Source organism: Thalassotalea profundi, from assembly GCF_014653195.1.
Lineage (GTDB): Bacteria > Pseudomonadota > Gammaproteobacteria > Enterobacterales > Alteromonadaceae > Thalassotalea_B > Thalassotalea_B profundi.
Window position 1 is genome coordinate 1 of sequence record NZ_BNAH01000016.1, and the last position, 88,555, is coordinate 88,555.

79 protein-coding genes are annotated in these 88,555 nt (G+C 36.6%); 44 read left to right on the forward strand and 35 right to left on the reverse strand.

Going from position 1 to position 88,555, the window contains the following annotated elements; all coding sequences use genetic code 11:
* The first annotated feature begins 57 nt into the window (after positions 1 to 57).
* Positions 58 to 729, forward strand: coding sequence for a substrate-binding periplasmic protein (locus IE155_RS16245; RefSeq protein ID WP_189379312.1), 672 nt, complete (start codon positions 58 to 60; stop codon positions 727 to 729).
* Between the two features lie 46 nt (positions 730 to 775).
* On the opposite strand, the gene hrpB is transcribed toward IE155_RS16245, so the two are convergent.
* A complete protein-coding gene (gene hrpB, locus IE155_RS16250) occupies positions 776 to 3,412 on the reverse strand; it encodes an ATP-dependent helicase HrpB (RefSeq protein ID WP_229817408.1) in 2,637 nt (878 codons plus the stop codon).
* Between the two features lie 215 nt (positions 3,413 to 3,627).
* Here hrpB and IE155_RS16255 point away from each other — a divergent pair, with 215 nt between their 5' ends.
* A complete protein-coding gene (locus IE155_RS16255) occupies positions 3,628 to 4,047 on the forward strand; it encodes a hypothetical protein (protein ID WP_189379313.1) in 420 nt (139 codons plus the stop codon).
* A 29-nt stretch (positions 4,048 to 4,076) separates the two neighbouring features.
* On the opposite strand, the gene pepB is transcribed toward IE155_RS16255, so the two are convergent.
* Positions 4,077 to 5,366, reverse strand: coding sequence for an aminopeptidase PepB (pepB, locus tag IE155_RS16260; protein ID WP_189379314.1), 1,290 nt, complete (start codon positions 5,364 to 5,366; stop codon positions 4,077 to 4,079).
* A gap of 159 nt (positions 5,367 to 5,525) precedes the next feature.
* Between pepB and sfsA the strand changes: the two genes are divergently transcribed.
* The 7 genes from sfsA (at position 5,526) to panC (ending at position 11,622) form a co-directional block, all read left to right on the forward strand.
* The gene (sfsA, locus tag IE155_RS16265; protein WP_189379315.1) at positions 5,526 to 6,263 is read left to right on the forward strand and encodes a DNA/RNA nuclease SfsA; all 738 of its coding nucleotides are present in this window, start codon (positions 5,526 to 5,528) and stop codon (positions 6,261 to 6,263) included.
* 260 nt (positions 6,264 to 6,523) lie between these two features.
* Positions 6,524 to 6,964 carry an RNA polymerase-binding protein DksA gene (gene dksA, locus IE155_RS16270; RefSeq protein WP_189379316.1) on the forward strand — a complete coding sequence of 147 codons (441 nt, stop codon included), beginning with the start codon at positions 6,524 to 6,526 and terminating at the stop codon, positions 6,962 to 6,964.
* Between the two features lie 13 nt (positions 6,965 to 6,977).
* Positions 6,978 to 7,883: a tRNA glutamyl-Q(34) synthetase GluQRS gene (gene gluQRS, locus IE155_RS16275; RefSeq protein WP_189379317.1), complete on the forward strand. Its 906-nt coding sequence runs from the start codon at positions 6,978 to 6,980 to the stop codon at positions 7,881 to 7,883.
* 42 nt (positions 7,884 to 7,925) lie between these two features.
* The gene (gene pcnB / locus IE155_RS16280; RefSeq protein ID WP_268245258.1) at positions 7,926 to 9,377 is read left to right on the forward strand and encodes a polynucleotide adenylyltransferase PcnB; all 1,452 of its coding nucleotides are present in this window, start codon (positions 7,926 to 7,928) and stop codon (positions 9,375 to 9,377) included.
* Between the two features lie 4 nt (positions 9,378 to 9,381).
* Complete coding sequence (gene folK / locus IE155_RS16285) at positions 9,382 to 9,876, forward strand: 2-amino-4-hydroxy-6-hydroxymethyldihydropteridine diphosphokinase (RefSeq protein ID WP_189379318.1); 495 nt, start codon at positions 9,382 to 9,384, stop codon at positions 9,874 to 9,876.
* A gap of 79 nt (positions 9,877 to 9,955) precedes the next feature.
* A complete protein-coding gene (gene panB / locus IE155_RS16290) occupies positions 9,956 to 10,750 on the forward strand; it encodes a 3-methyl-2-oxobutanoate hydroxymethyltransferase (RefSeq protein ID WP_189379319.1) in 795 nt (264 codons plus the stop codon).
* An 8-nt stretch (positions 10,751 to 10,758) separates the two neighbouring features.
* A complete protein-coding gene (gene panC / locus IE155_RS16295) occupies positions 10,759 to 11,622 on the forward strand; it encodes a pantoate--beta-alanine ligase (RefSeq protein ID WP_189379320.1) in 864 nt (287 codons plus the stop codon).
* Between the two features lie 86 nt (positions 11,623 to 11,708).
* Here panC and IE155_RS16300 read toward each other — a convergent pair whose 3' ends face one another.
* The 5 genes from IE155_RS16300 to IE155_RS16320 form a co-directional block, all read right to left on the reverse strand.
* Complete coding sequence (locus tag IE155_RS16300) at positions 11,709 to 11,858, reverse strand: hypothetical protein (RefSeq protein WP_189379321.1); 150 nt, start codon at positions 11,856 to 11,858, stop codon at positions 11,709 to 11,711.
* A gap of 240 nt (positions 11,859 to 12,098) precedes the next feature.
* Positions 12,099 to 13,751, reverse strand: coding sequence for a pyridoxal-dependent aspartate 1-decarboxylase PanP (gene panP, locus IE155_RS16305; protein WP_373295380.1), 1,653 nt, complete (start codon positions 13,749 to 13,751; stop codon positions 12,099 to 12,101).
* 388 nt (positions 13,752 to 14,139) lie between these two features.
* Entirely contained in the window at positions 14,140 to 14,826 is a 687-nt protein-coding gene (gene trmB, locus IE155_RS16310; protein WP_189379323.1) for a tRNA (guanine(46)-N(7))-methyltransferase TrmB, read from the reverse strand.
* 16 nt (positions 14,827 to 14,842) lie between these two features.
* On the reverse strand, positions 14,843 to 15,616 hold the full coding sequence (locus IE155_RS16315) for an ABC transporter permease (RefSeq protein ID WP_189379324.1): 774 nt from the start codon (positions 15,614 to 15,616) through the stop codon (positions 14,843 to 14,845).
* On the reverse strand, positions 15,616 to 16,578 hold the full coding sequence (locus tag IE155_RS16320) for an ABC transporter ATP-binding protein (RefSeq protein WP_189379325.1): 963 nt from the start codon (positions 16,576 to 16,578) through the stop codon (positions 15,616 to 15,618). The genes IE155_RS16315 and IE155_RS16320 overlap by 1 nt, the downstream gene beginning before the upstream one ends.
* A 206-nt stretch (positions 16,579 to 16,784) precedes the next feature.
* On the opposite strand from IE155_RS16320, the gene IE155_RS16325 reads away from it, so the two are divergent.
* Together IE155_RS16325 and IE155_RS16330 are read left to right on the forward strand one after the other, a co-directional pair.
* Positions 16,785 to 19,106: a S9 family peptidase gene (locus IE155_RS16325; RefSeq protein ID WP_189379326.1), complete on the forward strand. Its 2,322-nt coding sequence runs from the start codon at positions 16,785 to 16,787 to the stop codon at positions 19,104 to 19,106.
* Positions 19,107 to 19,341: 235 nt separating this feature from the next.
* Complete coding sequence (locus tag IE155_RS16330; RefSeq protein WP_189379327.1) at positions 19,342 to 19,683, forward strand: DUF4389 domain-containing protein; 342 nt, start codon at positions 19,342 to 19,344, stop codon at positions 19,681 to 19,683.
* 72 nt (positions 19,684 to 19,755) lie between these two features.
* Here IE155_RS16330 and efp read toward each other — a convergent pair whose 3' ends face one another.
* Positions 19,756 to 20,325 (reverse strand): elongation factor P, encoded by a 570-nt coding sequence (efp, locus tag IE155_RS16335; RefSeq protein ID WP_189379328.1) that lies wholly within the window; start codon positions 20,323 to 20,325, stop codon positions 19,756 to 19,758.
* Positions 20,326 to 20,372: 47 nt separating this feature from the next.
* Here efp and epmB point away from each other — a divergent pair, with 47 nt between their 5' ends.
* Positions 20,373 to 21,389 carry an EF-P beta-lysylation protein EpmB gene (gene epmB, locus IE155_RS16340; protein WP_189379387.1) on the forward strand — a complete coding sequence of 339 codons (1,017 nt, stop codon included), beginning with the start codon at positions 20,373 to 20,375 and terminating at the stop codon, positions 21,387 to 21,389.
* A 31-nt stretch (positions 21,390 to 21,420) separates the two neighbouring features.
* The gene (locus IE155_RS16345; RefSeq protein ID WP_189379329.1) at positions 21,421 to 21,723 is read left to right on the forward strand and encodes a hypothetical protein; all 303 of its coding nucleotides are present in this window, start codon (positions 21,421 to 21,423) and stop codon (positions 21,721 to 21,723) included.
* Between the two features lie 54 nt (positions 21,724 to 21,777).
* Here IE155_RS16345 and IE155_RS16350 read toward each other — a convergent pair whose 3' ends face one another.
* A complete protein-coding gene (locus IE155_RS16350) occupies positions 21,778 to 22,278 on the reverse strand; it encodes a DUF3016 domain-containing protein (RefSeq protein ID WP_189379330.1) in 501 nt (166 codons plus the stop codon).
* Between the two features lie 358 nt (positions 22,279 to 22,636).
* On the opposite strand from IE155_RS16350, the gene zigA reads away from it, so the two are divergent.
* The 6 genes from zigA (at position 22,637) to IE155_RS16380 (ending at position 26,346) form a co-directional block, all read left to right on the forward strand.
* Positions 22,637 to 23,842 carry a zinc metallochaperone GTPase ZigA gene (gene zigA, locus IE155_RS16355; protein ID WP_189379331.1) on the forward strand — a complete coding sequence of 402 codons (1,206 nt, stop codon included), beginning with the start codon at positions 22,637 to 22,639 and terminating at the stop codon, positions 23,840 to 23,842.
* Positions 23,839 to 24,516: a DUF1826 domain-containing protein gene (locus IE155_RS16360; protein WP_189379332.1), complete on the forward strand. Its 678-nt coding sequence runs from the start codon at positions 23,839 to 23,841 to the stop codon at positions 24,514 to 24,516. The genes zigA and IE155_RS16360 overlap by 4 nt, the downstream gene beginning before the upstream one ends.
* Positions 24,517 to 24,572: 56 nt before the next feature.
* Positions 24,573 to 25,136, forward strand: a complete 564-nt coding sequence (locus tag IE155_RS16365) for a DUF2796 domain-containing protein (protein ID WP_189379333.1) — start codon at positions 24,573 to 24,575, stop codon at positions 25,134 to 25,136.
* Between the two features lie 5 nt (positions 25,137 to 25,141).
* Complete coding sequence (locus IE155_RS16370; RefSeq protein ID WP_189379334.1) at positions 25,142 to 25,603, forward strand: Fur family transcriptional regulator; 462 nt, start codon at positions 25,142 to 25,144, stop codon at positions 25,601 to 25,603.
* Between the two features lie 54 nt (positions 25,604 to 25,657).
* Positions 25,658 to 26,053 (forward strand): MerC domain-containing protein, encoded by a 396-nt coding sequence (locus IE155_RS16375; protein ID WP_189379335.1) that lies wholly within the window; start codon positions 25,658 to 25,660, stop codon positions 26,051 to 26,053.
* A 116-nt stretch (positions 26,054 to 26,169) separates the two neighbouring features.
* Positions 26,170 to 26,346, forward strand: coding sequence for an SEC-C metal-binding domain-containing protein (locus IE155_RS16380; RefSeq protein ID WP_189379336.1), 177 nt, complete (start codon positions 26,170 to 26,172; stop codon positions 26,344 to 26,346).
* 45 nt (positions 26,347 to 26,391) lie between these two features.
* Here the strand turns inward: IE155_RS16380 and IE155_RS16385 are convergent, their stop codons facing one another.
* Positions 26,392 to 27,042: a DUF3299 domain-containing protein gene (locus tag IE155_RS16385; RefSeq protein WP_229817412.1), complete on the reverse strand. Its 651-nt coding sequence runs from the start codon at positions 27,040 to 27,042 to the stop codon at positions 26,392 to 26,394.
* 123 nt (positions 27,043 to 27,165) lie between these two features.
* Between IE155_RS16385 and IE155_RS16390 the strand changes: the two genes are divergently transcribed.
* The 4 genes from IE155_RS16390 (at position 27,166) to IE155_RS16405 (ending at position 32,250) form a co-directional block, all read left to right on the forward strand.
* A complete protein-coding gene (locus tag IE155_RS16390; protein ID WP_189379337.1) occupies positions 27,166 to 27,852 on the forward strand; it encodes an ABC transporter ATP-binding protein in 687 nt (228 codons plus the stop codon).
* Entirely contained in the window at positions 27,842 to 29,083 is a 1,242-nt protein-coding gene (locus IE155_RS16395; protein ID WP_189379338.1) for an ABC transporter permease, read from the forward strand. Before IE155_RS16390 ends, IE155_RS16395 begins: the two co-directional genes overlap by 11 nt.
* 217 nt (positions 29,084 to 29,300) lie before the next feature.
* Positions 29,301 to 31,754 (forward strand): M1 family metallopeptidase, encoded by a 2,454-nt coding sequence (locus tag IE155_RS16400; RefSeq protein ID WP_189379339.1) that lies wholly within the window; start codon positions 29,301 to 29,303, stop codon positions 31,752 to 31,754.
* Positions 31,741 to 32,250, forward strand: a complete 510-nt coding sequence (locus IE155_RS16405) for a DUF6702 family protein (RefSeq protein ID WP_229817414.1) — start codon at positions 31,741 to 31,743, stop codon at positions 32,248 to 32,250. The genes IE155_RS16400 and IE155_RS16405 overlap by 14 nt, the downstream gene beginning before the upstream one ends.
* Positions 32,251 to 32,567: 317 nt before the next feature.
* Here the strand turns inward: IE155_RS16405 and IE155_RS16410 are convergent, their stop codons facing one another.
* The 4 genes from IE155_RS16410 to IE155_RS16425 form a co-directional block, all read right to left on the reverse strand.
* Complete coding sequence (locus IE155_RS16410) at positions 32,568 to 33,713, reverse strand: tetratricopeptide repeat protein (protein WP_189379340.1); 1,146 nt, start codon at positions 33,711 to 33,713, stop codon at positions 32,568 to 32,570.
* 415 nt (positions 33,714 to 34,128) lie between these two features.
* On the reverse strand, positions 34,129 to 35,784 hold the full coding sequence (gene groL / locus IE155_RS16415) for a chaperonin GroEL (RefSeq protein WP_189379341.1): 1,656 nt from the start codon (positions 35,782 to 35,784) through the stop codon (positions 34,129 to 34,131).
* A 66-nt stretch (positions 35,785 to 35,850) separates the two neighbouring features.
* Positions 35,851 to 36,141 carry a co-chaperone GroES gene (locus IE155_RS16420; RefSeq protein WP_189379342.1) on the reverse strand — a complete coding sequence of 97 codons (291 nt, stop codon included), beginning with the start codon at positions 36,139 to 36,141 and terminating at the stop codon, positions 35,851 to 35,853.
* A 96-nt stretch (positions 36,142 to 36,237) separates the two neighbouring features.
* The gene (locus IE155_RS16425) at positions 36,238 to 36,714 is read right to left on the reverse strand and encodes an FxsA family protein (protein ID WP_189379343.1); all 477 of its coding nucleotides are present in this window, start codon (positions 36,712 to 36,714) and stop codon (positions 36,238 to 36,240) included.
* A gap of 159 nt (positions 36,715 to 36,873) precedes the next feature.
* Between IE155_RS16425 and cutA the strand changes: the two genes are divergently transcribed.
* Together cutA and IE155_RS16435 are read left to right on the forward strand one after the other, a co-directional pair.
* The gene (gene cutA, locus IE155_RS16430; protein ID WP_189379344.1) at positions 36,874 to 37,185 is read left to right on the forward strand and encodes a divalent-cation tolerance protein CutA; all 312 of its coding nucleotides are present in this window, start codon (positions 36,874 to 36,876) and stop codon (positions 37,183 to 37,185) included.
* 5 nt (positions 37,186 to 37,190) lie between these two features.
* Positions 37,191 to 39,044, forward strand: coding sequence for a protein-disulfide reductase DsbD (locus IE155_RS16435; RefSeq protein WP_189379345.1), 1,854 nt, complete (start codon positions 37,191 to 37,193; stop codon positions 39,042 to 39,044).
* A 57-nt stretch (positions 39,045 to 39,101) separates the two neighbouring features.
* Here IE155_RS16435 and IE155_RS16440 read toward each other — a convergent pair whose 3' ends face one another.
* Genes IE155_RS16440 through IE155_RS16450 form a run of 3 tightly spaced genes read right to left on the reverse strand, consistent with a single transcriptional unit; the run spans position 39,102 to position 43,139 of the window.
* Positions 39,102 to 41,540 carry a putative bifunctional diguanylate cyclase/phosphodiesterase gene (locus IE155_RS16440; RefSeq protein WP_189379346.1) on the reverse strand — a complete coding sequence of 813 codons (2,439 nt, stop codon included), beginning with the start codon at positions 41,538 to 41,540 and terminating at the stop codon, positions 39,102 to 39,104.
* 2 nt (positions 41,541 to 41,542) lie between these two features.
* Positions 41,543 to 42,688 (reverse strand): hypothetical protein, encoded by a 1,146-nt coding sequence (locus IE155_RS16445; protein ID WP_189379347.1) that lies wholly within the window; start codon positions 42,686 to 42,688, stop codon positions 41,543 to 41,545.
* A 58-nt stretch (positions 42,689 to 42,746) separates the two neighbouring features.
* Positions 42,747 to 43,139 carry a type 2 periplasmic-binding domain-containing protein gene (locus IE155_RS16450; RefSeq protein WP_189379348.1) on the reverse strand — a complete coding sequence of 131 codons (393 nt, stop codon included), beginning with the start codon at positions 43,137 to 43,139 and terminating at the stop codon, positions 42,747 to 42,749.
* A 381-nt stretch (positions 43,140 to 43,520) separates the two neighbouring features.
* On the opposite strand from IE155_RS16450, the gene aroQ reads away from it, so the two are divergent.
* From aroQ to IE155_RS16470, 4 genes are all read left to right on the forward strand, one after another.
* Positions 43,521 to 43,988 (forward strand): type II 3-dehydroquinate dehydratase, encoded by a 468-nt coding sequence (gene aroQ, locus IE155_RS16455; protein WP_189379349.1) that lies wholly within the window; start codon positions 43,521 to 43,523, stop codon positions 43,986 to 43,988.
* 63 nt (positions 43,989 to 44,051) lie between these two features.
* Positions 44,052 to 44,504 carry an acetyl-CoA carboxylase biotin carboxyl carrier protein gene (gene accB, locus IE155_RS16460; RefSeq protein WP_189379350.1) on the forward strand — a complete coding sequence of 151 codons (453 nt, stop codon included), beginning with the start codon at positions 44,052 to 44,054 and terminating at the stop codon, positions 44,502 to 44,504.
* Positions 44,505 to 44,528: 24 nt separating this feature from the next.
* Entirely contained in the window at positions 44,529 to 45,875 is a 1,347-nt protein-coding gene (gene accC, locus IE155_RS16465) for an acetyl-CoA carboxylase biotin carboxylase subunit (protein WP_189379351.1), read from the forward strand.
* 97 nt (positions 45,876 to 45,972) lie between these two features.
* Positions 45,973 to 46,140 carry an oxidoreductase-like domain-containing protein gene (locus IE155_RS16470; RefSeq protein ID WP_189379352.1) on the forward strand — a complete coding sequence of 56 codons (168 nt, stop codon included), beginning with the start codon at positions 45,973 to 45,975 and terminating at the stop codon, positions 46,138 to 46,140.
* Between the two features lie 23 nt (positions 46,141 to 46,163).
* On the opposite strand, the gene elbB is transcribed toward IE155_RS16470, so the two are convergent.
* Together elbB and IE155_RS16480 are read right to left on the reverse strand one after the other, a co-directional pair.
* Complete coding sequence (elbB, locus tag IE155_RS16475) at positions 46,164 to 46,817, reverse strand: isoprenoid biosynthesis glyoxalase ElbB (RefSeq protein ID WP_189379353.1); 654 nt, start codon at positions 46,815 to 46,817, stop codon at positions 46,164 to 46,166.
* A 51-nt stretch (positions 46,818 to 46,868) separates the two neighbouring features.
* Positions 46,869 to 48,311 carry an aminotransferase-like domain-containing protein gene (locus IE155_RS16480; protein ID WP_189379354.1) on the reverse strand — a complete coding sequence of 481 codons (1,443 nt, stop codon included), beginning with the start codon at positions 48,309 to 48,311 and terminating at the stop codon, positions 46,869 to 46,871.
* A 102-nt stretch (positions 48,312 to 48,413) separates the two neighbouring features.
* On the opposite strand from IE155_RS16480, the gene IE155_RS16485 reads away from it, so the two are divergent.
* Positions 48,414 to 49,334, forward strand: coding sequence for a DMT family transporter (locus IE155_RS16485; protein WP_189379355.1), 921 nt, complete (start codon positions 48,414 to 48,416; stop codon positions 49,332 to 49,334).
* 237 nt (positions 49,335 to 49,571) lie between these two features.
* Here IE155_RS16485 and IE155_RS16490 read toward each other — a convergent pair whose 3' ends face one another.
* Positions 49,572 to 51,998 carry a zinc-dependent metalloprotease gene (locus tag IE155_RS16490; protein WP_189379356.1) on the reverse strand — a complete coding sequence of 809 codons (2,427 nt, stop codon included), beginning with the start codon at positions 51,996 to 51,998 and terminating at the stop codon, positions 49,572 to 49,574.
* Between the two features lie 196 nt (positions 51,999 to 52,194).
* Between IE155_RS16490 and IE155_RS16495 the strand changes: the two genes are divergently transcribed.
* The 4 genes from IE155_RS16495 to IE155_RS16510 all read left to right on the forward strand — a co-directional run bounded on the left by IE155_RS16495 (position 52,195) and on the right by IE155_RS16510 (position 55,647).
* Positions 52,195 to 53,163, forward strand: a complete 969-nt coding sequence (locus IE155_RS16495; protein ID WP_189379357.1) for a class 1 fructose-bisphosphatase — start codon at positions 52,195 to 52,197, stop codon at positions 53,161 to 53,163.
* A 207-nt stretch (positions 53,164 to 53,370) separates the two neighbouring features.
* Positions 53,371 to 53,898, forward strand: a complete 528-nt coding sequence (locus IE155_RS16500) for a GbsR/MarR family transcriptional regulator (protein ID WP_308433839.1) — start codon at positions 53,371 to 53,373, stop codon at positions 53,896 to 53,898.
* 189 nt (positions 53,899 to 54,087) lie between these two features.
* A complete protein-coding gene (locus tag IE155_RS16505; RefSeq protein WP_189379359.1) occupies positions 54,088 to 55,008 on the forward strand; it encodes a manganese-dependent inorganic pyrophosphatase in 921 nt (306 codons plus the stop codon).
* A gap of 99 nt (positions 55,009 to 55,107) precedes the next feature.
* Entirely contained in the window at positions 55,108 to 55,647 is a 540-nt protein-coding gene (locus IE155_RS16510) for a GNAT family N-acetyltransferase (RefSeq protein WP_189379360.1), read from the forward strand.
* Positions 55,648 to 55,739: 92 nt separating this feature from the next.
* Here the strand turns inward: IE155_RS16510 and IE155_RS16515 are convergent, their stop codons facing one another.
* Positions 55,740 to 58,439, reverse strand: a complete 2,700-nt coding sequence (locus IE155_RS16515) for a M14 family metallopeptidase (RefSeq protein ID WP_189379361.1) — start codon at positions 58,437 to 58,439, stop codon at positions 55,740 to 55,742.
* A 212-nt stretch (positions 58,440 to 58,651) separates the two neighbouring features.
* Between IE155_RS16515 and IE155_RS16520 the strand changes: the two genes are divergently transcribed.
* Complete coding sequence (locus IE155_RS16520) at positions 58,652 to 60,595, forward strand: DNA topoisomerase III (protein WP_189379362.1); 1,944 nt, start codon at positions 58,652 to 58,654, stop codon at positions 60,593 to 60,595.
* Here IE155_RS16520 and IE155_RS16525 read toward each other — a convergent pair whose 3' ends face one another.
* From IE155_RS16525 to IE155_RS16570, 10 genes are all read right to left on the reverse strand, one after another.
* Positions 60,596 to 61,003: an ACT domain-containing protein gene (locus IE155_RS16525; RefSeq protein WP_189379363.1), complete on the reverse strand. Its 408-nt coding sequence runs from the start codon at positions 61,001 to 61,003 to the stop codon at positions 60,596 to 60,598.
* A 23-nt stretch (positions 61,004 to 61,026) separates the two neighbouring features.
* On the reverse strand, positions 61,027 to 61,341 hold the full coding sequence (locus IE155_RS16530) for a DMT family transporter (protein ID WP_189379364.1): 315 nt from the start codon (positions 61,339 to 61,341) through the stop codon (positions 61,027 to 61,029).
* 232 nt (positions 61,342 to 61,573) lie between these two features.
* Positions 61,574 to 62,737 carry an acetyl-CoA C-acyltransferase FadA gene (gene fadA, locus IE155_RS16535; protein WP_189379365.1) on the reverse strand — a complete coding sequence of 388 codons (1,164 nt, stop codon included), beginning with the start codon at positions 62,735 to 62,737 and terminating at the stop codon, positions 61,574 to 61,576.
* A 15-nt stretch (positions 62,738 to 62,752) separates the two neighbouring features.
* Positions 62,753 to 64,912 (reverse strand): fatty acid oxidation complex subunit alpha FadB, encoded by a 2,160-nt coding sequence (gene fadB, locus IE155_RS16540; RefSeq protein WP_189379366.1) that lies wholly within the window; start codon positions 64,910 to 64,912, stop codon positions 62,753 to 62,755.
* A 310-nt stretch (positions 64,913 to 65,222) separates the two neighbouring features.
* A complete protein-coding gene (locus tag IE155_RS16545) occupies positions 65,223 to 65,648 on the reverse strand; it encodes a potassium channel family protein (RefSeq protein WP_308433840.1) in 426 nt (141 codons plus the stop codon).
* A gap of 43 nt (positions 65,649 to 65,691) precedes the next feature.
* Complete coding sequence (locus IE155_RS16550; RefSeq protein ID WP_189379367.1) at positions 65,692 to 66,927, reverse strand: ABC transporter permease; 1,236 nt, start codon at positions 66,925 to 66,927, stop codon at positions 65,692 to 65,694.
* Positions 66,927 to 68,111 (reverse strand): efflux RND transporter periplasmic adaptor subunit, encoded by a 1,185-nt coding sequence (locus tag IE155_RS16555; RefSeq protein WP_189379368.1) that lies wholly within the window; start codon positions 68,109 to 68,111, stop codon positions 66,927 to 66,929. The genes IE155_RS16550 and IE155_RS16555 overlap by 1 nt, the downstream gene beginning before the upstream one ends.
* A complete protein-coding gene (locus IE155_RS16560) occupies positions 68,108 to 69,265 on the reverse strand; it encodes an efflux RND transporter periplasmic adaptor subunit (RefSeq protein WP_189379369.1) in 1,158 nt (385 codons plus the stop codon). The genes IE155_RS16555 and IE155_RS16560 overlap by 4 nt, the downstream gene beginning before the upstream one ends.
* Positions 69,258 to 70,214, reverse strand: coding sequence for an HlyD family secretion protein (locus IE155_RS16565; RefSeq protein ID WP_189379370.1), 957 nt, complete (start codon positions 70,212 to 70,214; stop codon positions 69,258 to 69,260). Before IE155_RS16565 ends, IE155_RS16560 begins: the two co-directional genes overlap by 8 nt.
* Complete coding sequence (locus IE155_RS16570; RefSeq protein WP_189379371.1) at positions 70,202 to 70,882, reverse strand: ABC transporter ATP-binding protein; 681 nt, start codon at positions 70,880 to 70,882, stop codon at positions 70,202 to 70,204. Before IE155_RS16570 ends, IE155_RS16565 begins: the two co-directional genes overlap by 13 nt.
* A 179-nt stretch (positions 70,883 to 71,061) precedes the next feature.
* On the opposite strand from IE155_RS16570, the gene IE155_RS16575 reads away from it, so the two are divergent.
* Positions 71,062 to 72,249: an MFS transporter gene (locus tag IE155_RS16575; protein WP_189379372.1), complete on the forward strand. Its 1,188-nt coding sequence runs from the start codon at positions 71,062 to 71,064 to the stop codon at positions 72,247 to 72,249.
* Positions 72,250 to 72,312: 63 nt separating this feature from the next.
* Here the strand turns inward: IE155_RS16575 and IE155_RS16580 are convergent, their stop codons facing one another.
* Positions 72,313 to 74,535: a bifunctional diguanylate cyclase/phosphodiesterase gene (locus tag IE155_RS16580; RefSeq protein WP_189379373.1), complete on the reverse strand. Its 2,223-nt coding sequence runs from the start codon at positions 74,533 to 74,535 to the stop codon at positions 72,313 to 72,315.
* Positions 74,536 to 74,866: 331 nt separating this feature from the next.
* On the opposite strand from IE155_RS16580, the gene IE155_RS16585 reads away from it, so the two are divergent.
* A complete protein-coding gene (locus IE155_RS16585) occupies positions 74,867 to 75,772 on the forward strand; it encodes a TIGR03899 family protein (protein WP_189379374.1) in 906 nt (301 codons plus the stop codon).
* A gap of 46 nt (positions 75,773 to 75,818) precedes the next feature.
* On the opposite strand, the gene IE155_RS16590 is transcribed toward IE155_RS16585, so the two are convergent.
* The 3 genes from IE155_RS16590 to IE155_RS16600 are packed head-to-tail and all read right to left on the reverse strand — an operon-like array spanning position 75,819 to position 80,099.
* Positions 75,819 to 76,580 (reverse strand): phosphoadenylyl-sulfate reductase, encoded by a 762-nt coding sequence (locus IE155_RS16590; RefSeq protein WP_189379375.1) that lies wholly within the window; start codon positions 76,578 to 76,580, stop codon positions 75,819 to 75,821.
* Positions 76,573 to 78,303, reverse strand: coding sequence for an assimilatory sulfite reductase (NADPH) hemoprotein subunit (gene cysI, locus IE155_RS16595; protein ID WP_189379376.1), 1,731 nt, complete (start codon positions 78,301 to 78,303; stop codon positions 76,573 to 76,575). Before cysI ends, IE155_RS16590 begins: the two co-directional genes overlap by 8 nt.
* Entirely contained in the window at positions 78,303 to 80,099 is a 1,797-nt protein-coding gene (locus tag IE155_RS16600; RefSeq protein ID WP_189379377.1) for an assimilatory sulfite reductase (NADPH) flavoprotein subunit, read from the reverse strand. The genes cysI and IE155_RS16600 overlap by 1 nt, the downstream gene beginning before the upstream one ends.
* A gap of 290 nt (positions 80,100 to 80,389) precedes the next feature.
* Between IE155_RS16600 and IE155_RS16605 the strand changes: the two genes are divergently transcribed.
* The 7 genes from IE155_RS16605 (at position 80,390) to IE155_RS16635 (ending at position 88,444) form a co-directional block, all read left to right on the forward strand.
* Positions 80,390 to 80,875 (forward strand): Hsp20 family protein, encoded by a 486-nt coding sequence (locus tag IE155_RS16605; RefSeq protein WP_189379378.1) that lies wholly within the window; start codon positions 80,390 to 80,392, stop codon positions 80,873 to 80,875.
* Between the two features lie 299 nt (positions 80,876 to 81,174).
* Positions 81,175 to 82,128 (forward strand): ABC transporter ATP-binding protein, encoded by a 954-nt coding sequence (locus tag IE155_RS16610; protein ID WP_189379379.1) that lies wholly within the window; start codon positions 81,175 to 81,177, stop codon positions 82,126 to 82,128.
* Positions 82,118 to 85,060 (forward strand): Gldg family protein, encoded by a 2,943-nt coding sequence (locus IE155_RS16615; RefSeq protein ID WP_189379380.1) that lies wholly within the window; start codon positions 82,118 to 82,120, stop codon positions 85,058 to 85,060. Before IE155_RS16610 ends, IE155_RS16615 begins: the two co-directional genes overlap by 11 nt.
* 22 nt (positions 85,061 to 85,082) lie before the next feature.
* Positions 85,083 to 86,012: a DUF4340 domain-containing protein gene (locus tag IE155_RS16620; protein WP_189379381.1), complete on the forward strand. Its 930-nt coding sequence runs from the start codon at positions 85,083 to 85,085 to the stop codon at positions 86,010 to 86,012.
* A gap of 149 nt (positions 86,013 to 86,161) precedes the next feature.
* Entirely contained in the window at positions 86,162 to 86,440 is a 279-nt protein-coding gene (locus IE155_RS16625) for a hypothetical protein (RefSeq protein ID WP_189379382.1), read from the forward strand.
* Positions 86,441 to 86,450: 10 nt separating this feature from the next.
* On the forward strand, positions 86,451 to 87,305 hold the full coding sequence (locus tag IE155_RS16630; RefSeq protein WP_189379383.1) for an RNA polymerase factor sigma-32: 855 nt from the start codon (positions 86,451 to 86,453) through the stop codon (positions 87,303 to 87,305).
* Positions 87,306 to 87,328: 23 nt separating this feature from the next.
* On the forward strand, positions 87,329 to 88,444 hold the full coding sequence (locus IE155_RS16635; protein ID WP_189379384.1) for a S1C family serine protease: 1,116 nt from the start codon (positions 87,329 to 87,331) through the stop codon (positions 88,442 to 88,444).
* The last annotated feature ends 111 nt before the right edge of the window (positions 88,445 to 88,555 follow it).

The window sequence follows — 88,555 nt, forward strand, 5'->3', positions numbered from 1 at the left end:
TGGGTATTTATTATTACTCATAACATCTCTCATCATACTTCATTTTCTAAATAAAAGATGTCTACATTATTTGGGGAAGATCAGGTTATCCCTAACGAGAATAACGGTATTATACTAGAACTAATTACAAAAACTTTAGAACCTGAAGGTTATAAGATAACCCCCGTATACCTCCCTTATTTGAGAAGAATATATTTTTACAAGAATGGGACTGTTGATGTAGCGAGTGATATCAACAGTCACACAATTAAGACTGAAAATCTACCAGGTTATTATTCTGGTCCTGTTTATGAGTATCAGAATTATTTAATTTCTTTGTCTGAAAATAATTTCGCATTCAAAAGCCTAGATGATATTGGCACACAAAGTTTAATAAGTTGGCAAGGCGCTAAAAAACATTTAGGGGATCATTATAAGAAATTAATGGATAAACATCCGAATTACTCGGAGACACATGACCAAACTTTACAAGTTAAAGCACTGTTCTTAAAACGCTTTGAAATAGCTCAAATGGATTTACATATTTTTAAGTACTATCGGAATCAAATACAAAAAACTGGAGATATTGATACAACAGCCGAAGTCGATTTTTTTCCTATTCTTGGTACCAACCCGAACGGTTTTTTATTTAGAGATCAAAATATCAGAGATCTTTTTACAAAGCGTATCAAACAATTAAAGTCTAGTGGTGAGTATCAAAAAATACTTGATAAATACATTTCGAAATAACCTCTCAAATAAAAACATTAATAATATTAAAGATACAACTCAATGACTATTTAATTAGGGCATATTTTTTAGTTTTATTGGTTGCTATAGCATTTGCAGGGTCATCTGGCCAATAATGTTTTGGGTATTGAGCTTTCATTTCCTTCTGTACAGCTTTATAACTGCCTCGCCAAAAACCGGCCAAGTCAGCGGTTATTTGAATAGGCCGTTGTGCCGGCGATAGTAATTCAAAGGTCAAATTTACTTTTGACTTTTCATCGCCTACTGCTGGGCTAGTTTTTAGACCGTAAACTTCCTGCATAGGTAAAGAAACAACGGGAGCGTGTTCAAGACTGTAACGAATAGTGCACTTTCGTCCTGTTGGACCAACATAATAACTCGGTACGCATTTATTCAATAATTGCTGTTGTTGGTAATCAAGCATAGTTAACAGCATTTCAGATACATTCAATTTTAATAGCTGCGCTTTAGTGGTGATATTACTAACATAAGGTTTAAACCATAATGAAGCATTCTTAATAAGTGACTGCCCACTAACATCAGGAAAGTCATTATCGATTGATATTGAATTTAACCATTGCCACCTTAACAATAAATCTTTATCTTCTTTTTTCCATTTTAATAATGTCAGACCATGTTTCTTTAACTGCTCAAGCCAAATAGCAAAAACATCATCTTCATTCATCAGCGCTTTTTCTGCTTTTTCTTCAAGAATTATAGCGCCTATTTTTTTTTGTTTTACGGCATTTATACGTCCTGACTTTTCATCATAATGTAAGCTTTCATGATAATTTTGTTTGGCTAGTTTCCATGAAGTTAACTGTTGAATATCAACAATAGCCGCTAACCTTACTTGAAGTTGCTGTTGAAATTGCGTTAAATGTGCCGCAACCAAATATTCTTCATTATTTAATGCATCATGAAGATCCAATGTTACCCCTTTACCATAACTAGCAAGATAATCACCGGCGTTATTTCTACGTTTGAGTAACCGTTCTGGATAAGCCAAATAAACTAGAATACCGATATTACCTAATGGTAAGTTTGAAATTTGCTTAACCTGTATTTTATCCGCTAGCTTTTTCGCTTGAAGTAGAATTTGCCTACTTTTATAATTTTTATTATTAGAAAGAATAAATCGTATTCTTTGACTTATATCACTGTTGCCTCGCGATTGTTCTATTGAAAAAACATCTCGTTCTTCTAATAAGGCTGCTAATAAACAGGCAAGAAACGTAAAACCTTTACAGTCATATTTTTGCTCTAATGTTTTTGCTTGAATGATCATGTGGGCAAAGCGCGCATGACATGGCAACTGCACCACTTCTAGTCCATGAGGCGTTAATTTTCTTTTTTCATCAACGACATCAATATTTATTAAGGTTTGCCACGCTTGATTTTCGATAGCTTCATTAGGAAAGTCCAGCAATGGAATATCCGCTAACCGACTTACTTGCCAACGAGCCGCTTCAATAACCACAGGTAAAATATCAGCTTGATGAATGGCTAAACCACTTTGCAGTGAACGTCGTTGAAACTCTTCTTCATTAAACAGTCGAATACAATGCCCAGCAGATAATCGCCCCGCTCGTCCCATACGTTGAATCGCTGAAGATTTAGCGATATTTCGTTGAAGCAACTTATTTGTGAGAGTGTTCTCATCATAAATAGCGACTTTTTCAAGCCCTGAATCAATAACAATATTAATGCCTTCAATGGTTAAACTCGTTTCTGCAATATTAGTCGCTAAGACTATTTTTCTAACATTCTCTTTACAAGGCTGAATAGCTCGCTGTTGTTCTGCAAGACTCAGATCGCCATACAGTGGGCAAACAACTAATTCAGCATTCACAATATTTTCGAGTGCGGTTGCCAGATAACGAATATCTGCACTACTGGGGAGAAATACTAATATTGAACCTTGATGTGTGATTAATGTTTGTTTGATTACTACTGCAGCTTGATCTCGCCACGCACGAATATTCTTAATGGGCTGATATTCAACGGTTACCGGAAAACTTCTACCCGTCGTTTTTAGACTCAAAGCGTCTGGCAAAGCTTTTTGTAATTCATCGTTTGCCAAGGTTGCAGACATTAATAATAACCTTAAGTCTTCACGTAAACCTTGTTGAATATCGCGCGCTAAGGCAAAAGCTAAATCTGCTTGCAATGAACGTTCATGAAATTCATCAAATATAATTAATGAGGTATTAGCTAATTCAGGATCTGCTTGCATTATTTGCACTAAAATCCCTTCGGTTATGACTTCTAAACGGGTATTTTTTGAAACCTTACTTTCATTGCGTAAACGGTACCCCACACTTTGCCCTACAGGCTCCCCTATTTGTGCGGCTAAATATATAGCTATATTTTTTGCAGCAACTCGCCTAGGTTGTAAAAGGTATACTTTTCCTTGAATAGCGAGGTTATCTTCTAATAACCATAAAGGTAACCTTGTTGATTTACCCGCTCCGGGTTCAGCCGATAGAATCAACGTGAAATTTGATTTTAATGCACTCAAAAAGTCGGCTTTTATATTATCAATGGGTAATGGAGTAGGCATTATTTTACTTAAAAGGTCGTCTTTAAAAAATACTTCAATTCTAGCATTCAACATTCCGATTGACGTAAAGGTTTTTGGTAAAGATTGTTTAGCTTGATTAACGTATACAATTTCAAGCATTGTTCACGTTCAAGAACAATGAATTTCAATCACTAACTGTGAATGTTTAGGCTTTATTTTGAATGTTTTTATCCTAGGGTCTGTCATTAGTTAAAAAATAATCAACTGATTATTAACGTTTTAAATATTTGCATTTTCATCAAAACATGCTTACTTGGCAAATAATTCAAAAGTTGTTATTAATGGTTGTTCTTGTCAGACAATGGATTAGTACAATGAAACTTGCACAATATGATCAATACACTATTGAACTCGTTGAAAATATTCTGTTAGTGGATGCTAAAGGCCCGTTTGGCACAGAAGTTACCGAGCAATATGTACAAGATATGTATAATGCCTGCGAATTATTTAACCATAAGCCTTGGGGATTATTAGCGACTTTTTATGGTAATCGAGTATTTACCCCAGATGCTGAACTCGCATTAACTGAACTTACAAAGTATCGTGTGAAACGCGGAATGATAGCAAATGCAAGTGTTATTCTTAATAGTAACGCTGGTGATATTCAACAAATGCAATTACACCGAATCTATCAAAACTACAAACTCACTTTTCATGTTTTTAGTAATATAGAAAGTGCACGTTCATGGTTGCAAAGCTTTGTTACAGACAAAACACAAGCGCTAAAAGCATAATCGCCTGTGTTTTATCCATTATTATTGTATTACTGCGTGAGTAATAGATTGGCAATAGTTGCAATACTTAAGCCAGTAGCACCTGCTGCCCATTGATCATTAGCACTACCATTATAAGCCGCGGCTAAATCAAAGTGTAACCAACCTTTACTATCAACAAAGCGTGATAAAAATCCAGCTGCATTGCTGGCACCACCAGGACCACCACCAGGTACAGGACGGCTATTAGCAGTATCAGCGAATGCTGATGGACATTTTTCTTGGTGCCATTTTTCTAATGGAAGCTGCCATAAAGGTTCACTTTCAATATTAGCGGCTTGCTTAGCTTGCTCAGCGAGCTGCTCGTCTAAGGAAAATAATGCAGTGTAATCACCACCTGTTGCTAATACTGCAGCTCCTGTCAATGTTGCTGCATCAATGATCATTGAAGGATTATTTTCACTGGCCATTAATAAGCCATCAGCAAGTACAATTCGCCCTTCTGCATCTGTGTTAGCAATTTCACAACTAACACCATTCTTGTATGTTAAAATATCGCCTAATTTATATGCATTATTGCTCACCATATTTTCAGCACAGCACAAAATAAGCTTAACGCGCTTGTTTAGTCCTTGTCGTATGGCAAGAGCTAACGCTCCTGACACGACAGCGGCACCGCCCATATCGCATTTCATATGAAACATACCAACACTTGCTTTTAAGCTATAACCACCGCTATCAAAAGTAATGCCCTTACCCACTAAACATGTAGAAATTGGCGCTTGCTCATCATCCGTAGGGTTGTAATCAATTTCAACAATACATGGAGGGTTTACACTTCCTTTACCGACATTATATACACCAACCCAACCTTGCTTAGCTAGGTCATCCCCACTAATGAGACGACTACTAACGCAATCCGGCGCCTGAGCCGTTATATAATCCTGTGCTTGCTTAGCAAGTAATAATGGCGTTAATTCACTTGGCGTTTGATTCGTTAAATTACGTGACCATGCATAAACAGCAAGCTTATTATTAAGGGTATCTATAGTGGTTTGCTCACCCGTAAATTCAATATTGGTGAGCTTGCCAACACAAGTAAAACCTAAAGCAAAAGCCCATTGAGAATCTATTCCCCATAAATCACCTTTTAAACAAGCATGTTTCACGCCTAACTTTTCAATGCTACGGGCAGCTCGTTGAATATTTTTTAACGGTGAAGAAAAGCTTTTATCAAGGTAAATATAAATATCATCTTCAATAATTTGCAAAAGATTTTCATTCTGCCACTGAGACGAAGATTTATTGTTGGTTAAGAAGATATTAGTCACTGATGACATAGGTAAAGTTTCCTCATTTATGTGTTTATCTAGCTACACTTAAGTCGCAATATAATAGGCAAAGTTTATCACATTAAAACACCGCAGGAGTTAATCTTTTTATCAAATACGTTATAAATAAAGTACTATATAATGACGATGAATAGTTGATAAATCACATTGAAATTTGTACCTCCATTAAAACAAGCCATATTAATAAAACGTTATAAACGCTTTTTAGCTGATATTACTTTGCCTGATGGCTCTATCCATATCGCACATTGTGCAAATACAGGAGCAATGAAAGGTTGCGCTGAATCTGAAGATATCGTTTGGTACAGTACGTCAGATAATCCTAAACGTAAGTACCCTTTTAGCTGGGAAATCACGCAAACTAAAAATAATGACTTTATTTGCATTAATACACTACGTGCAAATCAAGTCGTTGAAGAAGCGCTAAACAATCAATCGATAAAAGAGCTAAATGGCTTTAGCTCTTTACAACGAGAAGTTAAATACGGTGCTGAAAATAGTCGTATTGATATATTATTAAAGTTTGAAGATAAGCCCGATACATATATCGAAGTTAAATCAGTCACCTTGCTTGAGAACAACAAAGGTTACTTCCCCGATGCAGTTACCACAAGAGGACAAAAGCACTTACGTGAATTAATAGAAATGGTCGAGCAAGGTAACCGAGCAGTATTATTTTTTGCTGTAATGCATTCTGGTATTAACAGCGTTCAAGCTGCTCAACATATTGATCCACAATATGCTAAATTATTAATCGAAGCAAAAAACAAAGGAGTAAAAATAATCGCTTACAAAGCTAATTTTTCAATCATTGATGGCATATTTGATATGAGCCTCAATAAGAAATTACCAGTGATTTTAACTGAAACAAAATTGGAAAATTAAAGATAAAGATTGACGCCATCTATAAAAACTTGTAAAAGAGCAGGCTTGCAGATAAATGCTTTTAGCTTAAATCAACCCATTTCTCGCTAAGGTGTTGATTTTATTTAAAAAGAAATTATATTTCCATTATATACTTGATTTCTATTTACTGTGACGCAATATAGTCCTCTTAACTTTAGGTCTATTAGATAATTGGCACATGCAGTCAACGGGTAACATTAAAACTACCTTTTGATCTAGTGAGTATTAGGAGAATGAGCATGCCAAACAAAAAAGCTTTAGGTATTTTGGCATTAGCCGGTGTAGAACCGTACCAAGAAAAGCCTAACGAAGAATACATGGGCCCTGAGCAATTAGAACACTTTAAAAAGATTCTGGATGCTTGGCGCATACAATTACGTGAAGAAGTTGATCGTACTGTTACCCATATGCAAGACGAAGCAGCTAACTTCCCTGATCCTGTAGATCGTGCAGCACAAGAAGAAGAATTTAGTTTAGAGCTTCGTACGAGAGATCGTGAACGTAAACTCATTAAGAAAATTGAAAAAACATTACAACTTATTGAAGATGACGATTTTGGCTTCTGTAACTCATGTGGAATTGAAATTGGTATTCGTCGCTTGGAAGCTCGCCCAACAGCCGACTTATGTATCGAATGTAAAACCCTAGCAGAAATAAAAGAACGTCAAATGGCTGGCTAAGAAGCCATTTGTAATGCAAAACAGTATTTCAGAGCGACACGATAATCCGTATCGTGGTCGCTTTGCTCCCTCCCCGTCAGGTTTACTCCACTTTGGTTCTTTGATCACAGCTCTTGCTAGTTTTTTAGATGCACGCAAAAATAATGGAATTTGGCTTGTACGAATTGAAGATATAGATCCACCAAGAGAGTTAGCTGGAGCAAGCGAAAATATACTAAAAACCCTTGATGCTTATGGGCTACATTGGGATGAAAATGTCTTATATCAAAGTAAGCAAAGTGAGCGCTATCGCGCACTATTGAATCAACTTCATAAAAGTCACCGTTGCTATTACTGCCAATGTACACGTGCTAATATAAAAGCCTTAGGCGGCATTTATCAAGGACATTGCCGGCAACTTAACTGCTCTCATCATCATGCGGCTGTCCGGTTAATAAACACGCATCCAATTAATCATTTTACCGATATAATTCAAGGCTCAGTCCATGGTGATGATGCGTTAGCAAACGAAGATTTTATTATACACCGTAAAGACGGTCTTTTTGCCTACCAACTTGCCGTTGTTGCTGACGATATTTATCAAAAAATTACCCATGTAATACGCGGGTGCGATTTATTAGAGCCAACAATGAGACAATTAACTTTATTTGATACCCTGGACAAATCTCCCCCTCAATATGGTCATATTCCACTAGCTGTAACCAGCGAAGGGTATAAGCTTAGTAAGCAAAATAAAGCGCCAGCTATTGATATAAGCGCCCCCCAAAAATCATTAGTGCAGGCATTAGCTTTCTTAGGACAACAACCAGCCCCATCACTAATTAATGCTAGTGTGGCTCAAATCATAGAGTGGGCAATTGAACATTGGCAAATAGATAATGTGCCTAAGGTACAAAAAATCACCTTATTTGAACAATAATTGTCGCTTTTCAATTCTCTTTTTTAGCATTCTGGTATATTATTGCGCGGCAATAAAAATAGTGCCCGCCAGGAAATCGTTATTAAAAAAGTCATCAATTTGTGTAAAAAAGTATTCACGAGCCCTAAAAGTAAAAACAAAAAAAACAGTAGTACAGCCACTGTTTTAACCCGAGACATGCACTCGGTATCTCGTAAATTTATAAGTATTAATGCGTTAAAAGTATTAAACAGACTTAACAGCTCTGGCTACGATGCCTATTTAGTGGGTGGTGGTGTTCGTGATATATTACTTGGAATATCACCGAAAGATTTCGATATTGCAACCAATGCAACCCCAGAACAAATTAAGACACTTTTTAGGAACTGCCGTCTGATAGGTAGACGTTTTCGATTAGCACATATCGTATTTGGCCGAGATATTATTGAAGTAGCCACCTTTCGTGGGCATCACGATACTGCAAGTGAAAAACAGCAACAATGCCAAAAACAATCGAAACAAAGTGAACATGGCATGTTATTGCGCGATAACATTTACGGCTCGATCGAAGAAGATGCCGAGCGCAGAGATTTTACCATAAATGCTCTTTATTACAGCGCTAAAGACTTCACCGTACATGATTTTGCTAATGGTATTCAAGATATTAACGATAGACAAATTCGTTTAATTGGCGATCCTGAAACTCGCTACAGGGAAGATCCTGTTAGAATGTTAAGAGCTATTCGTTTTGCGACTAAACTTAATATGGAAATTAGTAAAAAAACTAAGCAACCAATTAAGTCATTAGCCCCACTCTTAGCAAATATTCCTCCCGCTCGCATGTTTGAAGAATTTAATAAGCTATTTTTATCCGGCAAAGCCTTAGTTAATTTTAACCAATTAAGAGAATACCAATTATTTACCTATTTCTTTCCAATAGTTGAGCAAGCATTGCAAAGCGATGAATTTCCTTATCTGGCAAACCTCATAGCTACCGCATTATCAAACACCGATGACCGTATTAATAATGATAAACGTGTAACACCTGCTTTTTTATTCGCAGCAGTTTTATGGTATCCATTACAGCAGAAAATACTACAGCTTAAAGCCACAACAACAATGACACCACAAGACACATTTTTTTCCGCTTATCATGAAATTATGTCTGAGCAACAACGCAGTATTGCAATACCAAAACGCTTCCAAGCGGTAATGAAAGATATTTGGATATTACAAGAAAAGTTTGAACGTCGAGAAGGTAAAAAAGCCTTTAAAACATTGGAGCATATCAAATTTAGAGCGGGTTATGACTTCTTATTGTTACGTGCAACACTCGAGCATGAAAATACTGAATTGGTTAAATTGTCACAATGGTGGACTGACTTTCAACACAGTAACTACGACACCCAACAAATTATGATAAAATCTGTTGCTAAACCTGTCAGTAAACGCAGTCCACGTAAAAAAAGAAAGCCTAAAAGCCCACAAAAAAATGCATCGAACACCCAAGAGTAAAGCCATGACGTTAGTTTACATTGGTCTTGGGAGTAATTTATCAAATCCTAAACAGCAGATAATTAATGCATTAGAACAACTTGAGCATATTGAAAATACGCAGCTTGTTACAGTATCTTCATTATATTACAGTCGTCCAATGGGACCACAAGACCAGCCTGATTATATGAATGCAGTGGCAGCACTTAATACCTCATTGTCTCCTCTTAAGTTGCTTAATAATTTACAAGCTATTGAGAACAACGCGGGTAGAGTACGTAAAGACAATCGCTGGGGGGCAAGAATTCTCGATTTAGACATATTACTATTCGGTCAGGAAGTCATTAATACCGACAGACTTATCATTCCACATTATGGCTTACATTTACGTGAATTTGTCGTAATCCCTTTAGCCGAAATAGCCCCTGAGTTACAACTTCCTGATGGCCAATCAATCTCATTACTTGCCCGTAACATTGATATCAATGGACTTAAAGTTCATAGCAAGCTGCGTGATTAACTTCACTCAGTTATAATTAAACGTTAATATATAAAAAGTTTATCTTATTAACTCACCACCTAAGCTTAGTGGAAAAATGATGAAAAAAATAACCACCGCAACTTTACGAAAAATGAAACAACAAGGTGAAAAAATATCAACGATCACCGCTTACGATGCAAGTTTCGCCAAAATTTTTGACCAAGCGGGTATTCACGCCATTTTAATTGGTGACTCTTTGGGTATGGTTTTACAAGGTCAAGATGATACATTACCCGTAAACATCGAACATATGGCCTACCACACACAATGTGTTAAGCGTGGCGTCGAAAATACACTCATCATTAGCGATATGCCTTTTATGAGCTACGCAACCACTGAGCAAGCTTATACAAATGCGGCAAAATTAATGCAAGCCGGTGCAAGCATGGTAAAAATTGAAGGGGGGAAATGGTTAGTTGATACCATCAAAGGCCTAGTAGAAAGAGGTATTCCTGTTTGTGCACACCTTGGCTTAACACCACAGTCAGTTAACGTATTTGGTGGCTTTAAAGTACAAGGTCGTGAACAAAGTCAAGCTAATGAAATGATCGAACATGCCAAACTATTAGAAGCAGCTGGCGCACAATTACTTGTTTTAGAATGTATTCCAGCAAATTTAGGTAAAGCTATTTCCCAAGCGGTATCTATTCCTACAATAGGTATTGGGGCTGGTAAAGATACCGACGGACAAATACTCGTTATGCACGACGCCTTAGGTATTTCTTGCAGTTACATGCCTAAATTTTCTCGTAACTTTCTAATCGACACTGGAGATATTCAAAAAGCCGTTGAACTTTATATATCAGAAGTAACCAATGGTAATTTTCCAAGTGAAGACCACATATTTAATTAGTGATACAAATGAAAACAACAAACGAAATAATTGAAGTACGTAAACAAGTCAAAGCCTGGCGCAAAGAAGGACTAACCGTTGCGTTTGTACCAACGATGGGTAACTTACATTCTGGTCACATATCATTAATTACTGAAGCACTGCAACACGCTGACCGAATTGTTGCAAGTATTTTTGTTAACCCTATGCAATTTGGCGCAAATGAAGATATCGATAGTTACCCGCGTACTATGCAAGCAGATCAAGAAAAGCTTGCCGCTGCAGGAACCGATTTACTTTTCACTCCAACTTCTGACATTATTTATCCAAAGGGAACAGATAAACAAAGCTATATTGAAGTGCCAAATGTATCCGAAGGTTATTGCGGAGAAAGCCGACCAGGGCATTTTCGTGGTGTAGCGACAGTCGTTTGCAAACTATTTAATATTGTTCAGCCTGATGTGGCTTGTTTTGGTTTAAAAGATTATCAACAAGTACAAGTCATTCAAACCATGGTTGAAGACTTATCTATGCCTATTAAGATCATTCCAGTCGCAACAGTTAGAGAAGCCAGTGGTCTTGCGTTGAGCTCTCGAAATGGTTACCTCACAGAAGAAGAGAAAAAAATAGCTCCAGCTTTAAGTCAAAATATTCATTGGCTTGCAGAAAAAATTCAACACGATACAGACTTTATCGGTTTGGCTAAGCAAGCAGCAAGCTTTATAGATAATGCTGGATTAAAAACAGACTATATCCATATTTGTCATGCACAAACACTACAACCCGCTAGTGAAGACGATACGGAGCTTGTTATTCTCGCTGCAGCCCATTGCGGTAAGGCGCGTTTAATTGATAATTTACAGGTTCATTTAAATAAGCCACTTACATCTTAAGAAAACAAATTTGTAATATTTCACTCTAGCAAACAAAAAAGGGATAAACTTGATATGTTTATCCCTTTCTTTGATGATATTTTATATTATTCGTATGAGCGCTCTAACCACATAATTTGTGATTTTAGATCAGCTATTTCTTCTTGTGCTTTCGCTAATTGCTGTTCAATCGCAACGGCATCATAGTTTCTTTCATTTGTTTGATTAGTTGTAAATTGACTTTCATTGCACTGCATAAAAACTCTCCACCCATGTAAGTTAAGTTGAATTATTACACAATGAATTACAAAATAAAAGCATATAAGTTACGATTCATAAAAAAACCGTAAGAGAAATAAGTGTTTTTTATATGGAATATAAAATAAGTCATTAATTTTCATTACTTTAAAACAAAAACAAACGAAACATAATGCTTTCAATTACATTTCAAAACGAAAGAATAATTGGTCATTTTCAATGGGTATCTACTGTTTTGATCAAATTAACTGAGAAGATTTTTCAAATAACTTAGGTAAAAAGCTTATACTTTCTTGTGCTAATTCAGCTTGTTCTTGGAGAATATCGTTTAATATAGCTTTAGTGGTTAGAGGATTTGCTAACACCACGCGAAACACCAGTGTTTTACGATTTTGATATTTACCTACTTCTATCCGTGTACGTGAAACAAATGACTTACCATTTTCACGTTGGCGCTTTTGGATAAATTTAGTGAGCTGATCAAGTAATTGATTCACCGCTAATTGTTCTTTTTCATTACAACGCTCTAGATAATCTTGAACCTGTTTAGGGTTATATCTATAGGTTAATAAACAAAGTTCAGGCTTAGTAATGAGTTCAAAGTCTTCATGTTGGTCGATAATTTGCGCATAATAATTGGCTTTATCAATACTTTGATTAATTAATAATTCATACCCTGGTCGACTAATTATATGCAAGCTGGCATAAACTAACATTGCCATACCTGGCCTAGAGCCTTCAAGTGTATGAGAGCCTAAATCTTTGGAGCCTTTCCGTAAAATATATTCAGCATGATGTTCAATAGATGATGCTAATGAAGGATTCTTAAAGACAACTAAACCTGCTCCCATAGGCACATACATCTGTTTGTGCGCATCAATGGTGACAGAATCGGCTAATTCAACACCTTTCAAAATACTACGATGCTTATTAGAAAGCAGTGTGGCACCACCCCAAGCTGCATCAACATGAAAATGACAACTAAATTCTTGCGCTATATGGGCCATTTTCTCTAATAGATCTACACTACCGGTTTCTGTTGTTCCTGCAACACCAACAATACTTAAGATAGCAATGTTTTGCTGTTGTAGCTCTAAACACTTTTCACGTAATTTAGCGCAATCAATACGGTTATGTTCATCAGTGGGTATGGCAATAACACTATCACGACCAATGCCAAGGATATCTGCAGATTTTTTTAATGAATAATGACCTCGACTAGACACTAATATAACAAGACCATTATATTGATAATGATTTAATGCAGCGAACAAGCCTTGTTGCGCCACACCTTTAAAGTTTCCATCCGCTTTCAGTAAGTTATTTCTCGCAACCCATAATGCGGTAATGTTGGCAACAGTGCCACCCGAGCAAAATGCTCCCAAAGAATGCTTTGCACTATGCATCCAACGTTGATAAAAAGTATCATCTTCTTGATAAACCAAGCGATGCATCATACCCAGCACTTGACGTTCTAATGGCGTAAATGCTTTAGATGTTTCAATTTTAACCAAGTTTTGATTTAAGCCCACCATAAGCTTAGACAAGGGCAAAATAAAATAAGGAAGTGCTGATGTCATATGCCCAATAAAACTTGGGCTAGATGTATGTACCGATTGTGCTACCAGCTTTTCAAGTAAATGATGCATGTGATCAGACACATAAGCAGGGTCTTCAGGAATAGCTGAACACGCAAAATCTTTTTCAATTGAGGTAAGTAAATGATCTTTTGCAACAATATGATCACCAAGAAAACCCGCAAGGTTTTGCGACATTTCTTGTTCTATTAGCCCGAGCGTAGAGTCAGGCGCTTCTGGAATGGTAAAGATGCGATGTAACGATTCTTCTGTAGCCGTAGCTTTAGCCGCACTTTTATTAGCCGTCATAGACATTCACTTAATACGCCTTCCTTATTATTAGGAAAGCCGAAACGATTTATAATAAGAGCGGCACTTTAATAAAATTTATCGCAAATGTCTTGTATTTTTCATGTTAATTACATCTTATGCGACTAAAGAGGCAAGATAAACCAAGCCTAATTCAATCAATACTAAACCGCTAAACGCCACCATCAATACATTTTTTTTGATATTATCAGTCATCTTATTCTTCCTTAGAAATAAACATACCGAATAACAATCAACATTCACGCCAAAACAGTAAGCAATTGATAATTATAAATTTAAAACACATTGATTCTATAAAAAATAATTTTTGATAATATTTTTAGCTAAAATTTAGCTTTTTTCACTAACTTCTCAATCTGTTGGCAGTTACTTATTAATTAATAAGTAACTGCCAACACTCTTGCCCACTTGCTTTATATTTAGCCTCAAAAGGTGTTAAAGCTTGTTTATCATCAACTGAGGTGATTTCACCTTCCTTACCAACTAAAGCGGCGGCGAATTGAAATTCTTCTAAATATAATCGCCAGTTACTACGCAAGATTAATGTACTCCCTAGTTTCAATATTTCAGGAAATACCGCACTACCATGCCAACGCCTTTGAATATGCTTAGCTTTAGGCCAAGGGTTAGGGTATAAAATGAAATGTTGAGCTACGGGCCATTGTGCTTCAACGGCTAAACGATAAAAGTCATTTAAATCTGCACGAGCTAAAATATAATTATCGACTTCTTGTGTACCAGTGTTAACCACTAATTCGCTATCATTACGATTAATACGATGAGCTGACTTATCAATACCAATGACTAAAGCATCAGGATGCATTTTAGCCAATAAGCGAGTGCTTTGACCAACGCCACAGCATGAATCAAATATCACGTTACCTATATGTTGCTGAACTCGTTCATTAACCTGCTCAAATGCTTTTAGCGTATGCTCCTGCACTGGCTTTTTTGACGGGTGAGCCAAATGCTTAAGTACCAATGACTCTAGCTTTTCATGTATACCAGGTTGATTAGTAATAATTGCTTTAGAGTCACCGATCACTTCTAAATTTTTCATTTTCGAATACTCTTGATTAGCTACGTAAGCCAATACCTTTGGTGATCAATGTCATCGCAATAGCAAATAGAGACACAATAAACACAAATAAAACACCAAATGACACAGTCAAACTAACATCTGAGATACCCAAAAAACCATAACGAAACGCATTAACCATATACACTATTGGATTAATCTGGGATACACCTTGCCAAAAATCAGGTAACAAACTAATTGAATAAAACACTCCACCTAAATAGGTTAACGGGGTTAAAACAAAAGTAGGAATAATAGAAATATCATCAAAACTGCCTGCAAATATCGCATTAATTAATCCGCCTAATGCAAAAGTCGCCGAGGTTAAACTTACCGTTATTATAATCACCCAAATATTATGTATTTGTATTTCAACAAAAAATAATGAGACCAATGTTACGATTAATCCAACGAGAATCCCCCGAGCCATACCTCCGCCCACGTAACCGGCAACAATGACCCAATTGGGGACAGGTGCGACCAACATTTCTTCAACATTACGCTGCCATTTAGCACTAAAAAATGAACTGGCTACATTAGAATAGGAATTTGTAATCACACTCATCATAATGAGCCCCGGCACAATAAAAGACATGTAATCAAAGCCTCCCATCTCACCAATACGAGCACCAATTAATGAGCCAAAAATAACGAAATACAAACTGATAGTAATTGCTGGTGGTACTAATGTTTGCACCCAAATACGTATAAACCTATGTATCTCTTTATACATAATACTTTTAAGAGCGACGAAATTTCTTTTTGACGACATTAGTTAGCTCCTGCTTCAGGTTTATCTGACGATTTCTCGTTATTATTACCTAAACCATTGCTGACTAAGGTGACAAATAATTCTTCTAAACGATTAGATTTATTACGCATACTTTTTACATCTATCTTTTGGTCTGTAAGTTGAGTAAACACTTGATTAATATTTTGCGATTTCTTTACATCAATTTCTAACGAATGTTCGTCAAGTATACGGTAACTAAAACCGTCTAATGATGGTGAAACAGATGTTTCTGCATGATCTAAAACAAAAGTTTCTACATCTAATTTTGACAATAATGCCTTCATTGTGGTGTTTTCAACAATCAGACCTGAATCTATTATTGCAATATTTCTACAAAGCATTTCTGCTTCTTCTAAGTAATGCGTGGTTAAAATAATAGTAATACCTTGCTGATTTAGCTCGCGTAAAAAATCCCACATTGAACGTCGTAGCTCAATATCAACACCAGCAGTTGGCTCATCAAGAATTAACATTTTTGGCTCATGCATTAAGGCACGAGCTATCATTAATCGCCTTTTCATTCCTCCAGATAACATACGAGCGGCGGCGTGTCGCTTCTCCCATAAATCAAGCTGCTTTAAATACTTTTCAGCTCTTTTATGGGCTAAACTGCGTTCTACACCATAATAACCAGCTTGATTAACAAGAATGGTTGTTAATGATTCAAATTGATTAAAGTTGAATTCTTGAGGTACTAAACCAATATAACTTTTAGCCGCTTCTAGCTCAGTATCTAGATCGTGTCCAAACACTTTCACCTGACCTGACGTTTTATTAACTAACGAGGTAATAACGCCAATCGTCGTCGATTTTCCCGCACCATTAGGCCCTAATAATGCAAAAAAATCGCCTTCATTAACCGTGAGATCTATACCTTTGAGAGCTTCAAAGCCACCTTTATAGACTTTTTTTAATGCAGATATTTCAAGTGCTTTTAGCATGATTCACCTTAACTAGTGTGGGGATTGGTTTATATACCCATGCCATTTAAAGTAGTATGGGGGTAGCAATAGCTAATTAACTGGGGGCATTTTCGCCTTTTTCAATAAAATTTCTGATAAATTGCAAGATATTTTCGACCAATTACATTGCTAGAATATTGTATACAATTTAAAGTAGGTACAAATTTAATCAAAGTTGAGATGAAATGAAAAAAATTTTACATTGGATGGCTTTAACAGGGAGCGCTATTTCATTAGTCGCTTGTCAAAGTATTTCAAGCAATGGCAGTACCACTGCAAAAAGTACATTAATCACTCCACAATTAACTATTGAAAAAATATATAAAGATAACAACTTCAGTTCTGATCATATTGGCCGCATTAGGTGGTTGGCTGATGGTTCAGGTTATACCGCAATAGAAGACTCTGCGACAAAAATCATCGATGATAACGGTGAAGAAAAAAGTCTAGGAAAAGATATTGTTGTCTATAATCCTGAAACGTTAGCCAAAAAGGTATTAATAACTGCTGAGCAATTAATACCTGAAGGAGAAAACAAACCTTTAACAATCGATAATTATATTTGGTCTAACGATAGGCAAAAGTTACTTATTTATACCAACAGCAAACGTGTATGGCGTTCCAATAGCCGAGGTGATTATTGGGTGTTAACGCTTGCCAATAATCAATTACATAAATTAGGTGGTCAATTAGCTAAACCTAGCACATTAATGTTTGCAAAATTTTCCTCTGATGCCACTAAAGTTGCTTATGTTTTTGAAAATAATATTTATGTTGAAGAAATCGATAAACCTAATAAAGACAATACAATAAAACAATTAACCAAAGATGCTGGCAATGGCGTGATCAATGGATTATTTGATTGGGTTTACGAGGAAGAGTTTCAAATAAAGGACGGTTTTAGATGGAGTCCTGACGATAGTAAGATAGCCTACTGGCAACTTGACACCAAAGGCAGTAAAGATTTCATCATGATTAATAACACTGATGAACTTTACCCTACAATAACTAAATTTCCTTACCCCAAAGTTGGAGAAACCAATGCCCTTGCCAAAGTCGGCATAGTCGATTTGAACACAGCAAAGACAGTTTGGAGCCAATTACCTAATAACTCACGCGATATGTATATTCCTCGTATGAATTGGAGCGGTAATAGTGACGAAATATTAATACAACATTTAAATCGTAAGCAAGATACTAACAATTTATATCTTACTAGCGCATCTACTGGTGAAGTAACAAAAATTTATACAGAAAAAGATGAATACTTTTTAGACGGTATTACTGATGCTAAGTGGATTGAAAATGGCCAATTCTTCATTTGGACAAGTGAAACGAGCGGCTGGCGTCATTTTTACAAAATATCACGAGACGGAAAAACCAAATTAGATTTAACACCAGGTCAATTTGATACCATCAGTATTGAAGCGGTAGATGAACAAAATGGCTGGCTATATTATATCGCTTCTCCTAAAAATGTATCTCAACGCTATTTGTTTAGAAGCCGATTAGACGCAAGTACTGTTAACCAAAAAATCACACCTAATTCATTTGCTGGTTCAAACAGTTATCAAATGTCTGAAGATGGTCAATGGGCGATACATTCTTTTTCAACCTTTGATCGCCCCACACAAAAAAGTTTGATTAAAGTTGAAGGTCATCAACAAAAACACATGATGATGGACAACAAAGCATTAATTGAAAAATTAGCAAAACTTAATATCGCTAAAACCGAGTTTTTTCAAGTAGAAGCACAAGATGGTTTGGTACTTGATGGCTACATCACTCGCCCATATAACTTTGACCCAACAAAAAAATACCCTATTATTTTTTATGTTTATGGTGAAGCTTGGGGGCAAACAGTTCAAGACAGATGGAATGGTAATGCTTACCTTTGGAATCAAATGTTAGCCGAACAAGGCTATATACTCGCTTCAATTGATAATCGAGGCACACGAGCACCCAAAGGCAGAGAATGGCGTAAACAAGTTTATGGTGCGATTGGCGTGTTGTCTTCTAGGGATCAATCAGACGCGTTAATAGCCATGGCTAAACGCTGGAGTTACATAGACACTAATCGCGTTGGCATTTGGGGACACTCTGGTGGTGGCTCAATGACACTTAACATGATGTTTCGTTACCCTGAGCAATATCATGTAGGTATTTCATTAGCCCCCGTACCTGATCAAAAGCTATACGACACCATTTATCAAGAGCGCTATTCAGGCCTACTTCCAGAATATGAAGAAGGCTATAAACAAGGCTCACCTATAACACATGCTAAAAACCTACAGGGTAAGTTATTGTTAATACACGGTACCGGTGATGACAATGTTCATTATCAGGGTACCGAACGCTTAATTAACGAATTAGTTAAACACAATCGTCAATTTGATTTTATGTCATACCCCAATAGAACTCATGGTATTAAAGAAGGAGAGGGTACAACGTTGCATTTGAAAACGATGATGACAGAATACTTTAACGATAACTTAATGAATAAATAAAATAGTAGCTCTAAATGTTACTTGAATAAAATTATTCACCCTTTTTAAAGCCTGCAATTGCAGGCTTTTTTTTATCTCATTGAAAGTTAGTGTAATTCACCAATTAATTATCCATTTCATCATTAGAATATTTTTATTAAAAATTAACTCATTGAGAAATAAAATAAAAAATATATTGGCGTTATCTTTGCTATATCTAATATAACAATAGTGTGATAACGATTTAGGAGTTTACATGAGACGTGAATTAGAAGATGAATTATTCGGCCAAGAACCAACGACAGAAAAAACATGGAAAAATTTTGGGATTTGGCAGCGCGGACTTGCCATGTTGTTATTTGGCTTTATCGGAGGATTCGCTCGATTCTTTATTACCTTAATCTCTATTTTTCAGTTTATTACCTTACTATTTACTAGTAAGCCTAATCGCCAATTATTAAAGCTAGGCCAAAGTTTAAATACTTATATCTATCAAATTAATCAATTTCTAACAGTAAATACTGAAAAACATCCATTTCCATTTGCTGATTGGCCTGATGGCAATACCAGTCAAGTACCTCCATCGGAACACGTATAAGGACAATACACTAAGCATAAAAAAGCTCACATAAGTGAGCTTTTAATTTTATTTTATTTACAAAATAAAAATTTATTTGCCACCACGAGAAACGTAATCGCCAGTACGCGTATCAACTTTCACTATTTCACCAATTTGAACAAATAATGGTACACGTACTACGGCGCCAGTAACTAATGTAGCTGGTTTACCGCCGGTGCCCGCTGTATCACCTTTCAAGCCTGGATCTGTTTCAGTGATTTCTAATTCAACAAAATTAGGAGGTGTTACTGAAATAGGGTTGCCATTCCAGAATGTTATGGTGCACATATCACCTTCTTTTAACCATTTAACGTTATCACCTACCGCTTTTTCATCAGCTGCGACTTGCTCAAAGGTCTCATTATTCATAAAATGCCAGAATTCGCCATCGGCATATAAATAAGCAAGGTCTGTATCCATTACGTCAGCACCTTCGCATGAGTCGCCTGATTTAAAGGTTTTCTCTAGCACTTTGCCTGAAATAAGTTTACGAATTTTAACGCGATTAAACGCTTGGCCTTTACCTGGTTTTACAATTTCGTTTTCTAAAATGTTACATGGTTCGCCATCGATCATTAATTTAAGACCGTTTTTGAATTGGTTTGTACTAAAAGTTGCCATAAATTTTTCTCTTAATTGTTAACAGAGAGCTTAACTTGAATGTTGAAATGCCGCAGATAATAACCCAAATCAGCACTAATTTGCACACTTCTTGGCAAAAAGAATTAGCAAATGTAGTAACTGACCCTAAACTGCTACTCAAGATGTTAGCAATTGAGCCAGACAACTACTTGCAACACTTTAAAGCAAGAAGCCTTTTTCCTGTACGTGTACCTCGTCCATTTATCGAAAAAATGAAGCGCGGTGACATCAATGATCCCCTCTTAAAGCAAGTAATGCCGTTATCACAAGAATTTACAATGACCGAAGGATTTAGCCCAGATCCTTTAGACGAACACGATACTGTCGCTGAAGGCTTGCTACATAAATATAAACATCGTGTGTTAATGATTGTAAAAGCAGGTTGTGCCATAAATTGTCGTTATTGTTTTAGACGCCACTTTCCCTATCAAGATAACAGTCCGAATAAGAAACGTTGGGAAGCCGCACTGACCTATATCAATCAGCACCAAGAGATAAATGAAGTTATCTTTAGTGGGGGTGATCCATTGATGGCAAATGATGAACACTTACAATGGTTAATACATCAAATAGAAGCAATTAGTCATGTCAAACGCTTGCGTATCCATACGCGTTTACCTGTAGTGATACCACAAAGAATAACCAAAAAACTTATAGAAATGCTCAAAGCAAGTCGTTTAAAAACAACAATGGTATTACATCTTAACCATGCCAATGAGATTGATCACTTTTTTATTAATGCAATAAATTTGCTGATTGAAGCTCGAATTCCATTATTTAGCCAGAGTGTATTACTTAAAGGGATTAACGATGAAGCTAAAGTACTATGTCAGCTAAGTGAGCAATTGTTTGATAATGGCATTCAGCCTTATTATTTACACATGTTCGATAAAGTACAAGGCGCTGCCCACTTTGAAGTAGAAGAAGATAAAGCAATAGCTATTGCCAAGGAAATGATGGCGACTCTACCAGGTTTTTTAATGCCCAAGCTGGTAAGAGAAATTTCAGGCGAAACTAACAAAACTCCCATCAATTTGGCATAATAGCCACAACAAAAAGTAATTAAGTATTTTTATGACCGCAACTGTAAACCAACAACTACTTGATAATATTTCTATTATCCTAAAAAAATCACTGGCAGCCGATGCAACGCTGGCTGATTTACGTGAAAAAAAAATGGCCGGATTCGAGGCTATTTTTAAAAAAGATGCAGGCTTTAACAGCACTGCCAATACTTTTCAGCCCTATGTAGAAGAGGTCGCAGACGATTTATTAAAGTGGCAACAAACACAAGATCAACATTTACTGATATCACTCGTAAAAAAAATCGAACAGTTGTTCACTGTTCTAGGAAGTTTTGAACAAAGTTATAAATAAACATTATTTAAACGCTATAAATTAAAAACGCCGCTATATTATTGCGGCGTTATACTATTTCACTGTGAACTCACTAAATGTTTCTTTAAACCAATCATCTAGCATTGCTTTCTCATAAGACAAGCTCGAATTATTATATTTCATTGAGTTACGCATCATAAAATTCATATCTTTTAAGTTTACGCTGTCTTCAAGAATTACTTGCTTATCGGCTGATAATAATTGATAAGAAAACTCAATTCTCGGAGCGAAAATATCCTTAATAATACGGATTTGGTTTATGCCACCAATATGAACATCGCCAGCTAAATCAAGGTCATTAACGATAATTTTTAATGTGTTATTTTCAGGTAATGCTTTTGCAAGCTTATTGAAATGTTTCTCTAAATTTGAAAATGTGGTTTTCTTAAATTTCTTATTATTACCATTGCCTGCATATACATCTCGATATTTATCAGAGTCTTGCCAAGTAACATCAACTTCCGCCGCATTAACATTGGGTAAGAGAGCGAAAAGAGGAAGAAATAAAACAAATGTAAAAATCATATTTTTCATAATGTTGCCTCAATAACGTTAGCTTTAAATTGAATTGATCAAATAATTCTCTAACAAGTAATACTACTTTAACATTGTTAGCATGAATTTAAACTGAACACTTAATATCAACCATGAACCTATAAATTAAATAATTAAAAATAACATCACTTTCAATCAATGAGCATACCCGCCCTGAAGTACTCTAATGACCTTTTGATATACTCACTTTTACTATAATTATTACACATTAAAAAAGTAAGGCTTGATAACGATTGGTTACAAAAGAAAGTGCTAATAAAAATTATCTTTATATTTACCTTTACAATTTATTGATATGTTATAACATATCAATAAATTGTAAATTAACGTAATCACAATGATTAAAGAAAAGTTACCAGTTACTGTATTGTCAGGCTTCCTTGGGGCAGGAAAAACAACTGTGCTCAGCCATATTATTAATAACCGCCAAGATAAAAAGGTTGCTGTTATTGTCAATGATATGAGTGAAATAAATATTGACGCTGCATTTGTTAAAAATGAAGTTTCACTTAACCGTGGTAATGAAAAACTGGTAGAAATGAGTAATGGATGCATTTGCTGCACATTACGTGAAGATCTTTTGTTAGAAATAAAAAAATTAGCTAAAGAAGGTCGGTTTGATAATCTTGTAATTGAATCAACAGGTATCTCAGAGCCACTACCTATAGCTGAAACTTTCACCTTTTCTGATGAAAATGGCGTATCACTATCGGATGTCGCGACTTTAGATACCATGGTAACGGTTGTAGATGCGGTAAATTTTTTGAAAGACTACGAAGAAGCACAGTATTTACAAAATACAACTGAATCACTCGGTGATGAAGACGATCGAAATGTATCGGACTTACTCATCGACCAAGTTGAATTTGCAGATGTTCTCCTTATCAGTAAAACAGACTTAGTCACATCAACTGAAATTAAAAAGTTAACCGCGATTCTTAAAGTGCTTAATACACGCGCTAAAGTCATCCCCATTTCTTCAGGCAATGTTAATATTGAGGCAGTATTAAACACAGGGCTTTTTAATTTTGAAGAAGCAGAGCAAGCTCCCGGCTGGCTCAAAGAAATGCGTGGTGAACATATTCCAGAAGCAGAAGAATACGGGATTAGCACCTTTAACTATATTGCACGTAAACCTTTTCATCCTGAAAAGATTTACCATTTTCTTCATAGCACTGAACAATTCGGCAAATTAATACGTTCAAAGGGCTATTTTTGGTTAGCATCTCGCCCACAGTTCTGCGGTCAATGGAGCCAAGCTGGTGGTATAGCACATTATGGTTTCGCGGGCATGTTTTGGAAGTCAGTCCCTCAGAATGAGTGGCCAGTTGATCAAGAGTCACTTACTGAAATACAAAAGAAATGGGTTGAGCCTTTTGGAGATATGCGTCAAGAGTTGGTCTTTATTGGACAACAATTAAATCACGTTAAAATGATTAATGAACTTAATGCCTGCTTACTTACTGAAGACGAGATATTAAGAGGTAAAGAGTATTGGAAAACATTAAACGATCCCTTTCCTAAATGGGGAGAGAATGCATGATCAGCGACATTATCCCCCTTCATACTAAGACACCAGAAACAAAACAAAGTGCTGTATGTGATACCAGCCCATGTGTGCTCAGTAAAATTTATCAAAAGCATACCAATATAGCGACGTGGGAACGTAAACTTTCTAGTGATTTAATGACGGCTGTTGAAGAATTTTTAGCATGTAATAAAACAAAAACATCAGTATTAGTAGTAACCCCAGAAACTACCGAAGGTGTGTTGTGTGATACTTTTGGAGATGATAATACTACCAAAGCATTAAGGGAAGATATTGCCCTGTTAGTTGATATGTTTTGCTACTTATTTGAATTAAAAGAAGCGGGATTAAGATTAACCATACTTGAGCGTGCTATGTGTCCAAGTTTTCATTTTGATCGTATTCCCTGTCGTTTAGTCACCACATATAAAGGTGTTGCTACACAGTGGCTAAATAATGATGTAATAGATCGTTCGAAGTTAGGTGCAGGTAATCAAGGGAAGACTGATGAAAAATCAGGCCTTTTCAACTCTCTTAATGATATTAATCAACTTGGTGAAGGAGATGTCGCACTATTAAAAGGTGAACATTGGTACGAAAATGAAGGTGCGGGCTTAGTTCATCGCTCTCCCGCGCTTGCTAAAGGAGAGCGTAGATTACTCTTAACATTAGACTTTATCTCTAGTTAGCTAATGGCTTTATAATGAAAAAAAGCTTAAATAACCTAATTTACATAGTTATCTTATTGACAAGTTTATTTCTGCATAATCGCAGCCTGTCAAAAGCTAATTCAGAGTTCAGTTCTCATACTCATGGTATATCAGAGTTAACCATCGCAATTGAAAATCAATGGCTGGAAATTGAAATAATCTCCCCAGCGATCAATATTGTAGGGTTTGAGCATAAGGCCATAACAGAAACAGAGTTGGCCGCAGTAAAAAATTCAGCCTCTCTGTTAAGTAAGCATGAACATATTTTTATATTTACTGGGGGAAACTGCGTAATAAACAATCAAACTATTAATATGTCGAGTATAGCTCCAAATATGCCGTCAGGCGATAGTAAACACTTACATTCACATAAAAACAACAATGAATATAAAACTCATCATCACCAAAATACGGATCATGGGGAAGTTATAGCAAATTATCGTTACCACTGTAAAAAATCATCAACTTTGTCAGCTATCACTGTTAAAGTATTTGACCTATTTGTAGGTATTAGCCAAATAAATACTGTTTGGATTACCGAAAATCAACAAGGTTCTGTCATACTTAACCCTACTAACAAAGTTATTAATTTGAGGTGAAAACAATGAACAACGTGAACACTATTCTCGAACATGCCGAAAATTCATGCAAAAGCCATGGGGCACGCTTAACGGCTAAAAGAAAGCTGGTATTGTCTTCACTTATTCAATCAGAGAAAGCGCTATCAGCGTATGACGTTATAGACTTATGCAAACAAGAATATAATGAGAGTATTCCAGCCATGTCTGTGTATCGTATTTTAGAGTTTTTAGAAACAGAGAAACTTGTCCATAAACTAAAGTTAGCTAATAAATATGTCGCTTGTTCTCATATTTCTTGTGGACATGCCCATGGTGTTCCACAGTTTTTAATTTGTGGCAAGTGTGATCTAGTTAAAGAGATTAGTATAAAAAGCTCAACAATGTCCGAGCTTAAAAATGATGTTGAGTATGCAGGTTTTCAATTAGCGAGTCCGCAATTAGAAATGAATTGTATATGTAATAATTGTGTAGAAAACGCAGCTTAAATCGTTAAAAAATTCAGTTTAATATTTAATTATCACTGTAAGTTAAGGAAATAAATGAAAATAACACAAGAAACAACCGATAAATTTTCTATTGGTTTATCAATGCTTTGTGCCATACATTGTATGTTGTTACCACTATTACTGGTGGCACTTCCGAGTTTAGGTGCATTGCAATTAGATAACGAAGCTTTTCACATATGGATGTTAATAGCCGTTATCCCAACCAGTATTTATGCCTTAACATTAGGATGTAAAAAGCATAAACGTTATCGCTTACTGATCTGGGGAATAACAGGCCTTACTCTAATGATATTAGCGGTTACTTTAGGACATAACATTATTGGTGAAACAGGAGAAAAGATCTTAACACTATTAGGTGCCTTTTGCGTTGTTATAGCTCATTTCGGTAATTTTAAACGCTGTCGTCAACATTCAAATTGTGGTCATTAGCCATTAAAGGTGAATCAAAAATATTACATTGTTACGTGTACCACTTTAATAGCACAAGTAATAAATATCAACGTTGATAAAGCTCCCAAATCAACAAATATTTAAGAGGTTTAATAATGGAAAAAATTCATCAAGAAACAAAAAAACAACCTGCTTCATACAATGATAGTTGTTGTAGCCAATCAAGTTGTTGTGCGCCACAAGAGACTATCGTTAATTCGCATCCTAAAATTGGTCGAAATGATCCATGTCCTTGTGATAGCGGTCGCAAATTTAAAAAATGTTGTGGCTAATACTTAACCTTTCGATTTAATATACATAACTATTATAGTAAACCGCTACTCTTCTGTATAAAGATCAAGTGCATACACTTCCATGGAATAGGCAGCTGTTGCAGTTTCATTTTCCACAAGAGTCGTTTTTAATATCCCAGATACCCAGTAAGCATCATAAAGTGATTCAAGTTTTACCCCTTTAGGATACTTAACGAAAATAGTTTGATTGGGTGGCGGGGGCGGTAAATGAATACATGCACCGTAATAAGGAACCATAAAAAATTGTGTTACTTTTTGTTCATCATCAAACTCTAGCGGTACAATAAAAGCTGGAATTCGTATCGGCGCATTGTTAACAATTGCTTTAACATTCGTAGACACTAACGCTTGCTCATAACGATCACTGCTCTTAATTTTGGTGTTATTTTTGAATGTATTTATCAGTTTATCTTCATCAGAGCCATCAACAATGTCATCAAGATAACTTGGCGGATTAAGTAAAGCATCTAAATCATCTTCAGGGATTAAATCAAGCCAATCAGCCGTCATAAAGTGAGGGACTTCCTGTTCTGCTTCTCCCTTTTCTATTTCATCTTCTTGTCCATTCAAAAGTTCGGCAACAGGCAATACTACCTGCTGGTGATTGCTTACTTCTTGCTTTTCTGTCAACTCATCTTCAGGTGCTTTTCCACAACCAAATACACACAAAGCCATAATACATACAAGGCTAATTTTAATCATATTGAATTAGGTAAAAATAGGTTTAATAGATTAATGATACACTGTATCATTAATCTATTAAAACAGTTTTAGCAATTTTGAATAATGAAGTAAATAATGGTAATTCAGCTCTCTAATATTCGTTTTAGCTACCCTAACCACAAAGATACTCCCATATTAAATATTCCTTCATGGTCAATGGCTGAAGGTGAACATTGTTTTATTCATGGCCCTTCTGGAAATGGTAAATCTACATTATTAAATATGTTAAGCGGCATACTATTGCCAAATGAAGGAGTAGTCTGTGTTTTAGATCAGCATTTAAACAATCTTACAAGTCGTCAACGTAACAAATTTAGAGCAGATAATATTGGCTACGTTTTTCAACAATTTAATTTAATACCTTATTTAGATGCTCTTGAGAATATTCAATTAGCGAGTTATTTTTCATCGTCATTGACAAAGTCTGAAGTTAGTGAAGAAATGTCCACATTACTCACCTCTTTAAATATCCCTGAAAGTGATTGGAATAAACCAGTACGAACTTTAAGTATTGGTCAACAACAACGAATAGCTATCGCTCGAGCGTTAATTAATACCCCCAAATTATTAATTGCTGACGAACCAACTTCCGCACTAGATAACATCAATAGGGACTCTTTTATGACGTTATTGATGTCTACCGTAGAGAAAAACAACATTACTTTATTATTTGTAAGTCATGACATGTCCTTATCACAGTATTTTAATAGGGTTGAATCGTTGAGTGAGCTCAACCAAGTAGAGTGTTCAAATGCTAGTTAAGCTTGCGTTAAAAAGTCTCATTGCTCGTAAAGGCTCTATTGCTTTATCAATCATGGCAATGGCTATCAGTATTTTTGTTTTATTAGGTGTTGAGCATATTCGCCATCAAACAAAAGAAAGCTTTTCTAACACTGTATCTGGCGTTGATCTTATCGTTGGTGCTAGAACAGGTAGCCTTAATTTATTACTTTATTCGGTTTTCAAAATAGGAAATCCAACTAATAACATAAGTTGGCAATCTTTCAAAGCAATCAGCACTAACCCTAAAGTAAACTGGGCGATTCCTCTTTCCCTTGGTGATTCCCATAAAGGCTACAGAGTTCTAGGTACAACCAGTGAGTATTTCCAACATTTTAGTTACGGAAAACAACATAAATTATTACTCTCTAAAGGTAAAACTTTTGAAGATACTTTTGACGTAGTTTTAGGTGCTCAAGTTGCAGCTAAATTAGGCTATCAGTTAGGGGAGCGGATCGTGCTTGCTCATGGTATATCAAGAACAAGCTTTAGTATGCATAACGACAAGCCATTCAAAGTAGTTGGTATTCTCACACCGACAGGCACTCCCGTAGACCAAACATTACACGTAAGTTTACAAGGTATAGAAGCGATACACACAAATTGGCAAAGCAGCGGGCAACATAAAAAGAACTCGCCCGAGAAAATAACAGATCAGCTGCAACCTAAAAGTATTACGGCCTTCATGTTAGGGCTTAATTCAAAAATGACGACTTTTCGGTTACAGCGAGAAATTAACCACTATGCGCAAGAGCCTCTTCTTGCTATCTTGCCAGGCGTTGCCTTATCAGAGCTATGGCAAATGATGACGATTCTCGAGAATACTTTATTTTTAGTATCAGTATTGGTTTTCATTTCTGCTTGTTTAGGAATGAGTGCCCTGTTGTTATCATCAATTCGTGAACGAACCTCTGAAATTCAACTACTGCGTGTTATTGGTGCTCCTCCTGCTTTTTTATTTATTCTCATAGAATTAGAAGCATTTTTTATAACCCTTATCAGTATTGTTTTAGGTGCTGGATTATTAACAGTAGGCCTTTTTAGTATGCAAGAATTCCTTGTGACTTATTTTGGCTTACATATCAACACTAATATTTTATCGCTGAGAAATTTCTATTTAATGCTCACGGTTCTTATAGCTTCAATGTGTATGGCTATGCTCCCATCCATTATTAGCTATGTTCGATCCAGAAGTTATCACTTAACTCATTAATCATTATTTTGCTATGTTGTAACATATCATTTATAGATGTATTATTGTCCACAGACGAAACAGGTTACCTATGATTTGAAGCTATTAATTCATGAAATCATTAGCCTTTATACCCTAATAACTATTTAACTAATAACAGTGTGCCATGGTGCTTAAGTTAGAGACGAATATGGGTTTTCGATACCAATTGACGATTAAATTATAAAAAAGGACGCCTATGTTCACTAAGCTCATAAAAATAACCTTGCTAACATTAGCGACAGTAGCCTCAGCACAGGCAACAATCAATCAGACTAAAGGAGACTTTGTTGATAAGTTTCGTCAATTAGACGAAAGCTTACCAACACCTAATGTATACAGAAACGCTGCAGGAGAACCAGGTCACCAGTATTGGCAACAACAAGTCGATTACAAAATAAAAGCAACGTTGAATGAAGAAAAGCGTCGTATCGAGGCAAGCCAAGAGATTACGTATCATAATAATTCACCTGATACACTTAAATACTTATGGGTGCAATTAGACCAAAATAAATTCCGTGATGACTCCCTGTCCGCCAAAACCACCACTTTTGGGGGCATAGGGAATAGAGGGCCTGCTACTAGCGCAGCAACATCAAGTAAACCTGCACAGCTAAGTTTAGATGCATTACGTCGTCAACAATTTGTTGACGACAATGAGTTAGGTTATGACATTACCTCAGTGACTGATAGCAATGGTCAGAAACTTCATTATGTTATTGTAGGCACTAACATGAGGGTTGATTTGCTTGAAAAATTAACGCCAGGTAAAAAATTAACATTTGGCATTGATTATAACTTTAACATCGTTGAAGAAGATGCCGTATCAGCCCGTTCTGGTTATGAACACTTCCCTGATGATGCACGAGAAGGTGGAAATGATATATTCCTATTAGCACAGTGGTATCCGCGTCTTCATGCTTATACTGATTACGAAGCTTGGACAAATAAAGAGTTTATTGGCCGTGGTGAATTCACATTGGAATTTGGTAACTACGATGTTGAATTAACCGTACCTGCAGATCATATTGTCAGCTCAACGGGAAAATTAACAAATGCGAGTAAAGTATTAACGTCAACTCAGCGTAAACGTTTAAAAGAAGCAGAAAAAGCTGATCGCATTGTTTTTATTGTGACAGAAGAAGAAGCGCTTGAAAACGAAAAGGCTGGAACCGATAAAACTAAAACATGGAAGTTTAGTGCTAAAAATGTAAGAGACTTTGCGTGGGCCTCATCACGTAAATTTATGTGGGATGCACGCGGCCACCAACAAGGAGGAGACGAACAACCGCTCGTTATGGCAATGTCTTTTTATCCAAAAGAAGGCGGCGACTTATGGAAAAAATACTCTACTGAATCAATTATTCACACCTTAGATGTATATTCTCGTTTTTCTTTTGATTACCCATACCCTGTTGCCCAGTCAGTTAATGGGCCTGTAGGTGGTATGGAATACCCAATGATCACTTTTAATGGTCCTCGTACAGAACTTCAAAAAGATGGCAGTCGTACGTACTCTCAGGCCGAAAAGCGCTTTTTAATTGGTGTAGTTATCCATGAAATTGGTCACATTTACTTTCCAATGATAGTCAATTCAGATGAACGTCAGTGGACTTGGATGGATGAAGGCTTAAACAGCTTTTTAGATGGTGTTGCAGGCCGAGAATGGGATCCAAGCATTCCATGGGGGGTTGAACCAAGAGATATTACAAGCTACATGAAATCTTCAACGCAAGTACCTATTATGACTCAGTCTGATAGCGTATTACGCCTTGGCCCAAATGGCTACACTAAACCTGCGGCTGCATTAAACATTTTACGTGAAACTATTCTTGGTCGAGAGCTGTTTGACTTTGCTTTTAAAGAATATGCCACACGCTGGAAATACAAACGCCCTACACCTTCCGACTTTTTTCGCACCATGGAAGAAGCTTCTGGCGTTGATTTAGATTGGTTTTGGCGAGGTTGGTTTTACAGCACAGATCACGTTGATATTTCTTTAGATAAAATATCAAAATTACGCCTTGATACTAAAAATCCTGACATAGACTTTAACCGCCTACGCCAAGAAGAATTAGATAAGCCTTTATCAAAAACAGTCGAGCGTAACAAAGCTGAAGGCAAAAAATTATGGATAGAACGTTTTTCAGATATTTCTGATTTTTATGATGAAAATGATCGTTTTACCGTAACCAATAAAGAACGTAACGCTTACCAAAAATTTCTTAAGAAATTAAAACCATGGGAGCGTAAAGCGTTAGAACGAGCTATTGAGGAAGATAAAAACTATTACGTACTCGACTTTTCAAATAAAGGTGGCTTAGTCATGCCTATTATTTTGGAATTAACGTTTGCTGATGGCTCAGTTGAAAATCAATATATCCCTGCAGAAATATGGCGCCGTACACCAAAACAGGTAAGTAAACTAATTATCACTGATAAAGATAAAGAAATCGTCAGTGTAACTGTAGATCCTCGTTGGGAAACTGCAGATGTAGATGTTCACAATAATCACTACCCACGTAAGATCATTCCTTCTCGAATCGAAGCATTTAAGAAGAAAAAATCTACACAAAAAGTGTCTCGCGATATTATGCAAGATATTAAAACAAAGTTAAAAACAGATGAACAGGACTCTAATGACAATGATTAAAAGCACCAAACAATTAATTGTTTTAATGCTTTTGGCGCTGATATTCTCAGCGCCCTACACTTTTGCACGCCAGCAGAAGTCAGCTATTAGTACGATTTTATTTAACGCCAAAACTCAAAATATTGAGATTATGCATCGCTTTAGAATGCATGACGCTGAACATGCCGTAAAACACATATTTGGTAAAGAAGCCGACATCATTAATTCTAAAGAGACCAAGGAACTATTTAGTGACTACATACAACAAAACTTTACTATGATGGCTAATGATAAACCAGTAACATTAATCAACGTAGGTTATGAAAATGATGGGAAGTTTTTTTGGGTCTATCAAGAAACTTCTGAACCACCGGCATTAAAAAGCCTAAGTATAAGGCATAATGCACTTAGAAAAATTTGGCCAAGCCAAGTCAACACCATCAATATTGAAAGAAAAGGCAAGGTTAAAACGATGATATTTAAAGAGTCAATCGACGTCCTTCATGTCACCTTTTAAATACATTAAATTATACCAATGTGGCTTCCTTAATTATTGGTTTAACTTAGTAATATTCAGAGAGTGCAACTCATGAATCTGAGAGATATTTGTACAACCTAAAAGGCAAATACAACCACAAGAGCTCGGCAAGCAATAATGGTATGGTTACTTTAGCAGCCATCGAACCCGATTGAATATTAGACCAAAGCATTTTGTAGAGCTCCCAATTACTATACAGTGTTGGGTTAAAGTCAAAGACAATACGATACACTTCCATAAATAGTGTCGGTTTAAACATCTGTAAGCAAACGAGTAAAGCCGTGCATAAAAATAGATTAACTGCTTTTTGCATAACTTTGTTCCTCAAAATTTATTTGGTAACACCACATATCTCCCTTTCTTTTTAAACTCAGCATTTGACCTAAATGTTTTATTTCCATAGGCTGAAGTGCCATTCCCCAAGCATAAGTCAATGCATTCACTTTGGAGAACATATCAACAAACACCAGTCTATTTACTATCGCAATAGCATTGTCTGCTTGATTATTAGCGAAGGTCATCTCAATACCTGAAACATTTCCATCTTCAGATGAGACTAAATTAATAACACCATAAGGTGTTTCTGTATTTAAATAAGTAGGCTCTGACAACCAAGACGCTGCACGATCTTCAATTAAAAACTTTCGTTCAACTCCTTTAGCTTTAAGTAAATCCGTCAAATATTGACTTTCACTCGATAAAGACACTAACTTTGGATGAGCAAGAGCGCGAGCGCATTCACCTAATATCCAAGCGCAAACGCTATAGTGATATCGCGCTTTTTGATCGTTATTCTCTACTTTATTTTGATATAAACCAAGATTGTAATTTATGTCGATATCATAAGGATTTAACTTATATGAAGCCTTCCATAACTTTCCACCTATAACGCGTTCTGTTTCAAAATCACTTCCTAAAAGGCCGTTATAATGCAAAGTCCCTAAATTAATATAAGCTAGTGCGATTATCTCTTTTTTAGTTACATCAACTTGATCGGTTGGCTTTGTACACTGCCTGTAGATCTCAGCAGCATTTTGATAGGATTTTCGTCTTTCGTAAAATACACCGAAGTTAACACAAGCTGAAATGTCATCAAACTTTAACGCTTCCTTATACCAGGCTATCGCTTGATTCGGCTCATCCAATTCAGCTGTACTTGCCAATAAATTATAGATATAACCGAGTTCATACTGCTGAAAGCTAGATGAATAGTTAAGTGCATGCTTTAACACTTTTTGACCAAGCGTCCTATAACCTTCAACAACTAACCAACTACCTAGATTCAAAAATTGCTCTGAAACTTCAAGTTTTTTGAAAGGTAAAATTGATATTTCGCCATGATTATTTTCAATAAGTGCTTCAATTTTAAGTCGCTCACTATTAGTTAAAAAGCCATAAGACGTTTCATTAAGTGAAGCACTTGTCACACTTGTTGAAAACATACATAAAAATACATTCCATACTATTACTTTTAATTTATATGATTGTATTTTGACGTTGAAGAAAGGTAATACCTTCAATCCCATATTTAAAAAAATCATTGATAATTTTGCACTTAAACGCTAAACCAATATCCGACATTTAAGCATCACTTAAAAGTTAACGCAACTAACTGAAATATTGATAGTTATAGTATAGAAGTGAGAAAGGTGAAATAAAATTTTAAAGCTGTCAACGTTGAGTTAAAAAACAAAAAACCTGCCGAAGCAGGTTTTTATAAAAATAAAGCGTTAAGTAGCTAATGCTATTTATGCGCCGAATAAATCATGTTAGAACAAGGCACTTCACAACGACGTTTAGTGTTTCTTAAACGAGTTGTGAAGTAACGAAGTTATCACTGATTTAGACAAGCATAAATTACATCATACCACCCATGCCGCCCATTCCACCCATACCGCCCATATCAGGCATAGCTGGTGCGCCAGCATCTTTAACCGGTGCATCTGTGATCATAGCTTCTGTAGTTAACATTAAGCCGGCAACTGATGCAGCAAATTGTAATGCTGAACGCGTCACTTTAGTTGGATCAAGAATCCCCATTTCAAGCATATCGCCGTAAGTTGAGTTACCTGCGTTGTAACCATAGTTACCTGTGCCGCCAGTTCTTACTTGGTTTAATACCACTGAAGCTTCATCACCAGAGTTAGTTGCAATTTGACGTAAAGGTGCCGACATTGCACGAATAGCAACCTTAATACCGTGCGTTTGGTCTTCGTTTGTGCCTTCTAAGTCTTTAATTGCATCAGCCGCTCTTACTAGGGCAACACCACCGCCAGCAACTACGCCTTCTTCAACTGCTGCGCGTGTAGCATGTAATGCATCTTCAACACGTGCTTTTTTCTCTTTCATTTCAACTTCTGTTGCTGCGCCTATCTTAATTACCGCAACACCGCCAGCTAATTTAGCTAAACGCTCTTGAAGTTTTTCTTTATCGTAGTCTGAAGATGACTCTTCAATTTGACCACGAATTTGAGCAACACGTGATTGAATATCGGATTCTTCACCAACACCATCGATAATAGTTGTGTTATCTTTTGAAATTACAACACGTTTAGCTTGACCTAAGTCTTCTAATGTTGCTTTTTCAAGTTCCATACCAATTTCTTCAGAAATTACCGTAGCTGCTGTTAAAGTTGCAATATCTTGTAACATCGCTTTACGACGATCACCAAAACCAGGTGCTTTTACAGCCGCAACTTTAACAATACCGCGCATATTGTTAACAACTAATGTTGCTAATGCTTCACCTTCAACATCTTCAGCAATAATTAATAACGGTTTACCCGCTTTTGCAACGCCTTCTAGTGTAGAAAGAAGTTCACGAATATTTGATATTTTCTTATCAACAAGAAGGATGAACGGGTTTTCTAATTCAACTGCGCCACTTTCTTGGTTATTGATAAAATAAGGAGATAAATAACCACGGTCAAACTGCATACCTTCAACAACATCAAGCTCATCAGTTAATGCTTGACCTTCTTCAACAGTGATAACACCTTCAGTACCTACTTTATCCATTGCAGTTGCAATAATTTTACCTACAGTCTCATCTGAGTTAGCTGAAATAGTACCGACTTGCTCAATAGCTTTGTTATCTGTGCATTGTTGAGATGAAGCTTTAAGTGCTTCAACAGCCGCGATAACGGCTTTGTCGATACCACGTTTTAAGTCCATTGGGTTCATACCCGCTGCTATTGACTTTAAGCCTTCGTTAACAATAGCTTGTGCTAAAACAGTTGCAGTAGTTGTACCGTCACCTGCTTCATCATTTGCTTTTGACGCTACTTCTTTAACCATTTGAGCGCCCATGTTTTCGAACTTATCTTCTAATTCAATTTCTTTAGCTACTGACACACCGTCTTTCGTGATTGATGGTCCACCAAATGACTTGTCTAATACAACATTACGACCTTTTGGCCCTAATGTTACTTTTACTGCGTCTGCAAGTACATTAACGCCTTTAAGCATTTTTACACGTGCGTCGTTACCAAATAATATATCTTTTGCTGCCATTTTCTTAAGTTCCTATAATCTGTTTACTACATTAGTTATCAACCAATGCTTATTAAATATTTGAATTTATTCAACAATAGCTAAAATATCGCTTTCAGATAAAATTAATACGTCTTCACCATCAATTTTTTCTGTTTTAACGCCATAACCTTCATTAAAGATTACTTGATCGCCAATTTTAACGTCTAATGCTCTAACATCACCGTTTTCTAAAATACGGCCCTTGCCAACAGCTATCACTTCACCGCGAGTTGATTTCTCAGCAGCACTGCCAGTTAAGACGATGCCACCAGCAGATTTCGACTCTACTTCTTTACGTTTAACAATTACGCGATCGTGTAATGGACGAATGCTCATTTACTTTCTCCTGAGACTATAATTAATAGGGGTTAAATTTCTATGTTTCAAAGATGGGGATTGTTTAAAACTTCACAAGTCCTTTTCTAATTTTTTTTACTCTTTTCTTTCATATTCACCATCAATTGTTTTCCCTTGATGGTGGTTAATATGCTGTTCTTCTGTGGGATCTACAAATGATGAATGATGATAGTCAGCAGTACTAGCAGCTACGCTATTTATCACCATATGTTTTTGCACTTTTTTGACGATACCTTGGCGAATAGGCGGTAATAACAGTAGCAAACCGACAATATCAGTAACAAAACCTGGAGTGACTAATACAACACCAGCGACAAGTAGCAATAAGCCTTCAACAATTTCATCCGATGGCATTTCTCCTTGCGCCATTTTATTTTGTACCGATTGTAATGTTGCTAGGCCTTGCTGCTTTACATATTTGGCACCCAACCATGCGGTAATAATTACAATAGCAATGGTTGGCCATAAACCAAACCATGCCCCCACTTGCATTAAGACTGATATTTCAATAATAGGAATAAGTATAAATAAGAGAAATAACACTCTAAACATAAATATGGCTCATCAATTTGGTATGAAATATATATGGGGGGTTATCGGTCTATTTCAAGTAAGTACTTTTATACAAGTAAAGTTTACTAATATATGTCGTTTAACGTATCCTAGGCTTATAGATTTATGGCTTAAGTAAGCGTTAAGGCATTTAAGATAATGTTTCAACTTATATTGTGTACCTGTCCTGACGAACAAACAGCAAAGAAAATTGCTACTTGTTTAGTTGAAGAAAAGCTCGCCGCATGTGTAACGATGTTACCTAATGTAACATCTGTCTATCGTTGGCAAGATGGTATTGAATGTGAAAATGAAGTACAAATGATAATAAAAACGAATAAAGACAAATTTAATTTATTAGCCGAACGTATTAATTCTTTGCATCCATATGACATTCCTGAAATTGTTGCGGTGAATATACACCAAGGCAATTTGCAGTATTTAAATTGGATAAACGAGTCATTAAAATAAACCCTATGAAAAATATATTTTTACTGTGTATTAGTCTGCTAATTAGCAGTTATCTCCCTTTACAGGTTAACGCCCAGCAATCAATTTTCGATACTTCATCAAGTGCCTTATTTTCAAATGAAGATGAATTTCTAAAATCAGAACAAGCCTTTCAGTTTAGTTTTTATCAAGCGGGTAATAAACTCAACGTCAGTTTTGCAATCACTGATGGTTATTACCTTTATAAAGAAAAATTTAAATTTACAGCTGAAAATAGTGAGTTTGAGCCTCCCGTATTACCTCAAGGGATAGAGCACGAAGATGAATTTTTCGGTGTGCAAGATATATATACTCAAGATATTGCTTTTGTTATTGATCTAACCCATGTAGGTGATGCCGGAAGCATTTCAATGAGATATCAAGGTTGTGCATTTAAAGGTCTTTGTTACCCTCCTGAAATACAAAAAATAGACTTAACAGCATTAACAAGTGAAGGCACAAATACAGATATTCTAAGCGCATTAAACGCAAACGCCGATGCTGAAACTCATATTAACGATACAAATACACGAGAAAACTCAAATACACTTAGCGACTCCTCGGGTAGTGAGCAATATCAACTTGCCAATATGCTGCAAGGCGATAACTTAACTTTAACATTAATTGCCTTTTTTATTGGGGGATTATTATTAGCTTTTACACCTTGTGTATTTCCAATGTACCCCATTTTAACAGGAATAATTGTTGGACAAGGCGATCAGCTTTCAAATAAAAAAGCCTTTAAATTATCCTTTATTTATGTGCAGGGTATGGCTATTACATATACGGCACTGGGTATTGTTGTTGCTTTAGCTGGCGCGCAATTTCAAGCGATGTTTCAACACCCTGCAGTATTAATTACATTGAGTATTGTCTTTGTTTTATTAGCTCTGTCCATGTTTGGAGCATACAATCTTGCGCTACCTAGTAGTTGGCAAAATAAACTAAACAACCTCAGCAATAAACAAAAAGGTGGCTCTTCGTTTGGTGTCTTTGTAATGGGTGTAATTTCAGGGCTCGTTGCATCCCCCTGTACTACTGCGCCATTAACGGGGGCATTACTTTATATTTCTCAGTCGGGTGATGTTGTTTTAGGTGCGTCGGCACTCTACGCATTAAGTTTAGGGATGGGAATACCATTACTTATATTAGGTAGTTCTGGCGGAAAATTATTACCCAAAGCGGGTAACTGGATGACAATAATCAAAAATATTTTTGGTTTACTGTTACTATCCGTTCCCATTTTCTTACTTGAGCGATTAATTGACGAGAGTATAGTTCAGTTATTATGGGCTGCTTTACTAATTGCTTCAGGTTGCTATTTCTATTTAGCTAACCATAACACTAAAGTAAATTTTTACTTCATTCTTCGTAGTCTCGTTATTTTTGCGTTACTTTTCTATGGCGTACAAAAAGCTATTAATGTTGTTAGCCCTGCCCCTGTATCGCAAAACATAGCAACAACTCATAATCGTTTTATTGATATAGCGAATTTAGAAGAGCTAGATACAGCAATAATGAATGCAAACTCACAAAATCAAACTGTAATGGTTGACTTGTATGCAGACTGGTGTGTTGCCTGTAAAGAGTTTGAAGAATATACATTCCCTGATCAGGCAGTCATATCTGCACTTAGCAATACGGTATTAATACGCATTGACTTAACTGATACCGGTAGCTCTGAAAGTAAAGCACTAATGAAAAAATACGATGTATTTGGTTTACCATCTATTTTGTTTTTTGACTTACAGGGTCAAGAATTAACACGAGATAGGGTAACGGGCTTTATGCAAGCAGCCCCTTTTGCAGAGCATATAAATAGACTATTCAACGAAAAATAAAAAAGTAAACAATATAAATCAGAAGAACAACCTGAAATAAACGATTTAACACCAAGGCTAATTATAAGCCTTGGTTTTCCAGTACCCATCAACAATTTGGCTATCTAAGAAGCTAAATATCTCGCCTTCAGGCACAGGTTTAGAAAAATAATAACCTTGAATAATATCACACTGACTTTCGGTTAAGCTGCGCAATTGAGCGCTACTTTCAACACCTTCGGCCACAACGATTAAACCTAAATTTTTTACCATCGCAATAGTGGACATAATGATTTGATAGTCTGCATGATTTTCTAACATTCCGAAGACAAAGCTTTTATCAATTTTAATGACATCAACCGGCATACGTTTCAAATAAGCTAAAGATGAATACCCCGTACCAAAATCATCAATGGCAAATGTAAAGCCTAACTCTTTAAGATTATTCATTGTCGAAATAGCTCTTTCTATATCTGTCACTAACGTTTGCTCTGTTAATTCTAATTCAAAGCCACTTGCAGGCACCGCAAACTCATCAAGAAGAGAAATAAGATACTTAGGTAAGTTAATATCAATAAACTGGCCTGCAGATAAATTTATTGCAATACGCACATCGGTATAGCCTTTTATTCTCAAATCTTTACTTATCTCAAAACATTGACGGATGACCCAATACCCTAATTCAACCATATGTTCAGATTTTTCTAAAATAGGAATAAAGTCATCAGGTGAAACCATGCCGCGTTCTGGATGGTGCCAACGCAATAAAGCTTCAAGCCCATAAAGTTTTTTTTCTTTTGCGGTTAACTGAGGCTGTAAGCTTAAACTAAATTGATTTTTAGATAGTGCCTGCCTTACTTCACTTTCCAACATCACACGCTGAGCAACACGTTGATACATTTCATCATGATATACATAATATTGTGAACCGCCCGCATCTTTTGCCTCATACATCGCAATGTCTGAATGACTAATGAGCTGTTCTGGTTTAATTGTTTCATCTTCCGTAAAAGCGATACCAATACTAGTTGAAACATAAAAGATGCTACTACTAATTTTAATGGGGGCTTTGAAGCGCTCTAATATCTCTTCCGCTACAGCAATAGCATCATCAACATCATCTACGTGACCTAAAATAACAACGAACTCATCACCACCAAAGCGACATGCCACATCAATATTTCGAATACTTAAGCGTACTCTATTTGCGGCTTCAATGAGTAATTTGTCACCTTCACCATGTCCGTGACTGTCGTTAACCTTTTTAAAGTCATCTAAATCAAGAAACAATACGGCTACTCCTCGTTGAAAACGAGCAATATTTGCCACTACTTTTCTTAATTGGTAATTCAACATATTGCGATTAGGCAGACCAGTAAGAATGTCGTACATTGCAATATTTTCAAGCTCTTTAGTTTTTTGCTCGACTTCTAAATTTAACTGCTCTAATTCATAACTTAATTCTGTAGCTGCACTTGTTACCACATCAAGTTCATCAGCAAAAAAACGCTGGGGTTTAAGTTTAATTCCTCTAAATTGTTCAAATTCTTTTAGAGCAAGTAGAGGTAAGGCACTCGACAGCGTTAATATTCGGTTGGTAAATGGACTAGCGACAAAGTAAACTAAAAATGCCAAAGTAAGGAAAATAAGCAACGCAGATAATAAAAACTGAAAACGATAATCGGTATAACCTTTTTTTAATTGCGTTACATCATCAATTAACGCAATAAAAAATTGCTTTTCTCCACCGGCATATAATGGCATTAAATTTACCAAATAGCTTTGTTGGTTACTTTCGAGTTGAGCGCCTTCACGTATTACCGTTGTAACAGGCGTGTTACTTTGTTTATGATTAATAAATAGAGATTGCAATAACAACGTATTAGAAGCGTTAACTTTCTCCACTTCGTTTAAAACCGCATTGAAATTATTTGGGAAATTAACAATAGCAACTTCACTTTTAATCGCATGGTTAATTGCATAAGTAATATCGACAAGCGACACTGTCATTGCCAAGTAAGCTACCTCCCCATCATAATTCAAAATAGGAAAAACAATCACTTGCTCGCAAACTTGTTCACAATAAATTTGATATAACGGTTGTTCTTGTGCCATCGCTCGAGTGATATAGCCAGCGACATATTCAGGTAATTGTTTGCTTTTAAAAAGCACACTGTTTTGCGACGTCATTAACCAAGCATTTGTAACATTTAAGTTAAATTGCATTGCATCAAATTGTCTTGCTAGCCCTTTAGATAGTTTTGTAAAATCTCTTTCGTCCTTAATATTAACCAAGTCGACAAAAGATTCTTGCCATAATCTAAATTTCTCTCGTGAAATATCACTATGTATTTTTAGTTGCGCCAAACCTTGTTTTAACGTATCAACTTGATAATCTTTAAACTCTTGGTTTAATCGTGAAAGTGACATCACTGAAATACCCGCACTAAGCAGCATCAACGCACTGATAACAAGAATTAATAATTTTGTTGGTACGCTAATAAATAGTTTTGTCATCATTAAAACCAATATGTCATTTGTAAAGTTGATATTTGCCAATATTCACTTTTATTAACCGTTGGATCGGGAATAACCACTGGCGTTAATCTAGCTGTGCCCTTTATCCAGTGCTGTTCTATTTGTAATTTTAAATGACTGCTAATATCTAAGCTAAGTCCTACTGTAAAATCACGTTGATAACCAAAATAATGGGGAATAGTTCCTGCGCTATTAGCTTCAAGCTTAGAACCATTTTTATCATTTTTATTCGCCCAGTAATGCTCATAGCGAGTAAGTATTTGTAGCTGCCCATTTAAACGATATTGACTTTGAACATATCCTCCTTGGCCAACTGATTTTTGATAAAAGCCTGTATACATAACATCATTTAATGCTATTTTTTCTTGTAATATCTCTGCACTTAGTGTCCATGCTTCGCCTTGATATTCGGCATTTGCATAATAACGGGTCAGCGCTAAACTGCCCTCAACAAAACTATCATTTTCACCCGCCTGATAAGTAAAGTCAGCATCAGTAGTAGCAATACCAAAGCGCCAATTGGAATAACTAGGGCTATAATAAAAACTCCCTTGAAAGTCATTATCGTGTGTTAAATCACCATCAGAAAATCGCCCCATAATAATACGTGTTTGCTCTCTTGATGTAGGTGATTGCCCACTACTAAGATTAATATCTAAATCTCCGAAACTTTCGCTACTATAGGTCGTTTTTATAGCTATTCCATCTCCGCCCACTGACATATCTCTCGTGGCATCAAAATACACTGATTGAGGCAATATGATACTTGGGCGTGCCATAGGTACATCACGAGTACTTGAATATAACCAATGGAAATTTTTGAAGCGCCCAAGGTATATATTTGTACTCCAATTTTGGTTATTAAAAACGCTCCAATTCAATAATAGGTAATCAATTCTGATCCCTTCATTGAAACGATTACCTCCATTTAAATACGCCGCTTGTCCAGCTACACGCAAGGTATTACTTAATTGATAAGATGCATTGATGCCAAGTTCAGTTAACTCGGGAGATATATTATTTTCATCACTAACGAAGTCGCTACCATCTACCGCGATAACCCCCTGAGAAATAAAACCATGTATATTAAGGCCTGTATTAGGCGCATCTTCGGCTAACGCGCACATGCTTAAATAACCAAAACTTCCGACAAGGCATATCTGAAGGAGAGGTCGTTTTCTCTTATTATTTGGTAATAGTGATAACATTAATCTCTTCTTCCTTAGTTACATTTTCAATATAGCCTATTGCACCAGGGGTGCTTTTAACTGCTAACAATAATTCTGTGGATGTGTTGACTATGGTTGGGGCAACACCTAACCCGGAAAATGTTAATTTATTCCATATAAGATCGAGTTGATAAGGGAATATTTTTAATGTTTGTTTACAAAAATCTTGATGCTGCTTGAACTCAGAAGGTAAAACAAAAACTACGATGGGTGTGCCATTTTCCCATTTAATTTGACGCATAGAATAAATACGTCGTAATTGAGACGTAGTCAGACTATTAACTTTTACTGATGGATGAGTAATAACTTCAACGGCTTGAACACTTAAGGAACAGACACAAAAAGACATGAAAGTTATTATTAAAATAGTACGTATGATAACGATTTCCTTATCAAATGAATTAAACCAGCGAGTTGCACTAATTAAATCCCAATGTGGTCAATAAAAAATATCTATTAAATTTCAGACAGATAAATACATTTATTCTGTAATAAAGTGTAGACAATAGTTTGAAAATCTCCAACTTTTTTCAATTATTTGTATATTTCTTTTACCCTTTTTTTTTACGTCAACAGATTAGACCACTATTTTGCTGCTAATTTCTATGAAAAGTCTATAATATGCAGGAAATATTGATAATCTGCATATTTTGAACATCTTGGTTTTCAACAAGAGTTTTTTATGTAATGATTATGAAAATAATGAATTTTAATAGCTTTATTGGCGAATATGACAACTAAATTTAACGTTTTATTACTAAATGGCCCTAATTTAAACATGTTAGGTAAACGTGAACCTAATGTATATGGAGCTCAAACGCTACACGATATAGTAGAAAACTTGTCAGTTAAAGCTAACGAGAGCGGATTAACGTTAACTCATCAACAATCTAATGCTGAATCTGAATTAATTAATTCGATTCATCAAGCTTATGAAAAAGTTGATTTTATTATCATAAATCCTGCTGCTTATACACATACAAGTGTTGCACTAAGAGATGCCCTATTATCGGTAAATATTCCTTTTATTGAAGTACATTTATCGAATGTGCACGCTAGGGAGCCTTTTAGGCACCATTCTTATTTATCAGATATTGCTATAGGGGTTATCTGCGGTTTTGGCGCTAAAGGTTATGAATATGCCTTATTAGCCGCTAAGCAATACTTAATTGAACAAAACAACATAATGAATGATTAGTCATGTTATTTACTTTCCTTAGCAAACTAATCAATACAAATTTAATACAATGAAAGGTGTATCATGGATATTCGAAAAATAAAAAAACTAATTGAGCTTGTAGAAGAGTCTGGAATCAATGAATTAGAAATTTCAGAAGGTGAAGAGTCCGTACGCATTAGCCGCGGAGGCTCTGTAGCACCAGCTCCTGCTATGCAACAGCAATATGCTCCAGCACCAGTTCAAGCTCCTGCTGCCGCAACAGCGCCAGTAGCAACAGAATCGGCTCCTGCTGCAATTACCGGTCACATTGTACGCTCACCTATGGTTGGAACTTTCTATTCAGCCGGCTCTCCAGATGCTCCAGCTTTTGTTGAAGTAGGCCAACATGTTAATGCTGGTGATACGCTATGTATCGTTGAAGCAATGAAAATGATGAATCAAATAGAGGCAGATAAGTCAGGCGTAATTAAAGAAATTTTAGCTCAAAATGAAGATGCTATCGAGTTTGACCAACCGCTATTCATCATTGAATAAGCCCAACACTAAAAGGGTCATTCTATGTTAGACAAAGTCGTTATCGCCAACCGAGGCGAAATTGCACTAAGAATATTACGTGCATGTAAAGAATTAGGTATTAAAACTGTCGCGGTTCACTCCACTGCTGACAGATCTTTAAAACATGTATTATTAGCTGATGAAACTATTTGTATTGGTAAGCCTTCAGCCACTGATAGCTACCTTAATATTCCAATGATAATCACAGCAGCAGAAGTAACTAATGCTGTTGCGATTCATCCTGGCTATGGCTTTTTAGCTGAAAATGCTGATTTTGCTGAGCAAGTAGAAAACTCTGGCTTTACTTTTATCGGGCCTAAAGCTGAAAGCATTCGTTTAATGGGTGATAAGGTTTCTGCAATTAAAGCAATGAAAGCTGCAGGCGTGCCGTGTGTGCCTGGTTCAGATGGTCCTCTAACCAGCGATGAAGCATTAAACCTTGCACATGCCAAACGCATTGGCTACCCAGTAATTATTAAAGCGTCTGGTGGTGGTGGTGGTCGTGGTATGCGTGTTGTTCGCGAAGAATCAGAACTCATTAACGCTATTCAATTGACTAAAGCCGAAGCGAGAGCCACTTTCAATAATGACATGGTTTATATGGAGAAGTTTCTTGAAAACCCTCGTCATGTTGAAATTCAAATCATGGCTGACGGTCAAGGTGGAGCAATACATTTAGGTGAACGTGACTGTTCTATGCAACGCCGTCATCAAAAGGTAGTTGAAGAAGCACCAGCTCCAGGTATTACCCCTAAAATGCGAGCTCAAATAGGTGAAAGATGCTGTCGTGCTTGTATTGAAATCGGTTATCGCGGCGCTGGAACATTTGAATTTCTCTATGAAAATGGTGAATTTTACTTTATCGAAATGAACACTCGTATTCAGGTTGAACACCCAGTAACAGAAATGGTAACTGGTGTCGATTTAATTAAAGAGCAGTTACGTGTAGCAGCAGGGCAACCTTTATCTTACACACAAGATGATATTAAAATTGCTGGCCATTCTATCGAGTGTCGAATTAATGCCGAAGATCCTCGTACTTTTATACCATCACCCGGGACTATCACTCGTTTTCACCCTCCTGGTGGCTTAGGTGTGCGTTGGGATTCTCATATTTATGCTGATTATTCTGTGCCTCCTCATTATGATTCTATGATTGGTAAATTAATTACTTATGGTGATAACCGTGATGTAGCAATTGCACGTATGCGTAATGCATTAAATGAATTAGTTATTGATGGTATTAAAACCAATATTGCCTTACATAAAGAAATTCTTAATGATAAAGGGTTTGTTAATGGCGGCGCCAATATACATTACCTAGAAAAGAAACTATCAGAAGCTGAATAATATTGTATCCCTAGTTATTCAAGTCTTCGCAAAAGCTCTGCACAAGCAGAGCTTTTTTATTTATAATAGCCTATTAATTAAATACCTAAGGATTTAAATGACTGAATTATTAGAAAAGCCCGAGCCACCTACCGAAAATGAATGTTGTGATAGCGCGTGCACACCATGCGTGTGGGATACTTACTACGCAGCAAGAAAAGCATGGCGTTTACAACAAGCAGAGTTAAAGGAACAACAAGAGAAATCAATACCAAATGATAAATGATCAGATAACACTTGTCCTCTCAACTAGCTCAGTTCAAGCACCTTTGTCACCAATTTATTAATACCCTGTGCCGCTTCACTGATACTTGTAGCGAGCATATAAGCAGGAGTTGTTACTAACTTCGACTTTTCATCAACAACAATATCGTCTACCGCACAGTTTTTATGCTTTAAACCTAATTGTGTTAATGCTTGCGCTACTCCTGCATCATTACCAATAGTGCCAACAATATGTTCACCATAAACAAAAGGTAACATTGCAGGTGCAATACACATATAACCGGCCGGTTTATTGGCATTTGCAAACGTTTTTGCCGCATTCAGCACTAACGGGTTTACCGTACAATTTTCGCCATTGATCGCAAAATCACATAAGTTCTTTGCGGCGCCGAAACCGCCGGGAAATATAATTGCATCAAATTCATCTACGCATAACTCTTCAATGTTTTCAACATCTCCACGAGATATACGTGCCGACTCTACTAGCACATTTCGAGTTTCATTTTCACTGACTTCACCTGTTAAATGGTTAATCACATGATACTGATTAATATTGGGTGCAAAACAACGATATTTCGCTCCCTGTTGATCAAGGGCTAGTAACGTTAACACCGCCTCATGGATTTCACTACCATCATAAACACCACAACCACTTAGTATAACCGCCACATTTTTCATTGATAACCTCCGCTTAATTTTATTTATATCTCACCGATTAAACACGGCTAATTAATTTGAATACTGATAAACTAACTTACCTAACTTTTCAATCGCTTGTTCCACATCGCTGCCCCATTTAACGCCGTAACTAATACGCATAAAGTTTTTAAACTGTCCAGAAGGAGAGAATATTTGACCAGGTGCAAAACTTACTCCTTGCTCTATTGCATGTTGAAAAAAATCGCTCGTATTAACATGAGAACGACATCTTACCCATAATACACTTCCACCTTTAGGCTGAGAAATTCGGACTTCGGCTGGAAAGTGTTCTGCAATTAATGCTCTAAGCCTTTCACAATTATAACGAAGATTTTTTCTTAAGACTAAAAGGTGACGGTCATATTCCCCACTCATAAGATAATCACTTAAAGTCCATTGAGGTAACATCGATGTTGAGCATGACTGAGCTCTTTTAATACGTTTCGCTTTCTCTTCAAATTTACCTGGAAGCAACCAACCAATACGATACCCAGGGGCAGCTGTTTTAGAAAAAGATGAGCAGGTCATCACCAAGCCTTTTTCAGAGTAGAGTTGAGCTGGCATAGGGCGTTTATCAGTAAAATATAAATCACTATAAACATCATCTTCAATTAATGGGATATTTCGTTGCTCCAATATATTCACTAATTGTTGTCGTTTTATTTCAGGCATAATAGAGCCAAGTGGATTATTTATAGCAGTAGAAAATAAGCAAGCACTTACTTTGTGTTGTTCTAATACACTTTCAAGGTCGCTAATACTAACGCCCTCCTCAGTACAAGTATAAACTTCTAGCGCTTTCATCCCAAGGCTGTCAATCAGTTCAATAATGCCGAAAAAACAAGGAGATTCTATTGCAATAACATCACCAGGTTTAGCCACACATTGTAAGGCGATTGATAAAGCTTCTTGTGCTCCACTGGTGATCAACATATTTTCATGACTAACATCAACACCAAGCTCTTGATAGCGTGTCGCTAAATTTAACCGTAATCTAACATCACCATTCACAGGACCATAGCTAACAGCTTTTTCAGCCACCTTAGTTAAAACTGATCGCATTAATCTCGCAAGTGTTTTGTCAGGTGGATGCGCTTGTACAGGGTTTGATATGCCTAATGCAACCGTGTCAGGAAGGTGAATAGCCGCATGAACTTGTTCAATAAGTTGTCGACAGGAAACTTCAGCAGGCGGATAACATGCCCAACTAGCCCGTCTAGGTAATAAATTTTTCGCTTGTTTGGCTTTTAAATAATAGCCTGACTGCGGCCGAGCAGAAATGAAACCTTGACGTTCAAGTTCTATATAAGCCTGCTTAACCGTTGGTACACTTATACCGAATTGACTACTTAGCTTTCTTAAACTTGGTAATTTATCTCCAGCTTTAAGCGCGCCACTTACTTCTTGCTTAACAATAAAATCGATCACTTGCTGATATAGATATTCTGACGATGTACGATCTAACAAACGCATAACTGTATAGGTTGTATTTTTATTTTTTTGTATATGTTATTACAACAAAAAGCACGTAAACTGTCCAACCATAAAACTCACATAAATTTATAAGCACCGCCCATGAACAATACTTTTTTATATATCATTACCGTGATTATATGGGGTAGTACTTGGATAGCTATTAACTACCAACTAGGTGATGTTCCAACAGAAGCCTCTTTGTGTTATCGGTTTGGATTAGCGGCAATTGTATTACTTGCTTTCTGCCGATGGAAAAATTATTCATTAAGCTTTAAAGCTAAAGCACATATACAGTTCGCCTGCTTCGGTTTGACCTTATTTGGTTGTAACTACTTTTTATTGTATTCCGCTCAAGAGCATATTAATTCAGCATTAACTTGTATTGGTTTTTCGTTGATTATGTTGTTTAACATTATTAATGCCAGTATTTGGTATAAAACCAAAATTAGCGGCCGTGTTTATCTAGGTGGAGCACTTGGTCTCATTGGTATAGTGACCTTATTTTGGCCAGAAATAAATAACACAACATTAGGTCGCGAGGCTTTGATTGGTTTTTCACTTTGTCTTGCGGGAACCTTATTTGCGTCTGTCGGTAATATGTTGTCAATACGTAATCAAAAGCTGAACTATGCCCTTGTGCCATCAATTGCTTGGGGAATGACTTATGGTGCTGTGTTTATGGCTATTCTTTTATTCATTCAAGGTAAAGAGTTTAGCTTCTCTTATACAACATCATATATTGTTTCATTAATTTATCTTTCGATCTTTGGCTCTGTTATTGCTTTTGGTAGTTATTTAACCTTACTTAATAATATTGGTGCACATAAAGCATCTTACGCAAGTATTATGTTTCCAGCAATCGCCGTGATAATTTCAACTTTCGTAGAAGATTTTAACTGGAGCAGTTATACCGTTGTTGGCTTGAGTTGCATTTTCATTGGTAATTTAGTTGTTCTTTCACCTGTTAATAAACGTAAAAAAACGTCTATTGAGCCCGTTGATGGTGCATGTATCACTTAATCTATCTAAGATGATTTATTACAGTTTTGTGCAACAACTTCCTTAAGTGATATTGCACTACGGCATAGTTATCCTTCCTTAACTATGCCGCTTTTCCTTACTTTATTATGTGCCTTTGCCCCATCAATTACTCTTATGATTTAAGAGGTGTTATTTGCCGACATAAATGCCGACAAATATACAGTGAATAGGCCTATTGTTACAAATTCAAACTTAAGTTCATAATAATTAGGCAGCTTAATTGCCGATAGGCGATCCTGGTGGCATCTTAACCTTTGATATAGGAGTAATTAACTTGCCTTGATTCAAACTGAAATTAATTTGATTAGACAATAGTTTAAATTGAGCAGCCATGGTTTTGTGTTTTTTCAAACGGCTTCTATCAGTCAACCAATGATTCAAATCACTTAAAGTCACAAACACTTCTGATCGAACTTCGCTGACTAAGTCAGTATCATGCCAAAGCGCTAATAATTGCTCGACTACCTGATTATTTACTCGTTGTTGCACTAACAAAGCCAAGCCTGATTGCGGGGAGTTTTTAAGCGTATTGTTAATTACCTGCTCAAAAAGATCAGCAATAGAAGGAATATCATTATCCATCACCGCCTGTTGTTGCAAACGCGCTAAACGTTCACCATTCAACATTAAAGAAAGTATTTGTTTTGCGTTAGCTTGTGCAGCAGATACTGGATCAAAAGTGATTCCTGTACTACCGTTAAAACTCTCTCTATTTCGACTATAGCCATAAGCTTTCGGTGGAATTAATTTTACAATATTATCAGGCAAAGTCAGTACATCTGGTGATAGACTCTTTAATAATGCTGCAATAGCTTGCCGTTGAACATCACCTTTTACCCAAGTCATCGTACTCTTCTTTTCGATCGTTCTCACTTGATATGTATAATCGACACCAGCAATTAATTTTGCTGCCGCTTCAACTTGATAACGATGAAAATTATAAATAGGCACTAAAACCTGTTCTAATTCAGATAACGGAGTGTTTACAGGGATACTATTTAAGCCAAAGTTAGCTAATGCTTTTTCTCGAATAGTTAGCATGCGCGTTAATTCTTGTGCTGCATTTTTACCATTATCCCATAAATGCCCTGTATTATGAGCACCAGACTGAGGTCTAGCATCAGGATCTGACACATAAAGCAAGCCTTTATCTTGAGCATTTTTTACTGTTGATGCCAAATATTCTTGTTCTTGATCAGCAGGAACATCCCCATAACCATAAGCAATTACATATTTATCCCAAACCCCAATTTTATCATCGTAAGCATTTGATAAATCAATCTCATCTTCCACCAACTGAATTAGTGGATGTGGATAATCCATCACAGAGGCACGATCATTAACACTTGCTGCAAAGTTATGTGCAATGCCTAATGTATGCCCAACTTCATGCGCTGATAATTGACGAATACGTGCTAATGCCATTTCTTTCATCTTGCTCGTATCAGTATTTTCGTTCGTAAATGGTGATGTTAACCCTAAAGCAATAAGATAATCTTGGCGTACACGTAAAGAGCCTAAAGTAACATGACCCTTAATAATTTCGCCAGATCTAGGATCAATAACCGAAGAACCATATGACCAACCTCTGGTCGCTCTATGTACCCATTGAATGACGTTATAACGTACATCCATTGGGTCAGCATCAGCTGGTAGTATTTTTACTTGAAAGGCATTTTTATAGCCAATGGCTTCAAAAGTTTGATCCCACCAGAGTGCGCCATCTATTAATGCGCTCTTTACTGGCTCTGGTACTCCTGCATCTAAATAATAAATAATAGGTTCAACCGCTTCGCTCATGGCAGCTTTAGGATCTTTTTTAGCTAATCGATGGCGGGGGATAAAACGCTTTATAATAGGCTCATCAATTGCGCTAGCATAGTCAGCATAGCTTTGAGACCAATAGCCACTATAAGGATGAAAATCTCTTCGTTTATAATCTTCATCCGGTAATTTAATTAATGAATGATGTAAATTAACGGTTACTGCTTTAGCATCAGGAGTTACACTACGTAAAAAATTTCCGGCGTCAGAACCTTTAAAAGTTACTGTTGACTCTAATTCTGTATTATTTGGAAAGGCTTTACTGCGCGGTGTATAAATAAAGCTTCGGCTTTGATCAATTGAATAATTACCTTGTTTTCTTCGCTTTAAACTATCAGCGACATTATGTATGTCGGAAAGTAAGAAAGGGGTATAGTCGATAATTACTTTTTGCTTATTCTCTTTTTTTGATTGACTCTCAATTGAAAACCCCCAAATAATTGAGCTTGCAAATGCTTCAGTCACTGATTTTTTTTCCAATGCGTTATCAGTATCCGCTCGATAATCAGTATTTAACTGCCTAAGTAAAACTTTATCACCAACCTTTTCGAAACGAACTAATCGTGTGTCACCCAACTGACCACGATCTAAACCTATATCATTTGAACCAATTCCTTGAGGTAAACTACTTTGAAAAAGAAACTCTTGATTAAACTTATCAATTTCTAAATAAACTTTTCCACTATTATTGTCTAAATAGAAAGAAAAGTAGCCTTGTTGAATTTTTTTATCCTTAATAAACTCAACATATTCACTGGAAGCCTGCACAGTAAAAATAATGCTAAATAACATTAACGATAAAAGCCGAATATATTTCATATAAATCCTTATTCTATTAAAAAGTCATATTTTCTACTGAATGCGAGCAGTTTATTGTTATAATAACCCTATAGTCGACTTTGAGAAAAGCGACATAATAATAAAAGGTTTTAAACGCACCCGCTGCTAGCAATTAAATAACGCTGGCAAAGCATAATATAAAATATACATTAACTAAAGTTAATTAGGTATCAACATGAAACGACTCGCGCCAGCGTTACGAGCAGATAATGTTCCTCTCGATTTAATCTCATTAATTAAAACCATACTTGCCGCTACCAAAGAAATATCTTTCCGTGTAAGCCAAGCACAACTAGGCGGTTTAATGGGGTCAACATTAGATGAAAATATTCAAGGTGAAGTACAAAAAAAACTAGATGTAGTAGCCAATGAATTATTTAAAGACATATTATTAGAGTCAGGCTTCGTTAAAGCAATTTCTTCTGAAGAAGAAGACACCTCAGTTGCCGGTGAAGATAACGGTAAGTTTATTGTCTCATTCGACCCTTTAGATGGCAGCTCAAATATTGATATTAATTCACTTATTGGCACTATTTTTTCGATTCACAGAGCCAAACCTGAATTAGATGCTGCAGATCCAAACCAATTTAAACAAGCGGGAACCGAACAGGTTTGTGCCGGTTATGTATTATATGGTCCTTCAACTATGTTAGTCATGACAACAGGAAAAGGTACACATTTTTACGTATTAGACCGTACGCATGGAGGCTTTTTATTAGTTGAACGTAATGTGCAAGTCCCCACTGAAACACAAGAATTTGCAGTAAATATGTCAAATCAACGCTTTTGGCACGAACCAATGCAAAATTATATTAGCGACTTGCTCGCTGGTGACACAGGGCCAAGAGGTAAGAACTTTAACATGCGCTGGATTGCCGCTATGGTGGGTGATATACATCGTGTATTAACTCGCGGTGGTATTTTTACCTACCCTGCCGATACTAAAGATGCTAATAAACCCTTTAAATTACGCTTAATGTATGAAGCAAATCCTATGAGTTTTCTTATTGAACAAGCTGGAGGTTTAGCCGTAACCAGTGAAGGACGTATTATGGATATTCAACCAACTGATATTCATCAACGTGTTGAAGTGATCATGGGCTCTAAAAACGAAGTTGAGCAATGTTTATCTTATTATAAATAAGTAATTTACCAATAACACAAACGTTAAAACCGTTAGTCGTTCACAATACAACTAACGGTTTTTTGTAAAATTAGCATTACCTATCTCCTCACTTAATTCAGATACAAATAAATAGTGCTGTTGTATTGACATAGATCAGTAAAGGCTTACACTTTTCAGCAATTTCTGAAAATTAAAAAATTTGAAAATAAAATGAAAGTAACTCCGATGCAGCAATCTTTAATTTCTCATTTTGGTGAAATGGGATCACGCTGGGGCTTAAATAGAACTTTGGGTCAAATGTACGCCTTAATTGTGCTAACAGAGGCTCCGCTAAATGCAGACCAAATTAGTGATGCTCTGTTAATTTCACGTTCAAATGTCAGTATGGGGTTAAAAGAATTAAAATCTTGGAATTTAATAAGGTTGCATCATATTCCAGGCGATCGAAAAGAATACTTTTCAGCACCTCAAGATATTTGGGAAATTGCTCGCACCCTAATTATCGAGCGTAGAAAACGAGAGCTTGATCCAACATTAACTACCTTTCGTAACGCGCTTCTAGAAAAGCCATCGAACAGTGCTGATGAATACACGCAACAACGTGTTCAAGATATGCATGACTTAATGGAAATGGTCACCATTTGGAGCACAGAGTTACAAAATATGTCATCAGAAAAATTATCTACTTTATTAAAGCTCGGTTCAGGTATTAGTAAAATTATTGATGCTAAAGAAAAATTCCTTAAAAAATAACGGAGTATAAGATCATACTTAATATTGCTGTTGGTTCAAAAGAATTAAGTTTTATGTTTTTCAGCCTATAATTTGCCTGACCTGTTGTATATAACCTAAATAAAAATAGCATAAAAAGAGAAGGTAATTTTTTACCTTCTCAATAACTTTTTGTTAGAATAACGGCAAATTAAGAGAGAGATACTTAACATGCCTAATTATGTTGTCGGACACAAAACCCCTGACTCAGATTCTATTTGCTCGGCGATTGCCCTTTCATACCTAAAAACAACATTAGGTGAAGAAACAGTCCCTGCTCGTTTAGGTGAATTATCACCTGAAACATTATTCATTCTAGATAAATTTGGATTTGAACAACCTGAATTAAAAACCAGTTATGCCGGCGAAAGCTTGTATATAGTGGATCATTCAGATCGCGTTCAAGGGCCTGATGATATCGATGATGCCACCATATTAGGAATTATCGACCATCACAAGCTTGGTGATATTACCACCTCAACTCCATTGGAAATTTGGGTACGCCCTGTTGGTTGTACTAACACCATTATAAAAATGATGTATGATTTTCATAATGTTGAAATTCCGAAAAATATTGCCGGTGCAATGATGTGTGCAATTTTAAGCGATACCGTTATCTTTAAATCGCCAACGTGTACCACTGCAGATATTAAGTGTGTTGAGGCATTAGCTGAAATAGCCGGTATTAGCGATCCAAAAGCATTGGGTATGGAAATGTTTAAAGTAAAATCAGCCGTGGAAGGCACACCAGTGCGTGACCTGGTACTTCGTGATTTTAAAGACTTTAACATGAATGGAAATTTACTGGGTATTGGTCAACTTGAAGTGATCGATTTAAGTATATTTGACGATATGAAAGCTGAGTTAGCAGCAGATATTGCTGAATTAAAAACTGAAGGTAACTACCATAGTGTTATTTTATTGCTTACAGATATTATGAAAGAAGGCTCAGAGTTTTTAGTCGTCAGTGATAACGACGACTTAACCGAAAAAGCTTATGGTAAAGCTACTGTAAACGGTAGTGTATGGATAGATGGCGTACTTTCACGTAAGAAACAAGTAGTGCCCCAATTGCAAGATTCGTTAGCATAAACTCAAGTCATAACAATTAAAAACCATCAACGAAAGCACTATATTTTATAGTGCTTTCGATCTACTCTATTATCACTTTCCACTAATTATACCTCTGACATGAAAATAGCTAACTCTGCGCGCTTATCGTATCGTCTAATGGATGAAAATAATGCTGAAGAATTATTTCAGCTCGATCAAGATCCTGCGGTAATGAAATTTATTAATGGGGGGACTCCATCTTCCCGAGAACAAGTTAAAACCGTTTTAATTCCAAGAATGCAAGCTTATCGAAATGCAGAAAAAGGCTGGGGCTTATGGCAAGTTAATGATACCGAAACAGGTGAATACCTTGGCTGGGTATTAGTACGCCCAATGTACTTTTTTTCAGATAACCCTGAAATTGATAATTTAGAGTTAGGCTGGCGATTTTTCCAATCGACTTGGGGAAAAGGTTATGCAAGTGAAGCCGCGCAGCATATCAAACAGCAGCTCAGTCATGACAAAACTATTAAAAGTTTTAGTGCTATTGCAGATGAAAATAACCTTGCTTCTGTCGGCGTAATGAAAAAGATAGGGATGAAATATATAAAAACCTACTTTCATACCGATCCACTTTTTGAATGTGATGTAGTGTATTATCAAATCGCTAATCATTAATTAGTTTAAATACAACGATGCCTCTCACTGCATTAATTAAAAATAAAGCCAGCATCAGCTGGCTTTAGTAATCGCCTATTTGGAGATGTTCATTATCGTAGCGGTGAAGCGTGAGCCGCCGATCTGAATAGAGTATTTAATAACATCACATTTAATCCCTCAAGATAAGCTCTGGTCGTAGGTTCTTGAGTAAAACTTATCACCATACCTTTTCCAGTAGGTTGATGAATTAAATAAGGCTTATAAGCTAATTGCTTCTTATTTTCTTCCCAAAGGTAGCCACTTGCTAATACTTTATCCGGACCAGCAAACCATGCCACATTTTTCCCAGACGCTAGCTTGATTGGCGTATAAATATCATTTCCGTAGGCGATTGCCGTTAAGTTTTTATGAACACCAGCAGTCAACCAATGCTCTTGATCCACTTCAATATTAGCTAATACACCCGCTACAAAGTCTGGTTTTTCTTTCAAATTTTCACTGGCATTGACTAAGTTGGCTTTTGATGTAAATAGTTGCCCATCTACCTCAGACTCTTCTTTAGCATCCTTCGTTGCTTGCTTTTTATCAGAGTCTTCTTTATACGCTCTTTCTCTTTGAACATCTAACAAGCCAATCGTATGATCCGCTGCAAACTTTGTCGCATTGCCAAATGTCACTAAAACGCCACCTCGTGTCACCCACTGTTTGATATTATCGGCACCCGCTTTGCCTAATGTCCCCATATAATTGCCTGAGGGAAGTATCAGTACTTGATAATTAGATAAATCTGCCGATTTAAGCATAGGTGTACGAATAGCCGTTACCGGATAGTTTAATTGACGCTCTATGACAAATCTTGAATTGCCTGCACTTAATGAGCTTACCGGTGCGTCCCAGGCCATCGCTATTTTAGGCGCTACCATTTGCGCTGTATTGTTACTACCAAAGCTCGGCCCTTCAGTAACCCAACTCGTATTTACCCCTAAAGCATGAGCCCCTGTTTGAGCGGCTATTTTTTCAACTTTAGTGGTTAAGTCATCGCTATTAGCACGTTTTTCAATAATTAAAGAACCTGCAGGAAATTTATGTTTACCATCTAAAACAAAAGCCTTATCTGCACTTTTTACAGAAATACCTTCTAATAAAGCAGCGGTTAAAAACCTACCCGCAGCCATATCTCCCCAGGCAACAACATATCCAACACTAGCGTCTATATTAGTTACATGCCCAATAAGAGGCTCATCAGCACTTACTGATTCTGCTGCTACTTTAATAGGTTTGCTGCAATGCTCGACATCAACATCAAACATTAACGGCAAAGACCAACCGGTTGTATCATATATTTCATCATTGAGTTTACGGCTACGACGACGTTCTTGTTCTTCAATAAACTGACTATCCATATCTACTTGTTTACTAAAGGTGGTGGTGACAAATCGTCCTTTAGGTTGTGCTGAGTCGATGAAGTAAGTACCTGCTTGATATTTTTGACCACAGCTAGTAAATGCTGCTTTTGCTCTAAACACATCAACATCATGTTCTGCCATTAACGTTGCAAGACGGTGTGTACCTGCTTTATTACGCTGGTTTGGCATAATATAGATACGATCTTTTTTATCTTTACCTGCAGCAATGGCACTAACTTGATAATCATAATAATCATTCAACAACTTTTCATGGTTTTCTGCCACCGCTTCCGCAGTAGAAACCGATGCAACAAAGTGACGATGAACAGTATTAAAATATGTTAATACTTCACCTGTATCTTTTTTAAATAGCTCTCCTCTTGATGAAGAAACTTCATACGTTGAGGCTGATGCACCATAAAATGTAGGCCAGCTATCACCATAACCTGGATAAAAAGCATCAAAAATTTCACGTGTGAAAAAATCAAAGCCTAAACGATCAAAGTGCTTACCATTATTTCGGCCAACAATTGAAATATTATCTATTTGAGTTTTAGTCATATGTGGATTAAAGGGTTGAGCTGCAGGAGAAAAGTAATAACTTTGATCCCCCCCCATTTCGTGCAAATCAATAACGACTAATGGACGATAATGATTCATCGCTTTAATTCGCCCCGCAGTTTCAGGTTGCGTAATAGCTAACCAGTCTCTATTCATATCAAATAAATAGTGATTTGAGCGACCACTTGGCCAAGGCTCATTATGCTCAGCACTTAAACGATCATCACTGTGTTGCATACCAACGGTTGCATAATAACGACTCGTAAATCGCGTACGACCATCGGGATTTTGTAATGGGTCAATAAATACAATAGTGTTGTTTAAAATCTTTTTATTTGTGGCTTCATTAGGGGCAGCAAGTAAATGATAAGCCATCATCATAGCGGCATCAGTACTACTTATTTCATTACCATGCACACCATAACCGAGCCATACAGACGCAGGTAATTGAGCAATTAAATTTTTTGCCTTTTTATTATCGGTTTTTCGAGGATCTGACAACTGCTGCATTTTTGCAGAAAAGTCATCAAGCGCTGCAATATTTTTACTGTTACCAATGGCTGCATATATAAGTTTTCGACCTTCCCATGTGCGACCATATTCAAATAACTTAATTTTTGTTGGCTCTGCTCTTTCTAAGGCTTCAAAATAACGCAGCATATCGTTGTAGTTAGAAATACGTTCACCAACATCATACCCCAAAACACCTTCAAACGTTGGGATAGCGGTATTGTACTGGGTACCCGGCCACATATTGTCTTTTGCTGAAGCTGCAAATGAATTAAACGAATAACACATCGTCAAAATCAAGGTGCAGATAATAGAATAATATTTAAATTTCATGGGATAAAAATTCCAAAGAAAACAAGTGCCGTTAAACTATCGCTAAGTTACTTTTTTATCAACAATAAAAGCTATCGATCTACTAAAATTAGTCAATATTGGCCATCAAGTAATATTTTTAACTGTATTGAATCCCCCTCCCCACATACAACTGGATATATTAACAGTATTAAATTACACTTGTTCGTAGTGTCATTTAACTTTCCTCAATCATGAATTTATATATCGCTGAAAAGCCCAGTTTAGGCCGCGCCATTGCTGATGCATTACCTAAGCCTCATAAAAAACAGCAGGGTTACATAGAAGTTGGCAACGGTGATGTAGTCACTTGGTGTATAGGTCATATCTTAGAACAAGTCGAGCCTGACGCTTACGATATAAAATTTAAAAAATGGCGGCTTGAACATCTCCCTATTATTCCACAGCAATGGCTACTTAAACCAAAATTTAAAACCAAAAGCCAGTTAGCTGTTATCCGTGCTTTAGTTAAAAAAGCGAGTCGATTAATTCATGCCGGTGATCCTGACCGCGAGGGGCAGTTACTAGTTGACGAAGTTATTGATTATCTTAAGGTAAGTGATGCCAAAAAGAAAAATACTCAACGCTTGTTAGTGAGTGACTTAAATGTTTCAGCGGTCAAAAGAGCGTTAACGCAGTTAAAATCAAATCAAGAATTTATTCCGCTTTCAGTGTCTGCATTAGCTCGTAGTCGTGCCGATTGGCTATATGGCATTAATTTAACTCGCGCTTATACCATTCAAGGTGGCAAAGTTGGCTACCAAGGCGTACTTTCTGTTGGTCGGGTACAAACGCCAATTTTAGGCTTAGTAGTTGCGCGTGATCTAGAAATACAAAACTTTGTCGCGAAGCCATTTTATCAAGTTAGTGCTGATATTATCACGCCAAATAGTGAAAAATTTAGCGCACTCTGGAAACCAAGCGAGGCATGCCAACCTTATATGGATGAAGAAGGCCGTGTAGTCGTTAAGAACTTAGCTGAAAATGTTATTGGCAGAATTACCGATCAACCCGCACTTGTTAACCAAGTAAAAAACGAAGATAAAAAGCAACAGCCGCCACTGCCGTTTAATTTGTCGGCTTTACAAATTGAAGCCGCAAAGCGCTTTTCAATGAATACGAAATTAGTGCTTGATGTCTGTCAGTCTCTTTACGAAAAACATAAGCTAATTACCTACCCTCGTTCAGATTGTCGTTATTTACCCAAAGAGCAACACAACCAAGCAACAACAGTTATTGCGCATATTGCTAATTCAGCTTCACCATTAGCCGAGGCAGCGAAAAATGCAGATGCGAAGTTAAAGAGCTTTGCTTGGAATGACAAAAAAATCACTGCCCATCATGCGATTATCCCTACTGAAAAATCAGCAGCTAATATCAATTTAAATAACTTTGAAAGTAATATTTATCAACTGATCACACGACAATATCTCGCTCAGTTTTACCCTGTTTATCGTTATGCTCATCGTAAAATATCGTTAACTATTGCGGGTGGACTTTTTACTGCCAGTGCTAATGTGCCTACTCAAATAGGTTGGAAATGTTTATTTAAATCAACCACAGTCAATACAAATAAGGTACAAGAAGGCGATGAACAAACAAACTTACCCAATGTACAACAAGGCGATACATTACATTGCTTGAAAGGTAATTTACTCGATAAACTCACCCAATGCCCTGCCGCTTTTACCGATGCTACCTTACTCGCGGCCATGACAGGTATTAATCGCTTTGTTACTGATAAAGCCTTAAAAGCAGTATTAAAAGACACCGATGGGTTAGGCACTGAAGCAACTCGTGCTGGTATTATCGATTTATTATTTAAGCGTGGTTACTTAAAACGCCAAGGCAAGAAGATACACGCCACCGATGTAGGTAAAGGCCTAATAAACGCACTACCTGAACAATGTACTAAGCCCGATATGACTGCGCACTGGGAAGCTACACTCAATGCGATAGGCGAAAGAAATGCCAGTTACCAAGAATTTATAACGCCCTTAAATAACACAATCACACAGTTAATTGCTAACGCATCAAGTCAATTACCCACCAGTTTACAAGGGCTCAAATCAACACAAAAACCTGCGTATAAAAAGCGTTGGAAAGCTAAGAAAAGCGCAAGTAATACGGCATTATAATTAAATGCCTAATCGAGCAAGATCATTCAATTCTGCTAACGCTTTATCGGCATCTTTTACCGCAATAAACACATGATCATGATAATAAGCGGCTATCACATTAGCACTAATATTTGCTTGTGTGAGCTTAGTTGCAACCGCAGCAGTTAAACCAACCGCATCAAAGCTTGAATGCACGTTTAACGTAATACAGTTAAAAACACCAGAATAGGCAATTTTCATTTCATCCGCTTGTATTTTATTGATAATAACGGTTAAGCCCTCTTTTTCTTTAAAGGTACTGATTGGTTGTAACTCAGTTAACTGTGTAAAATCGTAACTTTTAAGAGTGCCAAACACATAGTCAGTTTTATCTAACACCGGCGTCATTGATGCAATGAGCGTCGCTAAATCTTTTTCTCCAGACATTATTCTTTCCTCTTTTCTGGGGGTTAATTTAATACTTTCAAACCGACAACACCAACAAATATTAAGCCAAAGCAAAATAAGTGTGCGAGTGTTAGTTGTTGGTCAAAAAAGTAATGATTGATCACTGCAATGGACGATGCCCCCACCGCTAACCAAACCAGATAGGCATGGCTGATCGGTATGTCTTTCAATGCGATTGAAAATAACACTAGGCTTAGCGTCATAGAAAAAACAGCAAAGACTACATAAGGGATGTTGGTAAAAGACTCGGACTTTTGAATGCCAACTAACCAGCCAGCTTCTAAAATTCCTGCAATAAATAAGATTAACCAAGACATAAAATACCCTATTAAATTTAGGGGTCGTCCCCTGATAAAATAGAGCGGTGAGGTCGTCCCCACATCAGAATTGATTAGTAAAAAATCTACTAGGTGCTAGTGTAGCAATTCTATTTAAAAAGTAAAATATCTTTAGTTTTCTCATAAAAAAAGCCAATCAGTACTTCAGCTGATTGGCTTTCGTCGAGATCTCTAAATACTTAATTCTGAGAAAATGACTTATAAATAAAGGTTACACACGCTCAATGACCGTAGCTATACCTTGGCCTAAACCAATACACATAGTCGCAAGACCAATGTTTACATCTTTACTTTCCATTAAGTTAAGTAAGGTTGTGGTAATACGTGCGCCAGAACAACCTAGCGGGTGACCTAATGCGATAGCACCACCGTTAAGGTTGATCATATCGTCCATTTTATCTTCAATACCTAAATTGCGAACACATGATAACGCCTGTGCTGCAAATGCTTCGTTAAACTCAGCTAACTCGATATCTTCAATGGTTAAACCAGCACGCTTTAATGCTTTTTTAGTGGCGGGGACTGGACCAAATCCCATGGTTGATGGATCGCAACCAGCAACCCCCATAGCGCGAATTTTTGCACGAGGTGTTAAGCCTAATGCTTTAGCACGATCTGCCGACATGACTAACATTGCCGATGCGCCGTCAGACAAGGCTGATGATGTACCCGCAGTGACAGTACCATTTACAGGGTCAAATACAGGACGTAATGCAGCTAAGCCTTCAACAGTAGTTTCAGGACGAATAACTTCATCATGCTCAATCAGTTTTAACGCGCCCATAGCATCATGACCTAAAGTAGGCACAATTTCATTTGCCCAACGGCCTTCAACCATCGCTTTATGTGCTAATCGATGAGAACGTTCGCCAAAAGCATCTTGTTGTTCACGAGTTACGCCATGTTGTTTACCTAATAATTCAGCAGTTAATCCCATGTTACCTGCGGCACGTGAGATGTATTTGCTTAGTGCAGGGTCAAAGTCCACATCGTACATCATAGGAACGTGACCCATATGCTCAACGCCACCAATAATAAATACATCGCCTTGACCGGCCATAATATTAGTTGAAGCATCATGAAGTGCTTGCATAGATGAACCACATAAGCGGTTAACCGTTACTGCACCTACATGCTTTGGAATACTTGTTAAAAGCTGAGCATTTCGGGCAATGTTAAAACCTTGTTCTTTGGTTTGTTTAACATTACCCCAAATAATATCTTCAATTAATGCCGGATCTAAATTTGGATTACGCACTAATAATTGTTCCATCAAATGCGCAGAAAGCCCTTCAGCTCTAATATTTCTAAACACGCCCGCTTTGGAGCGTCCCATTGGTGTACGAATACAATCAACAATTACGACTTCTTTCATGGTTTTCTCCTCTGCTTAAGCTGTTTTAACATCAGTAGTGAAATACGATTTACCTGATTTAGCCATTTCTCTTAGGCCATCTGTTACTTGATAAATTTCACCTAAGTGTGCGTATTTATCAGCCATCGCAATAAAATTGTCTAAACCTAATGTTTCTAAGTAACGAATTGGACCGCCTCTAAACGGAGGGAAACCAAGACCGTATATAAGCCCCATATCCGCTTCAGCCGCTGTATCAACAACGCCTTCTTCTAAACAGCGGATAACTTCATTGACCATTGGGATCATTAAACGCGCGATAATTTCATCAGCGTCAAAGTTTTTTTGCTCAACGTTAAATAAGTCATAAGCTACTTGAGCCGCCACTTTCGTAGGCTTACCTCGCTTATCTTTACCGTAATCATAAAAACCTGTACCGTTTTTCTGACCAAAACGCTTCGCATTATATAGTGCACTTACTGGATCATTTTCAAGTTTAGCCATACGCGTTGGGAAACCATCTGACATCACACCTGTACAATGATCTGCAGTATCAATACCAACAACATCAAGTAAAAATGCAGGGCCCATTGGCCAACCAAATTGTTTTTCCATTATTTTATCAACAGCAGTAAAGTCAGCACCTTCAAGTACTAATTGGCTAAAGCCTGCAAAATACGGGAATAAAACACGGTTAATATAAAAACCTGGGCAATCATTAACAACAATAGGTGATTTACCCATTTTAGCGGCATAAGCTACAACGGCTGCAACCGTTTCATCAGAGGTATCTTTACCACGGATAACTTCAACTAATGGCATTTTATGAACAGGGTTGAAAAAATGCATACCGCAAAATTTATCTTTACGTTTAACGCTTTGTGCAAGTAAGTCGATTGAAATCGTCGATGTATTAGAAGTTAATATCGTTTCATCACTAACATTGCTTTCAACTTCAGCAAGCACTAAAGCTTTAACTTTTGGATTTTCAACAACCGCTTCTACAACAATATCTACATCTTTAACGCTGTCATAGCTTAACGATGGCGTGATGTTATTTAACACGTCAGCCATTTTTTTAGCATCTATACGACCACGATCAGCAAGTTTACCTAAAATACCTGCAGCGGTAGAAAGGCCAAGATCAAGTGCTTGATCATTAATATCTTTCATAATGATAGGTGTGCCTTTATAGGCTGACTGATAAGCAATACCGCCGCCCATAATACCTGCGCCTAATACCGCAGCCTTGTTAACTGCTTTCGTCGCTAGTTTACCGGCTTTTTTCGCTTTACCTTTAACCACTTGATCGGCTAAAAACAAACCAATTTGTGCGGTTGCTGCGTCGGTTTTGGCAAGTTTTGCAAAACCTTTGTTTTCACAAGCCATTGCACCACTACGGTCTAAACTTGCTGCCGCTTCAATAGTTTTAACCATTTCCATTGGCGCAGGGTAATGCTTACCCGCTTTTGCTGCAATCATGCCTTTACACGTAGTAAACGTCATCACAGTTTCAACTGGACTAAGCTTTAATGGTTCAAGTTTCGGTTGGCGTTTAGCGCGCCAATCTAATTTATTAGCAATAGCATCGTTAAGCATATTTAACGCAGCTTCACGCAAGTTTTCAGGAGCTACTACAGCGTCTAATAGTCCTACAGCTAATGCTTGTTCTGGTTTATGCGCTTTACCCGTAGACATCCATTCAACGGCATTATCTGCACCAATTAAACGCGGTAAACGCACTGTACCACCAAAGCCCGGCATTAAGCCTAATTTAACTTCTGGTAAACCGATTGAACATGTCGTGTCCGCAATTCTATAATCACAGGCTAAGGTCATTTCACAACCACCACCTAAAGCAAAGCCATTAATTACAGCAATAGTTGGCATATTCAGATCTTCAAATGAATCGAAAACATCAGATCCGTCTTTGATCCATGGAATTAAAGTTTCTTCTGGCTGTTTAAATGTTTCTAAAAATTCAGTAATGTCTGCCCCAACAATAAAGTTAGACTTTCCTGATGTGACTAAAACACCTTTTGCATCTTTGCATTGGTTTATTGCTGCGATTGCTGCTTTATAATCTTGAAATGTTGCTTGATCAAATTTGTTCACTGAACCTTCAGCGTCAAATTTAAACTCTACGATGCCATTTTCCAATAACTCGGCGGAAAGGCTTTTCCCCTGAAATAACATGCCTAGTCTCCTCACATTTAACTTTAGGAATATATACCCATTCCATTTTAGGCTGAAACGCTCATCTTAAAATGGAATGGGCATATCTTTGCTACTAATAATAGTTGATTGAGTGTGCCTTGAAAGAAATATAAATGCAAATTTTTTAAACAAGCGTTTTAATCGGGTGTGTGAAAATTATAAAAACTAACGCTATAGCAAAAACTCCTAATAGGGTTAAAGCTAGACCAGTGCTATTTTTGAAGTTTTAAGTAAGTGCTAAATAAGCAAGAAAAGTTAATAAGTTAGCTATATTGAGAATGGTTATTTATCAATCTGTCCATTCTTTTTGCATTTGTAGATATAAAAATGACGCTGACCAGGTAATTAATATCAAACCAATTAAAGACTCTATACCAGTGAGGAACCGAATACTTCCAATAGGCTCAATATCTCCGAAACCAACAGTACTATAGACGGTAAACGAAAAATAACCACTATCCATCAGAGAGCCGTCAAAGTTGCCTGTTAACTTCCCCCATCCTTCTGATTTATGCATCCAATAATAGGCTAAAGCAAACAGCCACACCTCAACAACATGAGCAATAAACGCTCCAAACACACAAAATACCATTCTTAAACGATGCTTAATTTTCATTTTAGGGATATAAAGTGATAATCGATATAGACATTCGTAATGAATGACTACTGCTATTGCAATAATTAAGCTATTAATTATAAACACATAAATCATCATTTTTTCACTATGTTATTGCGCAAGTTAAGCAACATTAAAAATACTAATCACTTTGTAGCGCCTCGATAGGATCAAGTTTTGAAGCTTTAATTGCCGGATAAACACCAAATATTAAGCCTACCATAGCACAAATACTAAACGATAAAATAATAGCACTTATTGACCACGATACTGCCCATTCTGAATATATTGAAATTAGCTCTGATAATAAAATACCAAAAAATACGCCTAAGACACCTCCCATAATGGAGATGGTAAAACTCTCAGCAATAAATTGTATTTGAATATCTTTTTGAGTTGCCCCCACAGCCCTTAATAAACCAATTTCTTTTGTGCGCTCTAATACCGTTGCTAGCATAATATTCATTATGCCAATACCGCCTACCAGTAATGAAATACCAGCAACACACGACATCACAATATTAAATATTTGCTGTGTTTGTTTTTGCTGTGCTAACAATGCTGCTGGTACAATAATACTATAATCATCAACATCATTATGCCTTCTATCTAATAGATGTCCGATGGCGACAGCGGCTTTAACAGGATCAACACCCTCTGCTACTTTAAGTTTTAAACTACTGACTTCACTTGCTAAATTTTTAGAGGCATATTTATGAATAGCCGTTTTTAGGGGGATAAATACTTGGTTTTGATCGCCTCCTAACTTAATCCCTTGAAATTCTTCTTTTTTAAGAAAAGGTGGTGATAGTACTCCTACGACTTTAAACCAAAGGTGATTAATTTTAATATTTTGACCAACAGCTTCGCCCAAAGGAAAAAGTTGTTTTGCTGTTGATGAACCTAACAAAGCCACTTGCGCAAATGCCAAGTCATCTTTTTCTGTTAAAACTCGTCCTTGTTCCAAGGTAAATTTAGAAAGCTCAAAGTAACTTGGGCTTACACCAATAGCTTCTCCGTCGCTTTTACCTAACGCACTGAAAATAGAATAGGTTTCTACTTTCTTTTGTGCACTAAAATCGACAACAAAAGGCAACGATTGGGTGCTAATTTCACCGTCACGAATCGTTAACCCTCGTGAGTGTTTTCGTTGTTCTTGTAATTCTTTTTCTTCAAACTCTTTACTTTCCACAATCAAATTTTGTAAACCCATTGTATTGATCATTTTAAGTGCTTCACGCTCAGCTCCTTCACCAATATTTAACATGGCAATGACAGCACCAACACCAAAAATCATGCCTAGTAGGGTTAATAATGTTCGTAGTTTATGTTGAAAAAGTTCATCGAAAGTATCAATAATCAGCGCAAAATATTTCATTAGCTTTTCTCCTGCGAGGTCAGGGAAATTTTCTGTCCTGCTTCAAGACCAGAGGCAACTACAATATGGCTTAAACTCGATGCTCCTGTTTCTATTTTAGTCTTAACAAATCTACCTGATTGATAAATATAGACAAACAATTGATTTTGATCTGAAAAGACACTTTGCTTAGGAATAATTAACTTCTGCTGATTTGATGCAATTTCAATATCAGCCTCTATTTTTTGCCCCGGTACAAATTGCTCTGGGTTTTGCTGATCTAATTTAACGATCACTTCAAAATACTTTTGAGGGTCGCCCCGTTTAATCGATGTAGGAAAAGCAGCGATAGACTCAATTTTCCCATAAAAAACATGCTCGGCATTCGCATTTAAGCGTAAAGCAACTTTTTTATCTTTTTCAAGATCTATGGCTTCATTTTCAATTACCCATAATTTAGCTTTCATCACACTAATATCAGGTAATTCAGCAATTTTTTGCCCAGGCCACATAGTTTGCCCAGTACGTACTTTCTCGCCTCGCCAATTAACTTTGTAAGCTAATAGGCCATCATGCGGCGCTTTAATTTCTAATTGGGATAAACTTGCCTTGAGCTGATCTATTTGAGTTTGACTGAGCTGCTGTTTCATTTCTAACAAGCCCATGTCGCCCTTCGCACTTTCACTAAAGCTTTCATTCTTCCAATTAAGATATCCCTGCTTAGTACCTAAATACTCTGCATTTTGTAAAGATTCAATAATCTCTAATTTAGAACGAATACGTTCATCTTCAATTGAAAATTGCTCTGCAAAAAGTTTTTCTTGGTCAACCATAGCAATATCTTTATTAATACCACTAAGTTCTTTATTGAGTTCGCCACTTTTTTGTTGCATGTCTTGTTGAATCAAGGCTAATTCATTAAGTTTATTTTTACTTTGTACCTGCATCGATTCGCCATCTAAACGAACAATAGTATCGCCTTTCTTAACATGGGAAAACTCAGGTGCTAGCCAAGAAATAACTTGTACGCCATTACGAGACATTGGCGCACTAATTACAGTGGCTTGCGCCGCAAATAACTCACCTTTAGCTGGAATAATGACTTCAAATGGCTTTTCTTCAACGCTATAAAGTAACGGAGGTGAATCTTGCTCTGAACAACTTAAAAGCGCTAACGCAGCAATAATCGTAATTATTTTATTCATAACGCGATAACATCTCCTTGTTGTAAACCTTGCTTAATAATGACTTTATTATTGGCGATTTCTTCAATTTGAATTTGTACTTGTGATTGTCCTATGCTGTCTACTCGATTAACAAAATGACGACCATCAATTGTTTTTACTACGGATGAGGGCAGTGTTAATACATCGTTTAAGGTTTTAGCAATAACTTCAATTCGAGCTGTCATTCCTGGACGCATAATTTTACTATCAATTTGATCAAATTCGATAATAGCATCAAAAATACGTTTTCGATCTTGATTCGTTTTATCTCGAAAAACATTTCCTAAACTAGTAACTTTTCCCCAAGAAACTATTTCTTGAGTACCATCAATAGTAATTTTCACCCGTTGTCCTATGGCAATCAGCCCGCTATCGGGCTCAAGAATTTGTGCTTTAAGCTGCATATCCTCAATAACAGATAATTCAATGATTGGCTGTCCAAAATTAACCGTTTCACCTTCTGCCGGCTTTTCCCCCTCCCAATTACTACGATAAATCACCATCCCATCAATTGGCGCTTTTACTTTTAAACGCTCTATATCACTTTTTAAGCCATTAACTCGAACATTAAGCCGATTAACTTTTTTTTCTGCCAGCTTCAAGTTAAGCGCGGTATTCTTTCTGTGATATGCCAACTTTTCTTTAGCTAAGACCCAATCATTATTAGCGATTGTGAAATCAATTTCCCGTTTCTTTCGTTCATTTTCCGAACGACTATTATCAACTATTTCTGCTATACGTTTCGCTTTATCATATTGCATCTTTCGTTCAGCAAGACTTAAAACGAGTTCTTGTTCAACTTCTGTTTCTTTTAGTGCTTTATTTGCTAATTCTTTTTGGGCCTGCTCAAGTTCTCCCTGTTTCTCTATCAGTTTTTCAGTCACTTTTTTATCATCAAAAGCAACAACGACTTGTCCTTTTTTAACCTTCGTATTCTCAGGAATTAATTTTTTAATTTGATATTGCCACATACGTGATACTGATGGGGGAGATATTGAAGCAGTATTCTTTGATTCAAGTTCACCACTGGCTTTTATCACTATATCGACACTTTCTTGCTTTACCTCAACTGATGGCACTGGCTCACAAGCAAACAAACATAGAGTGACTAATGTCAGTAAAAGTCTAGTCATGATTGGTTCCTACTAATTCAAGTTGAGCACTCATCCCTGGTAATAAGGCAATATCTTCCGCGACAAAGTCAACAATAGCACGGTAATAAACATCTTCACCCCATAGCTTTCTCTCTTCTGGCTGAGTTGATATTTCCTTAATAATTGCGGAAAAACTTTTCTCCGGATAAGCATCAAATATTAATTTTGCCTTATCTTTTACTGCAACTTTTTTATAATCAATTTCATGAATCCAAGCTTCAATATACAAACCATTCATGGAAGGTATTTCAGCTATTTTCCACGCGGGTTGAGCGGTCATTCCTACGAATATTTTTTCACCTGTCCACGGGTGATTAGCATAAATGACTGGACCTGAGCGTTCTGCATATAGGCTCATTTTTGAGAGCTTTTTTTGATTATAGTCGAGGTCAAATTCGTATTTATCAATTGTTAATTGTTGCTTGGTAACATTAACCTCATTTGTTACTTTTTGTTGCTGCAACTCATCTTTTGCTTTTGCATTGGCAAGTAGGGCTTTTTCAAGTTCAAGCTGATATGACTCATGATCATATTCACTAATGTGCTCTACAGGAATCGCTGCATCAACTCTTGCTTTATCTAATAATAATTCTGTTCGTTTCTGAGCAAATTCTTTTTCCATTAACAGTTGCTTAGCTTCACTTTGTTTACGTACTAGTTCTTCTTGTGCTGCAAATAAATTCACTTCTGTTTGCTCTATCGTATTTTGAATAGCGCCGCTATCAAATACGACAACAAGATCACCCTCCTTAGCTATTTCCCCTTCAGGCAATAACCATTGTAATTGTACACGCCAAGTATCTGTTTTAGGTGAATAAAATGTTTGGTTATCAGCTGCTTTAATCTCGCCGGATAAAAGCAGTACATTGTCTGCGTTACTGCTAAGTGATAAAGCAAACATTAAAAGTAACCCTATTATTCGGAACATGCAGTGTCTCCTATAACTTCCCCATCTTTCATCCGAATAACGCGTTGAGCGTAGGCCGCAATGTCTTCCTCATGAGTGACCATCACAATTGTTTGCCCTTGTTTATGAAGGTCACACAATAAATCCATAATTTCGTATGAGGTTTTGGAGTCTAAATTTCCCGTCGGCTCATCTGCAAATATCACTTTAGGGTTATTCACTAAGGCACGAGCTATAGCTACCCGTTGGCGTTGGCCACCGGACATTTCATTCGGCTTATGATGTGAGCGAGATAGTAAACCAACTTTTTCCAGCATGATACTACCTCTAGACTCAGCCTCAGCCTGATCTACTTCGCTATACCTAAGTGGTAAAATAACATTATGGAGTGCACTTAATCGGGGTAACAAATGGAAGGTTTGAAATATAAAGCCTATTTTACTATTACGTATTTTAGATAATGTTTCATCATCAATGCTTTTAATTGACTCATCAGATAAATAGTATTCGCCTGTCGATGGCGTGTCTAAACATCCTAATATATTCATCAATGTTGATTTGCCAGAACCCGATGTACCCATTATCGCAACGAATTCATTTTCTTCTATCGTAAGAGACACATGACTTAGTGCATTTACTTGTGACTCACCACTTCCATATGTACGACTAATATTCTCAACCCTGATCATTAGGGATTCCTATTTTTTAGCTAAATTATCAAGCAATCATAACAAGTGCATGCAATATACCTGCTAGTAAATTCAAATACAAACGCCTATTTGTAATCAAACTTTTCTACTTTATTCGTAGGTAAAATTATTGAAATTGCGTATAATATTTCACCTAAGCCATTGTCAGTTCTCATCTAATGTCGATATTCTCTAGAATCAATAAACCTGAAAATTTACTACTTGCTATGGCTTTCATTATGCCATTAGTTTTTTCTGTTTGGATGGTACTACTCAATAACTTTGTTATTGAGAAAGCGCATTTCACTGGAAAAGAAATTGGCATTTTACAAAGTTTACGGGAAGTGCCGGGCTTTTTAGCATTTACGGCGATTTATTTATTACTCTTTATTAAAGAACAAAAGCTAGCTATTGCCTCCTTATTAATCACTTCGATAGGAGTAGCTTTGACAGGCTTCTTCCCTACAACTTATGGTTTATATATTACGACAATTATTATGTCCGTGGGGTTTCATTACTTTGAAACCGTGAATCAATCCTTAACCCTACAATGGATAAGTAAAGATAAAGCTGCTCACTTTATGGGGAAAATGCTCTCTGTAAAATCGATAGCTTCATTATTAGCATTCAGCAGTATTTGGCTATTAATGGAAAAATTTTCATGGAGCTACCAAAGTACTTATGCTTTATTTGGTGGTCTTGCTTTATTATTTACTATTGCATTATTTCTGGTTTTTAAAGAATTTCCTCAACATACAGAGCAAAATAAGACATTAGTACTTCGTAAACAATATTGGCTATTTTATGCTTTAACGTTTTTCAGCGGAGCAAGAAGACAAATTTTTGTCGTGTTTGCTGGCTTTTTAATGGTTGAAAAGTTTGGCTATAGCGTTTCACAGATCAGTGCTTTATTTCTCGTTAACTACATTTTTAACTGGTTATTCGCAGCAAAAATTGGAAAAATCATTGATGTTGTTGGTGAAAGAAGAGTTTTAAAATTTGAATACGTAGGTTTAATTCTTTTATTTATTACTTATGGCTTAGTAGACAATGGTATGATCGCGGCAATTTTGTATGTTATTGATCATTTATTTTTCGCTCTAGCAATTGCGATTAAAACCTATTTTCAAAAAATAGCGAAATCTGAAGATATTGCTTCAAGTGCAGGTGTTAGTTTCTCCATTAACCATATTGCGGCAGTAGTTATTCCTGCATTATTAGGAGTAGTATGGATTATCAACCCATCATGGGTGTTTTATATCGGGGCTGCATTTGCGACTTGCTCGTTAGTTCTTTCTCATTTAATTCCAAGTAACCCAGCCTTAGGCATGGAGTTTAAATACTTAGAGTCATCTACAAATAACTAATAAAAAAGGTATTAACTTTTAAGATTAATACCTTTAATTAAGTCTAATGATTGCGCTAAATCACTAACTATTTTTCTTTAAGAAATCTAAAAATTCATCTTCAGGCATTGGTTTAGCGTAGAAAAAGCCCTGAACCTCATCACAGCCTAAGGTTTTTAAATGTTCTGCTTGTTCTATTTCTTCAATACCTTCAGCAATAACAGTTAAGTTCATTTGCTTGCCTAAATTAATAATAGTATCTGCAATTACAGCCTTGCCAGGTTCAGCAATATGAGTAATAAATGAACGATCAACTTTTAAACGATCCAACGGTAATTGCTGTAAATAACTCATCGACGAATAACCGGTGCCGAAGTCATCTAACGCAATACTTATGCCTTCTTTTTTCAGCTCTGAGAGCGAATCAACAACTACTTGTGGTTCATCCATCAATATATTTTCAGTAATTTCTAGTTCTAATTTATTCGGCGCAACTTGGTGCTTCTTAGTTGCTTGAATAATATTTTCAACAAAATTATCTTTCTTAAATTGTGGAATAGAGACATTAACTGATATACCAACGTCGCTAAAACCATTATTCTCAAGTGTTTTAATTGTGCTACATGCTTGATTAATAACCCAGTCACCAATATCAATGATTAAACCAGAATATTCCGCTAAAGGAATAAATATAGCAGGTGAAATAAAATTACCATCAGCAGTACGCCACCTTAATAAAGCTTCAGCACCAATAACTTTACCTGATAATAAATTGAGTTGCGGTTGATACCAAAGTTCTAAACGGTTTTCTGCAAAATCTGTGCGTAATTGACGTATCATACCTAAACGCCATAACGTCTTTTCTTCCATTTCTTGGTGATAATAAACAAAGTGACCTTGATTGCTCTTTTTCGCTAAATTAAGGGCTATATTAATTTGATTTAATACTTTAACACCACGAGTACCTGCATCAGCTTTCTTACAAAAACCGAAACTTGCTTTAACTGGCAAACGCTGCTCTCCAGCAGAGAAAGGTTCTATAAATAATTCATTCAGTTTTTCAGGGTTAATTAATTCTTGCGGGCCAATTATTCCAAAAACATCGGCTCCTACACGTGCAACTTGACAGCGTTCACAAAGCGTTTTCATCCTTGCTGAAACGGCCATTAACAGCTGATTACCTAGATCTTGACCTAGTCCATCATTTATATCACTAAATTGATTTAAATCGATAAGGGACGCTACTTTATTTTGGTCGCTACTTTGAGCAAAATCGTCAAGTAAATTGACAAATTCCAACCGATTAGGAAGCTCTGTTAACCAATCTTTATAGGCAGCATTTCTGAGTTTTTGAAATAAATGAACATTTTCATATCCTATAGAAATATTAGTAAAAAACACTTCTATAAGTTGCTGATCAATTTCTGATAACGGGGTTACAAACTCAATATAAACTACGGCTCGACAAACACCGCTTGAAATATAAAAACATGACTTTTCTTCGGTGATTATATGTTGTTTCTGTTGAAAACATTTTTTGATTATTTCTTCAACATTGTTATTTTTTAATGATGATATTTTTTGATTAACTAATGAAAGATTTAAACCTGACTGCCCTAATACGTATAAACTTAAGTCGTCAGCCGCATCTACAATTCCTTGCCCTCTTGCGCAAAAAATGCTTTTTTCAACTTCTGCTAAATTAGTTAATTGGCTTAGTACACCCTCTGCATATTTATGCACTGAGTGTAATTCCAACAACTCAGCAGCAGCCACTATAATTTTTTCTAGGCCTTTACGGTTTTGTGTAACTGTATCTATTTGCTGATATGAACGAATTGCTGCATATACAGTGGTAACTAATTTACGGCGAGTTAACTCAGTTTTAGTTTTATAATCATTAATATCATAATCTTTGATTACACTTTCTTCTGGAGCATATCCAGGTTGTCCGGTTCTTAATACTATGCGAATATCTTGTCGATTAAGCTTTTCTCGAATATGTTTTACCACATTCAAACCGGCATCATCAGTCTCCATTACCACATCGAGAAGGGCTAAAACAATATCATTATTTTGCTCAATTAACTGACAAGCATCTCTTCCCGAATACGCATGGATATATTCAAGTCTTTTGCCAAGTACAACTAAGTCAGACAACGCCAGTTGTGTAACAGAATGAATTTCAGGATCATCGTCAACTATTAATACTTTCCAAGTACCATTACTTGAATCATCAAGAATTTCATCTTCATCACTATCATCGATAAATAGGAAATCATCACTAGTTTCTTCAGATGCCCGCATACTACCCTCAAATCACCAACGCAACTGGCCAGTTATTTTAAAAATGCTTATTATAAATATTATTCTAATATCTTGGTTTCATTACATCATAAAAGTCAATTGAGGAATATTCAATAAACTATTTAAAATATATATAATTCTTTCAACGATATATCACTATAGCCTAAGTTTAGGTAATTATTTAAACCTTTACACTTTTTTATTAGTTTTTTTTTCGTAAAATTACTTTATGATATGATTTTAGTAGAATTACTACCGTTTAAAAATAATTAAAGCGTTTTAAATCTTGTATTATTGTACTATTTTTTAATAACTATGGAGTGAATGGGAAATGAAAATTACAACAACTTCAGTCAACCCTGTTATTCCCACCTCTGAAGTTAAAGAGGTGTCAAATGTTAATAAAGAGAAAGCAACTAATGCTAGTTCAAATAAAGCATCAAAGTCCGGCACCTCTTCCCAACTACAGTTATTAAACCTAGCAAAACAATTTGTTGTCGATGGGGCATTAATCTCAACAGCCAAACAGGCACCATTAGAAGAAAGAACACAAAAGCGTGAACGCTATATTCGTTTTAGAAAGCAACAAAATCTTGAAGCTATCATTCAAAAAGCCATTCAGTATTGCTCTGATAGTGAAATTACTGATCGGGCGGATGTTGATTGGTTTAATAGTTTTACTGAACTGGCCGAAGGGATCAGTAACCCTACGATGCAAGAACTATGGGCAAAAATTTTAGCCTACGAAGTAACTAAGCCAGGTTCATTTTCCTTAAAAACGTTAAAAGCATTTAGAACCATGAGTATTGGAGAGGCTAAGCTGTTTGCCAAAGCTTGTGCGGTAGCGGTAAAAGATTCCACTAAAAAGAATCTTCGAATTATATCTGGCACATCTCAATTACCAGGAATGTTTAATTTTTTCAGTAAAAAACGTGTTCAGAGAATTAATCTAGGTAAATTTGGCTTGTCTTACGCGGAGTTATTAACACTTGCAGAAAATCATTTAATTTTCATTCAAGAAACAGAAACTACACCTATTGCCATTGGGGATAGTATTCATTTTTACAGCAACAACACACCATTAATTTTAACATCGCACAAAAAGTCTTGCTTGGTAAGTTTTTATAAGTTCACACCAATTGGTGCTGAATTAGCAAGTTTAATTAGTGACTCAGTAGATCCAAGCTATATTCAACAGGTAAAGGAAGCATTATCTGTTCACTTTAGTATTAATTAAGATCACTTAACCTGACCTTAATTAATACTTGCGAAATACAAATTTTTTAAATTCCATCACCATCAGTATGTAAACCGCATTCTCTTTGCATACCACCAAAGCGAGTATCGCTCTCATCCATCCCTAATGTTAATGGGCGAGTACTATGAACATCTCCAACTGAGACATAGCCTTTTTCCCACAGTGGATGATAAGGGAGATCGAATTTAGTTAAGTATTGATGAATGTCTTTATTTGACCAATCTATAATAGGGTGTACTTTAAAGCGTCCTCTTAAAATACTGACAACAGACAAAGTTTCTCTATGCTCTGATTGCTGTCTCCTAACGCCTGAAAACCAAGTTCCCGCATTCAGTTGATCTAAACCTCTTTCCAGAGGTTCTACTTTATTCCGACGATTATAAGCTTTTAAAGATGTTTCATCTTTCGCCCATTCTTCACCATATTTGGCCATTTGCCAGGCAACACTTTCTTTTGCACTGAAAACATGTAAATTTAACTTTAGTTTTTCAGCTAAGGTCTCAATAAATTGATACGTTTCAGGAAATAGGTGCCCTGTATCTGTTAATAATACAGGAATATTAGCATCTATCTGCGTTAACATATGCAACATCACTGCTGATTGAATACCAAAGCTAGACGACAACACAAACTTAGATGGTAAGTTTTCCATTGCCCACTCAACGCGTTTTATCGCAGTTTGACTCTCAAGTTGCTCATTCCATTGATCAAGCCAATGTCCTGGTAATGAAGCCGGAAACCGGCTATTAATCACCGGTTTTTCATCCGGCAATAGTGCATTAGTCATGAAAATCTCGCTTACTAACTTTTACTTCAGCAATAATGCCGGTACGAATGACAAAGTCACCAAAAGCTTCATTGCTCTGTCTTTGATCAACCCATTGAGAAACCAAAGCATCTATTTCAGTTAAAATATCTTGTTCACCTAAGTTTTCTTTATACATTTTAGGTATTCTTGTACCAGCTAAGTTTCCACCTAGGTGCATATTGTATTTACCAGGACCTTTACCTACTAAGCCAATTTCAGCAAGCATTGCTCTACCACAACCATTAGGGCAACCTGTTACGCGCAAAATTATACTTTCATCACTAATGTTATATTTAGTGAGTATTGCTTCTACATTTGTCACAAGACCAGGTAAATAGCGTTCAGCTTCTGCCATCGCTAATGGGCAAGTTGGAAATGCCACACACGCCATTGAGTTTTTACGCTGTGGTGATACTCCATCATTTAATAAACCATGATCTCGGGCTAACTTTTCAATTGTCTCTTTATCTTCTTCTGCAACACCCGCAATAATTAAGTTTTGATTTGCAGTCATACGAAAATCACCTTTATGTACTTTCGCAATTTCAGCAATACCTGTCTTTAACGGTGCGCCTGGATAGTCTAATATTCGACCATTTTCGATGAATAAAGTTAAATGATGTTTGTTATCAATACCTTCAACCCAACCAAAACTATCACCGCGTGAAGTAAACTCATACGGTCGACTTTTTTCAAAGGTTAAACCTGCACGTTTTTCTACCTCTGCTTTAAAAGTGTTAATACCCACACGGTCAAGTGTGTATTTAGTTTTTGCATTCTTACGATTAACTCGGTTTCCCCAATCACGTTGTGTTGTAACAACTGCCTCAGCAACAGCTAATGTTTTATCTAGTGGTAAGAATCCAAAGTCATCAGCACGACGTGGATATGTTGACTTGTCGCCATGGGTCATGGCTAAGCCTCCGCCCACTAATAAGTTAAAACCAACTAACTTACCATTTTCGGCAATAGCAACAAAGTTGAGATCATTTGCATGAACGTCAATATCATTTTTTGGTGGAATAACAACAGTCGTTTTAAACTTTCTAGGTAAATATGTTTTACCAAGAATAGGCTCTATAACTTCACCTTCAGTGGTTTCAACACGCTCCTCATCTAGCCAAATTTCAGCGTAAGCACGTGATTTGGGTAACAAGTGTTCACTAATTTTTTTCGACCACTCGTATGCTTCTTGATGTAATTCAGATTCAATAGGATTTGAAGTACATAACACGTTACGATTAACATCTCCCGCAGTTGCAAGAGAATCCAAACCATATTTATTTAAGGTTTGATGCATTAATTTAATTTTTGGCTTTAATACACCGTGAAACTGAAATGTTTGTCGTGTTGTTAGCCTTATACTGCCATAAGATGTATGTTCTTGAGCAAAGGCATCAATTCCTAACCATTGTTCAGTAGTAATAATACCACCAGGCATACGTGCCCGTAGCATGACATTATGTAGCGGTTCAAGTTTCTGTTTTTGGCGTTCAGCACGAATATCACGATCGTCTTGCTGATACATCCCGTGTACACGAATCAATTGAAAGTTATCAGCGGTGAACCCCCCAGTTACGCGATCTTTAAGATCATCAGCGATTGTACCGCGCAAATAATCACTCTCGTCCTTTAAGCGTTCATTGTCAGCTAATTTACCTTCAACAATTAATGGACCTGTTACTTGGATAGGATCAGTCATTAGTATACGTCCTTCTGATAACGCTTAGCGTTACGTAATTCTTTTAAATACAGTTCAGCTTGCTCAGTTGTTTTACCGCCTTGCTCAGCAATAATTTCAATTAAGGCAACTTCAACGTCTTTTGCCATGCGGCTCATATCACCGCATACGTATAAATGCGCACCTCGCTCGAGCCACTCAAATATCGCTTTTGCATTTTCTTTTAATCGATCTTGTACATATATTTTTTCTGCCTGATCTCTTGAGAATGCAAGATCTATTCGAGTAAGTAATCCTGACTTTAAATAACCCTGCCATTCAACTTGATATAAGAAATCTTGGGTAAATGTTTGATCACCGAAAAATAACCAGTTTTCACCTTCAGCATTCTGTGCTTCACGTTCTTGCAGGAAAGCTCTAAATGGTGCAACACCGGTTCCTGGCCCAATCATTATAACGGGGGTGTTTCCATCAGTTGGCAAACGAAAGTTATCATTATGTTCAACAAATACTTTTACGGTTCCGCCTTCTTCTAAGCGTTTTCCTAAAAAGCTTGAAGCACCACCTGAACGGGTGTAGCCGTTTTTATCATATTCTACTATGCCAACGGTCAAATGTACTTCTTCTTCCACTTCCGCTTGACTAGATGCAATAGAATATAAACGTGGTGTAATTTTGCGTAATGCATCAACAAAATTTTGTGCATCCACTGAGGCTGGAGCCGATTTAACTACATCTACAATTTGATGACTTGCCGCATACTCACGTGATAAATTTTTGTCTTGAACAAGTGTTAATAACGCCTCATCTTTGGAAAGCTCTGCCCAAAAAGTAACAAAATTAACAGAAGTTTGAGTTATTTCTAATGCTGAAACTAACGCATCTCTTAGTGTTAAGGTTTCATTTGCAACACTCACATTCTCACTTTCTGATAAGCCTAAAGCTACAATAAGTTCGTCAACTAAAGTTTCATCATTTTCAAACCAAACACCTAAGGCGTCACCTGGTTGATAAGTCAGTCCAGATTCACCGAGATCAATTTCAATATGACGAACATCTTTTGCGGAATCTCGGCCAGTAATTTTTTGACTAATACTTAACTCTGCTGAATATGGATTTTGCTTAGTATATTCACTCACAGAACCAGCTGTTGGCATTGCAACAACATTTGATGAAGTTTCACTTTCACCAAGTATGTTTTTAGCTTTTGTAATAATGTCTTTAGACCATGCGGCAGCGGCTTCTTCATAATCAACATCGCAATCGACACGAGGTGTTATTGCTTTAGCACCTAGCTTACTGAGATACTCGTCAAAATCTTTACCTGTTTGACAGAAAAACTCATAACTTGTATCACCTAATGCCAAAACACTGTACTGCAAGTTTTCTAGCTTAGGTGCCTTTTTAGACGCTAAAAATTCATGTAAAGCGATAGCATCATCAGGAGCTTCACCTTCACCATTTGTACTAGCAACGATTAATAGGTGGGTAAGGTTTTTAATGCTTTTAGGTTTAAATTCCCCCATGCTTTTCAGATCAACAGTCAAACCTTGGGCTGTTGCTTGTTCAGCTAATGATTTCGCGACACCTTTTGCATTACCTGTTTGTGAACCATATAAAATAGTTAACGTTGAAGAAGCTTTTGCTCCGCTAATTGTTGGTAAAGTAGCAAAAGATGAGCCTTCACTTTTAGCCGCTAAGTAGCCACTTGCCCATGCAAGTTGTAGAGGGCTATAAGTACCTATTACTTCTTTCAGAGAACTCAGTTGCTCTGCATTTAACATAGTTTGATTTAAATTTTGCTGTTCTGACAACATTTCGTCAACTCGCCCATTTCAATATATAAATGAAATAATAGACTGTGTTGATAAAAAGCAAAAAGAATATAAATCGCTTTTTTATTCCAAAATAGAATATAATTAAGGTATGAGTTTGTATTTTAGCTTCCATGTAAATAGAAGATTATGAAGCGATGAAATATTTATAAAAATTTCCTTGGATTTCTATTTTTTATCCCTAAATAAATAATTGTGACTGTGTTGTCTAACATAGAACCAGGTCACTTTAATTGTTTTTATTTTATGTTGCTTCAATCGGAGGATATACTATGAACTCAGTTGATTTAACCCCTTTATATCGCAGCAGTATTGGTTTTGATCGTTTAGCGTCATTGCTAGATAGCGCATTAACATCTGATACTACGTCAAGCGGTTACCCCCCTTACAATATCGAAATTATCAATGAAAGCCGTTATGCAATCACTCTTGCTGTTGCAGGCTTTTCTCAAGATGAGCTTGATATTCAAGTTGAAAAAGAAGTATTAACGGTGCGCGGTAATCAAAGTAATAAAGATGAAAGTAAATATCTTTATCACGGTATTGCCAACCGAACCTTTGAACGCAAATTTAACTTAGCTGATTATGTTGAAGTTACTCATGCTGATCTTTCTAACGGCCTATTAACTATAGACTTAGTTAAAGAGATCCCTGAAGCGATGAAACCAAAATCAATTGCTATTAACACTAATAAGCATGCGATTGAGCACAAAACCGATGGGAAACAAAAAGTAACTGATGCTGATAAAGCGGCTTAAGAAATTGTTAGGGGGCTATATGCCCCCTATTTATCAAAGCAATTAATCATATAGCTATAATTTAATGGCTAAAAAGTCACTTTAGCTAACTTGAACTTTTAAATTTTGCCCATATCAAAAATTTGAATTCGTTTTTTACTTTGTTTTTGGGAATTTTCCCTGCAACTATGGAGACTTTAACAATGTATTTCTCGATCCTATCAAATAGACCGTCTAACGGTATGCGTACAAATAATGCAACTCAACTTACATACTACATAAAAACTAAAAATATTTTCCAGTAAATGTTGGAGACTACCATGCTCAATGTGAAAAATTTAACTCGCAGCTATGGCAGTTTTATTGCTGTAGATGATGTGAGCTTTTCAATCAAAAAAGGTGAAATCATTGGTCTTTTAGGTCATAACGGTGCGGGAAAAACCACCATTATGAAGATAGTCAGTGGCTATTTGGAAGCTGATAAGGGAGACGTTTTCCTTGACAGTATCTCACTAAACAACAATGCAAAGTTACTGCAACAACACTTAGGCTATTTACCTGAAAATTTACCTGTTTACCCTGAGATGAATGTTGCGGAATACCTGGACTATGCCGCTGACTTAAAGGGCTTAACAGGGAATAACAAGGTAGCTGAAATAAAACGAGTAATTCAGGCTACAGAATTATCAGTTAAGCTTCTCTCGCCTATCGATACCCTATCTAGGGGCTACAAGCAACGAGTTGGCGTCGCTCAAGCTATATTAGGAAATCCAAAGCTACTTATTCTCGATGAACCAACCAATGGTTTAGACCCAGAACAAACGCAACATATGCGTACATTGATCAAAGATATTGCACAAAATGCGACTGTAATTCTATCAACGCACATCATGCAAGAAGTTAGTGCATTGTGTGATCGCGTATTAATTCTTAAATCTGGACAAATGGTGTTAGATGAAAAACTCGAAGCTTTACAACATAGCAAACACCTTATTGTTGAAACCAACTGTAAAAATATTGATATGATTAAAAACATATCAGGCGTTAAATGTGTCAAAGAAATTGAGGAAGGAAAACTACTTGTTGAAATGTCTAAACAAGGATTTTCTCACGTAATTGGCAGTGACATAAGTAAAGCCGTTATTGAGTCGGGTGCTAGTCTATTTGCTTTATATCCAAGAAAACGAGATCTAGAAACTATTTTTAATCAAATCAATAGCGACCAATTTAGTTCAGGCAAAAAAACAGATAAGGAGGTGCCAAATGCAGCCTAACCAATCTGCCAAATTCAATACATTACGTATCGCAAAAAAAGAAACAGCCATATTTTTTACCTCACCAATTGCGTACCTTTTTATAGGTGCTTTTGTTGCAGTAACCCTGTTTATCTTTTTTTGGGGAGAAGCGTTTTTTTCTAGAAACATTGCCGATGTGCGCCCAATGTTTGAATGGATGCCATTGTTACTTATTTTCTTATGTTCAACATTAACCATGAAGTTATGGAGTGAAGAGAGACGTAGCGGGACGATTGAATATGTTCACACACTCTCTGTTCCACTATGGCACTTTGTTGTCGGGAAATTTTTGGGATGCCTAGCACTTCTAAGTATTGCAATTTTGATCACACTCCCTTTACCTATAATGGTCAGTATTATTGGCGAGCTTGATTGGGGACCTGTGATTTCAGGCTATATAGCTGTATTACTGTTAGGTAGCGCTTATATAGCTATTGGCCTTGCTGTCTCTTCCAGAAGTGATAATCAAATCGTTAGTCTGATTTCTGCCTGTATTATTGGTGGTTTGTTCTACTTCATTGGTACTTCTGCAATCACTGACTTCTTCTCTCATCAAAGTGCTGAGTTCTTACGTCAGCTCGGTACAGGTTCTCGATTCGAAGATATAACACGTGGAGTCATTGATGTTAGAGACCTTTATTACTATATCTCGCTAACTATCGTTTTTTTGGCGCTCAATACTTATTTTTTGGAAAAAGAACGCTGGAGCAATGCAGAGAAAAAAAGCAACCAAAAGGTTAGTTATCATAAACAATGGCAACTTATCACTGGTTTGCTTTGCGTGAATTTACTTGCCGCGAATTTATGGTTAGGTCAACTACCGCAATTACGATTAGATACAACAGCAGGTAAACAGTATTCTATTTCTGAAGCGACTGAAATTTACTTGGCACAACTTCAAGAGCCAATGCTCATTCGAGGTTATTTTAGCCAAAAAACACACCCGCTTTTAGCTCCACTTGTTCCTCAAGTAAAAGATTTGCTACAAGAGTATGAAGTAGCAGCTAAAGGTAGATTGCGTGTTGAGTTTGTTGATCCACAGCAGTACCCTGAGTTGGAAGAAGAAGCGAATACTAAGTTTGGTATCAAGCCAATGCCATTCCAAGTTGCTGATCGTTATCAAGCTTCCATTGTTAGCTCATATTTTAATGTACTAGTACAATATGGTGATGAACACAAAGTACTTGGTTTTAGAGATCTTATCGAAGTGAATGCTCGTGCTGAGTCTGACATTGAGGTATTGCTTCGCAATCCTGAACATGATGTAACACGTGCGATTAAAACCGTGTTGCAAGATTACCAAAGTGCCGGGAACCTTTTTGATACTGTAAAACAAAACCTCACTTTTACAGGTTATATTTCTGCAAACGACAAATTGCCTGACCAATTAGCTGAATTTAAAACCACGATTACGAAGCAATTAGAAAGCGTTAATCAAAAATCTACTGATAAATTCAAAGTAGAGTTTATTGAACCGGAAGCTGGTGGTGGTGAAATTGCTCAAAAGATTGCCGATGAATATGGCTTTCAGCCCATGGCAACTAGCCTTTTTTCAGATAATGCATTTTATTTTTATCTAACGTTATCTGGCGATGAACAAGTTATTCAAATTCCGCTTGATGATTTTAGTGAATCAAGCTTTGAGCGCAACTTGGATGCCGCAATCAAACGTTTTGCCACTGGCTTTACAAAAAATGTGGCTTTGGTAACACCGCAAACTGCCCCTTATGGTGGATACGGTATGCCACAATCCACTTTTAACCAATTAGAGCGAATGCTGGGTGCTGAGTTAAATGTATTAAATGAAGACTTATCTGATGGCTCTATTTCAGGTGAGGCTGATATTCTCATGTTGATATCCCCAAAATCATTAGATGAAAAGCAATTGTTTGCTGTAGATCAGTTCTTAATGAAGGGTGGAACGGTTATCGCGGCCACATCACCTTATAATGTCAATTTAACGGGTAGCAGCCTCTCAATGTCATCAGTCAATAGTGGTATTGAAAACTGGTTAGCACATAATGGCTTGACCGTTGAAAATACGCTTGTAATGGATGCGAGTAATGCAGCTTTCCCGATACCTGTCACTCGAAATGTAGGCGGTTTCCAATTACAAGAAATGCGTATGTTGGACTACCCCTACTTTGTAGATGTTCGCAAAGGTTTAAATCAAGATAACCTGATCACATCAGAACTCCCTCAACTGACGATGGCATGGTCATCACCAATTACCCTGGATGAAACCAAAGAAGGCATAAATTTTACGCCTTTAATTACTAGCTCAGATAAAGCATGGACTTCATCATCGCTAGATATCATGCCTAAAGTCAACCAAGTAGGAGAAACAAGTTATACGGCTGCAGGAGAAACAAAAGCGCACTTAATGGGGGTCATCGCACAAGGAAGATTCTCTTCCTACTTTGCTGATAAAGACTCTCCTTTGCTTGTCGATGAAACATCAAAAACTGCGCTAAGTGAAGAAGCATCAGATGATGCTAATGCACAAGCACAAAGCGAAACTGCTCTTACAGAACAAACAGCACAATTGGATGTCAGCAGTGTGATTAAACATGCACCAGATAGCGCTCGTATTATCCTATTTAGCTCGAATGATTTTGTACAAGATCAAGTACTGCAATTTACAGGTGGTATTTCACAAACTGATTACTTAAATAGTTTGCAGCTTTTAGTAAATTCAATAGATTGGTCATTAGAAGACAGAGCATTAATGAGTATTCGTTCACGAGGTAACTTCAATCGCACATTGCCACCAATGGAGCATAGCGAACAGCTATTCTGGGAGTACGGTAACTACTTCCTCACTTTTACTCTGCTGGCTGGTATAGCTTTGTGGGATCGTCAAAGAAGAAAACGAAAACAACGCCAATACTTAACTTGGTTAACACAATAGCAAATGTAATAGGAAATAGAGCATGAACAAACAAATACTCGTATTAACCGCATTTCTCACATTACAGCTCGCTTTAGCAGGAATATTGTTTTTCAACAATTCAAATGTCATGAGCAGTGTAGAATCAAGGTTCCTGATTGCAGTGGATACAAATAAGCTTAACAAAATTAGAATAACGGAGGGAAATGAAACGCTATCGCTTATCAAGGAAAATGAGCGTTGGCAACTCGAAGACTACCCAACAATAACCCTTGTTAAGAGCAAGGTAGATGCGATAACAAACCAATTAATAAATACACAAGTTTCATGGCCTGTAACTAGTACAAAAAATAGCCACGAACGTTTTAAGGTCAGTACTAACAGCTTTGAAAAACAAGTAGAATTTACTGATATCGAAGGACATAAACAAACCTTATTGCTTGGCAAATCACCAAGTTTTAAGCAACTCTATGCCAGAAACTTAGCTGACGATGATGTATATTCTATTGGATATAGCCCATATCAAATCAATGTCGATCCCGATAATTGGCTCGATAAGACAATGTTGTCTATAGATAGCATCAAAGAGATAAGCCACTCACTTGTTAACCTCACCAAGAATGAAGATAGTTGGCAATTAGCACCTCCTTCAGCTCTAGATAAGCAACTAGCACTTAATGAATCTTCTGTTGAGGATTTCGTCAATCAGCTAACTAACTTATCTGTCTCAGGCATCGCTAACAAGGCACCTAATGCCACCAATACATTGACCGTAACAAATGATCAAAATACGCAATACGTATTTTCATTTGCTGCTGATGAAGAAAACTATTTTGTGAAACGAGGTGATATCAGTCAATGGTTCACACTTGCAAAGCCTAAATATGAAGCTTTAGCGAATTTATCATTAGACAAATTTATTTCAGAGCAATCGCCTCAAGAGGAGAAAGATTCTGACATTGAATCAGAATAAGTCACTCTCTAGATTGTATTTTAAACTTGTGGGGAAGTTAGCTTCCCCGTTAACTACGATTAAAATTCAATTCGTGGCTGAGGCAATTTATGCCTACACGAGCACGATATCTTGAACTTATTTTATATTGCTAATACAGAGGATATATCATGGCTTCAATTTACAGACCTACAATTAAACTATTACTTTGTTCACTCGTGATTACTGCAGGTATTAGTCTATCGGCTTTCTCGACCGTTAAAGAAAGTCAGGCAAGTAGCAACTCTACAAATACAGGCGAGAAAAATGAGAGTAAAAGGAAAACTTACCCACCAAAATCTCATTATGAGAAAAAAATACAGAAAGACCTTAGTATGCTGATACCGGGCAACAAACTGTTTAATCCTCGTTTTCTTAATTTCGTGCTAGCAAATAGATCACACAAATAAGGAGGAGAACATGACAACTCACCTAACACCCGTACTACCAAATGCAGGAAGCTTTGAAGCTTACTTGTCCTATGTAAATAGCCAACCTGTAGTAGATGAGCAGCAAGAAAAAACGTTGTTTGAAGACTATCAACAACGAAATAATTTAGCAGCAGCACAAAAGCTCGTGCTCTCGCATTTAAGGTTCGTAGCCTATATTGCTAGAAGCTATAAAGGCTATGGTTTACCTTTAGATGATTTAGTACAAGAAGGCACTATTGGCTTGATGAAGTCAGTAAAGAAATTTAGTTTAGATTTCGGCGTGCGGTTATCCTGTTTTGCTGTGTATTATATTAAATCGGAAATTCAAGAATATATCATAAAGAACTGGCGTTTAGTTAAGGCTACTACAACAAAGGCGAAACGAAAGCTATTCTTTAATTTACGTAAATTAAAATTGAGTACACAATGGCTATCGTTTAAAGAAAAAAATGATATAGCAGATCAATTACAAGTCACCAAAGAAGATGTTTCTGATATGGAGGTGCAGCTTACTCAATCAGATTTTTATATCAATTCTTCATTGAATGATAATGCTGATAGTCAAGCAAGCTCAGAATTCATATTGCAAGACCAATCTGAAACCTTTACATCAAAATTGATGAGGCAAGACTTTACTGAAAAAGCATTCAAACAAGTCAAATTATTTATACAGGAATTAGATGAACGTTCAAGAGACATTATTGAAAACCGATGGTTAGCACAAGAAAAGTTAACGAACAAATATTTTTCTGAAAAGTATGGTGTTTCCCAAGAACGTATAAGACAAATAGAAGAGAAAGCACTGGCAAAATTAGGACAAAAGTTAGCAATATTCAATAGATAAGACTTATAACTAAAAGGTGAAATATGGACAGCAAAATAAATTTATTAACGTTGCTAAGACTAGTATTGTGGCTATTCGTTACCATCTATTTGATAAATTTATTACTGCCGGTATTTGAAAAATACCTCATCCCCCAAAATGCAGTGCCACGAGTTGTTTCTGCAAGAGGTGAGCTCGCAGATACAGAAAAGACTACTATTGATATTTTTAATAAAACAAGTCCATCTGTTGTTTATATTTCCACAAGTAAAACCCTTAGAAGTTTTTGGAGCCGTGATGTGCGTAAGGTGCCTCGTGGCACTGGCTCTGGAATTATTTGGGATGAATTTGGGCACATAGTCACCAACTATCACGTCATTAAAGGTGCTTCTGAGGCAAATATCCGACTAAATGACGGTAGAACTTATCCCACTCGTTTAGTAGGTATCAGCCCCAATCACGATTTAGCTGTACTCAAAATAGATGTGAGATTAGATTTACCTCCAGCGGTTCCTATTGGTTTAAGTGAAGATTTACAAGTTGGACAATCAGTATTAGCCATTGGCAACCCATTTGGTTTAGATTATACATTAACCAGCGGCATAGTCTCTGCACTTAACAGATCCCTATCCGCAGATTCAGATTTAATCATTAATAATCTCATTCAAACTGATGCGGCAATTAATCCGGGCAATTCTGGTGGGCCGTTACTCGATAGTGCAGGCAGATTAATAGGGATTAACACCGCAATTTATAGCCCTTCTGGTACCTATGCAGGTATTGGTTTCGCCGTACCTGTTGATACAGTAAATCGCGTTATCCCCCAATTAATTTCTACGGGTCGTTATACAAGACCATCTATGGGTATTTCAATAGACAACGATATTAATAGGCAGCTAAATAGACAGCTAGGTATTCAAGGTGTTGTTATATTAGAAATCGCAGCTAATTCACCCGCATTTAAAGCTAATCTGCAAAGCGCACAAGTCACTAAATTCGGTATTACACTAGGCGATGTTATTCAATCAATAAATGGTAAAAAAGTTTCTAGCGTCAAATCTTTTTTATCAGAACTGGATAATTTTGAAATAGGAGAAACTATTCCGATTGGTCTTTTAAGGGATGATAAAAAAATTCAGATTCAAATTACGCTAGAGTAGCTCTGTCCCTATACGTTAAATTAATATTCATAAAGCAAAAAACCCGTAGCCTTAGCTACGGGTTTCTTTAATTAGAAGTCTAGCAATGTCCTACTCTCACATGGGAACTCC

Coding starts and splice junctions, on each gene's coding strand:
- IE155_RS16245 (WP_189379312.1), top strand. CDS start 58: ATGTCTACATTATTTGGGGAAGATCAGGTTATCCCTAACGAGAATAAC.
- hrpB (WP_229817408.1), bottom strand. CDS start 3,412: ATGCTTGAAATTGTATACGTTAATCAAGCTAAACAATCTTTACCAAAA.
- IE155_RS16255 (WP_189379313.1), top strand. CDS start 3,628: ATGAAACTTGCACAATATGATCAATACACTATTGAACTCGTTGAAAAT.
- pepB (WP_189379314.1), bottom strand. CDS start 5,366: ATGTCATCAGTGACTAATATCTTCTTAACCAACAATAAATCTTCGTCT.
- dksA (WP_189379316.1), top strand. CDS start 6,524: ATGCCAAACAAAAAAGCTTTAGGTATTTTGGCATTAGCCGGTGTAGAA.
- gluQRS (WP_189379317.1), top strand. CDS start 6,978: ATGCAAAACAGTATTTCAGAGCGACACGATAATCCGTATCGTGGTCGC.
- folK (WP_189379318.1), top strand. CDS start 9,382: ATGACGTTAGTTTACATTGGTCTTGGGAGTAATTTATCAAATCCTAAA.
- panB (WP_189379319.1), top strand. CDS start 9,956: ATGAAAAAAATAACCACCGCAACTTTACGAAAAATGAAACAACAAGGT.
- panC (WP_189379320.1), top strand. CDS start 10,759: ATGAAAACAACAAACGAAATAATTGAAGTACGTAAACAAGTCAAAGCC.
- IE155_RS16300 (WP_189379321.1), bottom strand. CDS start 11,858: ATGCAGTGCAATGAAAGTCAATTTACAACTAATCAAACAAATGAAAGA.
- panP (WP_373295380.1), bottom strand. CDS start 13,751: ATGTCTATGACGGCTAATAAAAGTGCGGCTAAAGCTACGGCTACAGAA.
- trmB (WP_189379323.1), bottom strand. CDS start 14,826: ATGAAAAATTTAGAAGTGATCGGTGACTCTAAAGCAATTATTACTAAT.
- IE155_RS16315 (WP_189379324.1), bottom strand. CDS start 15,616: ATGTCGTCAAAAAGAAATTTCGTCGCTCTTAAAAGTATTATGTATAAA.
- IE155_RS16320 (WP_189379325.1), bottom strand. CDS start 16,578: ATGCTAAAAGCACTTGAAATATCTGCATTAAAAAAAGTCTATAAAGGT.
- IE155_RS16325 (WP_189379326.1), top strand. CDS start 16,785: ATGAAAAAAATTTTACATTGGATGGCTTTAACAGGGAGCGCTATTTCA.
- IE155_RS16330 (WP_189379327.1), top strand. CDS start 19,342: ATGAGACGTGAATTAGAAGATGAATTATTCGGCCAAGAACCAACGACA.
- efp (WP_189379328.1), bottom strand. CDS start 20,325: ATGGCAACTTTTAGTACAAACCAATTCAAAAACGGTCTTAAATTAATG.
- epmB (WP_189379387.1), top strand. CDS start 20,373: ATGCCGCAGATAATAACCCAAATCAGCACTAATTTGCACACTTCTTGG.
- IE155_RS16345 (WP_189379329.1), top strand. CDS start 21,421: ATGACCGCAACTGTAAACCAACAACTACTTGATAATATTTCTATTATC.
- IE155_RS16350 (WP_189379330.1), bottom strand. CDS start 22,278: ATGAAAAATATGATTTTTACATTTGTTTTATTTCTTCCTCTTTTCGCT.
- zigA (WP_189379331.1), top strand. CDS start 22,637: ATGATTAAAGAAAAGTTACCAGTTACTGTATTGTCAGGCTTCCTTGGG.
- IE155_RS16360 (WP_189379332.1), top strand. CDS start 23,839: ATGATCAGCGACATTATCCCCCTTCATACTAAGACACCAGAAACAAAA.
- IE155_RS16370 (WP_189379334.1), top strand. CDS start 25,142: ATGAACAACGTGAACACTATTCTCGAACATGCCGAAAATTCATGCAAA.
- IE155_RS16375 (WP_189379335.1), top strand. CDS start 25,658: ATGAAAATAACACAAGAAACAACCGATAAATTTTCTATTGGTTTATCA.
- IE155_RS16380 (WP_189379336.1), top strand. CDS start 26,170: ATGGAAAAAATTCATCAAGAAACAAAAAAACAACCTGCTTCATACAAT.
- IE155_RS16385 (WP_229817412.1), bottom strand. CDS start 27,042: ATGGCTTTGTGTGTATTTGGTTGTGGAAAAGCACCTGAAGATGAGTTG.
- IE155_RS16390 (WP_189379337.1), top strand. CDS start 27,166: ATGGTAATTCAGCTCTCTAATATTCGTTTTAGCTACCCTAACCACAAA.
- IE155_RS16395 (WP_189379338.1), top strand. CDS start 27,842: ATGCTAGTTAAGCTTGCGTTAAAAAGTCTCATTGCTCGTAAAGGCTCT.
- IE155_RS16400 (WP_189379339.1), top strand. CDS start 29,301: ATGTTCACTAAGCTCATAAAAATAACCTTGCTAACATTAGCGACAGTA.
- IE155_RS16405 (WP_229817414.1), top strand. CDS start 31,741: ATGACAATGATTAAAAGCACCAAACAATTAATTGTTTTAATGCTTTTG.
- IE155_RS16410 (WP_189379340.1), bottom strand. CDS start 33,713: ATGTTTTCAACAAGTGTGACAAGTGCTTCACTTAATGAAACGTCTTAT.
- groL (WP_189379341.1), bottom strand. CDS start 35,784: ATGGCAGCAAAAGATATATTATTTGGTAACGACGCACGTGTAAAAATG.
- IE155_RS16420 (WP_189379342.1), bottom strand. CDS start 36,141: ATGAGCATTCGTCCATTACACGATCGCGTAATTGTTAAACGTAAAGAA.
- IE155_RS16425 (WP_189379343.1), bottom strand. CDS start 36,714: ATGTTTAGAGTGTTATTTCTCTTATTTATACTTATTCCTATTATTGAA.
- cutA (WP_189379344.1), top strand. CDS start 36,874: ATGTTTCAACTTATATTGTGTACCTGTCCTGACGAACAAACAGCAAAG.
- IE155_RS16435 (WP_189379345.1), top strand. CDS start 37,191: ATGAAAAATATATTTTTACTGTGTATTAGTCTGCTAATTAGCAGTTAT.
- IE155_RS16440 (WP_189379346.1), bottom strand. CDS start 41,540: ATGACAAAACTATTTATTAGCGTACCAACAAAATTATTAATTCTTGTT.
- IE155_RS16445 (WP_189379347.1), bottom strand. CDS start 42,688: ATGTGCGCGTTAGCCGAAGATGCGCCTAATACAGGCCTTAATATACAT.
- IE155_RS16450 (WP_189379348.1), bottom strand. CDS start 43,139: ATGTCTTTTTGTGTCTGTTCCTTAAGTGTTCAAGCCGTTGAAGTTATT.
- aroQ (WP_189379349.1), top strand. CDS start 43,521: ATGACAACTAAATTTAACGTTTTATTACTAAATGGCCCTAATTTAAAC.
- accB (WP_189379350.1), top strand. CDS start 44,052: ATGGATATTCGAAAAATAAAAAAACTAATTGAGCTTGTAGAAGAGTCT.
- accC (WP_189379351.1), top strand. CDS start 44,529: ATGTTAGACAAAGTCGTTATCGCCAACCGAGGCGAAATTGCACTAAGA.
- IE155_RS16470 (WP_189379352.1), top strand. CDS start 45,973: ATGACTGAATTATTAGAAAAGCCCGAGCCACCTACCGAAAATGAATGT.
- elbB (WP_189379353.1), bottom strand. CDS start 46,817: ATGAAAAATGTGGCGGTTATACTAAGTGGTTGTGGTGTTTATGATGGT.
- IE155_RS16480 (WP_189379354.1), bottom strand. CDS start 48,311: ATGCGTTTGTTAGATCGTACATCGTCAGAATATCTATATCAGCAAGTG.
- IE155_RS16485 (WP_189379355.1), top strand. CDS start 48,414: ATGAACAATACTTTTTTATATATCATTACCGTGATTATATGGGGTAGT.
- IE155_RS16490 (WP_189379356.1), bottom strand. CDS start 51,998: ATGAAATATATTCGGCTTTTATCGTTAATGTTATTTAGCATTATTTTT.
- IE155_RS16495 (WP_189379357.1), top strand. CDS start 52,195: ATGAAACGACTCGCGCCAGCGTTACGAGCAGATAATGTTCCTCTCGAT.
- IE155_RS16500 (WP_308433839.1), top strand. CDS start 53,371: ATGCAGCAATCTTTAATTTCTCATTTTGGTGAAATGGGATCACGCTGG.
- IE155_RS16505 (WP_189379359.1), top strand. CDS start 54,088: ATGCCTAATTATGTTGTCGGACACAAAACCCCTGACTCAGATTCTATT.
- IE155_RS16510 (WP_189379360.1), top strand. CDS start 55,108: ATGAAAATAGCTAACTCTGCGCGCTTATCGTATCGTCTAATGGATGAA.
- IE155_RS16515 (WP_189379361.1), bottom strand. CDS start 58,439: ATGAAATTTAAATATTATTCTATTATCTGCACCTTGATTTTGACGATG.
- IE155_RS16520 (WP_189379362.1), top strand. CDS start 58,652: ATGAATTTATATATCGCTGAAAAGCCCAGTTTAGGCCGCGCCATTGCT.
- IE155_RS16525 (WP_189379363.1), bottom strand. CDS start 61,003: ATGTCTGGAGAAAAAGATTTAGCGACGCTCATTGCATCAATGACGCCG.
- IE155_RS16530 (WP_189379364.1), bottom strand. CDS start 61,341: ATGTCTTGGTTAATCTTATTTATTGCAGGAATTTTAGAAGCTGGCTGG.
- fadA (WP_189379365.1), bottom strand. CDS start 62,737: ATGAAAGAAGTCGTAATTGTTGATTGTATTCGTACACCAATGGGACGC.
- fadB (WP_189379366.1), bottom strand. CDS start 64,912: ATGTTATTTCAGGGGAAAAGCCTTTCCGCCGAGTTATTGGAAAATGGC.
- IE155_RS16545 (WP_308433840.1), bottom strand. CDS start 65,648: ATGATGATTTATGTGTTTATAATTAATAGCTTAATTATTGCAATAGCA.
- IE155_RS16550 (WP_189379367.1), bottom strand. CDS start 66,927: ATGAAATATTTTGCGCTGATTATTGATACTTTCGATGAACTTTTTCAA.
- IE155_RS16555 (WP_189379368.1), bottom strand. CDS start 68,111: ATGAATAAAATAATTACGATTATTGCTGCGTTAGCGCTTTTAAGTTGT.
- IE155_RS16560 (WP_189379369.1), bottom strand. CDS start 69,265: ATGACTAGACTTTTACTGACATTAGTCACTCTATGTTTGTTTGCTTGT.
- IE155_RS16565 (WP_189379370.1), bottom strand. CDS start 70,214: ATGTTCCGAATAATAGGGTTACTTTTAATGTTTGCTTTATCACTTAGC.
- IE155_RS16570 (WP_189379371.1), bottom strand. CDS start 70,882: ATGATCAGGGTTGAGAATATTAGTCGTACATATGGAAGTGGTGAGTCA.
- IE155_RS16575 (WP_189379372.1), top strand. CDS start 71,062: ATGTCGATATTCTCTAGAATCAATAAACCTGAAAATTTACTACTTGCT.
- IE155_RS16580 (WP_189379373.1), bottom strand. CDS start 74,535: ATGCGGGCATCTGAAGAAACTAGTGATGATTTCCTATTTATCGATGAT.
- IE155_RS16585 (WP_189379374.1), top strand. CDS start 74,867: ATGAAAATTACAACAACTTCAGTCAACCCTGTTATTCCCACCTCTGAA.
- IE155_RS16590 (WP_189379375.1), bottom strand. CDS start 76,580: ATGACTAATGCACTATTGCCGGATGAAAAACCGGTGATTAATAGCCGG.
- cysI (WP_189379376.1), bottom strand. CDS start 78,303: ATGACTGATCCTATCCAAGTAACAGGTCCATTAATTGTTGAAGGTAAA.
- IE155_RS16600 (WP_189379377.1), bottom strand. CDS start 80,099: ATGTTGTCAGAACAGCAAAATTTAAATCAAACTATGTTAAATGCAGAG.
- IE155_RS16605 (WP_189379378.1), top strand. CDS start 80,390: ATGAACTCAGTTGATTTAACCCCTTTATATCGCAGCAGTATTGGTTTT.
- IE155_RS16610 (WP_189379379.1), top strand. CDS start 81,175: ATGCTCAATGTGAAAAATTTAACTCGCAGCTATGGCAGTTTTATTGCT.
- IE155_RS16615 (WP_189379380.1), top strand. CDS start 82,118: ATGCAGCCTAACCAATCTGCCAAATTCAATACATTACGTATCGCAAAA.
- IE155_RS16620 (WP_189379381.1), top strand. CDS start 85,083: ATGAACAAACAAATACTCGTATTAACCGCATTTCTCACATTACAGCTC.
- IE155_RS16625 (WP_189379382.1), top strand. CDS start 86,162: ATGGCTTCAATTTACAGACCTACAATTAAACTATTACTTTGTTCACTC.
- IE155_RS16630 (WP_189379383.1), top strand. CDS start 86,451: ATGACAACTCACCTAACACCCGTACTACCAAATGCAGGAAGCTTTGAA.
- IE155_RS16635 (WP_189379384.1), top strand. CDS start 87,329: ATGGACAGCAAAATAAATTTATTAACGTTGCTAAGACTAGTATTGTGG.